The organism is Psychrobacter sp. JCM 18901, assembly GCF_000586435.1.
Taxonomy (GTDB): Bacteria; Pseudomonadota; Gammaproteobacteria; order Pseudomonadales; family Moraxellaceae; genus Psychrobacter.
On record NZ_BAWH01000001.1, the window covers coordinates 230,686 to 346,028 of the forward strand.

General features: G+C 42.4%; 93 protein-coding genes, 1 tRNA gene and 24 pseudogenes (2 of these 118 only partly in view). 59 read left to right on the plus strand and 59 right to left on the minus strand.

The window, feature by feature from the left end:
* A pseudogene (locus TT11_RS01140) lies at window positions 1–957 on the minus strand (ATP-binding cassette domain-containing protein) (it extends 987 nt beyond the left edge of the window).
* A gap of 231 nt (window positions 958–1,188) precedes the next feature.
* On the opposite strand from TT11_RS01140, the gene TT11_RS01145 reads away from it, so the two are divergent.
* From TT11_RS01145 to TT11_RS01155, 3 genes and pseudogenes are all read left to right on the plus strand, one after another.
* Window positions 1,189–1,446: a SlyX family protein gene (locus TT11_RS01145; RefSeq protein ID WP_102091271.1), complete on the plus strand. Its 258-nt coding sequence runs from the start codon at window positions 1,189–1,191 to the stop codon at window positions 1,444–1,446.
* 220 nt (window positions 1,447–1,666) lie between these two features.
* Window positions 1,667–2,867, plus strand: a pseudogene (locus TT11_RS01150) (OmpP1/FadL family transporter).
* A 378-nt stretch (window positions 2,868–3,245) separates the two neighbouring features.
* On the plus strand, window positions 3,246–4,574 hold the full coding sequence (locus TT11_RS01155) for an outer membrane protein transport protein (RefSeq protein ID WP_261868806.1): 1,329 nt from the start codon (window positions 3,246–3,248) through the stop codon (window positions 4,572–4,574).
* Between the two features lie 561 nt (window positions 4,575–5,135).
* Here TT11_RS01155 and putP read toward each other — a convergent pair.
* The gene (gene putP / locus TT11_RS01160) at window positions 5,136–6,656 is read right to left on the minus strand and encodes a sodium/proline symporter PutP (protein WP_261868807.1); all 1,521 of its coding nucleotides are present in this window, start codon (window positions 6,654–6,656) and stop codon (window positions 5,136–5,138) included.
* A gap of 436 nt (window positions 6,657–7,092) precedes the next feature.
* The gene (locus TT11_RS01165) at window positions 7,093–7,965 is read right to left on the minus strand and encodes a LysR family transcriptional regulator (protein ID WP_101205469.1); all 873 of its coding nucleotides are present in this window, start codon (window positions 7,963–7,965) and stop codon (window positions 7,093–7,095) included.
* Between the two features lie 375 nt (window positions 7,966–8,340).
* Here TT11_RS01165 and leuC point away from each other — a divergent pair.
* From leuC to TT11_RS01200, 7 genes and pseudogenes are all read left to right on the plus strand, one after another.
* Window positions 8,341–9,761 (plus strand): annotated as a pseudogene (gene leuC / locus TT11_RS01170) (3-isopropylmalate dehydratase large subunit).
* 142 nt (window positions 9,762–9,903) lie between these two features.
* The gene (gene leuD, locus TT11_RS01175; RefSeq protein ID WP_102094926.1) at window positions 9,904–10,554 is read left to right on the plus strand and encodes a 3-isopropylmalate dehydratase small subunit; all 651 of its coding nucleotides are present in this window, start codon (window positions 9,904–9,906) and stop codon (window positions 10,552–10,554) included.
* Window positions 10,555–10,713: 159 nt separating this feature from the next.
* On the plus strand, window positions 10,714–11,451 hold the full coding sequence (locus TT11_RS01180; protein ID WP_261868808.1) for a hypothetical protein: 738 nt from the start codon (window positions 10,714–10,716) through the stop codon (window positions 11,449–11,451).
* Between the two features lie 22 nt (window positions 11,452–11,473).
* Window positions 11,474–12,576 (plus strand): annotated as a pseudogene (gene leuB, locus TT11_RS01185) (3-isopropylmalate dehydrogenase).
* Window positions 12,577–12,893: 317 nt separating this feature from the next.
* A pseudogene (locus TT11_RS01190) lies at window positions 12,894–13,602 on the plus strand (IS1 family transposase).
* A 159-nt stretch (window positions 13,603–13,761) separates the two neighbouring features.
* On the plus strand, window positions 13,762–14,067 hold the full coding sequence (locus tag TT11_RS01195; RefSeq protein ID WP_261868809.1) for a hypothetical protein: 306 nt from the start codon (window positions 13,762–13,764) through the stop codon (window positions 14,065–14,067).
* Entirely contained in the window at window positions 14,012–14,875 is an 864-nt protein-coding gene (locus tag TT11_RS01200) for a L,D-transpeptidase family protein (RefSeq protein WP_261868810.1), read from the plus strand. The genes TT11_RS01195 and TT11_RS01200 overlap by 56 nt, the downstream gene beginning before the upstream one ends.
* Before the next feature lie 272 nt (window positions 14,876–15,147).
* Here TT11_RS01200 and infA read toward each other — a convergent pair whose 3' ends face one another.
* From infA to dinB, 10 genes and pseudogenes are all read right to left on the minus strand, one after another.
* A complete protein-coding gene (gene infA, locus TT11_RS01205; RefSeq protein ID WP_021814850.1) occupies window positions 15,148–15,369 on the minus strand; it encodes a translation initiation factor IF-1 in 222 nt (73 codons plus the stop codon).
* 120 nt (window positions 15,370–15,489) lie between these two features.
* A pseudogene (truA, locus tag TT11_RS01210) lies at window positions 15,490–16,324 on the minus strand (tRNA pseudouridine(38-40) synthase TruA).
* Between the two features lie 43 nt (window positions 16,325–16,367).
* Entirely contained in the window at window positions 16,368–16,727 is a 360-nt protein-coding gene (locus TT11_RS01215; protein WP_261868811.1) for a hypothetical protein, read from the minus strand.
* On the minus strand, window positions 16,724–17,380 hold the full coding sequence (locus TT11_RS01220; RefSeq protein ID WP_261868812.1) for an asparaginase domain-containing protein: 657 nt from the start codon (window positions 17,378–17,380) through the stop codon (window positions 16,724–16,726). Before TT11_RS01220 ends, TT11_RS01215 begins: the two co-directional genes overlap by 4 nt.
* Before the next feature lie 248 nt (window positions 17,381–17,628).
* Window positions 17,629–19,290, minus strand: coding sequence for a FimV/HubP family polar landmark protein (locus TT11_RS01225; RefSeq protein WP_261868813.1), 1,662 nt, complete (start codon window positions 19,288–19,290; stop codon window positions 17,629–17,631).
* A gap of 51 nt (window positions 19,291–19,341) precedes the next feature.
* Window positions 19,342–19,587, minus strand: a complete 246-nt coding sequence (locus TT11_RS01230; RefSeq protein ID WP_261868814.1) for a hypothetical protein — start codon at window positions 19,585–19,587, stop codon at window positions 19,342–19,344.
* Between the two features lie 49 nt (window positions 19,588–19,636).
* Window positions 19,637–20,305: a FimV family protein gene (locus tag TT11_RS01235; RefSeq protein WP_261868815.1), complete on the minus strand. Its 669-nt coding sequence runs from the start codon at window positions 20,303–20,305 to the stop codon at window positions 19,637–19,639.
* A gap of 11 nt (window positions 20,306–20,316) precedes the next feature.
* Entirely contained in the window at window positions 20,317–21,099 is a 783-nt protein-coding gene (locus TT11_RS01240; protein WP_261868816.1) for a FimV family protein, read from the minus strand.
* 110 nt (window positions 21,100–21,209) lie between these two features.
* Window positions 21,210–22,412, minus strand: coding sequence for a tRNA preQ1(34) S-adenosylmethionine ribosyltransferase-isomerase QueA (gene queA / locus TT11_RS01245; protein WP_261868817.1), 1,203 nt, complete (start codon window positions 22,410–22,412; stop codon window positions 21,210–21,212).
* A 171-nt stretch (window positions 22,413–22,583) separates the two neighbouring features.
* A complete protein-coding gene (gene dinB / locus TT11_RS01250; RefSeq protein ID WP_261868818.1) occupies window positions 22,584–23,669 on the minus strand; it encodes a DNA polymerase IV in 1,086 nt (361 codons plus the stop codon).
* A 506-nt stretch (window positions 23,670–24,175) separates the two neighbouring features.
* Here dinB and TT11_RS01255 point away from each other — a divergent pair.
* Window positions 24,176–24,421 carry a hypothetical protein gene (locus tag TT11_RS01255; protein ID WP_201572470.1) on the plus strand — a complete coding sequence of 82 codons (246 nt, stop codon included), beginning with the start codon at window positions 24,176–24,178 and terminating at the stop codon, window positions 24,419–24,421.
* Window positions 24,422–24,499: 78 nt separating this feature from the next.
* On the opposite strand, the gene TT11_RS01260 is transcribed toward TT11_RS01255, so the two are convergent.
* Both TT11_RS01260 and TT11_RS01265 read right to left on the minus strand, forming a co-directional pair.
* Window positions 24,500–24,586: transfer RNA gene (locus tag TT11_RS01260), tRNA-Leu, on the minus strand.
* 151 nt (window positions 24,587–24,737) lie between these two features.
* Window positions 24,738–25,511 (minus strand): ferredoxin--NADP reductase, encoded by a 774-nt coding sequence (locus TT11_RS01265; protein WP_101205461.1) that lies wholly within the window; start codon window positions 25,509–25,511, stop codon window positions 24,738–24,740.
* Between the two features lie 426 nt (window positions 25,512–25,937).
* Here TT11_RS01265 and tsaA point away from each other — a divergent pair, with 426 nt between their 5' ends.
* From tsaA to gspK, 8 genes and pseudogenes are all read left to right on the plus strand, one after another.
* Window positions 25,938–26,795, plus strand: a complete 858-nt coding sequence (gene tsaA, locus TT11_RS01270; protein WP_261868819.1) for a tRNA (N6-threonylcarbamoyladenosine(37)-N6)-methyltransferase TrmO — start codon at window positions 25,938–25,940, stop codon at window positions 26,793–26,795.
* 59 nt (window positions 26,796–26,854) lie between these two features.
* Window positions 26,855–28,642: a GspE/PulE family protein gene (locus TT11_RS01275; RefSeq protein WP_261868820.1), complete on the plus strand. Its 1,788-nt coding sequence runs from the start codon at window positions 26,855–26,857 to the stop codon at window positions 28,640–28,642.
* Window positions 28,643–28,799: 157 nt separating this feature from the next.
* Window positions 28,800–29,587: pseudogene (locus tag TT11_RS01280) on the plus strand (TatD family hydrolase).
* A gap of 233 nt (window positions 29,588–29,820) precedes the next feature.
* Window positions 29,821–30,503: pseudogene (locus TT11_RS01285) on the plus strand (TetR/AcrR family transcriptional regulator).
* Window positions 30,504–30,870: 367 nt separating this feature from the next.
* A complete protein-coding gene (locus TT11_RS01290; RefSeq protein ID WP_370587745.1) occupies window positions 30,871–31,500 on the plus strand; it encodes a prepilin-type cleavage/methylation domain-containing protein in 630 nt (209 codons plus the stop codon).
* Between the two features lie 20 nt (window positions 31,501–31,520).
* Window positions 31,521–32,006 carry a type II secretion system minor pseudopilin GspI gene (gene gspI / locus TT11_RS01295; protein ID WP_261868821.1) on the plus strand — a complete coding sequence of 162 codons (486 nt, stop codon included), beginning with the start codon at window positions 31,521–31,523 and terminating at the stop codon, window positions 32,004–32,006.
* Window positions 32,003–32,848 (plus strand): type II secretion system minor pseudopilin GspJ, encoded by an 846-nt coding sequence (gene gspJ, locus TT11_RS01300; RefSeq protein ID WP_261868822.1) that lies wholly within the window; start codon window positions 32,003–32,005, stop codon window positions 32,846–32,848. Before gspI ends, gspJ begins: the two co-directional genes overlap by 4 nt.
* 48 nt (window positions 32,849–32,896) lie before the next feature.
* Window positions 32,897–33,964: a type II secretion system minor pseudopilin GspK gene (gene gspK, locus TT11_RS01305; RefSeq protein ID WP_261868823.1), complete on the plus strand. Its 1,068-nt coding sequence runs from the start codon at window positions 32,897–32,899 to the stop codon at window positions 33,962–33,964.
* 22 nt (window positions 33,965–33,986) lie between these two features.
* On the opposite strand, the pseudogene TT11_RS01310 reads toward gspK, so the two are convergent.
* The 4 genes and pseudogenes from TT11_RS01310 to ychF all read right to left on the minus strand — a co-directional run bounded on the left by TT11_RS01310 (window position 33,987) and on the right by ychF (window position 38,302).
* Window positions 33,987–34,668, minus strand: a pseudogene (locus TT11_RS01310) (TetR family transcriptional regulator).
* Window positions 34,669–34,772: 104 nt separating this feature from the next.
* Window positions 34,773–36,141 (minus strand): annotated as a pseudogene (locus tag TT11_RS01315) (deoxyguanosinetriphosphate triphosphohydrolase).
* Window positions 36,142–36,464: 323 nt separating this feature from the next.
* Window positions 36,465–37,079: a hypothetical protein gene (locus tag TT11_RS01320; RefSeq protein ID WP_261868824.1), complete on the minus strand. Its 615-nt coding sequence runs from the start codon at window positions 37,077–37,079 to the stop codon at window positions 36,465–36,467.
* A 128-nt stretch (window positions 37,080–37,207) separates the two neighbouring features.
* Window positions 37,208–38,302 (minus strand): annotated as a pseudogene (gene ychF / locus TT11_RS01325) (redox-regulated ATPase YchF).
* A gap of 409 nt (window positions 38,303–38,711) precedes the next feature.
* Here ychF and TT11_RS01330 point away from each other — a divergent pair.
* From TT11_RS01330 to TT11_RS01365, 11 genes and pseudogenes are all read left to right on the plus strand, one after another.
* Window positions 38,712–39,077 (plus strand): UvrD-helicase domain-containing protein, encoded by a 366-nt coding sequence (locus tag TT11_RS01330; protein WP_261868825.1) that lies wholly within the window; start codon window positions 38,712–38,714, stop codon window positions 39,075–39,077.
* On the plus strand, window positions 39,055–39,411 hold the full coding sequence (locus TT11_RS01335) for a UvrD-helicase domain-containing protein (RefSeq protein WP_261868826.1): 357 nt from the start codon (window positions 39,055–39,057) through the stop codon (window positions 39,409–39,411). The genes TT11_RS01330 and TT11_RS01335 overlap by 23 nt, the downstream gene beginning before the upstream one ends.
* Complete coding sequence (locus TT11_RS01340) at window positions 39,302–40,372, plus strand: ATP-dependent helicase (RefSeq protein WP_261868827.1); 1,071 nt, start codon at window positions 39,302–39,304, stop codon at window positions 40,370–40,372. Before TT11_RS01335 ends, TT11_RS01340 begins: the two co-directional genes overlap by 110 nt.
* Window positions 40,308–40,649, plus strand: a complete 342-nt coding sequence (locus TT11_RS01345; protein ID WP_261868828.1) for a hypothetical protein — start codon at window positions 40,308–40,310, stop codon at window positions 40,647–40,649. Before TT11_RS01340 ends, TT11_RS01345 begins: the two co-directional genes overlap by 65 nt.
* A complete protein-coding gene (locus tag TT11_RS01350) occupies window positions 40,649–40,918 on the plus strand; it encodes a 3'-5' exonuclease (protein ID WP_261868829.1) in 270 nt (89 codons plus the stop codon). Before TT11_RS01345 ends, TT11_RS01350 begins: the two co-directional genes overlap by 1 nt.
* Window positions 40,919–41,294: 376 nt before the next feature.
* Window positions 41,295–41,390: pseudogene (locus tag TT11_RS16815) on the plus strand (hypothetical protein); the annotation flags it as partial.
* A 10-nt stretch (window positions 41,391–41,400) separates the two neighbouring features.
* Window positions 41,401–42,036 (plus strand): NAD(P)/FAD-dependent oxidoreductase, encoded by a 636-nt coding sequence (locus tag TT11_RS16820; RefSeq protein WP_370587731.1) that lies wholly within the window; start codon window positions 41,401–41,403, stop codon window positions 42,034–42,036.
* On the plus strand, window positions 42,033–42,293 hold the full coding sequence (locus TT11_RS16825) for a hypothetical protein (protein ID WP_370587732.1): 261 nt from the start codon (window positions 42,033–42,035) through the stop codon (window positions 42,291–42,293). The genes TT11_RS16820 and TT11_RS16825 overlap by 4 nt, the downstream gene beginning before the upstream one ends.
* Window positions 42,271–42,414: an FAD-dependent oxidoreductase gene (locus TT11_RS16830; protein ID WP_370587733.1), complete on the plus strand. Its 144-nt coding sequence runs from the start codon at window positions 42,271–42,273 to the stop codon at window positions 42,412–42,414. Before TT11_RS16825 ends, TT11_RS16830 begins: the two co-directional genes overlap by 23 nt.
* A 253-nt stretch (window positions 42,415–42,667) precedes the next feature.
* The gene (locus tag TT11_RS01360; RefSeq protein ID WP_261868830.1) at window positions 42,668–42,829 is read left to right on the plus strand and encodes a hypothetical protein; all 162 of its coding nucleotides are present in this window, start codon (window positions 42,668–42,670) and stop codon (window positions 42,827–42,829) included.
* On the plus strand, window positions 42,810–43,010 hold the full coding sequence (locus tag TT11_RS01365) for a RidA family protein (protein ID WP_261868831.1): 201 nt from the start codon (window positions 42,810–42,812) through the stop codon (window positions 43,008–43,010). Before TT11_RS01360 ends, TT11_RS01365 begins: the two co-directional genes overlap by 20 nt.
* 160 nt (window positions 43,011–43,170) lie before the next feature.
* On the opposite strand, the gene TT11_RS01370 is transcribed toward TT11_RS01365, so the two are convergent.
* Window positions 43,171–44,013 carry an enoyl-CoA hydratase gene (locus TT11_RS01370; RefSeq protein WP_261868832.1) on the minus strand — a complete coding sequence of 281 codons (843 nt, stop codon included), beginning with the start codon at window positions 44,011–44,013 and terminating at the stop codon, window positions 43,171–43,173.
* A gap of 230 nt (window positions 44,014–44,243) precedes the next feature.
* The gene (locus TT11_RS01375) at window positions 44,244–44,744 is read right to left on the minus strand and encodes a lactoylglutathione lyase family protein (RefSeq protein ID WP_261868833.1); all 501 of its coding nucleotides are present in this window, start codon (window positions 44,742–44,744) and stop codon (window positions 44,244–44,246) included.
* A 106-nt stretch (window positions 44,745–44,850) separates the two neighbouring features.
* On the opposite strand from TT11_RS01375, the gene TT11_RS01380 reads away from it, so the two are divergent.
* Entirely contained in the window at window positions 44,851–45,720 is an 870-nt protein-coding gene (locus tag TT11_RS01380) for a LysR family transcriptional regulator (RefSeq protein ID WP_261868834.1), read from the plus strand.
* Window positions 45,721–45,819: 99 nt separating this feature from the next.
* Here the strand turns inward: TT11_RS01380 and TT11_RS01385 are convergent, their stop codons facing one another.
* From TT11_RS01385 to ppsA, 8 genes are all read right to left on the minus strand, one after another.
* A complete protein-coding gene (locus TT11_RS01385) occupies window positions 45,820–46,956 on the minus strand; it encodes a glycerate kinase (protein ID WP_261868835.1) in 1,137 nt (378 codons plus the stop codon).
* A gap of 111 nt (window positions 46,957–47,067) precedes the next feature.
* Window positions 47,068–48,324: a GntP family permease gene (locus TT11_RS01390; RefSeq protein ID WP_261868836.1), complete on the minus strand. Its 1,257-nt coding sequence runs from the start codon at window positions 48,322–48,324 to the stop codon at window positions 47,068–47,070.
* Window positions 48,325–48,880: 556 nt separating this feature from the next.
* Complete coding sequence (locus tag TT11_RS01395) at window positions 48,881–49,129, minus strand: hypothetical protein (protein ID WP_261868837.1); 249 nt, start codon at window positions 49,127–49,129, stop codon at window positions 48,881–48,883.
* A 356-nt stretch (window positions 49,130–49,485) separates the two neighbouring features.
* A complete protein-coding gene (gene rplI / locus TT11_RS01400; RefSeq protein ID WP_057759378.1) occupies window positions 49,486–49,992 on the minus strand; it encodes a 50S ribosomal protein L9 in 507 nt (168 codons plus the stop codon).
* Window positions 49,993–50,012: 20 nt separating this feature from the next.
* The gene (rpsR, locus tag TT11_RS01405) at window positions 50,013–50,243 is read right to left on the minus strand and encodes a 30S ribosomal protein S18 (protein ID WP_010198808.1); all 231 of its coding nucleotides are present in this window, start codon (window positions 50,241–50,243) and stop codon (window positions 50,013–50,015) included.
* 16 nt (window positions 50,244–50,259) lie between these two features.
* A complete protein-coding gene (gene rpsF / locus TT11_RS01410; RefSeq protein WP_101205443.1) occupies window positions 50,260–50,664 on the minus strand; it encodes a 30S ribosomal protein S6 in 405 nt (134 codons plus the stop codon).
* Between the two features lie 297 nt (window positions 50,665–50,961).
* Window positions 50,962–51,927 (minus strand): RDD family protein, encoded by a 966-nt coding sequence (locus TT11_RS01415; RefSeq protein ID WP_261868838.1) that lies wholly within the window; start codon window positions 51,925–51,927, stop codon window positions 50,962–50,964.
* Window positions 51,928–52,053: 126 nt separating this feature from the next.
* On the minus strand, window positions 52,054–54,438 hold the full coding sequence (gene ppsA / locus TT11_RS01420; protein WP_261868839.1) for a phosphoenolpyruvate synthase: 2,385 nt from the start codon (window positions 54,436–54,438) through the stop codon (window positions 52,054–52,056).
* Window positions 54,439–55,151: 713 nt separating this feature from the next.
* Here ppsA and TT11_RS01425 point away from each other — a divergent pair.
* The 4 genes and pseudogenes from TT11_RS01425 to sthA all read left to right on the plus strand — a co-directional run bounded on the left by TT11_RS01425 (window position 55,152) and on the right by sthA (window position 58,329).
* Window positions 55,152–56,048 (plus strand): annotated as a pseudogene (locus TT11_RS01425) (pyruvate, water dikinase regulatory protein).
* A gap of 270 nt (window positions 56,049–56,318) precedes the next feature.
* Window positions 56,319–56,579, plus strand: a complete 261-nt coding sequence (locus tag TT11_RS01430; RefSeq protein ID WP_261868840.1) for a DUF4377 domain-containing protein — start codon at window positions 56,319–56,321, stop codon at window positions 56,577–56,579.
* Window positions 56,580–56,679: 100 nt separating this feature from the next.
* The gene (locus TT11_RS01435) at window positions 56,680–56,838 is read left to right on the plus strand and encodes a hypothetical protein (RefSeq protein WP_261868841.1); all 159 of its coding nucleotides are present in this window, start codon (window positions 56,680–56,682) and stop codon (window positions 56,836–56,838) included.
* A 7-nt stretch (window positions 56,839–56,845) separates the two neighbouring features.
* Window positions 56,846–58,329, plus strand: a pseudogene (gene sthA / locus TT11_RS01440) (Si-specific NAD(P)(+) transhydrogenase).
* Window positions 58,330–58,524: 195 nt separating this feature from the next.
* Here the strand turns inward: sthA and TT11_RS01445 are convergent.
* From TT11_RS01445 to TT11_RS01485, 9 genes are all read right to left on the minus strand, one after another.
* A complete protein-coding gene (locus TT11_RS01445; RefSeq protein ID WP_261868842.1) occupies window positions 58,525–59,622 on the minus strand; it encodes an ABC transporter permease in 1,098 nt (365 codons plus the stop codon).
* Window positions 59,622–60,929, minus strand: a complete 1,308-nt coding sequence (locus TT11_RS01450; protein WP_261868843.1) for an ABC transporter permease — start codon at window positions 60,927–60,929, stop codon at window positions 59,622–59,624. Before TT11_RS01450 ends, TT11_RS01445 begins: the two co-directional genes overlap by 1 nt.
* A gap of 3 nt (window positions 60,930–60,932) precedes the next feature.
* Window positions 60,933–61,325, minus strand: a complete 393-nt coding sequence (locus TT11_RS01455; RefSeq protein ID WP_370587746.1) for an HlyD family secretion protein — start codon at window positions 61,323–61,325, stop codon at window positions 60,933–60,935.
* Between the two features lie 32 nt (window positions 61,326–61,357).
* On the minus strand, window positions 61,358–61,780 hold the full coding sequence (locus TT11_RS01460; RefSeq protein ID WP_261868844.1) for a biotin/lipoyl-binding protein: 423 nt from the start codon (window positions 61,778–61,780) through the stop codon (window positions 61,358–61,360).
* A gap of 96 nt (window positions 61,781–61,876) precedes the next feature.
* Complete coding sequence (locus TT11_RS01465; protein ID WP_261868845.1) at window positions 61,877–62,131, minus strand: hypothetical protein; 255 nt, start codon at window positions 62,129–62,131, stop codon at window positions 61,877–61,879.
* A gap of 48 nt (window positions 62,132–62,179) precedes the next feature.
* The gene (locus tag TT11_RS01470; RefSeq protein ID WP_180958108.1) at window positions 62,180–63,046 is read right to left on the minus strand and encodes a YihY/virulence factor BrkB family protein; all 867 of its coding nucleotides are present in this window, start codon (window positions 63,044–63,046) and stop codon (window positions 62,180–62,182) included.
* A gap of 102 nt (window positions 63,047–63,148) precedes the next feature.
* Entirely contained in the window at window positions 63,149–63,406 is a 258-nt protein-coding gene (locus tag TT11_RS01475) for a TolC family protein (RefSeq protein ID WP_261868846.1), read from the minus strand.
* A gap of 201 nt (window positions 63,407–63,607) precedes the next feature.
* Window positions 63,608–64,237: a TolC family protein gene (locus tag TT11_RS01480; protein WP_370587747.1), complete on the minus strand. Its 630-nt coding sequence runs from the start codon at window positions 64,235–64,237 to the stop codon at window positions 63,608–63,610.
* Window positions 64,238–64,343: 106 nt separating this feature from the next.
* Complete coding sequence (locus tag TT11_RS01485; protein WP_261868847.1) at window positions 64,344–64,805, minus strand: hypothetical protein; 462 nt, start codon at window positions 64,803–64,805, stop codon at window positions 64,344–64,346.
* Window positions 64,806–65,337: 532 nt separating this feature from the next.
* On the opposite strand from TT11_RS01485, the pseudogene glpK reads away from it, so the two are divergent.
* From glpK to TT11_RS01510, 5 genes and pseudogenes are all read left to right on the plus strand, one after another.
* Window positions 65,338–66,949 (plus strand): annotated as a pseudogene (glpK, locus tag TT11_RS01490) (glycerol kinase GlpK).
* A 247-nt stretch (window positions 66,950–67,196) separates the two neighbouring features.
* The gene (locus tag TT11_RS01495; protein ID WP_057759401.1) at window positions 67,197–67,709 is read left to right on the plus strand and encodes a hypothetical protein; all 513 of its coding nucleotides are present in this window, start codon (window positions 67,197–67,199) and stop codon (window positions 67,707–67,709) included.
* A 267-nt stretch (window positions 67,710–67,976) separates the two neighbouring features.
* Window positions 67,977–68,522 (plus strand): endonuclease/exonuclease/phosphatase family protein, encoded by a 546-nt coding sequence (locus TT11_RS01500; RefSeq protein WP_261868848.1) that lies wholly within the window; start codon window positions 67,977–67,979, stop codon window positions 68,520–68,522.
* Window positions 68,523–68,571: 49 nt separating this feature from the next.
* Window positions 68,572–68,997 carry an endonuclease/exonuclease/phosphatase family protein gene (locus TT11_RS01505; RefSeq protein WP_261868849.1) on the plus strand — a complete coding sequence of 142 codons (426 nt, stop codon included), beginning with the start codon at window positions 68,572–68,574 and terminating at the stop codon, window positions 68,995–68,997.
* A 235-nt stretch (window positions 68,998–69,232) separates the two neighbouring features.
* Window positions 69,233–69,926, plus strand: a pseudogene (locus tag TT11_RS01510) (TetR/AcrR family transcriptional regulator).
* A 117-nt stretch (window positions 69,927–70,043) separates the two neighbouring features.
* On the opposite strand, the gene TT11_RS01515 reads toward TT11_RS01510, so the two are convergent.
* From TT11_RS01515 to TT11_RS01555, 9 genes are all read right to left on the minus strand, one after another.
* Complete coding sequence (locus tag TT11_RS01515; RefSeq protein ID WP_261868850.1) at window positions 70,044–70,367, minus strand: hypothetical protein; 324 nt, start codon at window positions 70,365–70,367, stop codon at window positions 70,044–70,046.
* Window positions 70,367–70,819, minus strand: a complete 453-nt coding sequence (locus TT11_RS01520) for a hypothetical protein (protein WP_261868851.1) — start codon at window positions 70,817–70,819, stop codon at window positions 70,367–70,369. The genes TT11_RS01515 and TT11_RS01520 overlap by 1 nt, the downstream gene beginning before the upstream one ends.
* Before the next feature lie 155 nt (window positions 70,820–70,974).
* Window positions 70,975–71,475, minus strand: coding sequence for an outer membrane protein (locus tag TT11_RS01525; RefSeq protein WP_261868852.1), 501 nt, complete (start codon window positions 71,473–71,475; stop codon window positions 70,975–70,977).
* Window positions 71,476–71,767: 292 nt separating this feature from the next.
* Window positions 71,768–74,332 carry a hypothetical protein gene (locus TT11_RS01530; protein WP_261868853.1) on the minus strand — a complete coding sequence of 855 codons (2,565 nt, stop codon included), beginning with the start codon at window positions 74,330–74,332 and terminating at the stop codon, window positions 71,768–71,770.
* On the minus strand, window positions 74,329–76,317 hold the full coding sequence (locus TT11_RS01535; RefSeq protein WP_261868854.1) for an SdrD B-like domain-containing protein: 1,989 nt from the start codon (window positions 76,315–76,317) through the stop codon (window positions 74,329–74,331). The genes TT11_RS01530 and TT11_RS01535 overlap by 4 nt, the downstream gene beginning before the upstream one ends.
* 139 nt (window positions 76,318–76,456) lie before the next feature.
* Window positions 76,457–78,565, minus strand: coding sequence for a hypothetical protein (locus tag TT11_RS01540; RefSeq protein ID WP_261868855.1), 2,109 nt, complete (start codon window positions 78,563–78,565; stop codon window positions 76,457–76,459).
* Window positions 78,566–78,625: 60 nt separating this feature from the next.
* Entirely contained in the window at window positions 78,626–79,075 is a 450-nt protein-coding gene (locus TT11_RS01545; protein ID WP_261868856.1) for a hypothetical protein, read from the minus strand.
* A gap of 249 nt (window positions 79,076–79,324) precedes the next feature.
* Complete coding sequence (locus tag TT11_RS01550) at window positions 79,325–80,008, minus strand: hypothetical protein (RefSeq protein WP_261868857.1); 684 nt, start codon at window positions 80,006–80,008, stop codon at window positions 79,325–79,327.
* Window positions 80,009–80,204: 196 nt separating this feature from the next.
* Complete coding sequence (locus tag TT11_RS01555; RefSeq protein WP_261868858.1) at window positions 80,205–81,380, minus strand: hypothetical protein; 1,176 nt, start codon at window positions 81,378–81,380, stop codon at window positions 80,205–80,207.
* Between the two features lie 572 nt (window positions 81,381–81,952).
* On the opposite strand from TT11_RS01555, the pseudogene aceE reads away from it, so the two are divergent.
* Both aceE and TT11_RS01565 read left to right on the plus strand, forming a co-directional pair.
* Window positions 81,953–84,762 (plus strand): annotated as a pseudogene (gene aceE / locus TT11_RS01560) (pyruvate dehydrogenase (acetyl-transferring), homodimeric type).
* 28 nt (window positions 84,763–84,790) lie between these two features.
* Window positions 84,791–86,512, plus strand: coding sequence for a 2-oxo acid dehydrogenase subunit E2 (locus tag TT11_RS01565; RefSeq protein WP_261868859.1), 1,722 nt, complete (start codon window positions 84,791–84,793; stop codon window positions 86,510–86,512).
* A gap of 197 nt (window positions 86,513–86,709) precedes the next feature.
* Here the strand turns inward: TT11_RS01565 and TT11_RS01570 are convergent.
* Window positions 86,710–87,335 (minus strand): annotated as a pseudogene (locus TT11_RS01570) (OmpW family protein).
* Between the two features lie 714 nt (window positions 87,336–88,049).
* Here TT11_RS01570 and TT11_RS01575 point away from each other — a divergent pair.
* Entirely contained in the window at window positions 88,050–89,033 is a 984-nt protein-coding gene (locus TT11_RS01575) for an ion transporter (protein ID WP_057759421.1), read from the plus strand.
* Window positions 89,034–89,160: 127 nt separating this feature from the next.
* Here TT11_RS01575 and TT11_RS01580 read toward each other — a convergent pair whose 3' ends face one another.
* From TT11_RS01580 to TT11_RS01595, 4 genes and pseudogenes are all read right to left on the minus strand, one after another.
* The gene (locus tag TT11_RS01580) at window positions 89,161–89,292 is read right to left on the minus strand and encodes a hypothetical protein (protein WP_261868860.1); all 132 of its coding nucleotides are present in this window, start codon (window positions 89,290–89,292) and stop codon (window positions 89,161–89,163) included.
* 106 nt (window positions 89,293–89,398) lie between these two features.
* Window positions 89,399–89,809 (minus strand): TerD family protein, encoded by a 411-nt coding sequence (locus tag TT11_RS01585; protein WP_261868861.1) that lies wholly within the window; start codon window positions 89,807–89,809, stop codon window positions 89,399–89,401.
* Between the two features lie 97 nt (window positions 89,810–89,906).
* Window positions 89,907–91,049: a YafY family protein gene (locus TT11_RS01590; RefSeq protein ID WP_261868862.1), complete on the minus strand. Its 1,143-nt coding sequence runs from the start codon at window positions 91,047–91,049 to the stop codon at window positions 89,907–89,909.
* A gap of 227 nt (window positions 91,050–91,276) precedes the next feature.
* Window positions 91,277–94,026 (minus strand): annotated as a pseudogene (locus TT11_RS01595) (AAA family ATPase); the annotation flags it as partial.
* Between the two features lie 456 nt (window positions 94,027–94,482).
* Between TT11_RS01595 and rsmG the strand changes: the two are divergent.
* From rsmG to TT11_RS01650, 11 genes and pseudogenes are all read left to right on the plus strand, one after another.
* Window positions 94,483–95,199 carry a 16S rRNA (guanine(527)-N(7))-methyltransferase RsmG gene (gene rsmG / locus TT11_RS01600; protein ID WP_261868863.1) on the plus strand — a complete coding sequence of 239 codons (717 nt, stop codon included), beginning with the start codon at window positions 94,483–94,485 and terminating at the stop codon, window positions 95,197–95,199.
* A 239-nt stretch (window positions 95,200–95,438) separates the two neighbouring features.
* A complete protein-coding gene (locus TT11_RS01605; protein ID WP_261868864.1) occupies window positions 95,439–96,218 on the plus strand; it encodes a ParA family protein in 780 nt (259 codons plus the stop codon).
* A 246-nt stretch (window positions 96,219–96,464) separates the two neighbouring features.
* Window positions 96,465–97,544, plus strand: a complete 1,080-nt coding sequence (locus TT11_RS01610) for a ParB/RepB/Spo0J family partition protein (RefSeq protein ID WP_370587734.1) — start codon at window positions 96,465–96,467, stop codon at window positions 97,542–97,544.
* Between the two features lie 85 nt (window positions 97,545–97,629).
* On the plus strand, window positions 97,630–98,355 hold the full coding sequence (locus tag TT11_RS01615) for a MotA/TolQ/ExbB proton channel family protein (RefSeq protein ID WP_160020882.1): 726 nt from the start codon (window positions 97,630–97,632) through the stop codon (window positions 98,353–98,355).
* Between the two features lie 65 nt (window positions 98,356–98,420).
* Complete coding sequence (locus TT11_RS01620; RefSeq protein ID WP_261868865.1) at window positions 98,421–98,852, plus strand: biopolymer transporter ExbD; 432 nt, start codon at window positions 98,421–98,423, stop codon at window positions 98,850–98,852.
* A 141-nt stretch (window positions 98,853–98,993) separates the two neighbouring features.
* Window positions 98,994–100,716: pseudogene (msbA, locus tag TT11_RS01625) on the plus strand (lipid A export permease/ATP-binding protein MsbA).
* 66 nt (window positions 100,717–100,782) lie between these two features.
* A pseudogene (lpxK, locus tag TT11_RS01630) lies at window positions 100,783–101,915 on the plus strand (tetraacyldisaccharide 4'-kinase).
* A 49-nt stretch (window positions 101,916–101,964) separates the two neighbouring features.
* On the plus strand, window positions 101,965–102,777 hold the full coding sequence (gene kdsB / locus TT11_RS01635) for a 3-deoxy-manno-octulosonate cytidylyltransferase (protein WP_261868866.1): 813 nt from the start codon (window positions 101,965–101,967) through the stop codon (window positions 102,775–102,777).
* A gap of 104 nt (window positions 102,778–102,881) precedes the next feature.
* The gene (locus tag TT11_RS01640) at window positions 102,882–103,268 is read left to right on the plus strand and encodes a hypothetical protein (RefSeq protein WP_261868867.1); all 387 of its coding nucleotides are present in this window, start codon (window positions 102,882–102,884) and stop codon (window positions 103,266–103,268) included.
* Window positions 103,219–104,013 (plus strand): DNA polymerase III subunit delta', encoded by a 795-nt coding sequence (locus tag TT11_RS01645; RefSeq protein ID WP_261868868.1) that lies wholly within the window; start codon window positions 103,219–103,221, stop codon window positions 104,011–104,013. The genes TT11_RS01640 and TT11_RS01645 overlap by 50 nt, the downstream gene beginning before the upstream one ends.
* Before the next feature lie 111 nt (window positions 104,014–104,124).
* Complete coding sequence (locus tag TT11_RS01650) at window positions 104,125–104,472, plus strand: PilZ domain-containing protein (protein WP_057759448.1); 348 nt, start codon at window positions 104,125–104,127, stop codon at window positions 104,470–104,472.
* Between the two features lie 170 nt (window positions 104,473–104,642).
* On the opposite strand, the gene TT11_RS01655 is transcribed toward TT11_RS01650, so the two are convergent.
* The 4 genes and pseudogenes from TT11_RS01655 to TT11_RS01670 form a co-directional block, all read right to left on the minus strand.
* Window positions 104,643–104,768, minus strand: coding sequence for a hypothetical protein (locus tag TT11_RS01655; protein ID WP_261862758.1), 126 nt, complete (start codon window positions 104,766–104,768; stop codon window positions 104,643–104,645).
* A gap of 19 nt (window positions 104,769–104,787) precedes the next feature.
* Window positions 104,788–105,072, minus strand: coding sequence for a hypothetical protein (locus TT11_RS01660; protein ID WP_261862759.1), 285 nt, complete (start codon window positions 105,070–105,072; stop codon window positions 104,788–104,790).
* On the minus strand, window positions 105,038–105,724 hold the full coding sequence (locus TT11_RS01665; protein ID WP_261868869.1) for a hypothetical protein: 687 nt from the start codon (window positions 105,722–105,724) through the stop codon (window positions 105,038–105,040). Before TT11_RS01665 ends, TT11_RS01660 begins: the two co-directional genes overlap by 35 nt.
* 185 nt (window positions 105,725–105,909) lie before the next feature.
* Window positions 105,910–107,428: pseudogene (locus tag TT11_RS01670) on the minus strand (acetyl-CoA C-acetyltransferase).
* Window positions 107,429–107,977: 549 nt separating this feature from the next.
* Here TT11_RS01670 and TT11_RS01680 point away from each other — a divergent pair.
* From TT11_RS01680 to TT11_RS01700, 5 genes and pseudogenes are all read left to right on the plus strand, one after another.
* A complete protein-coding gene (locus TT11_RS01680; RefSeq protein ID WP_261868871.1) occupies window positions 107,978–109,378 on the plus strand; it encodes a 3-oxoacyl-ACP reductase in 1,401 nt (466 codons plus the stop codon).
* 327 nt (window positions 109,379–109,705) lie between these two features.
* Window positions 109,706–110,621, plus strand: a pseudogene (locus tag TT11_RS01685) (MaoC family dehydratase).
* A 58-nt stretch (window positions 110,622–110,679) separates the two neighbouring features.
* Window positions 110,680–111,123, plus strand: coding sequence for a serine/threonine protein phosphatase (locus TT11_RS01690; protein WP_261868872.1), 444 nt, complete (start codon window positions 110,680–110,682; stop codon window positions 111,121–111,123).
* A 521-nt stretch (window positions 111,124–111,644) separates the two neighbouring features.
* Window positions 111,645–112,391: a serine hydrolase domain-containing protein gene (locus tag TT11_RS01695; protein WP_261868873.1), complete on the plus strand. Its 747-nt coding sequence runs from the start codon at window positions 111,645–111,647 to the stop codon at window positions 112,389–112,391.
* Between the two features lie 164 nt (window positions 112,392–112,555).
* Complete coding sequence (locus TT11_RS01700; protein WP_261868979.1) at window positions 112,556–112,954, plus strand: beta-lactamase family protein; 399 nt, start codon at window positions 112,556–112,558, stop codon at window positions 112,952–112,954.
* Between the two features lie 47 nt (window positions 112,955–113,001).
* Here TT11_RS01700 and TT11_RS01705 read toward each other — a convergent pair whose 3' ends face one another.
* From TT11_RS01705 to ilvD, 3 genes and pseudogenes are all read right to left on the minus strand, one after another.
* Entirely contained in the window at window positions 113,002–114,000 is a 999-nt protein-coding gene (locus TT11_RS01705) for a sodium:proton antiporter (RefSeq protein WP_261868874.1), read from the minus strand.
* Window positions 113,889–114,269, minus strand: coding sequence for a hypothetical protein (locus TT11_RS01710; RefSeq protein ID WP_261868875.1), 381 nt, complete (start codon window positions 114,267–114,269; stop codon window positions 113,889–113,891). The genes TT11_RS01705 and TT11_RS01710 overlap by 112 nt, the downstream gene beginning before the upstream one ends.
* Window positions 114,270–114,520: 251 nt before the next feature.
* Window positions 114,521–115,343: pseudogene (gene ilvD / locus TT11_RS01715) on the minus strand (dihydroxy-acid dehydratase); it runs 1,063 nt beyond the window's last position.

Below are 115,343 nucleotides of genomic sequence, written 5' to 3' on the forward strand. Positions count from 1 at the left end.
GCTTTTCTCGCCTTGGCCCATGGTGATGTTTACATTGCCCACTTGCTCACGGCGATCGCTACGCTCTTCACGTAAGGCTTTTAGTTCACGTACACGGCCTCATTACGGGTGCGACGTGCTTTGATACCTTGGCGAATCCAAACTTCTTCTTGTGCCAGTTTTTTTATCAAAGTTGGCATTGTTCTTTTCTTCAGCCTGCAACTGTAGCTCTTTTAGCTCTTGATAGCGCGCGTAACCACCTTCGCCTTGTGTTACGTCATAGCTGGTCAATTGGCCACGGTCAAGCTCAATAATGCGAGTCGATAGCTTATTTACGAATGCTCTATCATGAGTCACGAACAACAACGTCAAACCTTGCCAGTCAAGCAAAAAGCGCTCTAACCATTCTATACTTTCAACATCTAAATGGTTGGTTGGCTCATCTAGTAGTAGTACATCAGGCTTGGTAACTAGCGCACGAGCAAGTAACACGCGGCGCTTACGACCACCAGATAGAGATGATAAGTCGTCTTCTGGATTAAGGCCCATGGTCGTAATTAGACGCATGGCATCGCGTTCTAAGTCCCAGCCATGTACTGCATCGATATCATGTTGTAGGGTCGCCATATGCTCACAGGCATCCATATCGCCATTCGCACACATATCGACTTGCTTATTATAGTTAATGAGCAAATCAGCCGTGCGACGACTACCGCCCATAACGATGTCTAATATGCGACCACTGGTCTCGGGAACATCTTGCTCTAGCATCGCTACACGCATGCTACTGTTGGTAATAATCTCGCCACTGTCAGGCTGCAATGAGCCATTGATCAGTTTAAACAAAGTAGATTTACCTTCGCCGTTGCGGCCAATCAAGCACACACGCTCGCCTGTATTGATAGAAAAATCAATACCATCAAGAACAGGCGCGACGCCAAAGGCTAAGTGAATGTCTTTTAAATGAATCAGTGCCATAGAGTATCTTAAGCTTATATAATAGTGAGGTAGGGGTTGTTGCAAAATTGCCTGCAGTATAACATGCCACCGCGTCACTGTAGTGCGAGTAAATAGTTTTATCAGTACTATTTATTGCTTTTACTAACGGCTGCTAGTCAATGGCTATTATTATAGATTTATCGCTAATCTACAGCACCCCTTAATAATCCGTTCTTTCAATTTAATACTTACTACAATGTAGAGAAAAATATGAACCAATCTAAAACTACAACCGATACTTCTACAGTGCAAGATGATCTGCAAGCCCAAGTAATCGATTTGCAAATGAGCCTCGCGCACCTTGAAGTTACCGTCGAACGACTGGATGACGTAATCACGCGACAAGACAAAGATATTCATACGCTGCAACGTCAACTACAGCTGATTTATAAACAGATTGAGGGTCAAGATACGGAAAGTGGCATTGCACCATTCGATGTAATGGCAGACAGACCGCCACATTATTGATAAGTAAGATTTGGAAAGAAAATCTTTTAATAACGGAAAATATATACGTATTTTTATATATAGATACTGTTTAATGACTATGTGGTCATAACATGGGAATAATGTGTTTTTGTAGTTGTTTTAGTGTTAAAAAAATCTTTACTATCTTCCACCTCGGATACTGATTACCTATTAATACTGGGTAAAACAGTAAAACAATGCGGATGTTTGGAGATATAAAATGCGCCACACCTTTCATTTAAAAACTCTTGCAGTAGCTATTGCTACTCTTTCTGTTGCTAGCGTCGCTAGTGCTGCTGGCCTTGATCGCTCAGGCCAAGATATCACCGCATTCCTACAAGACGGCACTTATGCAGAAGCTGTCTACACTTATATCGATGCTGACGTTACCGGTAAAGATACCTCAGGTAATAAGATCGATGACATCGCAGAGTCTTATGACTTTTTCCGTTATGGCGTAAAAACAGATATCAACGATACATTCAGTGTTGGTATTTTATATGATGAGCCTTTCGGTGCAGCAGCCGATTATAGTGGTGATAATAACTTTGTAGATGCAAACGGTGAAGGTACTAATGTAGAAGTACGTACTGAAAGCATTACAGGTATCCTAGGCGCTAAATTTGGCGAAAATAAGAATTTCCAAGTATATGGCGGCCCAGTCGCTCAGCGCGTTGAAGCTGATGTAAAGCTACGTGGTCCAGCTTATAGTATTGCTAATGGTTATACCGCTCACATCAGTGCTGATCAAGAGTATGGTTACCTCGCTGGTATTGCATATAGCAAGCCTGAAATCGCATTGAAAGCTGCTTTAACTTATCGCTCAGAAATTGAACATAATGCGCAATCAGCTGAAGTTTATCCAACGCTGTTCTTTTTGGACTTCCAACAAATAGCGGTGAAAGTATTGAGATTAAGACACCAAAATCAGTAAACTTCGATTTCCAGACAGGTATCAACTCAACAACCTTAGCGACTGCCAAAGTACGTTGGGTACCATGGAGTGATTTTGCGATTACTCCATCATCGTACAATAACGTTAGTCAAGTATTGGCAACAATACCTCAAGGCGCGGGTATCCTGCTGAAGGCTTAGATTTGGTTAGCTATGATGATGACCAGTGGCAAGTAGAGCTAGGTCTTGCTAAGCGCCTAGCGCCAGCACTAGCAGTAAGTGGAACTGTTGGTTGGGATAGTGGTGCTGGTAACCCTGTTACCTCACTTGGGCCTACAGAAGGTTACTACAGTGCAGGCTTAGGCGCTAAATATAACGTTACTGAAAACTGGGCAATCTCAGCTGGTGGTAAATACTTATGGCTTGGTGATGCTGAAGGACAGATTCCAAGTAAAACAGTTGTGAGTGACTTTGAAAGCAACGACGGATTTGTACTTGGCGTGAAGGTTTCTTACCAAGCTCAGTAATTCACAACTTAGCTATATAGCAATTTTTTTTAAATGTTATTGATAAAAGAGCGATCCTTTATGGGTCGCTTTTTTTATAGGCAGTATTACAGTCATAGTGAACCCGTTTTATCCTGAGGAAAAACTCTCCTATGAACAAATACTTTTTTTAGAAAATTCACATTTAAAAGTAGAAGTAAACGACATTGTTTAATTTATATCTTATTTGTACTGTTCAGTCATAATCGAGAAATAAAGCACTTTAATTGTTGTTTTAGTGTCAAAAAGGCATTAGTATTCAACTTAGGACACGACTTTGATAACTTCAATGTTAAGCGCAGCAATGCTATATATTGGTTATCAAAGTAGTAATACAACAAGGACCGTTGGAGATATACAATGCGCACTACCTTTCACTTGAAAACCCTTGCAGTAGCAATCGCTACTCTCTCTGTCGCTAGCATGACTAATGCTGCTGGTCTTGATCGTTCAGGTCAAGATGTCACCGCCTTTTTTCAAGACGGTACTTACGCTGAAGCCGTTTATACCTATATCGATGCTGATGTTAGTGGCTATGATAGTTCCAATAACAACCCATTCGATAATACCTATGTACGCGGTAACAAAACGGGCGATATTGCTGAGTCTTATGACTTTTTCCGTTATGGTGTAAAAACGGACATCAATGATACATTTAGTATTGGCTTACTATACGATGAGCCTTTCGGTGCTGCGGCGGAATATAGCGGTGATAATAATTTTGTCGCAAATACAAATCCAGTTGACTCAGTTGGTGAGTTTGCTAATGATCCAGCACCTAGCGGGCCACTAGGTAATGCGATAGTTGGAGCTGAAGCTGGAACTGCTGGTGAAAACACTAATGTAGAGGTTCGTAGCCAGAGCTTAACAGGTATTCTTGGTATGAAGTTTGGTGCTAATAAAAACTTCCAAGTATATGGTGGTCCAGTAGCACAACGCATTGAATCTACAACGAAACTACGTGGTCTTGCTTATGGTCCAGCCACTGGTTATACTTCAAACAGTAACCCTGATATGGATTATGGTTATATCGCTGGTGTGGCGTTTAGTAAACCTGAAATTGCGTTAAAAGCAGCTTTGACTTATCGTTCCGAAATTGACCACGATATGCAAATCAATGAGAATTATCCATTAGCTACAATCATTGGCGGAAGTGGTACACCGCCACGCGCAATTCCAACTAATCGAGGTGGCAACATTGGTATTACAACTCCTAAATCAGTCAACTTTGACTTCCAGACAGGCATTAACCCTACAACGCTAGCCACCGCAAAAGTACGCTGGGTACCATGGAGCGACTTTGTCATCACGCCACCACTGTATAATGAAGTAAGCACTAACGCAGCACGCCCTGATGGTTTGAACTTGGTTGAATACGATGATGACCAATGGCAAGTAGAGTTGGGTCTGGCCAAGCGTGTCGCACCAGCACTTGCGATCAGCGGTACGGTTGGTTGGGACAGTGGTGCTGGTGATCCGACAACATCTTTAGGTCCTGTTGACGGTTACTATAGTGTTGGTCTTGGGGCCAAGTACAACGTGACTGAAAACTGGGCAGTGTCTGCCGGTGGCAAATACTTATGGTTCGGTGACGCACAAGGTCAGCTACCTAGTGGAAAAATCGTTGCTGATTTTGAAGACAATGATGGCTTCATCGCTGGTGTAAAACTGTCTTATCAAGGAAAATAATCTTTCTATATAATTGTTAAATAATAAAAAAAGCGACCTGTGACGGGTTGCTTTTTTTTATGGGCTTTCTATTAAGTATTTGACTGTTAGTTCTCAAGTATAGGTAGAACAGCAAATATAATCTTTATAGTATTAATTCATATAGCACGACTACATTTTATTTGCCTAGTTTAGCTTAGTGTCCATATACAGCAAATACCCTTGCATTTAAGAACCTATACGCACTCGTACCTTACCGAATGAGTTGTTAATAACGTAGCATACTTGAGGTACACAAGGAAAAGATCTAAATAGATAATCAAATGTGATATTAAGAAAAGAAGTATTGTTGATAAAGGCTTACTTCGTAAAAGTGAGCAGCAGTTGGAATGCCAAATAGGCTAGGACAATCTGGCTTAGTATATCCATCACAGAGCTATCCATACTACTGTCTCATTGATCATAAGTTCTCTTTGTTTAATACTGTAGTAGGTTAAATATACTAAATCGTTACTCATAAAAAAACCTCGCCAATAATGACGAGGTTTTTCTATAACAATAATCTTAAGATATTACGTAAACTTATTTGTTTAAGTTTAACTCCATCTCTTTGTACTTAGCAGAAACTGAAGGTCTTGGGCCACCAGTCATAATACTAACGGCAAAGATAGCGATAGTACTTAAGATAAAGCCTGGAACGATAGCATATAACCAGCTATTTAGTGCCATACCATCTACTTGGAAAGGACCATAAATCCATAGGATAACAGTCAACGCACCAACAACCATACCAGCAACAGCACCATTACGGTTCATACCACGCCATGTAAGGCTGAAGATAACCAATGGACCAAACGCAGCACCAAATCCTGCCCATGCGTTAGAAACTAGGTTCAATACTGAGCTATCTGGGTTAGACGCTAGCATAATGGCAACAATAGCAACGATGATAACTGAGATACGACCAACCAATACTTGGCGAGCTTCTGGTGCGTCTTTATCAAAGAATAGTTTGTATACATCTTTGGTTAGAGAGCTAGATACAACCAATAGCTGTGATGAGATAGTACTCATAATTGCCGCTAAAATAGCTGCTAATAGGAAACCTGAAACCAATGGATGGAACAAGAACTGAGTGAATACTAAGAAGATAGTCTCAGGATCGTCTAGCGTCATCGCAGTTTTTTTGTACGTAGCACGACCAGCAAAACCAGTCATTAGTGAACCAACCAGACTCACAACCATCCAGCTCATACCGATATTACGTGCGGTTGGCACATCTCTCACTGAACGAATCGCCATAAAACGTACGATAATATGCGGTTGGCCAAAGTAACCTAAACCCCATGCCATGAGTGAGATAATACCGATGACACTCATACCGCTAGTAACGTCTAAAAGGGTTGGATCAATGTTTCTCACCGCTTCTGTAGTGGCTGAAATACCACCAAGATCAGTAAAGGCAACGACAGGTACGATTACCATGGCAAACAGCATGATGACGCCCTGTACGAAATCGGTCATAGATACCGCTAAGAAACCACCGAATAGCGTATAAGCCACAACCACACCAGCGGTAACCCATAGGCCAGTACTATACGATAGGTTAAGTGAGCTTTCGAAGAGTTTACCACCACCTACAAGACTTGCAGCGGTATAGACGGTAAAGAATAGAATGATGACCACTGCTGAGATGACGCGTAGCATGTGCGACTTGTCTTCAAAGCGGTTGGCGAAATAATCGGGTAGGGTGATAGCGTTGTCAGCCACTTCGGTATAAACACGAAGGCGAGGTGCTACGATGAGATAGTTTAGTAATGCACCTAATGTCAAACCAAGCGCGATCCAAATACTGACCACACCATCGGCAAACATATAACCAGGTAAGCCAAGTAGTAACCAACCTGACATATCTGATGCACCTGCAGAAAGTGCGGTTACTGCTGGGCCTAAGTTACGACCCCCTAACATATACCCTTCAGTATCATTGGCTTGCTTAAAATAAGCGTAAACACCAATCCCAATCATCACTAAGAAATAGGCGCCGAGTGATATCAGCACGCCACTAGAACTCCGTTCATATAAATTGTCCTTAACCAACATGGTTGGCTGTAATTATTTTTTTAACTATAAAAGTTCTGTCCTACAAGGCGATGTCCAAAACAATATTTAAAGACAAAAAAGCCATTAATTAAGACATAATGGCTTTTTTTCAGTATCTTCTGTAGTTATATATGATTGATGTCGTTCTATGGCTAGCACTCATATAGAGATAGAGAACAATGGGAACATCGCATTCCACTTATCTATTGTTATTGCTCGCATCTGCTATTTATATATGAGTATTAGCAACCTACATCATCAATCTAAACCATTAAACCTACTGTTAACCATCATATCTTACTAGAAGTATTCAATATATGACTATCAGTGTCCTTGTGGTAAATTTTTGTTATAAAAACAACGTCAAGCGTATTATAACGCATGAGAGTCACAAATGCGAATAGCTTAATGGTTAGACTGTTATAGCGAGCTCTTTTTATTCAATAGGCGCAAGTAAGTCTAGTAGAGCGGTCACGCTGCTAGATTGAGTTAATTTTGGATTGATGACCACACCTAGATAACGCTGTAGCTCAATATTGTCAGCCATATCGATACGTTCCAAGTCTTGACTGACCATCGTTTGTGGTAGTACTGACCAACCAAGACCAACAGATACCAGCATACGGATAGACTCAAGAGGGTTGGTGCTCATCGTGGCATAAGGCTTCAGATTGTGCTTGGCAAACTCAGCCAAGGTAATCTGACTGGTAAAGGTATTGGCAGAAGGCAAAATGGCAGGATAGCGCGCTAACTGCTCCAACGTCACATTAGATTTAGTAGCCAAAGGTGATAGCGTACCCGTCATAAAATAAAGAGGGTCTGACCAGAGCGTGTGATAGGTTAGCCGCTTATCGTAGACAGGTGGAAGCGTAACAAAGGCTAAAGACAAATCACCATCTAGTACTGCTTTATGAGCTTTTTCAGAATCTACGAAGTGTACTTCTAACTGAACAGCTGGATAAGCTTGAATAAAGTGTTTAAGGACAGGTGCTAAATGATGTAGGCCAATATGATGGCTAGTACCAATGACTAACTTGCCAGAGACGATATGCTGAGAATGCTGCAAGTTGATTTTAAAGTTCTCATAATCTTCTAGCCAACGCTTGGCATGAGGTAGCATTTCGCTAGCCGCCTGAGTAGGCACAATCCCGCGTCCTACCGTATCAAACAAGGTAATGTTAAACTCGTCTTCTAAGTTCTTGATGCGTTTACTAACAGCAGGCTGCGTGATAAATAGCTTTTCTGCGGCGCCTGAGATACTGCCAGTGTGCATAACGGTAACGAATGTCGTCAAGTTTGTGGTGTTCAAACGAATGTCCTTAGCTACTTTACGAGCTATAAATAAAAGTTGGCTGACCCAATCACAACGTATTAGAAATAAAAGTTTGCGTCTGGTTAAAAATCATCAATTATTATTATAGGATTTGCCTGCTATAATCACAAGACATCGAGGCGTATTGTGACATATTTATTCTAAAAAAATTGGCTATTTGCCATTTAAAACGTATTTCAAGCGTTAATTTTAGTCATATGTCGGGTCTCATAAAGAAATAATATTTAAATCTTAGATACGACAGTAATTATTAAACATTATAGATAGACAGAGCATTTACATAGAATCTTAGCTTGGCAATGTGCAAGTAAGTAAAAATTCAGTAATTAGTAACCTATAAAGGATAGCAACATGGCTGGTCAAACGTTATATGACAAACTTTGGAACGCTCACGAAGTCACTAAGCGCGACGATGGTTCGAGCCTGATTTATATCGACCGCCACCTGTTGCACGAAGTGACGAGTCCACAAGCATTTGAAGGGTTGGAATTGGCAAATAGAGCGCCATGGCGTTTATCGGCTAACATTGCCAGTCCAGATCATAATGTGCCGACCGTCACTAAAGAGCGCCTAGAAGGGGTGCCTGGGATTAAAGACAAGGTATCACGCTTGCAGGTTGTCACTTTGGACGATAATTGCACCAAGTTTGATATTGCTGAATTTACTATCAATGATGCCCGTCAAGGAATTTTGCACGTGGTCGGTCCTGAGCAAGGTTTGGTTTTGCCAGGTATGACGGTTGTTTGCGGTGACTCGCATACAGCGACTCATGGGGCGCTTGGCTGTTTGGCTCATGGTATCGGAACCTCCGAAGTTGAGCATGTATTGGCAACGCAGTGTTTGATTCAAAAGAAATCAAAAAAAATATGCAAATCCGTGTCACTGGTCAACTTGGTGCTGGCGTCACTTCAAAAGATGTGGTATTAGCTATTATTGCGAAGATTGGTACAGCAGGTGGAACAGGACACGCGATTGAATTTGCAGGTCAAGTGTTCGAAGACATGAGTATGGAAGGTCGTATGACCGTCTGTAATATGGCGATTGAGGCAGGCGCGCGTGTCGGTATGGTTGCAGTCGATGACACGACAATTGACTATGTCAAAGGTCGTCCATATGCGCCAAGCGAAGCACAATGGGAACAAGCGGAAGCCTACTGGCGTACACTATATTCAGACGATGACGCGGTATTTGATACTGTAGTGGAAATCGACGGTAGTCAGATTGCACCGCAAGTATCTTGGGGTACATCGCCTGAGATGGTGGTAGATATCACGCAATCTGTACCGACACCAGATCAAGCTATTGATGAAGCTCAAGAAGAAGGCTGGTTACGCGCTTATACTTATATGGGGCTAGAAGCTGGTCAGAAAATTACGGATATCCAACTTGATCGTATATTTATCGGTTCATGTACCAATTCACGTATCGAAGATTTACGTGATGCGGCAGCGGTAATCAAAGGTCGCAAAGTTGCTGATAACGTAAAAGAAGCGATCGTTGTTGCAGGCTCTGGACAAGTTAAACTGCAAGCAGAGGCTGAAGGCTTGGATACGTTATTTACTGAAGCTGGTTTTGAATGGCGTGAGCCGGGCTGCTCGATGTGTCTTGCGATGAATGCAGACAAGCTTGAGCCGCAAGAGCACTGCGCTTCAACGTCTAATCGTAATTTTGAAGGTCGTCAGGGTAATGGTGGTCGTACGCATTTGGTAAGCCCAGCAATGGCAGCTGCCGCCGCGTTGGCAGGTCATTTTGTAGACGTTCGTACGTTTTAAGTCTGATAGTAAGTAGCTGACATCATGCTTGTATGAACGATAAATATATGAGCATGCTGTCAAAGATGGTAAAAACTTATTTACTATTTAACATGCTTATCAAGATCATCAGCCAGCAAAAATATAATTGATAGGAAATTTTATGCAAGCTTATAACACCCAAACAGGTATCGTTTGCCCGTTAGATCGCGCAAACGTCGATACCGACCAAATTATCGCAAAACAGTTTTTAAAGTCTATTAAACGTACAGGTTTTGGCGTAAATCTATTTGACGATTGGCGCTATCTTGACGAAGGCTATCCTGGTCAAGACAACAGCACACGAGTCATCAATCCAGATTTTGTATTAAACAAACCACGTTATCAAGGTGCTACTATCTTACTAGCACGTAGAAACTTTGGTTGTGGCTCTAGTCGTGAGCATGCACCTTGGGCACTTTCAGAGTATGGTTTCCGTACGGTAATTGCGCCTAGTTTTGCAGATATTTTTTACAATAACTGTTTCAAAAATGGCATGTTGCCGATTGTGTTGGATGAAGCGATTGTAGATACGTTAATGAAGGCGACTTTTGAAAACGAAGGCTATGAGTTGACCGCGGATCTTGAACGTCAGGTCGTTATCACACCAACAGGTGAAGAGTATGCCTTTGAAGTAGATGCTTTTCGCAAACATTGCCTATTAAACGGACTGGATGATATTGGTCTAACCTTGCAGCAAAGTGATGCTATCAAAGATTATGAGCAACAAATGATGCAAAAAACACCGTGGATATTTAACGACGTACGAGCGTAGAAGGTCATTCTATAATCTACTGCTAATAAAATATGAGTAGTCGCAACGCAGCGTTGAGTTATGGCGGTGAACTGTCTAAAATGAAGAATAGTTTTTCACTACATTTTATTATCTCTCTTGAATAGTAGCCGCCATTATGAATACAAAACGTTATGCTCTATGGACAAGTACAATTGTTGCTGCAAGCTTATTATTGTCAGGCTGTCAGCTATTGACGGGCTATCAAAAATAAATGAAGCAGAGAGTGCCGAGGCATGGGTAGGTAAAATTAAACCTATCGCTGGTGAAGTAAATATTGCATGTGTGGGTACATATCATTGCGAAATTGTGCGAATAGATAAAACACTCGTTATCGCGCCCAACAGTCACGAGCCAATCAATCCTCAGATTATGACAACCTTACCACGTCAAGAAGGTATGGCAAAAACATCGATGAATATGGATATGACACCACTCGTCAATAAAAGTGCCATAAAAGTTGTGCCGTTAGCGCCTTCGAGTATGCCAGGATTGACCAACTACTATGCACGGGTTATGCCTGCCAAGCACGAGGTTCATGTTAATTTTTATCCAGAAAATAACATGGGCTATGTTGAGCGTTTTGCGATGATTCATGATTTCACTGAAGCAGGTACTTATCAGTTGCGCGCTTATCAAAAAAAGAACACCGAAAAATCAGGCAGTCTATTAGACACAGCATCACCTGAGCCTTTATGTATTGAGCTATTGCAAGGTACGAAAGTACAGCGCCGATTCTGTAAGCAACTAGACGCTGAGCATCAAGGCGAGTTTGTAGAGACTGGTATGGCCAAAGCAGTAATATCGGCACCCAAAGCCAAAAAAAATGGCAGCATAAAATATGAGTATAAAAAGCTCAAAAATATAATTAACCAATAAAAATATTTCCAAAAGGATCAGTATGGCAACGATTTTAACATTAGCGGGTGATGGTATTGGCCCTGAAATTATGACCCAAGCCATTGACGTACTCAAAGCTGTCAATGATAAGTTTTCACTTGATTTAACGCTTGAGTCTGGATTGATTGGCGGTGTGGCTATTGATGCAACTGGTGAGCCTTTACCAGATGAGACATTGGCCCGTGCTCGAGCTGCAGATGCCGTATTGCTAGGTGCGGTCGGTGGTCCTAAATGGGATGCAATCGAGCGTAGTAAACGCCCTGAGCGTGGTTTATTGAAAATCCGCGGTGAGCTTGGTTTATTTGCCAACTTACGCGTAGCCAAGCTCTATTCACAGTTGCTAACGCCTCTAGTATCAAACCTGAAATTATCTCAGGTTTAGATCTATTGATCGTTCGTGAACTGACAGGCGGTATCTATTTCGGTGAGCCTCGTGGTATCCGCACACTAGAAAACGGCGAGCAACAAGGCTATAATACGATGGTGTATAGCACAAGTGAGATTCAGCGTATTGGTAAAGTTGCCTTTGAGTTAGCAAAAACGCGTGCGCAAGCAGCAGGCACAGCAGCTAAGGTATGTTCAGTTGATAAAGCCAATGTGTTAGAAGTCACCGAGCTGTGGAAACAGACGATGATCGAGATGCAACAAGCTGAGTATAGCGATGTGGCGTTATCACATATGTATGCTGACAACGCTTGCATGCAGTTGATTAAAGATCCTAAGCAATTCGATGTCATGGTGACGGGAAACATGTTTGGCGATATCCTATCTGATGAAGCTGCGATGTTGACAGGCTCTATTGGTATGTTGCCATCAGCGAGCTTAGATGAGTCAGGTAAGGGTATGTATGAGCCGTGTCATGGTTCTGCGCCTGACATCGCAGGACAAGATAAAGCCAACCCATTAGCGACTATCTTATCTGTTGCTATGATGCTGCGTTATACCTTTAAACAGGAAGATGCGGCACAAGCAATTGAACAGGCAGTTAGTGATGTGCTTGATGACGGTCTACGTACGCTAGATATTTTAGATAGCAGTGAAGCTGGACTTAAGCAGGTAGGCTGTAAGGAAATGGGTCAGGCGGTCTTGGCCAAACTGATATAAGTTAACTTGCGTTTAAAGGCTATTCCTATATAGCATTTTCCACAGTCTCATTTTGCGTGTTATATACCCATAAGCTACCAAGTGGCTTATGGGTTTTTTATCGTTTATCTGTTAGCCAAGCTTATTCATAAGCGCCTTATTAACAGAGACGCTGTACAACGAAGCGCCTTTTAACACAAAGCTGTTATATGCTCACAAGGTAATATGACAATATTGATGACTCGTAAAAGACTTAAAATCTTTGGTGGTGTATCAAAAAGTATGCTGGGGTAATAAAGGAAGAGTGACAGCCGAAGCAAGATGATATATTTGAGGTTATGAAGATACAAATACAGATCAATTGCCCCGACTGTCATAGTCCCAGTTTAAAGAAAAATGGCATAAAAAGCTATGGCAAGCAGAACTACCAATGTAAGGACTGCAAACGTCAGTTTATTGGCGATCATGCGGTAACCTATAACGGCTGTCACTCTAGAATAGAAGATCTCATACGACTGATGACTGTTAGAGCTGCGGTGTTAGAGACATAGCCGTTATAGCCAAGGTTAGCATTGGTAAAGTACTTGGCACCATAGGCTCATCTGTTTATAAGATCGCGCCTAAGAAGCGATATTATGAACGCTTAGAGGTTGATGAGTTCTGGACTTACGTGTATCGCAAGAAGCGTAAAGTCTGGCTCATCTACGCTTATGACCGGGCTACTAATGAGATTGTCGCTTATGTCTGGGGCAAACGTGACTTAAAAACAGCTAAGAAGCTAAGAAGCTAAGAGTACGTCTTAAGCAACTTACAGTCAGCTATGACTCGATTAGCATGGATAACTGGGACAGTTTTATAACCGCCTTTAAAAGTGATAACAAACGAATTGGCAAACAGCATACGATAGGGATTGAAGGCAATAACTGTCGTCTTAGACACCGATTGCGTCGGGCGGTTAGAAAGACTTGTTGCTTCTCAAAAAAGCTTGATAATCACTTTAAAGTATTCGATCTGGTGTTCTTTTATGTCAATTATGGCTACGTCTGATGCCAGCATACTTTATTAGAACACCACCAAATCTTTTACTTTTGGCAAAAATATAATAGTAAAAAACTAGATGACAGAGGTAAGTTCTAAAAATACAAAAAAACTGTAGTATTTGAAAACTGAAAATAATAATAGAATTTATTAAATGAGGAGTGTTACATGTATCAACTAACAAGAATCAGTAAAGCATTAACAGTGATTAGTATCTCTAGCTTACTATTCATGGGGCAAAGCATTGCAGCAGAGACAACGGATAGTGTGAACACAAATAATAGCGTCAAGGCTCCGGCAGAAGTCAGTCCAGTGACTAATGGCGTAAGTCAAAAATTAACAGGAGATAGTAAAGCTGCGACTTCATTGAATAAGCTACTGCCTACTATTAAATACACAACTGAGAACTTATCTGACAATGCAAAAAAAGATAAACAATGTCACTTGGACGGCGGATGCAGAGATCGATCGTAATATAGGAACAAAGCTGCAGGCTCTATTAAACTGGCATCATAACGGAGTAGGGCCTGTCGATGGCTACTGGGGCAAAAATACTCGCAAAGCCATGCAGGCGTTTCAAAAAGCGAATGGTTTAGACGTAACCGATACGTTAAACGCTGAGACGTGGCAAGCGCTGACCAAAAATGAGAAGCTCACGACTCAACCAGTACTAGTCAGTTATCAGCTTACTGAAGCAGATGTGAATGTCAAAACCACAACCATACCTGCTGATTCTGTTGCCAAATCCAAGCTTGAGGGAATGTACTACGAAAGTCTTACTGAGGCGTTGGCAGAGAAGTTTCATATTAGTGAAAAATATTTAAAATCGCTTAATCCTGATGCCAGTTTTACTGCGGGTGAAATCATCACGGTATATAACCCTGGTAATCCTAATACCAAGCCTGTGCATCGCGTCGTTGCTGATAAGGCCACTGAGACACTCTACGCTTATGATGAGAACAACAATTTGATCGCTAGCTATCCGACGACAGTGGGCAGTACAGCGACCCCATCACCAACAGGTACTCATACTGTCAAAGTAAAGGTGCACGAGCCCAACTATACTTATACGGCCAATGACGGTAGCAAGTCTATCATTCCACCAGGTCCTAACAATCCAGTAGGCTCAGTATGGATTGGGCTTAGTAAACCAACTTATGGCATCCATGGATCACCAGATCCTGCTCGTATCAGTCGTCAAGCATCAGCAGGTTGTGTGCGTTTGACCAATTGGGACGCGCTTAGTTTGCTCGGAGTCATAAAAAAATGGTGCAACTGTTGAATTTAGTTAAATGCGATAGTACTAAGTCATAAAAAAAATAGACGAAAAAAATACCGCTAAAATCTAGCGGTATTTTATGGTAAGTAGAAACAGTCAATTACTAAATAACTAAAATATTGATAGGCAATAATGAGCAGATTAGCATTTTCATTATTATTATCAGTTTCACTACCCAAGCGTCATATCAGCTATCAGCGATAACGTAGCTATTCGGCTATTGACTGTATCTTACCAATGCTAACACTTTCATAACCATATTGGTCAGTCAGTATTTAGTTTTTACCACGGTAGGTGATACGGCCTTTAGATAGGTCATAAGGTGTCATTTCAACTTTAACCTTATCACCTGTCAAGATACGAATATAATGCTTACGCATCTTACCAGAGATATGCGCGATGATTTCGTGCCCGTTTTCTAAACGAACTTTGAACAAAGTATTAGGAAGGGTATCAATGACTTCGCCTTCAAATTCAATAATATCGTCTTTTGCCATAATTTGTATCAATCAATTAAAAAATAAGCCCATATTATACGTAAGTTAGTGGATTAAAGCAATACGAACCTGCTTTTGACTTGACAGCATGTAAGTGATATGTATGCCAAACTATAACGCTTAATCAGGCAAATTTAACCAGACAGGCGTTAACGGTGCATTTGGCAATAAGCTTTGAAAACGTTCAGGATAATAAGCATTGATAAAATACAATCCATCACCTGAAGCGGTTGGCGGTGCAATCGTTCGATCTTTTTTTCTGCAAAATATTCAAAAAGTCTGCTGGCTCTAGCTCATGTCTACCAATGGCATACAATGTACCCATCAAATTGCGAACCATATGATGTAAAAACCCATCTGCTTGTATATCGAAAACGATAAATTGACCATGAGCAAAAAGGTTGGCATGGCTAATCGTACGCACTGGTTGATTGGATTGACAGGCTGCAGCACGGTAACTGCTAAAATCGTGTGTACCGACGATATCAGCTGCTGCTTGCTGCATGGCTTTCAAATCAAGCGGCTCATAGATATGAGTTACTTGATGATTTAGTATGGCAGGGCGCTGTGCTTGATTGAGTGTAATATAACGATAGCGACGAGCAATGGCACCAAAGCGCGCATGAAAGTCAGCTGGCATGGGTTGTATCCAGCGTAGAGCAATATCATCGGGAAGTAGGCTGTTTACACCGCGCAACCAGTTATGAGTTGGGCGATACGCATGAGTTGTAAAATGGGCAATCATATTGCTAGCATGGACGCTGGCATCAGTACGCCCAGCTGCGATGACTTCTACAGGCTCATTAGCCACTTTGCCGATAGCTGTCTCTAAAGCTTCTTGTACACCCAAAACCTCTCGTTGCCGTTGCCAGCCATGATAATGAGTTCCTAAGAACTCAATAGCAATCGCTAAAGTGTAGGTTGGTTCAGTTTCAATAATTTCAGTCTCAGACATTAGGGTTTCTAAACTTATAAAATGGGAATTAATTAAAAGTCACTTATCGCTTTTTGATGCTAGTACCAGTTTGATTGACATTATTCAACCAACGCTGTCTGCGTCTTGCAGGACTATCATAGCGAAGTAGCAACCATAGTAATCGGGCATAAATAGCAGGTATGGTCAAACGTCCACCAGCAATGACATGATGCTCGTACTGCCAACTGCCTGCTGCATAGCTATCGCTGACGCCACCAAATGGACATTGACTGGCTGATATCACCATATGTCCACGTTCATGAGCAAGGGACAGTGTCTCTGCTAATGCAGCTGAATAAGGGATGTTACCGGCGCCAAATCCTAATAGAATAATGCCACATGGTGGCTGCGACAATAAAGCTTGTAGCTGGTTGTTTATCATCGAACATCGTTAGGTAGGCAATATAGCGCATGAACACTTGCGTTTTCAGCACGTGTTTTAATACTGGACAGCAAGTCTTGTTGGTCATCGAGCCAATGTTGCCTACGCGTGTCAGGTAGATTTTTTATATAGCTATTGGCTGGATAAGCGGCGCGGGAATGACCAGTAAATGCCATCAGATCATGGCTGTGAATTTTTTGTACCGTTTGAGCAGGCCATGATTCGCCGCTAAAACTAATTTTCACGCCTGATTCACCCGCAGCGGCTAGTTTTAATGAGTCGTTGAGATTGCCCCAAGCATCGCTATGTTCATCGATGTTATAGGAATGCAATATCTCACTGTCTAATAATGGACGCATACTTGCGGTCAAAACAATACAGATATCACTACCTGCAAACGCTTCTGCTAAAAATGCGCCTAAGTAACTCAACGTATCCGTGCCAGTGATGAGTACAAAGCGTCTATCACCTTTGGCATAGGCATTCAGGAGTAGTTGATAGAAATGGGTAAAATCGACAGGGGTAAGCTGGCTGCTGTCTTTGATCAGGGCGTTTTCCAACCATGAGACGGTCGGTAAGTTATTCGTACTGTCTTGCGCGGACAAAAGTTTTTGTAGAGTAGGCAAAAACACTTCTGCTGATAATGGCGCCAATGGTCTGCCATAGCTACCAAAGGTACCGCCAGCATAAATCAGTTGAATAGGATCGGATAGTTTTTGAGCATAACAGAAGATGGCATAGTATCAACACAGTAAACAATTATGGAAGAAAAGAGGCGCTAGAGGATTGAGCAACGATGGCTGAAGGGTTCAATAATAGATAGTATTAGAGTTAAATGCAAAAAAATCAGCAAGCATCCCGTGATTAGGAAGTACTTGCTGATAAGAGACTAGACTATTGACTACGCAGTACGTTCAAGTAGTAACTGTGCTTGCTGTTTCTGTTCACTATTACCTTGAGCTATCACCTCATTGAGTAGACGCTTTGCACTGTCATATTCACCCAGTTGCAGATATTGATCTGCCAAGTCTAAAGTCACTTGATTACTGTCTAGTGACTTTACGAAATCAAAATCTGCTGCGAACCGTGATGAGAAATCTTCTGCTGACTCAGTCTCTTGAGGCGTAATAGGAGTGTCACTCTCAACTGGTGCAGCTGTAGAGACTGGGGTAGTGGTCGACGGAGTGTCAAATAGAGAATCAGCATCGTCAATATTAAAATCATCGTCTATCAGTGTATTGTCATCAAATCTCAATGGTGCAGCAGGTGCGATATTCGATTCTTCAACAACGCTAACATCATTAACCTCGATATCATCATTGAGTAATGGTTCCTCAAGATTAATATTTGCAAAGCTCTCTTCTTCAAGGGTCATACTCTCAGAAGCATTACTTCCAAAATCAGTATTTTCCAGAATGAAATTGTCAAAATCACTGTCGTTTTCAGTCGTAGATAGGTCGTCATTGGAGACAGTACTGATATCATCTGATGCATCTAGACTGCCCAAAGATAAAGCAAAGTCATCTTCACCGTTTTGGATAGTATCAATAGAGTGTGGTTCTGAATTCGTAGATATGTCATTAGTGACGACGTCGTCTTTGTCTGCATCGGCTGCTAAATCATCGAAGTCTAATATAAAGTCTTCTTCTAGTACTGCTTTCTCATTGTCATCATGTGAGAGGTTAGTGTCTATAGATGATTCATTCGAAGTATCATCAAATGAATCAAAGTCAAACTCAAAGTCACTAAGATCGTTAGCTTCGTTATTACTAACATTATCGTTAGCAGAGCTCTCTAAAACGTCGTTATTTACATTGTCCAATGGTGTGACAGGCATTTCACTTGTCGTATTAGGCGCATCGAAATCGTTCTCTAAATCGCTGAGAGTCAGATCAAAGCTATCATTCGGATTTTCGGTAATAGAACTAACATTATCGACTTTGTCTGATAACTCTAAGCTGTCGATAGGTTCATTTATTGCAGTATCGTTATTACTTTCTTCAATTGACTGGTGATCTACTGTATTAGTACTATCATTCTGACTAATAGGCAAATCGAAGTCGATAGCGTCAAAATCATCTTTGGCATTGTCCGTTGCCAGTGTTTGCGCAGCGGCAGGTTCTAATTCATCAAACGATAGATTTCTTATCTCGTCTGCTTGAGCGATAGTCTGACTGTCGTTATGATTTCTTATAGACTCATAAATATTATTAAAATCTTCTGGCTGATTTATCGTCGCGTATATGCTGAGTAGTTTAAGAGACAATACACTGTTATGAGGTTTTTCACTTAGACCACGTTTAATGGTTTCGATCGCCTTGTCATAGCGCTGCTGATCCACAAAACGCTGAGCAATAGTGATATGGTCAAATTTATGGCTATTGCTGACATTAGTGTGGGTAGGAGTATCATAGTCTACTTTTGGTGATGGAGTAGGCGTATCTTTTCTTGCATTAATAGGCGAAGGTGATGACGATTTCTGCGCCTTATTTTTGCGCAAGAATAAAGCAGCCACTAACAGAATAAGCGCCAATCCGGCGATGATATATAGCATATTGTCCATAGTTATTCCTACGCCTGTGATCACAATCTAATGTATGAATCAGTTAGGCAATTATTGATTGCGTAATTTTTCGAGACGAGCCTGCAGCTCAGCCAATTTTTGGTTTTGTAATTGAATTTTTTTAGTATAACTACTAAGAGTGCTACTGGTACTTGATAAACGTTGGGCCTGTGATGCTGCTTGTTGCCGCGATGCTTTGAGTGTCGCTAATATATCTGTACTCAAACCATTCCCTGTGTTTGATGCCGCTTTTGCTTGAGTGCCATCTGCATTGCCATCTCGCCCGGGCGCAAGCACAGAAAATTGTGCTTTTGATAAGGTTTGTGTTTTAGTTGTCGTGGCTTTTTCAGGGCGTTTGGCCGCTTGCGTACTTATAGAAGGTTTTTTTAAAAGGTCTTTGAGCTGTTTTTTGCACCGCCGCTGTATTTGCTCTGCGAATATACTGTCTTTGTGCATCGATGGCCGCTTCTAGATTTTTCTGTGATGGTATAACATCATAACTAGGCAAAATAAGCTTAGCATCTGCTTTTAATTGATCTGCGTCTTTATTGATAAAAGCATCAGGGTTTTGTGATTGAATTTGCTTCATCACGATGGAAGTATCTAGATTGTTTTCTTGCGCGATCTGCTGAGCAATAATCCATAGGCTATCGTTACGTTGTACTTGGTATTGATTAACTGTCGAACTATCTATTGCTATGTCATTTGAAGACGTATTATTAATAGCGCTGTTAGGAGTTCTCGACGTTGTATTGTCAATAGAAGCCGCCAAGACGCTAGTATCATTTTTCTCAGTATTGCTTGCGATGATGCTAGTAGTCGGAGTAGATACGGGTGATGTATCAGCATCTGTTTTTTTACGACTCGGCTGTATCTGCCGTGTGACTTGAATATTTAGAGTGTCGAGTGGTTTATCAATTAATACTTTATCTAATATTGGAGTGCTTTTTATACTTGCCTTATCGCTATCGTTGTCAATCGCTTTCGTAGGTTCAGTGCTGTTATTCGCACTCAAAGCACTGCTATCTAACGGTTCGATGAACTAAGACCGTTATCAGTATTCTTTGCATTACTGATAGTGTTTTTTATATCAGAATCACTATTTAAACGCCCATTATCAAGACGACTAGGCGCGTAAGTAAGGTTGCTAGTCTGCGAAGTAGCTGTCACTGTCGGAGCTTGTATGTTAGACACTGATCTAGAAATAGAAGAGTCAACTGTTGCTATGTTTGCTAGAGCTGGTTTATTTGCAGCAGCGTTAGATACTGACATTAGCGGCGGCGGTGCACCTTTTCTTACGGTTAACGGTTTAACTGTGCTTGCAGAAACACTAGGTAAATTAGGTTTTTTTGTACCTTTGACAATGTTTTCTGGAGTCTTATTAATCGGTAGACTATCGCTTAACGGCATTAATAATGTTTTTGGTACAACATTTTGCTGCCCATTATCATTGATCGATAACACCAAATCAGCAAAGGGCTTGGACACAGGCTGCGATGTGCTGATTAATACCTGACCACTGGTCGCTGAAGTTGCTTGAAAGCGCACTTGCATTGAATCGGTCGGCGTTAATCCCATCTGCTGATAGATAACTGGATTGGCCAAGCTCGCTGAAAAATCAGCCGCTCGTATGTCGGTGACCACGATACTTGCGCTCAACGGTTCATGCTGAGCTGAGCTAACCACTGTCTTACCGATAGTTGCCGCTTGTGCGCTTGGAATAATAGCGGCCAAACCTACAGAATAAAGTAATGCCATCGATACCGCGCGATGTACAGGAGTCAAGCGACGAGATAAATGACAAGACATGAGCAGTCCTTTACAAAATAAGTTATCTTTGCTGTTATAACAAAGTACGGTTTAGTTTACCAGTTTATTTCACAACTGTTGCGTCCAATGCATAAATGTTTATTTAATGTTCAGCTTATTTTCTTGTCAAGTAACATAGCATCACCATAACTAAAGAATCGATATTCTTTTTTAATAGCATGTTGATAGGCATGTTCAATCGATGCTTTGCCAGAAAAAGCTGATACCAACATTAGCAACGTCGATTTGGGTAAATGAAAGTTTGTTAACAGTCGATCAATGACACCGAATTTAAACCCTGGATAAATAAAGATGTCCGTGTCCCCTGACCAACTAGAGAGTGCTTGTCCATTGATAGCCGTTTTTTGATACGCCGTTTCAAGGACGCGAGTCACTGTGGTACCAATCGCGATGACCTTATTACCATTTGCATGCGTTTTATTAATCAGCTCAGCAGTTGCTTGTGGTAGATGTGCATACTCACTGTGCATAGTATGATTGAGTAGGTTGTCTGTTTTAACTGGTGCAAAGGTACCAGCGCCAACATGCAATGTCACAAAAGCAGTATTGATGCCTTTTTCTGAAAGTTTATTAAGCACCAATTCATCGAAATGCAAACTTGCTGTCGGTGCAGCGACACTTGCAAGCTTAGCAGGATCATGAAACACCGTTTGATAACGAGTATTATCAGTATCGTCAGCATGACGTTCAAAGTAAGGCGGGATAGGTAACTCACCGTAGAGTTCTAAATCAGGCAATATTGGCGCATCAAAGGCTAAAACAAATAAATTATCCTGACGGCCAATCATCGCGCCACTCATATGACGATCGGCAAGTTGAAAGCGTTGACCAAGTTTCAATGCTTTGCTGGCTTTTACATGGCAAAGGGCAATATGTTCTTGGTTGACTGACTCATTATCTGAATCTTCTAAATGCAGTGTTGTTATATCTAAGTCTGAGACAGTAACCAATCGCTCAATTAAAACCTCAAGTTTACCGCCAGTATCTTTTTGACCAAATAGACGTGCCTTCATCACCTTTGTATCATTAAATACAATAAGGTCTCCAGCGTTTAATAATTCAGGCAATTCAGAAAACAAACAGTCTTCTACAGGCGTAGCATTTGTGTCAGTGTGAGCAGGCAAGTACAAAAGTTTTGAAGCAGAACGCTGCGCTAATGGATATCGCGCAATCAAACGATCTGGTAAGTCATAGTCGTAATCTTCCACGCTTAGATAATCTAAGACGTCACTGTTGTTATTGGTAGTAAGTGGGGCATTAGAATCGGAAGATGCAGTGTGAGTGTTGGTCATAATTAGTCTTTAAATGGATAGAAATTTTGGCATAATTGTAGCAGAAATACTGCTACAAAAGGTTGCTTTACTAAGTAGTCACCGTATACAAAACTTGTTTGAATTGCTTAAATAGCCTAAGCGATAAGCTTTTAACTGTCCTAATGTTTGTTACGTTAGTCTTTGCTTATTTTACTCAAATAAATTTAATTGAGGCAATAGTTGGGCTGCAGGTGTCAATGACGAAAAAGTGACCCCGACTAGTCGGATAGGGAGCTGGCGCGGAATATCTAAGAATAACTTGTCTAACCAGTAATGAGCAGATTCAGCACTACTAAAAGCGGTGGTTAGCGTGTGTGTACGGGTAATCTGAGTAAAGTCAGCATACTTAACCTTGAGCGTTATAGTATGAGCGACGAGATTTTTTTTGTGCAGTTGCGCGAAGGCATCCGCGTTTTGTTCATAGATTTGTACACGTAACGCCGTGTCATCGTTTAGGTTTTCTCTAAAAGTAGTCTCCGAACCAACAGACTTATGCAGGCGCTCAGATTTGACAGCGCGTTCATCCCGACCATGAGCGATGTCATGATAAAACTGTCCTCGCTTACCAAACTCATTAATCAATACTTCGGCTGACATACGGCGTAGATCAGCACCATTAGTCACGCCCATCGCATGTAATCGTCTTGCCGTTGCTTTACCTATCCCATGAAATCGTTCAATAGGCAGTGTACTAATAAAAGCATCAGCGTCTTCTGGTGTGATAATAGCGGTGCCGTTAGGCTTATTGATATCAGAGGCAATCTTGGCCAACATTTTGTTGAAGGACACGCCAGCAGAAGCAGTCAATCCTGTATGTTGCAATATTTGTGCTCTTAACCAATTTGCCATTAATGTCGCTGAGCCTTTATGTACAGTAAGACCAGTGACATCGAGATAAGCCTCATCTAGCGATAATGGCTCAACATGAGGCGTTAAGCTGTACATGATATTGCGAATATCGCTGCTAACAGCTCGATATACTTCAAAACGTGGTCTGACAAATATGACTTCTGGACAACGTTTGCGAGCCTCATAACAAGACATGGCTGAGCGCACTCCAAACTGACGTACCTCATAGCTAGCCGCTGCTACAACACCGCGACCATTTGGATCTCCACCAACCACTAGTGGTTTGCCCCGTAATTCTGGGAAGTCACGTTGTTCTACACTGGCATAAAACGCATCCATGTCTATATGAATGATTTTACGTGGACTGGATGCTGTAGGAGTTTTCATGGTTGATATTTTACATCACTCAATACTTCTGTTTCAGTATCGATTATTAAACTATAAAGAGATTTTTCGAATATAGAACCATAAAAATATGGCAATATGCGAATAATTTATATATCAATAATTAAATATAGTGTAAGGTTAATAGTCAGAGATATATGGCGTTAAAATACTAATAGATTAAATATGGTTAACATATGTTCACTAATATATATTCTGTATGGCGCATACCTCAAGTTTTTCAGATTTTCCATACCGCCTGTCTGAATATTATCGCCTTCCATCATGAATATTATAGTTGTATGTTACAGTTCTAATGCTATCGTTTTACAATATATTAACCACGATAATCAATAGTTATGAAAGTAATAAATGGTCTTTTATAGGAATTGTATTTACCTGATAAGACATTGTTTATAGCTCATACCAAACTTATGAATTGAATACTGGTAAATTAAATTTCTAAAAAAATAGTAATGAGAAAGTTCAAGATAATTAAGGAGCTGATAATGAGTCATGAATTAAAAGGGAGCGATTTAACACGAGCAATGCTAGCGCGGGGTGATAAAAAAATATGGTGCGCAGTGTGTGATGAAAGCGATGAACAAGCGATGATGGATCAGTGTGGTAATGATTTTACAGCCTATATTGTGTCATTTAATGATGGATATTTTTATTGTAGTGCTGGCATGCCATGGAGTTATGCGGTACCAATTAAGATAAGCGCTGTCATGCCATTTGAAGTATCGATATAAGTAAATTAAGAGTTTGATAGGGCGAATATAATAAGCACAAAAAAACTCCGATAAAGGAGGCTAGTTTGTACTAAATATTGGTACCAGTGGTCGGACTCGAACCGACACGCTTTTAAAGGCAACGGATTTTGAATCCGTCATGTCTACCAATTCCATCACACTGGCATGTTAGGTGATAATAGCTATTGACTAAATATTATCTAATTGGGCTACAGTGTTGACTGTATAGGCTGCGTATTATAGCAGCTATTTACATGCGTCAAGTATTATTTTATACAATTTTTCATTTATTCTACTGGTGCTAAATAGCATCATTCTAGCCGACAAAGGCACGCTCAACTGCGTAATCTGCTTGCACACCCATACGTGGTGAAACAGTCAGGCCAAAGTCATCTAAAATAGCAGAAACCTCAGCATTAAACGGCATGCTGCCACAAAGCATGACACGGTCGTCATCTTTATTCATTGGTGGTAAACCAATATCTTCGAACAATTTGCCTGATTTCATCAAATCAGTGACACGTCCTTGGTTTCTGAATTCTTCACGCGTAACAGTTGGATAATAGATGAATTTTTCGCGATACCATTCACCAAAGATTTCATCATTAGGCAGCTCATTTTCAAACATTTCACGATAAGCCAAATCATGAACATGACGTACGCCATGTACTAAGATGATTTTGTCAAAACGCTCATACACTTCAGGATCACGTGCTAGTGACAAGAAGGGAGCAAGGCCAGTACCAGTAGAGAGCATGTAAAGGTTCTTACCTGGTAGCAGATCGTCCAATACTAGTGTGCCTGTTGGCTTTTTACTGACTAACAGCTCATCACCTACTTTGATATGTTGCAAGCGCGAAGTTAATGGACCATCTTGAACTTTAATAGAGAAAAATTCTAAATGATCTTCATAGTTAGGGCTGGCAATTGAATAAGCGCGTAATAGTGGCTTGCCATCAACAACAAGTCCAATCATCGCAAATTCGCCATTACGAAAGCGCAAGCCATCGTCACGAGTGGTTTTGATACTAAATAGAGAGTCATTCCAGTGATGAACCTCTGTGACCGTTTCGGTGCGAAGTTTTGACATAAAGTCCTCGTTAATAAGTTGTTATTTGTGTGTTAAGTTTGAATAAGTATTAAATCAGAATTTTCAATGTTAAATTGAACATTATAAAAACGTATCAGTCTTTTAAGCGTTGTCGAAACTGCTATTTTTATGAACGAGTAAATGATGAGTAAGCGTAATAGAACTAGTTTATCAGCTTATATATAGCCAGCTATTACGTCATTAGACATAGTAAATTTGCGTCAACGATGACAGCATTACCGGTCATATCGCCCAAATGTAAATGACTCTCATCAAATTTCTTGCTCATAATACCAAACTTTAAAATAAAAATCCGTCTAGCAGTGATTGTCTAGCATGATAAAATGGAATATCGTTAGTGAGTAATTTTGTATCATTTGGCAAAACTGCTTTATCAAGACAGTTTTGTATTACTGGAGTTGGTATATGCTTGATGAGAATCCCCTGTTACATAACTACCATCAAGCTCCTGTTATTGGCTATCACCGTGCGCCGCTTTCGCAAAAATTCGGTGCGCCGCGCCAGCCAAACCTAGTCGCTTTGACTAGTGTCATTGAGATGTTAGCGCCATATGATACGCCAGCTGCATTTGATGGCTTGGACAAGTTTAGTCATATATGGGTGAGTTGGCAGTTTCATCATAATTATCGATATAAAAACAACAATAAAACTAGTAGTGGCTTTCGCGCTCAAGTACGCCCGCCAAGATTGGGTGGTAATCAAAAAATAGGGGTGTTTGCCAGTCGCAGTATGTATCGTCCTTCAGGGTTAGGTTTGTCTGTCGTCAAGCTCGAACAAGTCAAAATAGTTCAAGGTCGTGTATTATTGATTATCAAAGGTGCTGATATGATAGATGGCACGCCAATCATCGATATAAAGCCATATGTGGCCTATAGTGATGCACTGATTCAGACAGAGAATGGATTCGCACCAACCGCTCCAGAATTATTAACTGTGACTGTGACCGATGCTGCTAACGAACAGTTTATGATGCTAGTAAGCGCAGGCGAGCCTAGTGATGCTAATAACAATGATACAAGTATTAAAGACGCAAACACTGGATCGAATAGTGCGACAGTTGCGTCTACGATTCATCGTATACAAAATCAACTAGTAGCCTCAGATATGAGCATTATCAAAGAATTAATTGCCCAAGACCCGCGTCCAGCTTATCGTCGGACAGAGATAGCCACACCATTCATGATGCGTTATAAATCCGTTGATGTGAGTTTTCAGTTGATAGAGTCAGGACAGCTACAGATAACTGCCGTAGTTGCAATCTAACGGGCTTGCATTGATATCATTTTTGACAACACATTTTAAAAAAATAGAAGAAGAGAGATATGTCTGCTCAACAATACTCGATAGTGATTGATTTGCGTTGGTGTCTAGATGAGCTATTGGCAGATAAAGTGATTGACCAACGCGGCTATAACCTAGTCATTACTAGCCGCCGCGACAAAGCTCAGCATCCTCTACTAACGATTAGTGAATTTGGCTTGCCTAATGGCCATGCGACGGACAATAGCGCTGAAAGTAAATTAACTTTGGCTTGGCTCAACCAGTGGTTGGCGGCTAAAGCAGATATGTCTCTCGTTCGTATTGACCCTCTAAAAGTTGATGTCCCTGCGGTCACACAATTGATGTCATTTGAATATGCACGCTCGCAGCATATTTTACCGATTGAGGTCGCTGTAGACGAAGTGGTTATCGGAACGGATCAGCCTTTTTATACTGACTGGCACTCAAGTATTGAAAAATTGATCAAATCAAAAAGCTATCGTACGGTCTATATCAATCCTGAGCAGATCAAACGCTACCGTCAAGAGTTCTATCAAGTCACCCAAGCGATCGCAGGCGCAAATAGTGTCCATAAGCGTGCAGCTGCCGATGTGACCAATGTCGAAGCATTATTGCAATTGGGTGACAATACCAACCCTGATGCCAATGACCAGCATATTGTCAGAGTTGTTGACTGGCTGTTGCAATATGCCTTTGAGCAACGAGCTAGTGATATCCATTTAGAGCCACGTCGTGAGACAGGTAAGGTACGCTTCCGTATTGATGGTGTGCTACATACGGTGTATGAGATGCCATTGGCAATCATCGTCGCGGTGACCGCACGTATCAAAATTTTAGGACGGCTAAATGTCGCAGAAAAGCGTAAGTCACAAGACGGTCGTTTAAAGACGCGAACGCCGAAGGGACTAGAGACAGAACTTCGTTTGTCGACTATGCCAACCGCTTTTGGTGAAAAGTTGGTCATGCGGGTGTTCGATCCTGAAGTACTGGTGCGCTCCTTTGCTCAGCTTGGTCTATCCGGCAAACAGCTTGAAACGTGGCATGAATTGACGGCTCATCCAAACGGGATTATTTTGGTCACTGGGCCTACAGGTTCAGGTAAGACCACGACCTTGTATAGTACTCTCAAGCAGTTAGCGACTGAACAAGTCAATGTCTGTACCATTGAAGATCCTATTGAAATGATTGAACCTGCATTTAACCAAATGCAAGTGAATCCAGGTGTCGATTTAAACTTTGCTGACGGCATTCGCTCATTGATGCGTCAAGATCCTGACATCATTATGGTAGGGGAGATTCGTGATGCTGAAACAGCCAATATGGCAGTACAAGCCTCATTAACAGGGCATTTGGTGCTCTCGACACTACATACTAACGATGCGCCAAGTTCAATCACTCGCTTGCATGATTTGGGTATTCAGCCATTTCTGACATCAGCAACTATCTTAGGCGTAATGGCACAGCGCTTGTTACGTACGCTATGCCCGCATTGCAAAAAAGCAGTAGACGTTGTGCCAGACAGTGAGGTTGCCATTCAATGGCAGGAGTTGGTACAACCTTGGCGCGCACCTGCCCCAGCGCAAATCTATACCGCAAATGGCTGTGAGCACTGCCGTCATACTGGTTATCAGGGACGAGTCGGCCTATACGAAATTATGCCATTGTCTAACGAATTAAAAAAACTGGTCGCAGCCGATACAAATTTAGATTTGCTCAAACAACAAGCCTATCGTGAAGGTCTACAGCCATTACGTTTATCAGGGGCAAAGCGTATTAGTGAAGGCGTGACAACCATAGAAGAGGTAATGCGAGTCGTGCCTCTTAATTAGTCTCATGTATTAGGACATGTATTAGTGAATAGGTTTTTAAAAGTAGGAAATACGATGCCACTTGAAAACAGCTTCCTTCACAGCAATCAATGTAAATAAGATTTAAATTTTAATTCCCATACTTTTAATTGAGAAAGTTTTAATAACGAGATTATTTATGTTTACAGATACTCATTGCCACCTCAACCGTTTAGATTTGACGAAATACGATGGTAAATTATCTGGCGCGATTGACGCCATGAAAACTGCTAATGTTACCCGTGCGATGGCAATCATGTGTGATTTTGCGGAGTATGACGAGATTGCCAATATTGTGAGCACCTACGGCGACGAGACACTAAATCTAGGATGAGTGTAGGGATTCATCCCTGTGAAGATATTGATATACTGAAATCAGCGACGGTTGAGCGTTTAATAGAGACTGCTGATAAAGAGCATGTATGGGCAATAGGCGAGACAGGGCTAGATTACTACTGGTCTACAGAAAATAAAAAAGAGCAGCAAGCCAGTCTTGCACGTCATATCCATGCCAGTCAGCAACTAAAAAAACCGCTTGTCATACACATGCGTGACGCAAAAGAAGATACGATCGATATCTTAAAGAGCGAAGGTGCTGAGCATGGTATTATCCATTGCTTCACTGAAGATTGGGAAACCGCAAAACGTGCTTTAGATTTAGGATTTTATATCTCCTTCTCAGGTATTGTTAGCTTTAAAAGTGCCCAAAATATCCAAGATGCTGCAAGGCATATGCCTAGAGACAGAATCTTGATTGAGACCGACAGTCCATATTTGGCGCCTGTGCCTAAGCGTGGTCGTCCCAATGAGCCTGCTACGTACCCTACGTCGCCAGCTTTATCGCAGATATGTATGGTTGTGATAGTAACGAGGTTGGAGCATTAACCGCAAAAAAACTTTGAAAATTTACTGGCACAGTATCGCTAAAATGGTTATGCTATGACCAGTCAGTCATTTATGTGATAGTCGTATAGTTCAATCCCCTTTAGTATTTGATTTACTAAATGTAACTATATGATTATCAATGACTATTTGTAAATATAAGCATATCCCTTTTATGGTATTTCAGCAGTTCTTGTATAGTTTTATACGCTCATTGCCAAATGTACGCACATAATTGATGGTCATATGCTTAATCTTGTCATGTTTTAGGAGAGATTATGAGTCGTCAGCACCAGTTCAAGGCACGAGAAGAGAACATCTTAGCGATGGCAGAACAATTGCTACTTGAGTCAGGCGATGGTGATATCACTTTAGACAGTTTGGCAGATCAGCTCGATTTGGCTAAAGGCACCCTGTACAAGCATTTCTCCAGTAAAGATGAGCTTTATCTGCGTATTATTATTCGTTACGAAGAGCAATTGTTTGAGATTAACCGTATTGATGACTGCCCGTCGGCAGGTGTCGCCCGTATGATTTTTCAGCAGTTATTCAATCCGCAAAAAGCCATGCTATTGAACCAAATCGAAGAGCGTTTGGCAGCATCAGTGACTGGTCTCAATCGTTTGTTTGGTGAGTTATATGATATCCGTCGCCAGCGCATGAAGCGTTTGATTGATATCATCAGCGCATACTTAAAAGATGAGCACAGTAATTTGAGTACTCGTGATTATCTATCGTCTATTTGGGCAATTGGTCAGGGCGGTGCAGGGCTTTTAAACTCAAGCTTTTACCAACGCTACTTAGGTCGCGTGATACGCTGCGTTATGCCTTTGTTCAGCAAGTGCTAGAGTTGCCAAGCCATTATCCTGCTGATGATGAAGAGGTCATGGATGAAGATATGCAAGAGCTGGTAGAGCAAATCGATACTGAATCAGAAGAGCACCGTAATACCAACTACTAAAGTAGTTATTAATAAAGTAGCAAGTAATTTTTGGGTTGTGAACCTTTCTTGGTTTTAATAAATCGTGTTGTAATGCTTACTATTGCAGCACGAATTCATATATCTTTTAATATTCTTCAAAAACTTTTTCTCATTCTGCGAAAATTAAAATTGGGCTTATAGGTGCAATATGCCGGTCACTGTCAAGACTCAGTCCAGTTCAGCGGCTATTTGCTCTTTTACTCTAATTAGTCAAACGTCTCAATCAAGCTGCTTAGATACAAGACCTACAGACCATTGTCACAGCTGCGCCTCCATATCAACTAATACCCATCACTTATCATCATTCTCATCAATAAACAGTCGGACACAGACTGGTTTTACATTGGTGGAAATCGTGGTGGTAGTGGTTATCTTGTCTATATTTGCTGGCATAATGAGTTTGTCTGTCGGTAGCAGTGAATCCCGCAAAAACCGCGCTTTTTATGAGCATTTGACCGATTCGTTGAGCTACGTTCGCCTATTGTCGGCTGAACGTATGCAGCCGATGGGTTTGCGTATGCAGGCAGATAAGCAAGGTCAAGTAGAGCCAGTCATTGTTACCCTATCAAATCCATATGTCGCGTACCAGACAACAGAGATGATGTCAGATAGCACCGACAGTCAGCCTAAGAATGCTATGGAGCTGTCGGCAGAGGTTGCTGGTCTATCAGGCTCTACTGATGAGCAAAAACCAACGCCAAGTTGGGAAGTCGAGTCGGATATCAATTTGCCTGAACTGCCCACTGGCGTGAGTATTAGAGTTCAAAGTTTGGATTCTAGCGGTTTACAGAGTACGGGACGAACCCAAACGTTACAGCCTTGGTTTAGCGATCAAAATGTACCACAAGTATTGTGGTTTGGTACAGGACAAGCAACGCCTGTCACCATTGAAGTGCTTTACGATTCGCGTTTAGTGGGCGAGGTGATTACGATAATGCCAGATGGTAGCATGCGAATCGGACAGGGGTTAGAGTGACTAAATTATATAAACCTCCTATGATAAATCAGCCTATGTCATCAAGATTTATATCACTCAAGCCTAGGCGCGAGAGCGGCTTTACCCTTATCGAAGTGATGGTTGCTCTGGCTATTTTGGCAGTGGTAGCAGTCGCGGCGAGCCGTGCTAGTAGTGCGTATCTGAGTTCGGTTGATATATTGCGTACTCGTACGCTTGCTCACTTCGTCGCCCAAAATGCCGCCGCTGATTTACGTATTCAAGAGACGTGGCTGACAGCCAACCGCACCCAAACCGTTAATGCACAAGGGCGTGATTGGCAAATATCAATGACAGTTGGTGACGCCATTACACCTGCTCTAAAAGAAGTAAATATCGCAGTTTCGCCTATTATAAATGGACAGACGCGCACATCGGTCACTGATATCACTGTGATGCTAAGTAATACTGAGCAAGATACGGGCAGTTTGGATTTAAGTGGTCTAAGCATAGCAGGTAATAGCGAGCAGGCCGGGGGCGGTCTGTGAGACATCAGCGTGGTTTTACACTGCTTGAGCTAATGGTTGCGATGGCAATATTTGCGATGTTAGCCGTTGCAGGTTGGCAGGTATTTGATGGGGTCAACCGTGCTCGTGAGCGCGCACAATTTCATGCTGACAATCTGGCTGTCTTGCAGTACGCCTATTTGCAATTACAGCAAGACATGGGTCAAATTATCCCTTATCAAGCGGCTACCCAAAGTGTCAGTGCAGCGAACAATGGTACAAGCGACAGTACTAGTTCAGATAATAATACTCAATCAAGCGAGCAAATAAACAAAATAGCGCCTAAGCCCTTTATGAGCTTAGATAGTGAGCATGTCAGCTTTGTACGCTTTGCCGATCCTGATCCAAGATATCAGAGTAGCAATAGCCTTCAACGTATCGAATATATTTTTGCGGATGAGCGTTTGATACGTCGCCAGTATACCAGTATGGAAGGCGGGCGTGACAGCGTCAGCTTGGACAGCGTATTGCTTGAGGGTGTCACAGCAGGACGCTGGCAAGCTTATCTACCAGAGCTAAGTACCATATTTCCGAGCGATGACGCTAACAGTGGTAGTAGTACAAATACCGCGGTGAGACAATCAGCGAATACAGCGAGTCCTAAGCCCACAGCTGTTTTATTACCGAAAGGAATCGCGGTTAGCTTTACATACCAAGATATGCCAATCACTTGGCAATGGGCACTCGCCCCTCAACCGATACCGCCTAGCAATAGTCAAAGCACAGCCAATAATACAGATGATAGTAGCAATGATAATGCTAATAGTGACAACAGTGGTAGTGGTGATAGGGATAATAATAGTAATGCGGGAACGAATAATTGAGAAGGTAGTAGTTAAAATGCATCAATTGCTCAATAACAAAGGTTATGTATGTCAATGACTGCAAACTCTCAACGCGGTGTTGCGCTGCTGACTATCTTATTATTGGTAGTAAGTATTACTGTGGTTGCAGGATCGATGCTTGCTAGCCAAAAAATTGCAATTAGGCGTAGTGGTCTGTTGTTCGATCAAAATCAGTTGCTGCAAGATATCGATGCAGGTCAACAGTTAACAGTGACGATGATTCGCGCTGATAGCAACCTCAATGATACGGATAGTGCGCAAGATATCTGGGCGCAGCCTATACCACCTTATACATTGGCTAGTCACAGTATCAGCATCGAGCTACGCGATGAGTCTGGTCGTTTTAACATTAATAACTTGTATCAAGATGGGTCAGCCAATACCACTGATTTAGCAGTATTCCAACGACTACTCACGCAACTAAATCTAGAGCCTGATATCGCTATTGCTATACTTGATTGGCAAGATGCAGACGGCGAGGTATATCAAGATGGCGGTGATGAAAGTACGGTATATACGCAGCAGTCAAACGCTGTAGCAACAGATGCTTTGTCAAATCAGCCTTTTGTCAGTATCGATCAGCTTCTAGAAGTGAAAGGGGTGAGTGCTGAAACATTAGCAGTATTACGGCCTTATCTTACCGCAGTGCCTTATTATGTGCCGATTAATATCAATACTGCCAGTCCTGTATTGTTAGCAGCACTAATTGATGGTGCTAACAGCCAACAGATGCAAGCACTGGTAGATATGCGTGCGCAGCAGGCGCTAGAGTCTATTGATACAGTATGGCAGTTACCGATATTTGGCAGTGTAAATGATGAGCAACGAAAAGCCTTAACGCCAATGCTCGCCGTTGATAGCCAAGCATTTATGGCGCTTATCACAGCGACTGATAATGCAACTGTCGGTCAAGCTAGAGAGCGTTTTGCCACTGTTTTGATTAGTAAAACTGTCTTTGATAATAATCAAGCAGTTAATAGTAGTCAGGCTACTAATAATAATCAGGCGAGTAATAGTAGTGGGGTAAACGGTAAAATGCCCAAGGAAGTCAAAGTAGTAACACAGCGACTATGGGCATTTCGTCCGAGCTTTTAGCAGAGGGTATTGGAATCGACGTTTAGTCCTTGAGGCGTGTTTCTTCGCTAGACTTCCAATTATATGCCCCGTAAAAAAGCATCTGTGCTTGACGAGTACAGTTATGTAGCATCAGCTGTTTGTTCTCTTCGATTTCGTTTAGATCAATTTCATCATCATGATCTTCCGTGTAAGTCAGCTCTAGCCAATCAATAATCCAAGAGAAGAACATATTTACGCCAGCCTCAGCCAATAGGCGACGGTCATAAGCATTGATATGAGTAAACGCTGGCTGCAATGCTAAGTCGTCGGCCAAACCTTGAGCGTGTATCTTAATCAACTCATTGATGGCTTTTCGTACTGCTTCTGACCCACCATAACGCTCACTGACCAAGAACTGCCAGTAATAAGGCTGATCGCTGACCATGTACAAGAATAGCTGAATACTTTTTGCGATTTGACGATCAAAGCTACGTTTGCGTCCAATCTGCAGGCTATCACTTAACGTAGCTAACGTACCGCCTAGCTCCTCAATGACCAAAGCGCGCCCGAGTGACTCCATATCATCAAAGTGGCGGTAAAACGCAGTCGGCACAACACCAACCTCGCGTGTTACTTGTCTGAGACTGATAGAGCTAAAAGATTGCCCTGTCATACATAAATCGAGCACAGCATTAAAAAAATGCGTGCCGAGTTTGAAGTTTCTTTTGTTCGCGACTGCTCATAATATTTCAAAATTGTCCGGTAGGTGTTTATCATACTCATTTCAACGCATAAATACGACTGAAATACGCCATTCATGTTAATTTACTAAACCTGCACTGGTCTTTTAAACCACTGTGCCCCAATGACCCTGCAGTTCTTGCGCCAGTCGATAAGCTTCATGGTCATTCATACCTGTAATAAAATCCAAAATATTTAAGACATTATGATAGATATCGTCAGACAAGATGCGGCGATGTTCGTCAAGATGGGGCTGTAGTAATTTTAACAGACGTTGCTGCTCAAAAGACATCGGCGGCTGCATAGTAGCAGATTGAGACCCTATCCAAGCGAGCGGCATAAAGGCATTCAATAGGCTATGCAGGCATTGATTGGCCATCAGCTCCATTCTTACTTTGCTCGGATGATTGAATATTTTTTCGCGTGCTAGTTGCTTAGCTTGATTGATACCATTTTGTACACTGGTATCGCAATGGGCAAATAGGCTACCTTGCAGCGTGCCAGCTAGCAATGCATCACTGTTGGCTACAAAAGCATCGGTGACGGTATTGACCAAACGCATCATGGATCGTGCCCGTAGGGAAGCTAGGCTTTGTCTGACAGACATATGCGCTGGCAGGTTTACGCTGCTTAGACGTTCACCAATCAGCTCATAAAATATCGTGGCAACTTCGCTATAGGTTAGCATATTCAGATTGATGCCATCTTCTAAATCGATTAGCGCATAACAGATGTCATCTGCCGCTTCCAATAAGTAAGCCAATGGATGGCGCGCAAAGCCATCGTGTTGCTCTGAGCGCGGTAAGTGCAAACACGCAGCTAACTCTTCTAGTTGAGATGCCTCGCTATAAAAGCAGCCAAATTTTTGCACGTTATAATGGTTGTCATTGACATCATTGCTGTGAGTCGCCAACCATGGATATTTCATAAACGCGCCTAGCGTGGCACAGGTGAGCCGCATACCGCCCTTATCAGGGTGATGTTCATTACGTGCCAATAGGCGAAACCCTTGAGCATTACCCTCGTATGCCAGTAAGTCTAATCGCTCGTTGCTGCTTAAATTTTGCAAAATCGCTTGCGGTTCAGGCTGCCTAAACCAATCACGAATCGCATACTCTCCAGCATGGCCAAAAGGCGGATTGCCAATGTCATGAGCGAGACAAGCTGCTTGTACGATCACACCGATGTCTGCAGGTGAAACTCCTGCTGGTAGGCCGCTACCTAGTGCATCATGAATTTTTTTCGGCAGCCATCATTCCCAAAGAGCGACCAATAGAAGAAACTTCTAACGAGTGAGTCAGACGCGTATGAATACCGAGCTGATTGGTCAATGGATGGACTTGGGTTTTCTGATTTAACTGGCGAAAAGAGTGAGAAAATACCAGTCTGTCATAGTCTTTGTGAAACTGAGAACGAGTACTGGTATTGGCGTTAAATTTTTTTGGAAGCACCAAGACGCTGTGAGTTGAGAAGATGTGACCATTGTGTGGTAGGGGACGACAAGGAAGTTGGTTTATTTAGCATATTGAAACATCCGGAACCAAGGGAACCTCTAGCATAGCAAAATAGCGCCCTTGGTACAGCTATATAGTCAGAGAACTACTAAATGGCTACGGCGTTCCCCTCCTTAGAGGTACTACTTGTACAATCTGCAGTCGGCTGCCTTGTACCCATTTTAGACTTCTTTGACTAGAGTTAATGTCCTATAAATTGGATACAGTGTGAGTATCGCTTAGCCTACTATTGGTAGTGCTTTGACTCGCCTTGCTTGTATCCAAATTATATTGAATCAACTATATTAAGACTTTTGACAGTTAAAAATTACGTCTTCCTTGTCGATAGCTACATCGCTGTCTAGTGTCTTATTGAGCAATGTTGCTTTGTCTCCATTTACTTGCCATATGATGCCGTGTGTATCGTCTAATCCAATATCGCTAGTATAGATGCCTTTATCAGTATCAGCTTTACTATTAGCAGTAGCTGTTAAATCGTATTCGATACCATCGATGAGCAAATGCGCTGTCTGTGGTGTACTGTCGCTATGATAAGAAACACCGATAGTAGCAGTAGGCTCACAAGAGAAAGGAATGCTGTTGCTGGCATGAGCTGCATGATCGTGACCTGCGTGCGCATGTTCTTCGTGGCTATGACTCTCATGACTTTGATCTTCAGGACCATGTTCCATATCACTATGCTCTTCGTGGCCGTGATCTTCATGCTCTTCATGCTTGTTTTCTTCGTGGCCATGCATTTCATGACCTTGTTCATGTTCGGCGTGATTATCTACTGGCGCTTCTCCAGATACCACTGCATCGGTATCGTTGTTTGGCTGACAGCCCAATAGAGAGCCTGCCATCACACTACCTAATATAGTAATACCTGCAAGTTTAGAGAAAGAGAAGTAATTAGTCACAGTATAAGTCCTCAAATAAGCAATATAAAGATACGTTATAATATAACAATATATAGGTAAAATAAAGCCGATGATGGAGAATATCCAACACCGGCTAATTAACTTTAAGCAAGTTGTATTGTCTAAAGTTACACGTTAAATCTAAAGTGCATAACATCGCCATCTTGCACGATGTAAGTTTTACCTTCTAGACGCGATTTACCAGCAGCAGCAGCACCTTTCTCACCTTTATATTCGATAAAGTCGTCATACGCAATGACCTCAGCACGAATAAAGCCGCGCTCAAAATCAGTATGAATCACGCCAGCTGCTTGCGGCGCTGTCGCACCAATAGCGACAGTCCAGGCACGTACTTCTTTTACACCAGCGGTAAAGTAAGTCTGCATATCAAGTAAGTCATAGCCACCGCGGATTACTTGATCAAGACCAGCTTCTTCCATATCCATCTCAGCTAGGAAGTCTTTTTTTATCGTCTTCATCAAGCTGAGCAATTTCAGATTCGATCTGATTACATAGCGCGATGACGATAGAGTCTTCACCAGTGGCATAGTCACGAACAGCGTCGAGATATGGGTTATTTTCAAAACCATCTTCAGAGACGTTAGCGATATACATGGTTGGCTTTAGCGTGATTAGACCATAGCTTCTGATCAGTTTTTTTCTCATCAGCGTCTAGATTAGCAGCGCGAGCCGCTTTACCTTCTGCTAATAATGGCTCAACTTTTTTTGAACACATCAAGCAATGCTTGCGCGTCCTTATCACCACCTTTAGCCTTTTTGGTTTGGTTGTGGATTGCGCGCTCAACAGCTTCTAAATCAGCAAGTGCCAACTCAGTGTTGATGGTTTCGATATCATCAATCGGGCTAACGCGGCCATCAACGTGGACGACATTGTCATCATCAAAACAGCGTACAACGTGAGCAATCGCATCGGTCTCACGGATGTTGGCTAGGAATTGGTTACCCATACCTTCGCCTTTTGACGCGCCTGCGACCAAACCTGCGATATCAACAAACTCCATGGTCGTTGGTAGAACGCGTTCAGGATTGACGATATCAGCCAGTTGCTTTAGGCGTGGGTCTGGTACTGGTACGATACCCGTGTTGGGATCTTTGGTACAAAATGGAAAGTTTTCAGCGGCGATACCCGCTTTGGTCAACGCATTAAACAAGGTGGATTTACCCACATTTGGTAGGCCGACGATGCCGCAATTAAAACCCATAACATTCTCTCAATGTATTAATAAAATCAGTTGGTATAAAGTTTGGTTAAATGATAAATCAAAATTGGGCACATTGTAGCAAATTTACCTGAATAGGGGTGAGGTTGTTACGGTATATGCTCAGGTTTTTACCTGATAATGATAAGCAACTTTATGATAAAAGCAGGTCATATTAGAGGCTTAAAAATGAATAAGGCGAATCAATAAGAGTGACGCATAGCTTATGTGGGCTAATAAATCCTATTTTTTTAATATGCTAAACTGTCACGCATAGATAAGGCTTGAACTTCACGTAAATTCAGCACATATATTCTGTCAATTTTAGCAAATCATACTTATTCTAAAGCTATAAACAGTCAGACATACGCTGATAATATCGCCAAAATAAAATGTAAGGCAATTTTAGACAATGACAACCTCGATTTTTGACACACGCCACTATAAATACCCGCAGAACTTCCTTGAGATGAAGCCTAAACTGACTCGGCTTGAACAGGCTATTAAAAAACTAGAGGCAAATTTAATTGATACTGATGAGACGAAGAACCTCAAGTTATTAAAGCAGAGGCTAGATAGTGGATTGGGATTAAAAGTCGATTATGCTAGAGAGTTAAATCCCGATCAGTTAATGGCCGCGACTACGATCGAAGGCAAAGTATTAGTCATTGCTGGTGCAGGTTCGGGCAAGACCAAAACTTTGACCTATCGCACCAGTTATCTATTGGAAAACGGGGTGTCGCCTAAAGAGATTTTTGCTACTGACCTTTACGCGTAAAGCGGCAAATGAAATAAAAGATCGAGCTAAATCCTTGCTAGCTAGCAGTCTTTCAAATCAAGAACTATCAGATGAAGAGTTGGCTGAGGATAAGCTGCCAACTGATAAAGCATTAAATAGCATCACTAGTGGTACTTTTCACTCGTTTTGTAATATGTTACTACGTCAATATTCAGGGCTACTCGGTATCAATCCAAGGTTTACCATTTTGGATACTGGCGATAGTGAGGACGCTATCGACTTGGTGCATAAAGAAAAAAAGTATCCTGCTCAAACCAAGGCACAAGCCTTTCCGCGTAAAAAAAACGCTGCAAAATATCATCTCGACGTCTAGAAATAGACGTATACAAATTCGTGACTTAATCGAAAGTAACTACCCAGATATTGCCGTGCATATTCCTATCATCGAGCAGCTGGCAGTTGACTTTCATGAGTATAAGCGCGCCAATCACTTATATGATTTTGACGATATCATCAGCCAAGTAGTGCGTCATTTGAAGACCAATGACACCTTTCGACAGCTACTGCAAAGCCAGTATCGTTATATTATGGTTGATGAATATCAAGACACTAATATTCCGCAAAAGCAGCTAATTGACTTAATATGTGAGCCTGAGTCGGTATCGCTGATGGTGGTCGGTGACGACAATCAAAGTATTTACGCGTTTCGCGGTGCCAATTATGAAAACATTCTGCTGTTCGGTGAGACTTATCCTCATGCCAAACTTATTAAGCTTGAGCAAAACTATCGCAGCTCGCCCTCCGTTTTAAACTATATCAATGCGTTGTCCGCGCAAATCACGCTAGGCTATCAAAAGCAGCTGTATTCTGATGCGCCGATAGAAGGACACAAGCCAGTATTTCGACGACTCAGTGATGAGCCAAAAGAAGCGGGCTATATCACTGATAAGATCATCACGCTCAAGCCAGAGTATGACTACAACGACTTTGCTGTATTATGCCGTACGTCTTTTCAGTCCAATTATGTACAGCTAGAGTTTATGGCGCGCAATATTCCTTTTATCGTCGTGGGCGGTATCAAGTTCATTGAAAGACGTCATATCAAAGATGTGTTGGCCTTTGTCAAAATACTCTATAACCCAAATGACACAATTGCTTGGCATCGTATTTTAACTTTGTTTAAAGGGGTGGGTGCAGTGACGGCGACGCGCTTAACCCAAGCCATTACTGCTGACAATAATGCATTTGAATCCTTACTAGCAGCGCTTTTTGCAAAAAAAGAGCAATCAGCTAGAACCTCTATATCATGCGCTTACCAAGGCACAGCAAGCTGAATCGGTCGAGACAGCCATTGAACATATTCTTGAGTTTTATATTCCAGTATTAAAGCTGATTGAAGAAAATTGGCGTGAGCGTACCGAAGATTTTCGGGTGCTAAAGAACTTAGCGACAGAGCACACAAGCCTTGATAGCTTTTTAGAAAATCTCGCTTTAGACCCACCTAATGATTCGGTTGCTGTCATGGGTAATCTGGATAATGGACAAGACAGTAGCAATGACAAAGTTACTATCTCGACTATTCATAGTGCTAAGGGACTTGAGTGCCAGTAGTGTTTGTTAACTCATTGGTAGATGGCATCACGCCGCATCATCGTTCTTTAGATGACTTTGAAGCGTTAGAAGAAGAACGTAAGCTGTTTTATGTTGCCTGCAGTCGTGCCAAAACCCAGTTATATCTGACGGCACCGAACTACTTTTCTAGTTATTCTGGATACTTTGACAAACCGTCACGTTTTATCGCTGAGCTATCTGCGGACGAGGTAACGGTTGAGACGACAAGGCGAACCATGATAGAAGACGATGATCCCATTTGGTGGTAATACTCTATGTTTAGTTGATTATCCAATCAATTAAACATAAGCTAATAAAACCGTTCAGTAATATAGATAAGTGAGCTGTCGAATACTTGAGTATTTTATAACTAAAAACATTGGATAATTTGACGCTGTTTTCCCTAAAATTGTTGCTAGATTATTGCTCAGAGCTAGTATTATTCCTATCAAAAATACCTTCTCAAAAACCCCATAACCAAAAGTATGTGACGCGAAAATATTTCTCAGATAAGGGTTTCAAATTTATCCTAATGCGTTACTATTACCACCTAATTCTGTTAGACCCTTATATTTGATACTCTGTATTAACACCCTAAGAAAAGGATAGGTTATGCGCTACGAAGTTATCGTTATCGGTGCAGGTATGGTTGGCACGTCAGTCGCGTGGCATCTACAAAAAAATAACTCAAATGTATTATTGTTAGACAAAAAAATTGCCAGGGTCAGAGACCTCATACGGCAATGCAGGATTGATTCAGCGCGAAGCCATTCATACACATCCTTTTCCTCGTCAGCTGACAGACATGATCAGAGTGTTACCAAACCAAGGTACCGATATTCGCTATCGTATTCCGGCCATTTTGCGTTATCACCAAGCGCTGCTTCAGTACTGGAAATACTCTACACCTGCTTCAGTCAAAAAGATTGAATCAGAATGGCAGACGTTGATTGAACATTGTACTAGTGAGCACCAAACCATGATTAGCGCTTCTGGTGCTGACGAGCTCATTACTCGTGATGGTTGGTTGCAATTGCATCGCTCGGAAGAGACGTTTAAAGAAGCGCAAGTATCAGCTATCGACGCGCGCAACCAAGGTGTTGAGCATAACGTACTAAACCTTGAAGAGCTCAAAGCAATGGAGCCTAGTGCCAATTTTGAAGGTTTCGTTGGCGCAATTCATTGGAAAAATTCTTGGCAAGTATCGAACCCAAGCTCACTCGTGAAAGTTTATGCAAAAAACTTCCAAGATATGCAAGGTACGATCAAAGAAAGCGATGTGAAAGAAATCATAAAAGACGGCGAAGGCTGGAAAGTTATCACTGATAACGATACCTACTATAGTGATAAATTGGTTATCGCAGCGGCCCATGGTCTAATGATTTGATCAGACCACTTGGTTATAACTTGCCATTGTTCCCAATGCGCGGCTATCATCAGCATTTCAAAGTGACAGAAAAGAACACCATCAATCACAGTATGTTTGATATGGACAAAGGCTTTGTGATGGGGCCAATGCAGCAGGGTATCCGTATCACTACTGGTGCTGAGATGACCACGATGAATGCGCCAAAGAACTTTGGTCAGTTAAAAACTGTATTGAAGCTGGCTAAAAAAAATCTTGCCACTAGAAGATGCAGTTGAGAGTGAAGCATGGGCAGGCTCTCGTCCTTGTATGCCTGATATGAAGCCAGTAATCGGTCCTGCTGACAAGCATGACAAACTATGGTTCGCATTTGGTCACAGTCATCAAGCTTTACCTTAGGCCAATGACAGGCGTCTGGTTGAAGAGATGATCCACGATAAGCCTACATTAGTCGATCTTGCACCATTTAGTGCCCAGCGTTTTTCTAACTAAGCGCGTATCTGATATATAGTTGATCCAATTTAAGAGCGGTACAAGGCAACCGAGTGCAGATGTATATGTCATACTTCAAGCGAGGTTAACGCTGTAACGCTTTTATAGTGGATTGACTATAGTTAGCACAGACTTAAATTAATAAATAAAAGGTATAGACATGATTAAGAAGCTACACAGCAATCAACGTATGAGCAAAACCGTAATCCATAACCAGACGATCTATTTGTGTGGTCAGGTAGGTAATGCAGAAGACGATATCAAAGCGCAAACATTGACTTGTCTAGAAAAAAATCCAAACGTTGCTAGAAGAAGTTGGTAGTGATAAATCAAAGCTACTATCAGTAACGGTTTGGATTAAAGACATGGCTGACTTTGCTGCTATGAATGAAGTTTATGACCAGTGGTTTGAAGGTATTCAGCCACCGGCTCGCGCTTGTGGTGAGTCAGCATTGGCACGTCCTGAGCTATTGGTTGAGATGATCGCTATCGCTGCTGAGTAAAGACTGCTCATAGTACCTATAGCACCTGTATTAAATAGAAATAAAAAAGGCCATAATAGCGATATCGTGGCCTTTTTTTTATGCTTGGTAATAATCAAATTTAAATATTGAAAAAGGGCGTACTAGCTTTCTAGATAAAGCCTACGCTATATGACGTCAGCTAAGCAATAAAGTGATTATTATTATAGGAATTAGCACACTTTCCATACTGCTTGGCGTTTCTCAATAAATGCATCAATCCCTTCACCACATCGTCTGCCATCATATTGTCCGTCATTACTTCACTAGCATAGTCATACGCATCTTCAACGCTCATACCCAGCTGCTTATAAAACATATCTTTGCCAGTTTTTACTGCCATCGGAGACTTGGTAGTAATCGCTGTTATCAATGATTGTAGTGTTTGATTTAGTTGCTCTGCTGGTGTGACTCGATTGATCAATCCATATTGCAAGGCAGTATGCGCATCGATGAACTCACCTGTGATTAGCATCTCAAACGCTTGCTTACGAGGTAGGTTACGGCTGACAGCAACGGCAGGCGTGGAGCAGAACAGTCCAACATTTATCCCAGAGGTGGCAAATTTTGCATTATCAGCGGCAACGGCTAAGTCACAAGCGGCGACCAGTTGACATCCTGCGGCTGTGGCAATGCCTTGTACTTTTGCAATGACGACTTGTGGCATATGGTTGATGGTAAGCATCATTTTGCTACATTGTTGGAATAGGGCACGGTGAAATGCTGCATCTGAGTGTGCGCGCATTTGTTTTAGATTATGACCAGCACAGAATGCCTTGCCTGTCGCTTGAATAACCACGACTCTGATCGTATCGTCTTGAGCGATATTATCCAGTTCTGCTTGCATGGCAGATAGTACTTCAACGGACAGGGCATTGAATTGTTTGGGTTGGTTTAAGGTGAGCGTGACGACGCCACTTTCTTTATTGTCTTCTCTAATAACCAGAAGGTCGTCTAGGTCTAGAGTGGTGCCTAATTGAGTCATTTATCATCCTTGATAATGGGTGGTTTGATTTGGCAAATGCTACTATTTATAAAGCTATATAAAGCGATTTAAATAGTAGCATGACTCATATTCTATACAATAAGTGACTGACATAGAAAGCTCATAAAAAATAGCGCACTCAGATGATGAGTACGCTATTGGTTTCTCAGCTAGATATAAGCTAAATCTATACTAACTTAAATTTATACTAAGCTTTATTTACAATGAACTTAGTATGCGCCTTCGCTATAGATAAGCTCGTAGCTGTGGCTATAGATTTCAACGATGTTACCGAACGGGTCTTCCATATAGATCATGCGGTAAGGTTTTTCGCCAGGGTAGTAGTAGCGTGGTTTTTCCATACGCTTTTTACCGCCTGCTGCAACCATACGCTCAGCCAACTCTTCAACATTTGGATCTTGGACGCAGAAGTGAAAGATACCTGTTTTCCAGTATTCAAAGTTGTTTTCAGGGTTTTCTTGGTTTGTAAATTCAAAAATCTCAACACCGATACGGTCACCAGTAGATAGATGAGCGATACGGAAGCTGCACCAACCTGCACCGAATACTTCAGTACACATCTCACCGATCGGGCTATCATCTTCGACAATCTCAGTTGGTTCCATAATGGTGTACCAACCCATCACTTCAGTATAAAATTTTACAGCAGCATCTAAGTCAGGGACTGAAAGACCGATGTGCGAAAAGCTTCTTGGATAAACGTTGTTCATAGTTTGTGCTCCTGTTTGCTGTATTCTTGTTTAACGTGAGGCAGTATACAAACGCATATTCATTATGTAAAATTATTAAATATTATATAAATAATTATGAAAAGTAATGATAAATATCACATGGTTACGCACCTTTTGCACGCTTGCTGAAGTTGGGCACTTTACTCGCACGGCTGAACGTCTATATATGACACAGTCCGGTGTGAGCCAACACATACGTAAGCTAGAAGAGCAGCTGGACACAGATTTGTTAATTCGACAAGGAAAGCAGTTCTCATTGACCAATGCAGGTGAGCAGCTCTATAAAGAAGCAGGCGAGATATTGCAGCGATTATCAAATTTAGAGCAGCGCATCGGTGAAGATCCGCCTTATGAAGGATTGGTGCGGTTGATGTCACCGGGGAGTGTGGGACTTAAGCTGTATCCGCAGCTTTTGACACTACAGCAGCAGCATCCAAAGCTAGTGATTGATTACCGTTTTGCACCCAATTCTGATATTGAGCGGGCGCTGGCTAATCACGAGATTGATATCGGATTTATGACGGATATCTCAGATGATGAAACGGTTAGTTGTAAGCCTATGGCGCAAGAAACATTGATACTAGTAACCCCTGCGGCTACAGTAGAGCCTAGTTGGGAGCAGCTTATCGAGCTTGGATTTATCGATCATCCAGATGGTGCCCATCATGCAGGCATGCTACTAACCGCCAATTACGAGCAATTCCAGCATATTAATGATTTTGAGAAAAAGGGCTTTTCTAATCAGATTGGTCTGATTTTAGAGCCAGTCAGCAGGGGAATAGGCTTTACTGTTTTGCCAGCACATGCCGTGGCTGCTTATCCAAAGCCTGAGCTGATTAACAGTCATCATTTACCAGTTGCCGTTAGTGAGACGCTATATCTGGCAGTCAGACGACAGCAGGCACTTTCTAATAGAATGCATACGGTCATTGATGAAGTAAAAAAATGGCTATAGATATGTTGAGAGTGAATGATACATGCACAGCTAACAAAGGATTAATAAAGGGTTTAATAACTGTGCATTTAGTGAAGAAGGTTTATTGATAGATTGCGACTATTTTAAAGTCTGCCCAAGTTTGATACTTGCAGCGATATTAGCAGCAGTCGTTTCAATGTTGTTATAAGCAGAACCCAACACATTATCGATCGTATCTACTTTTTGGATACTTGGCATCACAACATTGAACTGACTGGTCTGAGCAGGTTTTAGTCCATCGACACTGCCGCAGATAGCGATAACAGGTGTGCGGCTAGCCTTAGCGATTTGGCTGATACCACCAGCTACTTTACCCATGGCGGTTTGTGCATCGAGCTTGCCTTCACCTGTGATGACAAGATCAGCCTCTGCGATATGCTGTGACAGGTGAGCCACTTCGGCAACCGTATCAAAGCCTGACTTTAGCTGAGCGTCAAAGAACGTCATCATCGCATAGCCAAGACCGCCTGCCGCGCCAGCGCCTGCAACGTGTTGACAGTCTTCATAGCCATGCTGTCCACATATGGTCGCGAAGTGACTGAGTGCCTTGTCCAAGATATTGACTTGCTCCGGACAAGCACCTTTTTGCGGGCCAAACACGGCGCTGGCCCCAAGCAGACCACAGAGCGGATTGGTCACATCACAAGCAACTTCAAATACCGTGTCTGATATCTTTGCGTGAAGGTTAGTATTATCGAGTTTGTGCAGGCTGGCGAGGGCACCGCCGCCATGAGTGAGCAGACTGTCATTGATATCATGAAAGGTGATCCCGAGGGCCATTAGCATACCAAGACCTGCATCATTGGTTGCGCTACCGCCCAGACCGATAACGATACGCTTAGCCCCTTCCTCCAAAGCATCAGCGATCAGCTCCCCAACGCCATAAGTGCTAGCAACGATAGGATTACGCTCATCGGCTGTCAATAAATGCAACCCGCAGGCTTGAGCCACTTCGATAACAGCGGTCGCGTCAGGCAATAACAGATACTTTGCCGTAATCGGTCTCATCAATGGGTCATGTACTCTGACTTCTTTCCAGCGCCCGCCCAATACATAAGACAATACCGCAGAGGTACCTTCACCGCCATCGGCCATTGGCAACAGCTTATAGTCAGCATCTGGAAACACTTGACTAAAGCCAGATTGAATAGCATGGCACACGTCCAGTGCTTCTAAACTTTCTTTAAACGAGTCAGGGGCGATCAAAATTTTCATACGGCTCTCTTTGAATATCTTAATGACACGATCATTGCGATAGTGTCATGTTTTAAAACATTTATTTAGTAATAATCAAATAAACGTATGTAAAAACAGCTAATCTTAGGATTAGATAAACACTAGTGTCAACAACCAGATAAATACGATGCTAGTCACACCTTGGATACCAGTGGCCATTGAATGAGCTTTGTACGCTTGTGCCACGCTCATGCGACTAAACTGGCTAACGATCCAAAAGAAGCTGTCATTGGCATGCGAGATGGTCATGGCACCGGCACCAATTGCCATCACGCAGAACACGCGTCCAAGTTCGCTGTCTAGGCCAATCTGGCTCAATAGTGGGGCAACCATAGCAGAAGTCGTAACCAATGCGACCGTGGTTGAGCCTTGTGCTGTTTTTAGCGCAGCAGAGACGATAAATGGCATAAAAATACCCAATCCTAAGGCAGATAGCGTCGAACCTAGATAATCGCCAATCGGCGTCACTTTTAGCATGGCACCAAATGCGCCACCAGCACCAGTGATCAATAGGATAGGGGCTGCTACTACCAAACCTTGCGAGATACTATTGCTGATTTCTTGCGTTTTTTGGCTTGATTTAATCAAGAAAAAGGATAAGAACAAACCGATAAGTAGTGCAGTAAGCGGATTACCAATGAATATCAAAATCTCCGCTACCATGCTACTACCAAACGGTGCGCTTGGGAAATTAGCAACCGAAGACAGGCAGATTAATATGATAGGCACGATAATCGGTAAAAACGCCATTGTTGTTGAAGGCAAGTGACTGTAATCATCACGAGTCTTCATTCCTTCAGGCATTGCTGCTAGAGCATCTGCCGCATTGATATTGTCAGGAGTGGCGTTAAGGAAGCGATTAGACCACCACCAACCAGCTAATACCGCAACTGCTGTCACGACCACACCGACCATAATGACCAAACCTAGATTTGACTCTAGACCTAAGTTACCTGCCGCTGCGATTGGGCCTGGCGTAGGTGGGACAAAGGTATGGGTAGCATATAGACCAGTGGCCAAAGCAATACTCATCGCGACACTTGATACATCTAAGCGCTCAGCCAAAGACTCTTTTAGAGAGTTCAAGATAATATAGCCAGAGTCACAAAATACAGGTATAGAAACGACTGCACCGACGATAGACATGGTCAAAGTAGGGAAGCGTGGCCCCAATACTTTGATGACGGACTCTGCCATTACGATAGCCGCACCTGTTTTTTCAAGGATTAAGCCAATAATTGTACCAAATACAATCACAAGACCGATATAGCCTAAGATACCACCGAAACCATCAGAAATCGTTTTGGCGACAGTATTAAGCGGTACTTGATAAAATAGCGCGACCAAAAAAAGCGGACAAGATCAATACTAAAAAGGGATGCCACTTTAGTTTTGCGGTAGCGAAAATAATAAAAAGAATGGTCAGCACAAGCCAAAATACAATCATCACTGTCTCAATATGGTTTATATCTTAATTGATTACCAATGCAATATAGCCAATTATATCGAGATTAAACAGTATATAGCTTGCTAAGTCTACTCTGTGTAGTACTTTCACAGGCTTTTACCATGTCTACATTTAAACGATATCGAACCAACTATCTGCATCACTAACGATACGAAATTTTAAAGGGGCATACTTTATAGCAAATAGACGCCGCTAGGAAATAGATTCGTTAAATAGTTGGCGCTGTTGACAAAAAAATCGAGAGATACTTAATTTTGAAATGAGAGAAGTTAGTAATAAAACGTCGAAGAGGTGTGTGGAAATACTTTTATAACTAGCAATTGCTAATACTTCAAACAAAAAAACTGGCCATTTATAATGACCAGTTTTTGTCTAAACAATATTTACCTACCTGAGTAATAATTATTTTTAGGATAGGTATTCTAAGAAGTACCGTTATTTATAGTTAGGCAATCTTATCAAAAAAAGCTTTGTTATTGGTAGCAGTTGCAGTATCAAAGCTGACGTAAATGCCTGATCATCTAGCGTAGCATACCAATGATCGTCGTTACCACTGGTTAGTAGCTGAAAGTATTTGTCATTGACTATTCTGCCAACTGTATACACCTCTCCTTCGGAGTAGTATGCATTACCTTGAGTACAGATAAGCTTGTCATTGGTATGGATGTTATTATTTTCTTTCATGTTCTTGCGCCCTATTAGTACATTAGATAGCAGTAGATTATCAATTCTGCTAATAGTAATAAAGATGATTATATAGGCAGTATCTTGTTGTTTGGTATAGCGTTTTTAAGGTAGTTGTTGCATTTAGTTACTACAACATTGCATAGATAACACCGCTATCATAGCAATAGATTTTTTGAGAACCCTAAGCTGTTTAGGAATATATAAAATCCACATTTATTGAGATAAAGGGGTGCAAGTTAGTGATATAAATAATCTAAATACATAAACTCTAATGTCAAAAATGACGCACGTAAAAAAAAGCCAGCAACCTAAGTTGCTGGCTTTTTACAGACTGAGTCTAACTATATAGAAGATTACTCTTCAGAATAGTCTTCTTCAGCAGCTTCTTCGTCAGCTGAATCTTCATTGTTACCATCTTCAGAAAGAATAGTAACTAAGATGCTAGCAGTAACGTCATGATGTAGCTGAATATCAACATTGTATTCGCCAACTTGACGTAGAGTGCCTTCAGGTAGCTTGATTTCAGCACGGTCTACTTCTAGACCTGAGTTAGTCAATGCTTCAGCGATATCGCGAGTACCGATAGAGCCGAATAGCTTGCCTTCGTCACCAGATTTCGCACGCATGATAACATTAACGTCAGTCAATGCATCAGCACGCTCTTGAGCAACAGCGATCTCTTTTGCTTCTTCAGCTTCAAGTTCAGCACGACGTGCTTCGAACTTTTCAATGTTAGCTTTAGTAGCAGGTAGTGCTTTGCCCTGAGGGATAAGAAAGTTACGTCCGTAACCTGGTTTTACATCGACAGTTTCACCGAGTTTACCAAGGTTGACGATACGCTGTAACAAAATAATTTGCATGAGTCATTCCTAGTTAGCGGTTAACCTTGATGGTTATCAGTGTATGGAAGTAGCGATAAGTAACGAGCTTGCTTGATAGCAGTCGCTAATTGACGCTGATATTTAGTAGATGTACCAGTAATACGGCTTGGTACGATTTTACCATTATCACTAATGTACTGTTTTAGCAATTCAACATCTTTATAGTCGATGTGAGTGATGCCTTCAGCAGTGAAACGGCAGAATTTGCGACGGCGATAGAAACGTGCCATGAGTATTCTCCTTTAATTAGTCTTCACTGTTGTCGTTGTCGTCATTATCGTTTTCACGATTGTCTGGACGACGAGTAGTTGCTTTGCGTGCGCGTTTTTCATCGGCATTCTTGGCTAACTGCGACTCTTCAGTGACAGCTTCGTCACGGCGCATAACTAGACTACGAATGATCGCGTCGTTATAACGGAATAATTCTTCAAGTTCAGCTAAAGTTTCACCGTCAGTTTCAATGTTGAAAAGAACGTAATGAGCTTTGTGAATCTTGTTGATTGGATAAGCCAGTTGACGACGGCCCCAATCCTCTAGACGATGGATAACACCGTTGTTGTCTTGAACTAACTTGATGTAGCGCTCAACCATGCCGACCACTTGGTCGCTTTGGTCTGGGTGTACAAGTAACACCAGTTCGTAATGTCGCATTATGACTCCTTACGGATTAGTAGCTATTAACCCTATGTTAATAGCAAGGAGATTTATAAGGTAAGCCCAATTCTAGTCATATTTTATAAAAAAACAATCAAGAATAAGCTTAGTTTATAAAGCGCCGTATTATAACAGTACTCGGCAACTAACACAAAGGTTAATCATCAAGCTACTGCCAATAAAATATAAAAAGAGGCTAAATAAGCTTTGCTAAATAAAAAAAGCCGCGATAGTACGCAGCTTTTTTAATTATAACGAGCTATAAAACCAATAACCAAACCAAAATACTGTTATTCAGATTTTGATTTTTTTTACCAGTTGGCTACTGTCTGCTTTAACCACTAAGGTTTTGGCAAGTTTGTCATGCCAACCAATGTTTTCAGGGCTTTTAGATGCCATGTAATAATGGATAGCAATAATCACAAAGCCTAAAAAGCTGGTAAACGAAAACAGTAAGTTATAGATAATAAACAACAATAACGTACGTGTACCGATAAGCTTAATAAATGAAGGTAGGCGATGCGTGGTTTGGTCCACAACACGAATACCAGTGATCAGCTTGCCTAGCGATTGACCACGCATGGTAATAAATACCAATTGTAAGGCAAATAGCCCAAAGACCATCACTTGTGACATCATCAATGTGCTACTAGGAAGACTTTCCATCAGGCTCATTGAGTATTGATAGGCGGCGTCCATATCTTGAATGTTTTGGAACTTGGTATAGTCCACATCCATCTTAGTCAATGCCATTACTAGCGGCAGTATAGCCAATATATAAAGTAGGCCATTTAATGCAGTCGCCAATACGCGTGACATAATTGGCGCAAGTACCACGTTGCCGACGACTTTGTCATTGTCTGCAACAGCCTTTTTAAGAGTAGACTTGTTTAATGAGACATTGTTGTGCGGCGTTTGATGACGATTGGTCGTCATGTCGGCTTTCACGTTTTTAGGACGTTCAGGCTTGCCATATAATCTATCTAACGATACTGACTTATCATCTTTCGCTTTATTGGTATCTTCAGGGAAGACGGTCACGTTATTGATGATAGAGTCGTTTACTTCAGGCGTGTTAGCACTGGTCGGGCGATAAACCGTTTGGTTATTGGTAAGATCACCTACGCGCTGCCACTGAGCTAAGCCTTCATGCCACATCAGATCATCAAGCAATACTTCACCAGATGCCAGCATGATATTCAGCTGCTCCAACTGATATGGGCCAGCTTGTACGTTATTTCGAGCAAGGAAAATCTGCATAATTGCCTGCATAGTTAGTCATGTCTTAGGACATTATATTAGGGTCTATTTGAAAAAAATCAAATAGACCTAATAGTGGTATCTTTAATGACTGTGTGAATGACCGCTGTGACTAAACGTAGCGGTTTACTTCGCTTCTTCACCAGCTAAGAAGAACCAAGTATCTAGTACTGAGTCAGGGTTTAATGACACTGAGCTGATACCTTGCTCCATTAGCCAGAATGCTAGATCTGGATGGTCTGATGGACCTTGACCACAGATACCGACATACTTACCAGCTTTGCGGCAAGCTTCGATAGCCATAGATAATAGTTTCTTAACAGCAGGATCACGCTCATCAAATAGATGTGAGACGATACCTGAGTCACGGTCAAGACCAAGCGTCAACTGAGTCAAATCGTTAGAACCGATTGAGAAACCATCGAAATGCTCTAGGAATTCTTCTGCTAATAGGGCGTTGGTTGGTAGCTCACACATCATGATGACGCGTAGACCATTTTCGCCACGTTTTAGACCATTTTTCTCAAGTAACTCGATGACTTCTTTGGCTTCGCCAACAGTACGTACGAATGGAATCATGATCTCAACGTTGGTCAAGCCCATGTCATCACGTACACGTTTTAGTGCTTTACACTCAAGCTCAAAACAGTCACGGAAGTTATCAGACACATAACGGCTAGCACCGCGGAAACCAAGCATTGGGTTCTCTTCTGATGGCTCGTATAATTTACCACCAAGCAGGTTAGCGTATTCGTTTGATTTGAAATCTGACATACGAACGATCACTGGCTGATCCATGAAGGCAACAGCTAGCGTTGAGATACCTTCGACCAATTTATCAACATAGAAGTCAACAGGTGACGCATAGCCTGCGATGCGCTCTTGGATTGCTTGCGCAATTTCACGTGGCAAGCTGTTCATGTTTAGCAAGGCTTTTGGATGCACACCAATCATACGGTTGATGATGAACTCTAGACGTGCAAGACCGATACCTTCGTTTGGCATTTGGGTAAATGAGAATGCGCGATCTGGGTTACCAACGTTCATCATCACTTTGAATGCTAGCTCTGGCATAGATTCAACAGAGTTAGTCTGTACTTCAAAATCAATCTGGCTTTCATAAATGAAACCAGTGTCACCTTCAGCACAAGAAGCAGTTACGTCTTGACCATCAACCAATAGCTCAGTTGCGTTACCACAACCAACGATAGCTGGCACCCCTAGCTCACGCGCGATAATAGCAGCGTGACAGGTACGACCACCACGGTTGGTGATGATAGCAGAAGCGCGCTTCATAACTGGTTCCCAATCCGGATCAGTCATGTCTGATACGAGTACGTCGCCTTCTTCTACTTTGTCCATCTCGTTTAGGTTGCTAACGATACGCACTTTACCTGAACCGATACGCTGACCGATTGAACGACCTTCACACAATACTTTTGCGCCAGTCGTGTCGATGACATAACGTTCCATTACGTTGCTGTCTTGACGGCTCTTAACAGTCTCAGGACGTGCTTGAACGATAAAGATTTCGTTAGTATCGCCATCTTTTGCCCACTCGATATCCATCGCTTGGCCATAATGCTGTTCAATCGTTACCGCTTGCTTGGCAAGTGAGGTTAGCTCTTCAGTAGATAAAGAGAACTGCATGCGATCTTGTTTTTCAACATCAACGGTTTTAACTGATTTAGCAGTGCTGCCTTCATCACCATAAACCATTTTCTTATGTTTGCTACCTAGGTTGCGGCGGATAACTGATGGCTTACCATTGGCTAGCAATTTCTTAGAGATGTAGAACTCATCTGGGTTAACCGCACCCTGTACAACCATTTCACCTAGGCCATAGCTTGACGTGATGAATACCACTTGATCAAAGCCACTTTCGGTATCTAGCGTGAACATAACACCAGCAGCACCAGTCTCTGAACGTACCATACGCTGTACAGCAGCAGATAGTGCAACGCCTTCGTGCTCAAAACCTTTGTGTACACGGTAAGAGATTGCACGGTCGTTATATAGAGAAGCAAATACTTCTTTAATAGCAATTAGAACGTTATCAATACCGCGAATGTTCAAGAAGGTTTCTTGTTGACCTGCAAATGACGCATCTGGCAAATCTTCAGCAGTAGCAGAAGAACGTACAGCAACAGCGATGTCTTCGCCGCCACTCATGGTTTCAAATGATTGACGTACTTCTTGCTCAAGATCTTTTGGCAGTTCTTGCTCAATAATCCAAGTACGAATCTTTTTACCAGTTTCTGCAAGTTTTTTTACATCATCAACATCTAATGTTTTTAGTTCATTGTTGATTTTGTCAAGCAAGCCGGTTTCAGTCAAAAATCGGTTGAATGCATTTGAAGTGGTGGCAAAGCCGCCTGGAACACTAACGCCTAAATCAGAAAGATGGCTGATCATTTCGCCAAGCGAAGCGTTCTTACCACCAACCATTTCGATGTCGTCTTTTCCTAGCTGATCAAGATTGATTACAAGTGCTGTAGATTGCGCTGCCATGATAACTCCAGAAAATAAGGTTATTTAGTAAAGATTATAACGGTGAATTATACCGCCATATTAGGACAATTTCGAGGGTTTTCACCAAAAAAACTTGTTAAAAATATACAAATTGTGGGGTTTGCTACATAAATTAGGGCCAGTCTAATCAAGTTTCGTATTTACTCAGATAAAAAAATCTCATTGCTAGTGACGATGTTATGCACTTTCAAAAGCCAATTACTGCATAAAATAGATGTATTCAAATAAGCCACATTTAGAGTATTTCTACAATTTATGTTTCAATCTTATGTATCTGTATAAACAAAGCATAATAGAAGAAGCATAAAAAAATACCTCAATGAAAGGTGAATTAACTATGGTGACAAGATTAAAAACAATGTTGGTGCTAAGTGTACGCCTGTAACATTGATTTCTATTAAGAGGCTAATATGCGTATAATGTAGCGCATAGATAGTTGATGCGCATTGCATATTAAATGTGCGGTATAGGTGCTGAAAAAGGTTCGTTTTAAGAAGGCAGTTATAAAACTTAGTTATACGAGTTATAAAGGCAGCTATAAGAAGCCGAGTAAAATTCACGCCATTAATAGTCAATAACTGCTAAACGTTTACCAAGTCTGAATTATTACTAAGATCTATACCAAATACCCAGAGCTATACCAAAAACTAAATGAAGGTCACTATTGAGTTTTCAACCGAGGTGTCAACGATATGTACTCAAGCAATCCATCTGAACAAGTTAAGTCCACTATCCAAAATCGCCATGCGCTAAACTTGGACAGCTCACAAGCCATTAGAACGGCGTTTTTTTATCTCAGATGGCACAGCGATTACGGCTGAGACACTTGGACGCGCTATTTTGAGTCAGTTTGCCTCAGTTCCCTTTGAGACAAGAGTATTGCCATACGTCGATAGCTTAGAGCGTGCGGAAGATGCGGTTGAACAAATCAATCTGGCCTATCAGCGCGATGGATCGTTGCCATTGGTTTTCGATACGATCGTTAATCCTGAGATTCGTGAAAAGATCAACTCAGCACACAGCTGTAACTTAGATATGTATGAAGGTCTGATCGGCCGTGTTGCAGAAGAGACTGGCGTAGAGCCAGATGGTCATTCAGGCATGCACATGATGATGTCGATTCTGAAACCTATAAAGAGCGTATCGATGCAGTGCATTTTGCCTTAGATAATGACGATGGAGCGCGTACTCGTCACTATAATGCAGCCGATATTATTTTGGTGGGTGTGTCGCGCTCTGGTAAGACGCCGACTTCTTTATATTTAGCATTACAATTCGGTATTCGAGCGGCTAACTATCCTTTGACCGAAGATGATTTGTACGACAATCAGTTGCCGAAAGCATTACGTGAGCACAAAGACAAACTATTTGGTTTGCTTATTGATACTGATCGCTTGGTAAAAATCCGTCAAGAGCGCCGTGCAGGCAGTCGTTATTCTAGCTATCAGCAATGCCAGCAAGAGCAGCGCGCGATTCAGGGTATCTATATCACGCATGGTATCCCGAGCTTAGATGTATCAGAGATGTCTGTTGAAGAGATTGCCACGCGTATTTTGCAGATGACAGGTCTCAAACGCCGTATCGGGTAGTGAATGTCAGCTTAAACAGTATCTGTTCAATCGGTATTAATAAGTGTTCAGGCAGCTTTAATAAATGCGCAAAAAAACACTAATAAACATACATCATTTCATCCTAGATAATTATCATATAGAGAATATTATGATTTCAGCCTATCAATCTATAAAGCCATCGTTGTTGCTGGCAGGTTTAATCAGTGCTGCGACTTACTGAGTGCTTGTCAAACATCACCATTTGCAAAGGATCCAGTACCTGAGCCGCGCTATATTCCAAGTATCGTATTGGGAGAAGCGCAGACACTGACCGTCATGCCAAACCGTGTGGCCTGTGCCTCAGAACTGCCAATGCAGTGCCTACTTGCTAAGTCTAAAGACGGTAGCGTATTCCAGATTCCTTATGACTGGATCGACGATTTCAAACCAGCCCTTGGTACAGAGTACATCATTAGCGCCCGCCCGCAGATTGATGAAGGGCAAAAGAGCGCCACTGGTCATTGGACATTGCAAAACATACTGTCACAACGTATGGTGGGCATGCCTTAGTAGGGCGGTATTCATTTATCTACATGATACTAACTCATCTACATATTGATTCATTTATATCTCAAACATTTACTCGATAAATAAATATAAAGAGGACATCATGGTAAGTAAAAGTGCAAGCGACGAGACCAATGATACTGGTAAAGATATTCATACCGAAGTATCAAATAAATCTAGCGGACACGTGCCAAGCCCTGAACATACCGAAGGTAAGAACAAAAAAAGAAAAGATAGAGCAGACTCACGAGCAAGTGACTGATGATGTCATGCATCATCCTGACTTAGTGAATCCGCTCGATGACACACGAATCGATATTAAGTCTGGCTTTACCAAAGACTCTCGTCGTCTAAAAAGTGACGACCATGAGTATGAGTATGATGCCGTTGTTTTAGGGGCGGGGCCTGCTGGTGAAGCCGCTGCTATGAAGCTGACTAAGTCTGGTAAAAAAAGTTGTCGTCGTCGATCCACGTGATCAAGTAGGGGGTAACTCTACTCACGTCGGTACGATTCCAAGTAAAGCACTACGCCAATCTGTATTTAACTTGATTAACTTCCGCCGTGATCCAATGTTTACCAAGGCGATGGAATATAAGCAAGTACCGCTAAATGAAGTACTGGCCAAGCGCGTCAAGTTATTCGTCGTCAAGTTAGTACCCATACACGTTTTTATGAGCGCAACCGTATCGAAGTCATTCAAGGCTGGGCAAGTTTCATTGACGCTCATACGCTACGTATTGAAGTCGATGAAAATGTTTATGAAACCATCACTTTTAATAAAGCCATCATTACTGTCGGTAGTCGTCCCTACCGTCCTGAGATTTTAGACTTTAACCATCCACGCGTTTTTGACTCTGACAAAATCTTGCAAATGGATTATGTGGTTAAAAAAATCATCATTTATGGTGCAGGGGTGATTGGTTGTGAGTACGCGTCTATCTTTACTGGTCTTGGCTACAAAGTTGATTTGATCAATAACCAAGATCAGTTGCTCAACTACTTAGACAGCGAAATCAGTGATGCCATCGCGCATGACTTTAGACAGTTCGGTGTGCTTATCCGTAGTAACGAAGAGATTGATCATCTTGAGACTCATGATGATTATGTGGTTTTACACTTAAAGAGCGGCAAGCGCATCAAATCTGATGCCATTCTTTGGTCAAATGGTCGCTCAGGTAATACTGAAGGCTTGAACTTAGAAGCCATTGGGCTAAAAGCAAACGGCCGTGGTCAGCTAAAAGTAGATGATACTTACTGTACGGACGTCGACAATATCTATGCTGCTGGTGACGTCATCGGTTGGCCATCGTTAGCTTCTGCCGCCTACGACCAAGGGCGCTGTGCTGCTGCCTTTATGGTCGGTGATAGCGATGCTGAGCCAGTATCTAGTGTGCCTACGGGTATTTATACGATTCCTGAGATCTCTTGTATCGGTAAGACAGAGCAAGAGCTCACGGATGAAAAAGTTCCGTATGAAGTGGGTCAGGCGTTCTTTAAACATCTGGCACGTGCCAAATTATCGGTGAACGTTCGGGCGTATTAAAGATATTATTCCATCGTGATACGTTAGAAATTCTAGGTATCCATTGCTATGGTAACCACGCTTCAGAAATTATTCATATCGGTCAAGCAGTGATGAAGTGCAAGAGCAACAATACGCTTGAGTACTTTGTAAATACGACTTTCAACTATCCAACGATGGCAGAAGCGTATCGTGTGGCAGCATTGAATGGTTTGAACCGAGTGTTTTAAACCATTGTCTATTGATATCGTATAAATAAAAAGCGCCTACTACTATATTATTAATAGTGCAGGCGCTTTTTTTTATGCTCATAGATTTCATTAATTTGAAGATTTATAAGTAGGCTTTTCGCTGCGGAATACGCTTGCGTAAGAATAGCAATAAAACAAAATAGAGCAACCACAAGCCAGCCAACGCATAAAATCCTATAGAGACTTGAGAGACACTGGCACCCATTTGATTAAGCTGTACAGAGGTATTGATTGCAGGCGTGGTCGGTACCAGCAACGTATTGCTTGTAATACTTGAGGCAATTGGTCAGCTGGCCAAGGGTAGCCGCTTAAGAAAAATATCGGTAAGGAGATAAAAATTAAGATCTGCATACTGCGCTCACGCTGCCGGAACCATAATCCGAGCACGCAGCCGAGCGTTGCGACTGTCGGACAAAATAGTGCCAAAAACAGCAGCGTACCAAGCATGTTTTGTCCACGTGGATAATGATGTAGCTCAAACGCCCAACCATAATAAAAGCAGCCAACGATAAAACTAAGTGAGCTCAAAGCCCCAATACGTCCTAGCCAGCCACGTATACTGGTACTGTGACGGCGCTGCTCATACCATGTGCCAATCAGCATCGCAGTCGCCATTAAAAGTGTCTGCTGTAAAATAATAACAGAGACAGCAGGTACGACATAAGCACCATAGCCCTCGGTTTGGTTATATAGTGGCATAATCCGTAGCGGTACAGCTTGCGTGTTCTGCGCTGCGGTAGATGCATAAGCGCCTTTCGCAATGCTTTTCTTTACCTTAATGCCTGCCGATACCGTACCTACTGCTTGAGAGAATCCCAATTGGACGTTCTTATTTAAAATAAAATAACCGCCATTACCCAGTACACTGACGTGTGCTTGCTCTCCGGACTTAACTTGTTCTTCAAGACCAGTTGGAATCACCATATAGCCTGCAATTTGATCTGACCATATGGCTTCTTTGGCAGCCTGCTCATTGATAAATCGTTCAGTATCTAGGTATGGGCTAGCACTCGCATAGCGAACGAGAGTACGCGATAAGTTGCTGTTGTCATGATCAATGATACCTACTGGCACATGATTGACTACTTCAGATGAGTAAGGCCAAGGATAGAAAAACCCATAGATAATAGGGGCAATAATTAACATCAAAAGTACGCCTTTATCGCCAAAGACGTCTTTGAAAGTTTGAATAAAGCTAGTCCAAAAACTTTGTGATGCTGGCGTGATCGTTGATGTAGCTTTTGAGTGTGTATTATTTGATTGTGCAGACATTAGCGTGCTCCCCAACGTTCAGGATGCGCCAATGCGCGTTTGGTTAATAGTGCTGTAAGTACTAGCGCTATTACGGTCGCAAGCATGAGGCCATAGACGATAGGTAGAGATATGGCAATCGGCGCTTGCATTTGTAACTGTGCAATATGGAGCTTTAAATAATGCGTTAGCGGCAGGGCATTTGACCAATATTGTGCGCTGTCACTAATCGCAATATAAGGAAAAGTAACACCAGCAAAGGCGTAAGAAGGCGCTGAAATAAATCCGGTGGTCGATAGACCCATACGTAATGAAAAAGAATTCAAAGTAAAAATAGCACCTAGCCAAAACGACAATATCATTAGGCACAAAAACCCAGCATAAACTGCCACGAGAGACATGATGTTGATATTCTGATTGGACGTTGCCAGCCACAATATCAACGCTGACCACAAGCTATAGGCCAGTATTGGCCAAAAGTATTTACCTAATAAGCCAAATACTAAAACTGATAGGCTGACCGAATTGGGCATTTTTGCATTCGATGATGCTTTGTTATCGCTGCTATTTTGTTTGGTTGATAGCGAAGATGTCGTTTTTGAAGGTTTAGATAAGGTTAGATTAGGCTTTTCTGTATCAATAAAACGGTACCAGCGACCGATATTTTTATCACGTAACTCGCGGCCAATTGTGGTTGCGCCAATGACCATTGCCAATATATGTAATAAGGCAGGTATGACGGTCGATGCCAAAAACTGCTGATAATTGGTCGCAGCATTGAATAAGCTAATACGCTGCACACTGATAGGCGCATAAGCCGTCGTCGCTTGTGATGGCGCTACGCCTTGTTTGACCAATCGTTTGATCTCTACGCCTGCGGATAATGTACTAGCGACCGCTTGGACACCTGCCTGAATAATACCAGAGTGCGTACCGTACTGTGCATTAACTTGCAGAGTCAACGGAGCAGGCTGGCTCGATAATATATTACGAGAAAAGTCTTCTGGAATAATGACAACAGCGTAAATGTCACGCTGTAAAATGGCAGCCTCTGCATCCGCTTGGGAGTAATACAGCTGTCTGACTGTCAAAGTAGGACTGGCCTCTAGGTAACGGACGGCAGTATTGGCAACAGCGCTATTGTCTTGATCGATGACTCCGATAGGCAAATCGGTAATTTGAGTCTGTGAAAATATCCACCATATTAGCAGCACCGTTGCCAGTGGTATCCATACCACCATGCTAAAGTCCCAATGATTTTTTGCCAAAAAACGGCGCTCGTAGGCTGCACTGCGTAAAAAAGCCTCACTTAACTTAGTCAAGTGCATGGCTTACTCTTGGTTCTGATTGACAGGAGTAGGGTTGATACGTACAACCACACTCATACCTGAGCGGATACGGGCATCGGGCTTAGAGGGCCGTGCCTTTACCTCAAAAGTGCGCACATCAAAACCATCATCGTTATTGGTCGGACGCCAAGTGGCAAAGTCTGATAAGGTCGATGTCGCATAGACGGTAAATTGTTTTGTATAAGGTTTATCCGCTGATGACAGCGCTGGAATAGTACCGGTAAATGTTTGACCAATAGCAAATTGATTTAAATAAGACTCAGTGACGTTAAGTACCACCCATTGGTCATTGGTATCTACCAACGTCAGGAGCGGAACCCCTTGACCGATGACTTCTCCAGCACTCACGATGACATTATCGACGATACCAGCGATAGGACTTCTTAGGTTCGCTTCCTCTTTTGCTACTAGCGCTTCATCGAGTTTTGCATCGACTGTGCGACTTGTGCAGTGGCCGCTGACTTATCTTCAGTACGTGCGCCTTCTAGTGCCAAATCATACTGCAAGCGGGCTGCTTCGGTTTGGTCTTGAGTAGCAAGATATTGCGCATATGCTTCATCGCGCTTTTGTCGCGCCATCAAACCTTCTTCGTAAAGGCGATTGACACGCTGATAGGTGTTTTCTGCTAAGTCAGACGCCGCTTTATTAGCTTGCCAAGCGGCTTTTGCTTGGGCGATTTCTTGCGGGCGCGCACCATTTTCTGCTTTATCTAATTGACTTTGTGCGATTTGCTTACCAGCACGTGCTTGATTAATCTTGGCATTAATCTCAGGCGAATCCATCTCAACCAGTTGCTGACCTGCCGTTACCGTATCACCCTCTGTTACCATAATCTGGGCAATACGCCTGGTACTTTTGCAGCGATAGACGTTTGCTGCATCTGCATTTGTCCTTGCAGCGTAATAACTTCTGGCTCGCTATGCGCGTTACTTTTGTATAAGCCGTACGCAATCGTACCAAGGACAATCAGTATGAATAGTGCAAGTAATCCTTTTTTTCATACGTGCAGATTTGTCAGTTTTAGAGGCGTCACGATTATAAGTAGGTGTCGGTTGCTCTGGTTTAATATCAGACACGTCTTCTACAGGATCGACTGAATTTTGTGTATCTTGAGAGGTCACTGACTCGGTTGCATCAGTTGATTTATTTGAGTCGTCTGATTCACGTGGTAATTCTGTCATGACAATGAGATTCCTAAAGCAACAAAGTTGAAAATAAAGGGTTTATTACTAGTACACTCGAAACGCATAAGGTTTGGCGTTGTCTATGGTTTCAGAATTAAAAATAGCACCAAGAGCGACGATAAATGCTGAATAATAGAGCCATAGCATAATGACCACAGCAGCTGAAAGCGCGCCAAACTCAGCACTATAGTTATTAAAATTTTGCACATAAATTGAAAATAAGATGGACAATATAATCCATAAAACCGTTGCCAGCGCAGCGCCCGGCATCAACTTTTTGAGAGCGACGGCATCACGATTTGGGGCTAGGCGATAAAGACCCAAAAAGCTTAAGAATATGATACCTGTCAATATTGGCCACCTGCTCCAAAGCGCAATTGTCTTTGCTATCTGAGGGAAAGGGAAGTAGGCCGCCCCCAAAGGAATAATCGCGATAGAGGAGACCGCGATAATCAATACGACTACTGCTGCAAAGGTCAAACCAACTGCGCGAATCGTGCTTTGTACAAAACTACGCTCTTGCGTAATATGGAACGCAAGGTTAATAAGAATAATTAAAGACTTGATACCTTTAGAGCCAGCGTAAAGTGCGAGCAAGGACGATATAAGCAGGCTGAAAGTCAGGGCAGACGTAGTTGTAGAAACCAACTCGCTCAGACGGGAGTTGAGCACTTCATATACTGTATCAGGTATAAATTGACTCAAAAGCGAGATTTGCTCTTGCATCTCGGCGGGAGAAAACGCAAGACCATAAAGTAGGACAAACACAGCCATCACGGGAAAAATTGATAAGAATCCAAAGAAACCTACGCTTGCGCAATGCGCCCAAACATTAGAATTATTGGCAATACGCCACGTTTCTAGTAACGTCTGTAGCCAGTTTTTTATCGATTTAGAGGTCAATTCTTTCATAAAAGCAGCTGTTCGTAATAGGGTTGGTAATAGTATTTTTGATGTCGACTTCATGGTAATACAAAGCATTTATCAGCACGACTTATGGTTTATCACATCACATCATTGCTCAGTATATAAAGTAGGCAACCGAATGTCAGCGGCGTTGAGATAAGCATTAAAAGCAAGTGGCGTACCGCAGCTCTGCATAAGGGCAGCCAGTGACTGTACATAGTCATTAGCAGCTTGTGCTTGCTCGGTACGTGCCTTAAGTGATTGCGTCTGTGCCTGCACCACGTCAACGGTAGTATTTACACCTTCTTGTAATCCTAAGCGTCGTAGTCGTAATACTTCTGCTGCCAAATCAACATTGCTTTGCAATGCCTGATAGCGTGATTGAGCATTATTGACATCGTGCCAGTTTTTTTTCTACCAGTAGCAATAAATTGTCACTGACTTCAATCTCAGAGAGATCGGCCTGACGAATTTTGGCATTACTGGATGCTAATGATGCGGCTTTATCGAGTCCGCCCCATAGCTTCCAACTGGCAGATATACCAGCGACCCAGCTTGGATCTTTCTCTACCTGACCATAACCGTATAGTAATACCGTAGCTTGTAGCCTGTATCTGATAGCGCATGTAACTGCTGAGCCTGTGCTCGCTTGGCGGCAACTTTTTGTAGTCCGGGATGGTTATTTAGTGCCAAGTCCTGAAAGTAGCTCACATCTGGTAGGGGGCGACTAGAGACAAACAAAGGCGTGGTCGGCTTGATGCGATAGTCGGTACGTAGTAGACGCTGTAGCGCAATCATAGCTAGGCGCGCGTCATTATTCGCATTGACGGATTCACTCTTGGCATCCGCAAGCGCCGACTGTGCTTCTAGTCTATCGACACGTGAGATAAAACCTTCTTCAAACAGACGCTCGGCCATATGGTCGGTCTGTTGCAATGTATCGTAAGCGTCTTCTCGTAAGTAAGCAGCGATAATCGCTAGCTGTGCCTTAAAATAACGCTCAATTAACGTATTATAAAGCTCATTTTTATCCAGTACGCTATCAGCCATCGCTTCTTGTGTACGTGCATCCGAGGCGCCAGTCAATGCGTCTGTACGCCCAGCAGTATAAATAGGCCAAACGACACCAAGACCTGCACCCGACGTAGAGCCTGAGCGCTTGAAGTTATAAGAGTCGGGAATACGCTCACCGACCAGCTCACCAAAGTCTGGTAGGTCTGCTGTAGGAGGACTATGTTATCTACGCCATTGTTTACTTCGTTGACGATACCGCTTCTGAGAGAAGATAAATCTATATCCTCATCTAAATGATAGCACTGGCAGATACTCGAGCAAATACGAGCGGATTGTCGATAGTTCTGAGCGCGTCAGTTTGGTATTCGCTAGCGGCAATCGCTGCTTGATTGGCAGCAATTTTAGGTGATACTTGTACCAGAAGCTTTTGCGCTTGCTCTAAGCTCAAAAAGCTTGAGACGTCTAATGCGTAGCTGTTATCGACTGTTTTATGTGTAATAGGGTCCACAAGCGTAGACAGTGCCTGCGATTTAGCCTTATTAGGGTTTGGTACTGTAAGAAAAGGCGCGACAGCTGGTTTATCATTATCAGTTGGACTATCAGCATTTATGATTTGTGTCACAGCCACTGGTGTAACATCATCTGACACTTCTATACTGTCAGTGTCAGTGCTTGCGTAAGTCATGACAGGCACGCTCATGACTGCAGCTGTCATCATAGCAGTCGGTAGCGCTGATAAAATGAATTTCATAAGTCACATAAGCCATTAATTAGAATGTAAGGTATTATAAAATAAGGAACAGCACCGATAGGTTTCATTGCTCAGGATATAAAGTTGCTGAACTATTATAGACTATTTGCTAGCTAGCGAAAGAATGATGCTTAAATAAATCATTCATATTCTAATATAAAAATACGTCTATATTAAAAGTGCTAACAAGCGGTCATTCGTCATAAGAGGTACACTGTAGAGCCACAATGGTGACGGGTCAATGCTCAGTATTTTGCCGTTTTCTATTGTGCGACCAGTAGCGGTATGATAGAGGATTGATTTAATTTTTAAATATCTGTTTATAAGTAACAACATAGCCAACAAGACGTTTTCAATTCAAGCAATTTATTTTTAGTTAGATTTTGTTTTTAATCTCATTATGAAAGCATTTAGGCAGTAATTAACAAATAGAAAATGCTCAATCAGTCAATCAGTCAATCAGTCAATCAGTCAATGAATAGTCACTAAATGGCTATCAAACAGAATAAACAATATTAGCAGAGGATGTGTCATGGCAGGGTATATTTTAGCGTTGGATCAAGGGACCACATCGAGTCGAGCGATATTGTACGATGATCATGCGCGTCCTATCAAAATGGTACAACAGCCAACGACGCTGCAAACACCAAGAGCTGGATTCGTTGAACAAGATGCACAGCAAATTTGGCAAACTCAGATTAGTTGTGCACATGATGTTATTAATCGGGCAGGACTGCTTGCCACTGACGTTACCAGTATCGCGATTACCAATCAGCGTGAGTCGATTGTGATGTGGGATAAGCAAACTGGTAAGCCACTGGCTCCCGCCATCATTTGGCAAGACAGGCGTACCGCAAATTATTGTAAGACGCTTGCTGCTGAAAGCGCTAGCAATAGCATGAATGACCCTGTGCATCAGAGCATTGATAGTGTCAATATGGCACATGAAGTACAGCGTATTACAGGTCTGCGTTTAGATCCGTATTTTAGTGCCAGTAAGATTGCTTGGTTACTCGAAAACAACCCGAAGCTGAGTGTACGAGCCAGCAGAGGTGAGATAGCGGTCGGCACGATTGATAGTTGGCTGATTTATAAGCTCACAGGCGGTGAACATGTCATTGATGTGACCAATGCTTCTCGTACATTGCTATTTGATATCCATAAGCTGGCATGGTCAGAGACACTTTGTGACCGTTTTGCTATACCTATGCATATATTGCCTAAAGTACTACCGTCCGACGGCGATTTTGGCAAAACCAAAAAAAGGCCTGTTTGCAAAGCAAATACCCATTCAAGCGGTATTGGGTGATCAGCAAGCAGCACTTTTTGGGCAAGGTTGCCTTGATGCAGGCATGGCCAAAAACACTTATGGTACAGGCTGTTTTATGCTGATGAATATTGGCCAGCAGCCAAAACTGAGTGAGCATAAGCTGCTAACCACCATCGCGTGGCAACGTAAAACGTCACCAATTCGTCCAGACAATTTATCATTTGACCAAATCGTACAATCAGGCAAGCGCATGCTACAACCGCCCAAAAAGGAAGTCACTTATGCCCTAGAGGGCAGTGTCTTTATGGCGGGGGCTATCGTTCAATGGCTGCGTGATAATTTGGGTATGATTCAGCAGAGTAGTGATGTCGAAGACTTAGCCCGTCAAGTAGACAGTAGCGAAGATGTCGTTCTATTACCGGCATTTACTGGATTGGGCGCGCCTTACTGGCGCTCTGATATCAGTGCTAGCATCACTGGTATGAGCCGCGGCACTACTAAGGCACATATTGCACGCGCTGCATTGGAGGCCGTTGCTTATCAAACCTATGATGTGCTTATCGCTATGCAAAAGGACAGCCCTCATCCTTTGACTGAGCTGAGAGTAGATGGTGGCGCTGCAAATAATGATTTACTCATGCAGTTCCAAGCAGATTTGTTGGGTGTTCCGGTATTACGTCCTAGAGATACAGAGATTACGGCAAAGGGCGCGGCACTACTCGCAGGTCTGAAAACTGGGCTATATGATGAATCGACAATGAAAGCTTCATGGCAGGTAGATCGCGTGTTTGAACCAAGTATGTCGGCTGATACTCGTGAGCGACATCTTGCTAAATGGCAACAAGCTATCAAAAGGTCTCTAATGCCGTTATAAGATTGATTTAATTAGTAAATTTATTGTGATAGTACATTTATAATTACTCAAAGTATGAGGCTGCCGTACACAAATGTGATAAAGATACAGGCTGTAACGCAAGATAATCGCAATACGGACACAGTTTACAAAATCGGCCTATCTGTCCTTACCTATAAATTTCTATACTTCAATTGGATTTAGTAAGACCGCTAGTTTTTAGTAAATAAATAATTCAATAAATAATAAATAATTTAAGGACAATACTATGAGTAACCATGATGCTATCGATCGCAGTGAAGTAAAACATATGTCAAAAGAGACAAAAGAAGATTTAAACGCAGACATTATTACCGGTGAGCCAGGCTCGCATCCAGTAGGTACAGGTATCGGCGGTGTAGGCGGTGCAGCAGCAGGTGCAGCTATCGGCACAATGGCAGGTCCACTAGGTACGCTAATTGGTGGTGCTATCGGTGCTATCGTTGGTGGCGGCGCAGGTCATGCAGCAGCTGAAGCCATTGATCCAACTCACGAAGAAGCGTACTGGCGTGCAGAGTACGCAAATGCAGATTATCATAGAGAAGAATACGATTTCGACCGTGACTTGCATCCAGCATATGCAGTTGGTTATGCGAACCGTGCTCGTTATCCAGTAGATGCTCGTTTTGAAGATCATGAAGCAGATTTAGAGCGTTCATGGCACGAAGTAAAAGGTGAGTCTCGCATGGAATGGAACGAAGCGCGTCAAGCATCACGTGATGCATGGAACCGTGTATCATAAGAGAGTTTAGGTAACTATTAGAACGGTTAGTCAAACATTTTGGTAAAAAAATGCACTTAGTAATTAGCTAATATTAGAGATTGCTATATCATTACCTAAAATAGATTAATTGTACGTCCAGTTCTATTAGTAAATCTACTTATCAACATTTATGCTATTTTGAAACTTCCAAAGTTTAACTTTGGGAGTTTTTTTAGGCATAAAATTTGCAGCGTATACACATACGTGAATATTATGTACTATAATAATGAGAACGATGGGGAATATATGAGTAATAACACTGAAAGTCATAAACAGTTTTATATCGCAACGGCCAACCTGCTGAACTTTGCGAACCCTAATCGAACTTATTATGAAAATGCGCCAGCTTATAATGATAAAGCCTATGAACATAAGCTGCGAGGTCTTACAGATTTATTGGCTAAAGCGCATGCTGACATTATCGCAGTACAAGAGGTTTGGGATAGTAATGCATTAGAGACGCTGGCTGTTTCACTAGGTTTCAAGCCTGAGCATGCGGTCATTCCACTTGCAAGTAATGATAGCGCGAGTATATACACCAAAGGCATGGGTGCACAGAATACACCTGCTGTCGGTATTATCAGCAGATTTGAGCAGTTAGAAACCAGTTTGCTAGAAGATATAGCACCAAAAGCCATTATTGATGTACCTGATATCGGTCCTTATCAACGCTTCAACCGTCCTCCATTAGTGTTACGTGTTGACGCGTACGGGCAGCCCATTACAGTTATTACAGCGCATCTAAAAAGCAAACGTGCTTTTTCTTACGTGACGAAAATGGTGACCTATTAGAAGATATGGACGATCCAAATATTCGAGTTCGCGCCAAGCTTCGTAGTTTATGTATGCGCGCGGCAGAAGCGGCTCTATCCGTATGTCTATTATAGAGCGATTGCAACATACCCGTGAACCATTGATTCTATTGGGTGATATGAATGATGTCACAGGAAGCGTGACTACTCAGTTGATGACGGAAACTGGTGAAGTTAACTACGACAAAAGTATGCGTGATGTCGCACTTTTTGATGCTGCTCGTATTCAAGCACGGTATGGTTGGATGAAAGATGTCGCATACACCCATATATATCAAGGTATGCCAGAAGTTATCGATCAGCTATTTGTCTCTGAAGAGTTTTTGCCTGATAGTAAGTTTTCGCTCGGTTATGTTGAACGAGTCGATTATTTTAATGATCATTTGAAATGGGACTATGACGATAGAGTGACCGATCATGGTATTATAAGGGCGAAAATAAAACTCAAAGATTAACTTTATAAAATTAGACGGTTAGCTCTATTAAATTGCTGAGCGTATTATTGTTTTTAACCTATTCATGTCCCTTGCTTGATGCTATACAAGCGTTTATGATGCCTCTGCATTGAATATAGTAGTGACCATATAGCTTTATATTTTAGCCAACAGGCAACTATCCTTGATTTGAGGATAATTACTATTCGATGAAAGTTATATTTATAAAATAGGGCGTAACATTAAGAGATTTACAATGAGTGATAACAAAGACGAAAAGATCGAAGATGTGTTGGTAGATTCGGAATTGGCAAAGAAGCTTGTACCTAATAAGTTTAAGTTTACTAGCCAGCAAGGTCGTGCACGTCGTCAAAAACTATTGGCTGGTGCCAAAAAGTTGAGCGAAACACATGCTATTAACGATATTACGTTAGCAGCTGTGTGTGAAGAAGCGGGCATACCAAGAGCTTCTGCTTATCATTTCTTCCCTAATATTGAAGCAATATTTTTAGCATTGCGTTTTTTTGAATGCGATTGAAATATTAGAGATGGTAGAGACGGTCGATATTGGCAACTATGACAGATGGCAAGGGTATCTAACGGCGCTTATCGATCGTTGTATTACGATATTCCATAACGATGAGACAAAAGCCAAGCTTATATATGACACCAATACACCTGATTTTGAAGGTGACAGCTTTGGTGAAGATATGGATCATCAAATTGTTGATCTGGTCTATAAGCGTTTGTCAGAGCGTTATGAGATGCCAAACTTTCATGATATCCAAGATACCTTGTTGATTGCTTATAGCATCGTAAATGCTATCTTTACGTTGTCTTATCGCCGTCATCAGGGTATCACTGAAGAGTATATCCAAGAAGCAAATACAGCATTTATTGCTTATTTACGTTGTTACCTACCAGAAAAGTTGCCACGTAAAAACCGATAATTGAGCTTACTTTAAACATAAAAAAAAGCCGACAAATATGTCGGCTTTTTTATGTTTAATTTTTAGTATAGGATTGGAAGTAATAAAGATTAATATCTCTAATAAAACAGCTATTTTTTAACGATTAGATGTCAAATCTTGTCCACGGCAAATATCATCGCTCGCGTCTAAAGGCGAGTACTGCTTATGATAACTGACTATTGACTTCTCTAGCGCTATATTGGTCTGTGAGTCATTAGCATTGACATAAGCTTCGCGGGCTTGTTCAAGCCAACGGTCTGCCATGCGAAAATGCATGCCAGATTCGCGCCAGCCTCGCGCGCATTGATTGGTTGCAGCCCAAATCAAAGCCACTTCACTAAATGCCATCTCACGTGGTGCTGACGCTATGCCATCACCATCTTTAAGCGCGCTTAAAGTTGCCCATAGATCAGGGCGCATCAAGCAGAGGTAGATGGAATATCTTGATGCAAGCCCAAGTCTTGTACCGTGTCATTATCTAGCGCTTGCAATATAGGCTCTGCCATTTCTAACGCAACTTGACCTGCGGATGAGCGGCTATTCATACTGTCTTGATGAGTAGCATAGTTCAACCACGCTTGCACTTTATAGGCGAAATACTGTTGATCTGCTGTCTTGTCTTTTTGCTGATAGGGTTTTAACTGCGCGACCATACAATTTAATAGGCGCTGTTGTTCGCTTTGATATCTATAAGAGTGTGCTTGGGTCTGACTATCATCGCGGCAATATTCAGCCATGCTAGTTGAGTTAGCCACTTGGACAGTCTCACTCTTAGCTAAAGCTGGCTGTATAAAGGTTAACGAAAATAAAGCTGATAGTGTAACGCATATTGAGCGCTTGAAAGGTGCTGCATTGATGGATGAATCAAACATGGTGTAAACCTTATGTTAAGGTAATAAACGTTGGTATTATTTACCATTACTAGGGCTGACTTAGTTGTTTATTGAATGACAAAATAATTTGCCATAAGACAATCATGATACTGTCTTAAAGATGTACTTACGACAGTATCATTAGTATCAAACAATTAAAATGCAGAATTGCTGCTTAGACGTTGGTTCTTACGTGGGTCTTCACGTTTGAATAAATCTTCATCAAATTTAAAGCGCAATCTAAAGTAAGCACCTTGCTGAGTACTGTCATCATAAGCAATATCTTCATCTTCAAAGCCCATGAAATTATAACCAAGTGATAACCAAAGGTTGGTCATTGGGCTATAACCCACTTCTGCACCAAGCATATAAGCTAAGTCATTTGCCTGATCATTCCAGTAAGTACCTGCTTGTAAACCAATATCCCAACGCTCACTGATATCATAAAGACCGCGGCCATAAACAGCATGAGCCGTGTTATCGCTAGTTAAGCTATCTGCTTCGTATTCTGTATACTTACCAGCATAACGTCCAGACAACGTCAACGGACGCGTAGGATGGTAATTACCATTCCACGACCAAACCATAGTGTCTTTTTGATAAGCGTCATCGCCAGTATTATTATCATCCAAACGATATTCGAATTTTGCAAGCATATCTAACTGATTGCTATCGTAGTCACGATACGCAGCACCTAGCTGAAAACGATTGACAGTGCGATCGCCATCACTATAGTCAGTGCGTGAGTAGATGTCTTTAGCTAAGAAGGTAATCTCATCAGTATAGCGATAGGCGATACCAGCACTACCAAGTAGCGTATCACTTGTTTCACCCCAACGTTTTTCAAAACGTCCTGATGCTTTATAATTCTCTTTAGCAAGATATTCAACACCGATACCTGCCGCTGTTGCAGTGTTACTTTCTTCACCTTCCAGAGATTCGACACGCTCAAATAACGTATTTAAAGTTAGACCTTCTTGAACATACCACTTGTTTTTTTAGACCGATGGCTGCTTCTGCCTCACGTGCACTAATGGCATCGCGCATACGGTATTCGCTATAAACCTTACCATCTTTCATGTAAGTTGCGTCAAAACCAAAAACAGTACGTTGACGCTCATCTGTATCATCAAGACCATAAGTGCCAGATAGGCTATTAATCAAATCATGACGTGCGTATAGTCGACCTAGATTTCCGAGCGGTGTCTCACCACCGATAGAAGTTGCATTACGTGAGCTGTTTTCGATATCTTGCTCATACTCTGCAAATACCAAGCTATCATTCAACTTAGGTAGACGAGAGGTAATACGAGCACGAACAGTCGTGCCTTCAATATCTTCTTCAGCGTTACTAACACTACTTAACGCTGACTGATTGATGATGTCAGCATTGAAGTCATCATCATTAAACAGAGTGTCGTCTGTAATATCTACAACGTCTGTCGCGGCTTGAGTATTGCGTGAGGCAGCAGTCGCGTCTTGTTTGTAATAACGAACCCCAATTTCACCAACGATGTTTTCACTTAAACGATGCTCAACGCTTGCTTGCACGCCTTCGCGGCTAGCGTCAGTAGTATGCTCTTCTGTGCGTATGCCTTCTAACTTAAGAGCAGTTTTCTTATCATTTAGAGTATGAGTAACCTCTACACCAGATTCAGTACGTCCAGCAGTAAGCGGTGATGCACCAGTGACAAAACCTTCATCAGCATCATTATAATAAGCTTTGGCAAGCGTATTTTTCTTATTATCAAAATCAAGCTCAATACGTAGTGCGCTACCTTCAGTATCATTATCGTTCAAAAGCTTCGTATTAACTTGATTGCTTGACTGATAGTTAGGGTTTTTAAAATCTGGGTCAGTGACAGCTAATTCTTCATCAATAAATTCAGCTTTACTTCTAGCGTATTCAGCGACCAGCTTTAGCTTGTTGTTGAATTTAATGACACTGTTAACACTAGCCAATTCTTCTTTGTTCAGTGGGTCATCGCTATTCACATAGCTACCACCGATGGCGACTTTGTTCGTTAGTTGCTGCTTCGCGGCAATACCACCGACCAAATAATCTTCACCACCTTCATCAACTTCGACAGTGACACGGATATAGATAGGATTGCCTTCGATATCTTGACTAGCAATCGGTGCCGTCAAGAATAAGCTACGGCTGATAGGGTCAATCTCATAATCAGCAAAGCGAGTAAGCGTCTCACGATTGATAATAAGCCCAGGGTTGTTGGCATCACGAGTAATAACCTCAACCGTTTCAGAGTTTTCTAATACCGCATCGAAGTTCTCAGCCAATGGATATGGGCCTGAAATGCCTAAACCGCGAGTCTCATTTACCCGTTGGCTAGTACTGGTCTCGGCTAAAAAGGCAGTAACACGAGTATTGCTATCTTCAAATTGAGCTTTTAGACCAGTTAATGTACGGTTGTATTGACCAAGCTTGATACCTTCGTCATCATCAATCTGAGTTTTTAAATCACCATACATAGCGAACGAGCGACCTTTATCAAGGCGCACATAAAGCTTGCTAGTAGACTGCGCATCGAAGCCTTTAGCTGATGAATCGCCATAGACAGGATAATATTCGCCAGGCTCGATATCACGGAACAAACGCTCGCCTTTTTTATCACTATCATATGCAAGCGTAAGCAGATAGTCGCCGCGTACTTTTCCTTTGAGGAACATCGCGGCACGACCAGAAGATGTGTAATCATCATTACCAGCAAAGTCATTTAGCTCTTGTTCAAATGCACCTTGAGCATCGGTAATGCTGCTACCATCAAAGTCTTTTAGTGAAATAGCACCTTCTACAATACCAACAGCAAGTAGTGGACGTAGTTGAGCGGTAAACTGTAACGGAATGATTTGTTTGCTGCTACCCGTGTCAATTACTAGCTCGCCCTTACCTGGTACGCTAGGTGCAGTTACGGGTATTAACAGCTCACCACCTGATACAGTCACTTGGGTGCCAGCTTGATCTTTGCTGCTGTCTTCCAAATTGATACGACCGATATTAGTATCAAGCGTAAGAGAAGTAGTACCAATATAAGGACGATTATCGCGATCTTTTAGGCTGATGACGACTTGGTATTCATTAATACCGTCAGCTGGAACTAACTGTGCTTGAGTACGGTAGTCGATAGCTTGTAGGCTGTCAGGAGTTAGTACCTTAATCGTCTGCTCAGAGATGATCTGACCATTTATATCAGTCGCAACACCGCGTAAGGTGTTCTTGCCGCGCTGTAAATCAACAGCATAGTAATCGAAAGCCGTTACATTCTGTTTTTCTTGCTCAGCAGTTTTACCTATTTTTTGTTCTGATACAGCTTTGCCGTTGGCATATAGTGTGAACACAGACCCAAGCGGTGCCTGAACCTGTACCATTTGTTTATAAGTGCTAAGCTGCTGACCTTCGTTCAGGTTAATGAAGACAACATCGTTACTCACCACTTCTTTTAAGTATTCCTCGAGCTCTTTTTCTACTGGCGGAGCAACAGTGGTTACCGTCATATCAACACGCTGTCTACTGGATTGACCATCTCATTGACGATCGCCGAGTCACAGTTATTACCAAGATCTAGGTCGCCATTGAGGGTACAGCCACTAGCATTTACATTGTCGGTCGTGTCGGTATCATAATCAGGCTCTAATGTCAGCTCAGACTTCACCGCTTGCTCTAACGTGTCATTTTTAGCTTCTACTAATTTGCTACGAGCAATTAGCTCAGCGTTTAAGCGTTCAGTGCTATCTGCCATGCCACCAACGATTGCAAAGTCCGCACGATGTAATTCGCCGTATTTCAAATCAACAAAACGACTACCGGCATCACCAGCATTACGATTGCTTTGGGTAACCAGTTCAGTCTCTCTAGGAACAGTAGTACGATCGACCTTTAGTACGTGTGTTTTTGCACTGATACCATAGAAGTTATATTTACCTTCAGGATCAGTCACGATGAAGTTGCCGTTCTCCATATAGATACGTACACCAGCGACACCAAGCTCGCCGTCTTCTTTTTGCTGAATACCGTCGCGGTTGATATCGTGATAGACCTTACCGATGATAATACCATCAGTACTCATGACGCCGCGGCTTACTTCGACAGGCCACTGCGCTTCTCTTGATGTCAATCTATTGTTGCTGTCATCACGACCGTATGCAGTCGCGCGGTTGATACCATCGCCCCCTAACGCTGTTGATCCGATCAGGACACGGTAAGTAATATTTTTGGTTTCGCCTGCAGTGAGCGTGCCCAAGTTGAGTACTTGGTATTTACCGTCCGCTTTGAACTCAGTCGTTTGCGTTTGGTTGATAGTGATATCAGAAGTTGGGCTAACGCGCACACTATTATCGACATAATCAAAGCCACGTGGCAGCGCATCTTTCAACTCAACATTGTAGGCTGGGAATTTACCATCATTGGTGACCTTGATAGTGTAATTGACATAATCGCCAAACTCTGCGGTCTTTACATCGCCTTCCTTTTCTACTTTTAAAGCAGATGAATTGTCTATGATGGCAATATTACTGCTGAGGTTGCTGCTAATACTATCAGCTGTCGGATCAACGCAAGCATCCAATGTGGCGATTAAAGCATCACCTTTTAAGGTTTGAATAATATCATCATTGATGGCGTTGGCATTGTTTTGTGTCGGAGCAGACAGGCGGTATTTACCAGTATTGTTACCAGTCTCTATCGCTTTTAGAGTGTAACTATCACCACTACCAGTAGGTCGATTAGAGGATTTAATGGTAATCCAAACTTCATCAGGCTCATTAAGATTGACGTTACACTGTGCGTAACTGGCATCAATATAAACGTTGTCACCGATTTGCGAGGTGGTTTTAGTACTGTCAAGTTGAGAGGTGGTAAAGTTGATTTTAGGTTCAACAATAACCAGTCTGTCGATTGCTTCGACAGCTGCTATTGATGGATCTTCTAGTATGATAGCGCCAATCTTTACATCAGCGGTATCGCCATCTTCACCCTCGGCATCTGATAGAGCCTGTACGATAAGCTGAATACTCTCACTCTGACCAAGTTTGATCTGAGCGCTCAGGTTATCGAGCATGATTTGTCGATCTTCTGAATCGACTTCTCCGTTGTTATTTAGGTCTTGATAAACTTTCAAATTAGATAGAGTTGGCGATACATCAAGCGTCAGCTCAACAGTCTGACTACTATAGCCAGTATTACTAAGAACATTGACCCAATTCACTAATGTGTTGGGTGCGACAGTACGCAGAGGTTGCTGAGTTAAATTAATACCATATTCAGGTAGGGCAGAGGTTTTGACTTGAACTTGGTTTGAAATGCCGCTTTGTTCAATAGAATCGACATCATAAGTCGCATTAGCAATGTTATTGATAGTCTGTACGAGCGTGCTAGGCGCAGCAAGCGCCATATTTGATTGCATAAGCAACATTGCAGCTGTCAGCGCAGAGATCTTCGCTGTATGCAACGTAATACGATTAGACGTTGAGTATGTAGTCATATGTCGCTTATCCAATAAAACATAGAAGGGTAGGGTAGTAACCCTCCAGCTTGGCTAACCAAAAACGATCAGGTCAAACTGGAGCGTTAGTCTATAAACGTCTTGTGACGCTTATAGACTTTGAAATATTAAATATAAATTAACGATCGTTTTTGATTTTGATTTTGAAAGTCAAGGTGCCAACGCCCTGAGGAACTATAGTAAAGTTAGTACCAAGAACTGCAGTACTAGTCGCACTAGGCGTGCCTGCAGTAGATGAAGCAGTCGCCGAAGTAGCAGGTGAACCAGCTACTAAATCCGCACCAGCTGAAAAGTTAGACAACAAATCCGAGATAGTTAATGCGTTAAGATTAAAACCTAATGCTGTTGAAGAAGTGTTAGTTGCCTGAATACGATAGATAACACATTGATCAGGTTTCGCCTCGAGCGCAGTCTGAACAAAGGTACTTGCAGCAACCGTACCTGAACAAGTCTCATCTAATGCTTGAGACTTCACTAAAGTTAAGCCTCTAACGTTAGTCGTATCAGTCACTGAAGTAACAGCAGGTGGATTAATACCAGCAGGCGTTAGCGTTACAACAGAAGTTTCAGTGCTACCAACAGCTGCAGCATCATCAACAGTCGCAGGAGCAGCTACATTGCCAGACGACACATTGTAGTTGATCGCTAATTTGCCACCAGGTGCAATACCATTTGGAAATTGAGCAGTTGGTAGTGTAGTGCTATTAAGGGTGTACGTATTACCACCAGCAACGGTAGGTTGCAGCGATATAGTAACCGGAACGCCATTACCAGGCGGCGTGTAAGTAACACTAACAGGACCAGTAACAGGTCTAACAGCCCCATTATTGCCACCATCAGCAATAGTAAAGGTCAATGGGTTAGTATTAGTACCTTCAGCATCTTGACCACTGTTAGTAATGAGAGTTGAATGAGTCGCTTGACTAGCAGTACCTGAGGCAGGGGGAACTTCTCTAGTTGTTGGATTGCTCACTACAACCGCTCGTCTGGTAAAGTTAGTCACACCAGCAGTATCTATACCAGCGCCGTTAGCTTGATCCGCAGCAGCAGGTACTCTAGTCATATCTAAATTGTTATTTGTACTATCCAAAATGTCATAGTCAGTACCAAGTACAGGAGCAGCAATTAACGGACTAACCGCACCGACGAACTTATCGTAGACTTCTGCATTGTTAGTTACTGAACTATTAGCAGCTGTATACTGATCTCTATCGACATTAACTGTGAAAGTAATTGTGCGACTTGCGCCAACGGCTAAGTTCGCTACAGCAACATTAATAGCTTGTCGAGTACCAACAGTAGAAATCGTAGCAGTGCCAGCACCAGTTACGGTCACGTCTGAGGCTGTGCCATTAGGCAAACTCAAACCTGCAGGAAGGACATCTCGGATGACAATATCAGTCGCAGCAGTACTATAGTCAGTATCCACGTTAGTGACTACGATACTATAAGCGATCTGTGGATTAGCGACTGTCAAATCGACAGTACTGGTTGCTGTTTTTGCTATTTTGAAGGTAGGCAGTCTCACGATAGTTTGGTTTTCGTTCACCAATGTCGCATTTGCTGGAAGATTAGCAGTAAAGAAACTACTGGTTGCTGTTAATGTGCCTACACCTTTGTCATTACCGTTACGAGCGGCTGGTGTAGCTGCTTCGTAGCTTAAGTTAGCTCTGGTACCTGGTTGTAGTCTAATAGTACCACCGTTGGCTAGGGTACCTGTCTCCGCTTGAGTTCCTAAAGCGGTGCGCTGAGCAGAAGTCAAAGCAGTGCCATCTGCTTGTACAATCGTAAACGTGACAGGCGCAGTACCTAAAGCATAGTCTGGCGTAGCTGTTACTAGTGCTGAGTCATTACCTGTGGTATTAACGGTATAAGTATCCGTCACGTTACCCGTATTGGTTAAGGCATGAGTAAAGGTAGTCGTACCACCTGGCGTAGCAGTCTGATTGATAGCAATATCGTCACCAATGCTACCATCATCAACAGTCGATACGAGTGCAAAGTTAGCTGTTTCGCTAACGCTTACAGTCACTGTGTTAGAAGTAACGTTTGGCTGAGCAATGCCAGCAACGCTATAGTTTGCGGTTGCGACGTTGGTAATCGGTGCTGCTCCTGCACTAATACCACCAGTAGTATTAGGAGTAGCTGCATTAGCGGCAGTAGAGATACCCATTGCAGCCACAACACCTACGGCTAATACTGAATATTTAAAAGAATTTGGTTTCATGCAGTAAATCTCCGAAAGATTAAATCAGTAAGGGTGAAGGGTTATTTGTTAACGACAGTATTAAGGGCAACAGCTGCTGCCTTTTTTTGCGGGTAGTAATTTGATGTTCCAGCGTAGCGTACGGTATTCAGAGTAGGGTACTTTAACCATTTTGCCATCGACTTTGCGCATTAGCGGCATATCAGCATAGTTTTTGCCATCAGTGCTGGCTTGCGCGCTTGCTGGCATCGCATCACCAGTAAAGGTCATGTTGGCAGGAATGGGTAGAGTTACCATCAGATCATTAATATCTTTATTAATGGTATTGGTATAAGTTGCCTTGTATTGAATGACAGTACCTGCTGGTGCGGTACGTACTGCCGTATATACTGTCTTACCATCAGCATTTTTGATGACTTGATTGGCAGTCAGTTCCATCTTTAGAGCATCTTCAGCATGCGCGAGGCCTAACATGCAAGTAGAAGCAACCGTTGCTAATAGAACATTGCGTAGAATCTTGAAACGTTTCATATAAAATCCTTTCTTATACCGTTGCTATCATTGGGATATTGATGCTTTGGGCTCCAGTGAGGCTGTCTATAACTCGATATCAGGCTCGTCTGTAAAAAGCACACATCTCCCTTTAAGCTATTGTCACGTAACCAATACAAACTTTCATTATAAAGACGACAAATGGTATTTCGAGATGACCAAACGGTAAAAGCCCTATCTAGGAAGATAGGGCTTGATTGAGTATTCAGTAATTTGATACACAGGTGTTTAGTTACTAATGGTAGTACCATATTTAGTATTAAAACGAATGGCATGACGGCGAGTGGCTGTAGTGGCACCTAAAGAAAAAGTATTGGTAGTCACTGTACCGTTGTTACCAATAGATACCGAGTTTGTTGCAAATGATGGAGTGCCGCTATTTTCACCAATAGGTGTTGGATTAACTAAGGTAGAGGTAATCAGCGAATTATTAGAGTCATTTTTACTCTGTAGCGTATCCTTGATAACAATATCTGTCAGAGAAACGTTGCCCCGGTTGATGGCTTCAATTCTATAAGCGATACATTGTCCTGGCACAATGCCAGATATTGGTTTTATACTATACGCGCTGTTAGCACTACCTTCATAATTGACACCAATTGTAGCAAGGTTATTTAGACTACAGTCATGAACATACTGACTTTTGATTAATACTAATGCAGCATTTTCTTGGATAACATCACCGAAATCATTGCTAGGATAGTTGTACTGACTATTAATAATGTTTATTTGTCGCACATCGCTTGTCGTGTCTACAGAATATGCATAATTGCTAGGTTCATTCTGAGTGACACAGAGTCTTGTGTAACTGCCAACTTGTGCAGATGTCAAATTGAAGCTGTAGGTACCGTCACTATTGATATTCACTGTTTGAGGCGAAAACGTCCCACTATCACCAGCACATTTATTCAAAGTAATGGTGTGACCAGTGGTAAAAGGGATTCCAGATTCAGTTGGTGAGTCATATCTACCATTAAAATAAAGACTATTATTTAGATATTTAGTAGAGACATCATCTTTGGCTGGAGATGTAATTTGACCGTTATCGTTAAATACAATACCTGAAAAGACATAATTGGATCTGTCATTTGTGATTGTACATGCCCAATTATCTCCGTACGTAAGCTTTAGATTTTTTTGGATCTAAAGTAGTAACGGTTGTACCATCCGATCTTCTACATGCATATAACGCAGTATAATCTACTAGGTTGGTCGTTCCTGAGACGGCTTCTGTCAGTGTATAGGTCTTGGCAGGGTTCACCTTAAAGGTTCCTGTAGTGCCTGTACCCGTAGTAACTGTATTGCCTGAACCCGACGTAGTGACCGAGCTGATGCCGTTGGTAACAACCGAGTTATCTGCATTGTCCTTGATTTGAACAGTAAATTGATCGGTATTTGTTTTACGAGAAGAAGAGAGAGCTTTAGTATATGTTAGGCGCGGCTGTGGTAGGTAGCAGTAACCATCAAATACAATGTTGATCAGCTGATCACCAGGGTTACCTACAGTGCCAGTAGTATTATCGTAGTATTCTAGGTTAGGGTTATTGCCATAAGACACATCTACTCTAACGATAGGTTGATTAAAAGCAACGGATACTTTACATCTTTCATCTACAGAATCTGTACTACATAAAACGCTACCAGTAGTAGTTGTTTGACGATAGGGTGCAGTAGTCGTTATTCCGGTGCCTCTATATGTCAAAGTTGGCGTCACACTAGCACCCGCACTAGTAAAACCAGTGATTGTTACTTGGTCGGAAAACTCGAAATACCTAGTACCTGCTGTTGTTCCTCCGTTTCCTGTCCCTGTACCTAAATAGTTCACATCTATATCATAAATACTTAAGCTGACATTGGTAAGGGCTTGAGATTCGTTGGTGAAACTGTTTTTAAAAGTGTATGAGACCGCACGAGACGATCCCTTATTAGTAAAATCCTGAAAAAATTCAAACGATTGAAGGTTGCCTGCTAGCGTCTTAGGTCTATAAAAATTTGAGCCGCCAGCATCTAAACTGCCAGTAGTCACTAAACTGTTAGAAGCAATAGTGTAACTTTCACTTCTGAGACCGTTTAAAAGTTGGTTTACACCAAGGATAGGTGGCGATGCTGTCGATCCTAAGTTACTGTAATCAGTGCTTGCAAACTCATCAGACACAAAGTTAGCAGGGCAAGTCGTAATTGCCGCCAAAGCCAGATAGTTGGGCAATAGTATCAACAAAGATGGCAAAGCTATCCAACGCGTTACTCTCGACTTAAGAGCTGATAGTTCAACAGACGAATTCATAATAGCTCCGAGAGCAAGGATGGAATGTAGATATAATTTTGTTATAAGAATAATATTTAAGTGACAATTAATATACAAAAATGAGACGAAAGTCTATTTATAGGGTATGAATAGCAGAAAGCTTTTCCAGATAATATATTTAGAGAGCTGAACCCCTACTGCAAAGGCTATACTTGTTTTTGCACATTCAACAAAATTATATCTCTCTCAGTGAGTCATCAGTAATCATTTTTAAAAAAACTAATCATTATTTATTTAAAAAATACTTGTTATTTCATCATTTCTCTACAGCCATAAACAACTTAACCGTAAACGCTTATAATGGAATGTCATAGCAATTAATGATTGAATAGATAGTCATAGCATTATAACGATTTGGCAGGTGTGTTGATTTGATGCATTTGTCGATATGAGTAATACTATTTTTATAATCAAGCTGTATATCATCGCACAAAACAATGGAATGCTTGGACGTAGCAAGGATGTCATAAGTAAGCCAATTTCTCATCATGCATTTTTCAATGAAGCCCTGCCATTAGGTAGGTATGACTGATATAAAAGGATTAACAAGAATGAATTATTATAAGGATGCTGATAGCACCGAAACTCAGGAATGGCTGGCAGCCTTTGAGTCTGTGGTTAAACACGCAGACAAGGACCGTGCTCAGTTTCTCCTAAAAGCCTTATACAATATGGCGGTTCAAGAAGGTCTTCCGTTCAACAGACTAGACACCGCTTATGTCAATAGTATCGCTGTTGAAGACGAGCCAATGTACCCAGGCGATCTAGGCATGGAGCGTAAGATACGTGCGCTAATTCGTTATAATGCACTTGCTATGGTTATGCGTGCCAATAAAAACGACGATGATTTGGGTGGTCACTTAGCGACATTCGCCTCTAGTGCGACACTTTATGAAACAGGTTTTAACCATTTCTTCCGCGCGGCTAGCGATCATTTCGGTGGTGACATGATCTATTATCAAGGTCACTCAGCTCCAGGTATCTATGCACGCTCTTATCTAGAAGGTCGTTTGACCGAAGATCAGCTTGATAACTTCCGCCGTGAAGTAGGCGGCAAAGGCCTATCAAGCTATCCGCATCCATATCTAATGCCTGATTATTGGCAGTTCCCAACGGTATCAATGGGACTTGGCCCAATCATGTCTATCTATCACGCCCATGTACATCGCTATATGGAAAACCGCGGCTTGCTAGAAAAAGAAGGTCGTAAGATTTGGACATTCTTAGGTGATGGTGAAACGGATGAGCCAGAAAGCTTGGGTGCTATTTCTCTGGCAGGTCGTGAGAAGCTGGACAACCTAATATGGGTAGTCAACTGTAACTTGCAGCGTCTTGATGGTCCAGTCCGTGGTAACGGTAAAATCATTCAAGAGCTAGAGTCAGTATTCCGCGGTGCAGGATGGCGAGTTATCAAAGTCATTTGGGGTGGTAACTGGGATTCATTACTTGGTAAAGATCATACGGGTGTCCTTAAACAACGTATGGAAGAAGTGGTGGATGGCGAGTATCAGCTATATGAAGCACGTACGCCTGAATTTACCCGCAAAGAGTTCTTTGGTAAATATCCAGAGCTAGAAGAAATGGCAGATGCGTTGACTGACGAAGAAATATCTCGTCTGAACCGTGGTGGCCATGATCCAGTTAAAGTTTATGCTGCATTTAGCGAAGCTATGAAAACCAAAGGCCAACCGACAGTTATTTTGGTTAAAACCGTTAAAGGTTACGGTCTATCTGCACAAACGCAAGCAGTCAACAAGTCGCATCAGGTGAAGAAGCTTGATCAAGAAGCGTTGATGTATTTCCGTGATCGTTTTGATTTGCCATTTACTGATGAGCAGTTAGAGACTCTACCGTTCTACCGCCCTGAAGAAGGTTCGGCGGAGATGAAGTATCTCAAAGGTCGTCGTGAGTCATTAGGTGGTCATCTACCAAACCGCCGTAGTGGTCATATCCCACTGAATATCCCTGAACTATCAATGTTTGATCGGGTGTTAAAAGGTAGTAATGGTAAAGAGCAATCTACAACGATGGTATTTGTGCGATTGCTATCTGCAATGCTAAAAAACAAAGACATTCAAGATCGTGTCGTACCAATTGTACCTGACGAAGCGCGTACTTTTGGTCTAGAAGGTATGTTCCGTCAATTGGGTATTTACTCGGCTGTTGGCCAAAAATATACGCCAGAAGACAGTGAAGCATTGATGGGCTACAAAGAAGCCATCGATGGTCACATGTTAGAAGAAGGTATCAACGAAGCAGGCGCAATGAGTACTTGGATTGCATTGGCAACCAGTTATTCTGTGAACGCGCTACCTATGATTCCGATGTATATCTATTATTCAATGTTTGGTTTCCAACGTGTGGGTGATTTGGCTTGGGCGGCAGGTGATTGTCAAGCACAAGGCTTCTTGTTGGGCGCAACTGCTGGTCGTACGACACTTAATGGCGAAGGCTTGCAGCATCAAGATGGTCATTCACAGATTCTGTTCAATGTCGTGCCAAACTGCGTCAGCTATGATCCTTGCTTTGGTTATGAGCTAGCCGTTGTCATGCATGACGGTCTACGCCGTATGTATGGTGAAGGCGAGCGCGTTTACTATTACTTGACGTTGATGAATGAAAACTACGAGCAACCTGCTATGCCAGAAGGTGCCGAAGAAGGTATCAAACGTGGTATGTACTTGCTTGAAGACAATGGTTCAACACAAGTACAGCTATTAGGTTCTGGTGTTATCTTACGCGAAGTACAAAAAGCATCACAGATCCTAAAAGATGAGTTCAATATTACGTCTAACGTCTGGAGTGTAACTAGCTTTAACGAGCTGACTCGTGATGGTATGGTTTGTGATGATTACAACCGTCTACATCCAATGGACGAAGAGAAAGTGCCTTGGGTTACTGAGCAATTAGCACCGCACGAAGGTATCGTGGTTGCAGCGACAGATTATATGCGTAACTACTCAGAGCAGATCCGTGCTTGGTTGCCAGACAATCGTCCTTACACGACTCTGGGTACCGATGGTTATGGCCGTTCTGATACGCGCGAAAACCTACGTAGTTTCTTCAACGTTGATGCGGCGCATATCGTTGTGGCAACGCTTAAACGCCTAGCCGATGAAGGCGAAGTGAGATGCGTTTGGTTAAAGACGCGATTTCAAGCTTAGGTATTGATGTGGATCATCCACCTGCATGGCAGCAGCAGTCTTACTATGACCAGTCTCCAGATGCACCAGCACCAGGTAACGTAAATCCAAATCCTGTACCTGAGTTTATCGCTGAAGACGATGATGAAATCAGTAATGAAGGCCGTGCTGAAGATCAAGCAGATGCAAATGTACTTGATGATAAAGATGTCAAATAATAATAACCATAAGACGAGGAAATAAATCATGGACATTAAAGCCCCCGATTTAGGTGTGGATAGCGCCGAAGTCAGCGAGATTATGGTAGAAGTTGGCGATGTCATCGCAAAAGATGACAACATCGTATTATTAGAATCTGACAAAGCATCGGTTGAAGTACCAAGCTCTGCTGCTGGTAAAGTGACTAAGATTAGTGTTGCTATCGGTGATCAAGTCAGCGAAGGTATGGTGCTAATTGAGCTTGAAAGTGCAGACGATAGCGCAGAAAGCAATGATGATAATGCTGCTGCTGAAGAGCAAGAAGCGAACAGCACAAATGATGTCGAACCAGAATCAAAACCTGAACCTGCTACAACTGATTCAAAGCAATCAGAGTCTGCTGCCAAGCCAGCCGCTAATGCTGGTAAAGCAACTACTCATGCGCTACCTGACTTAGGTGTTGATGAGGCACAAGTTTCTGAAATTATGGTGAGCGTTGGTGATACTGTTAGCGCTGAGCAGTCGATTTTGCTAATCGAATCAGACAAAGCTTCGGTTGAAGTACCAGCGCCAGTTGCCGGTAAGATTGAGAAAATCTTGGTCGCAGCAGGTGATATGGTTGCTAATGGTCAGGACTTTATCGTCATCATGGAAAGTAGTACAGATGATGCTAGTGATAGTAAATCTGAAGATCCTAAGACACAAGAGTCAGCACCAGCCGAAACAGAAGATAAACCAGCTGCTAAAACTACTGGTGAGCCAAAACAAGCTGCTAAACCGACCAATACTGATACAGCTGCTAGCAAAACAGAGGGTAAATTAACTGAAGCACAGGTCAATGAAAAATTGGTTGATGTGTATGCAGGTCCTGCCGTTCGCAAACTAGCCCGTCAGTTAGGTGTGGATATCACACAAGTGAATGGTTCAGCTCTAAACGATCGCATTCTAAAAGAAGACTTGTTTGCACATGTTAAGAACAGTCTAACCAAGCAGAAAGCGGCACCTGTGAGCGGTAATCCTGTTAGCTCAGGTCTACCGAAACTGCCTGACATGAGTAATGCTGAGATCTGGGGTGAGACAGAAACACAAGACCTCAGCCGCTTGCAGAAAGTCTCGATACCACAGCTCAACTACAATACTTTGCTACCGCAAGTAACGCAGTTCGATCTCTCTGATATCACCGAGACTGAAAAACTACGTGGTGAGCTAAAAGGTGGCATGAAAGCTGAAGGTGTTGGCTTTACTATCTTGGCATTTGTGGTTAAAGCAACTGCTTACGCGTTGACCCAGCATCCACGATTCAACAGTCATTTGAGCGATGACAATACTCAGGTTATATTGCGTAAAAGTGTCAATATGGGTATTGCTGTGGCAACAGATGATGGTCTTATCGTACCGGTTATCAAAAACGTACAAGATAAAGGTCTAAAGCAAATCGCAATTGAGATTGGCGAGCTTGCTGTAAAAGCTCGTGATAAGAAGCTCAGCACTAAAGATTTGCAAGGGGCTAGCTTTACCATATCGAGCCAAGGTAACTTGGGTGGTACGGCATTTACGCCATTAGTTAACTGGCCACAAGTTGGTATTTTAGGTGTCTCTGAAGCAAGTATGCAGCCACGTTGGGATGCTAAAAAACAAAGCTTTGAGCCACGTTTGATGCTGCCACTGTCTTTGTCTTATGACCACCGTGTGATTAATGGCGCAGACGCTGCTGTATTTACTCGTTATATCGCAACGCTATTGGCAGATCCACGTCGTATCTTGATCTAAAGCTAGCTAGCAATTAGAAAAGACTGCCTACGGGTGGTCTTTTTTTATGGAGGTTATTTGTTCTTACAGGTTATTAGCTATTTTTATAAGTAATTGCCTAGTAGTTAGAGTAGAAAAACGGTAGTAGCCGTAATTAATAAGCACAAAAAAAGCCAGCTATTAAGCTGGCTCTTATTACGCATGGTATCTTTACTAATTTAGAACTGTTTAACGAATGCTACGCCATATACCCAAGGGCTGATATCAACTTCGCCGATATCAGTACCGTTTAGGCTTGCATCTGTTTTGATGTCCATATAACGGGCATCAATACGGAAAGCTTCGGTAGGAGCAAAAGGAATATCAATACCAACATGGCCAGCTACACCAACGCTATCATCAAGCTCTAAATCATTACCATTACCAAGGTAGATTCTTTCTTTGAAGAAAGTCGTGTAGTTCACACCAACACCAACAAAAGGCTTCACATTCATAGGCAGATCATAGCCATCGAAGTGATACTGTACAGATAGAGTAGGTGGTAGGTGCTGAGTTTCTGCATCAATAGTAGTATCACCAGTTTTCAGAGTGATGTCATGATGGAATGGAGCGCCGCTAGTAGTTCGACACCAACGTTGTTAGCGATAAAATACTCACCACTGATAGTAGGACGTACACCACCATCAACATCAACAGATAAACCGTTATCTAGAGTACCGTTGTTGCTTTTAGGATCAACATAATGTGCGCCAGCAGCAACAGACCAAGTACCAGCAGGGACTGCAAAAGCAGTTGTCATTGTAAGTGCAGCAGCAGTTGCTAAAACTAGGGATTGTAGTTTCATCATTTCATTCCTTAACGTAATAAAAAAATTATCAGCAGTTTGCTAATGAGGGATGGCATTAGCTACTGATACATAATGTCATGATTAAAGTTTAATCTGTAACATTTAATCTCTATTATAATACGAAAATCATTATTGTTGGTAAGGTTTTAAATATAAATTAGCAATGTTTCTGCAATAAATTACATTTACGTGTAATTCAATTGTCTACAGTCTATAATTAAACACAACAAAAGCTGCTTTTTAAGTAAGTGTCATTGACGTAAGTCGGTATCTCTTATTTACGATTCAACAAGAGGTGCAATATATTATGCTTGGCTATTGCAGTAACTCCCCTCTACGCTGTACGAATGCGCGTACGATGAAAATACTGAATCAGGTAGACTCTTGTTGTCCTGAATGTCACTTGTTTTTGATACCTGCGCAGGATATTAGTCAGCAGCTTCGCGCTGACGAACAGTTCTTGAGGTTCTCTATCCTACTAATTGTGTTTATACTGCTTGTATCAGTCTATATTTATTATCTGTATTTTGTATAGCCGATAGTCATGGCTGATAATGGACAGGTCAGTACCAAATGAAGCGTTTCTGATAAAAATCACGGATGATTGCTGCAAATATCTCCTATGTTCTGTGATGAAAGTTTGGTTCTTATTGTTTGACCGTTGTTTTATTCTATTAATATCAAATCGGTATTTCACCGCATAGGGCTGGCATGTTATTCCAATCTATACGGCGCTTGCGTCATTTTGTTTATGATATTTTACAAAATGAAGAACATGACACGTTATTTAGCCGTTACGTTGATTATTTTCTCATATTTTTGATCATGACTAACGTAGCTGCTGTGATAGCCGAGTCTGTCGATCAGTGGTATTACCCTTATCAAGATTACTTCACCTTATTCGAAAACTTCTCTATCGTTGTCTTTTCCATTGAATACTTACTGCGTCTGTGGAGTGTGGCTGAAGCCAAGCCTGATAACACAACATGGAAACAGCGATGGGATTGGCTTAGAAGTCCATCCGCATTGATTGACTTAGTAGCCATCGTGCCCGCCTTTTTGAATTTCTTTGTCAATATTGATTTGCGTTTCTTACGTATTTTACGTTTATTTCGAATCCTAAAATTGACTCGTTATTTTGCCTCAATGCGTATCTTATTAGTCGTAATCAGCAAGGAGCGAGGCTCATTTCAGGCTGTTATCTTCATTCTTATTATTATGATTGTGACTGCCTCTAGCGGTATTTATCTAGTGGAGAATCACGCACAGCCAGACGAGTTTGAGTCCATACCTAAAGCAATGTGGTGGGCTGTGGTGACACTGACAACAGTAGGCTATGGAGATGTCACGCCAATTACTAATGCGGGCAAAATATTGGGTGCGGTCATTACGATATTGGGTGTGGGTCTCGCTGCACTGCCAGCTGGTATTCTAGCGACAGGATTAGCAAATGAGTTGGCTCAGCGCCGTGAAGAGCTTGAACAGCATTTTCGTGAGCAGCTCATTGATAGTGACTTTGATCTGGTACAGAATCAGATGATGATTGATAAAATTCGTCGAGAGCTGGGTTTAGATAAAGAACAGGCACAAAATATCGTTCTACAAGTACTTCGAGAGCAAGAACTTGAACGGCGTGAAAAAGAAGTTGAAACGCGCCAAAAAAACTTCTGTCCGCATTGCGGTGAAGTTTTATAGGCAAGTGTGAGATGTTTTAGAACGGATAGGTTCTTAGCAATTAATTACAGCTAATGCTTTGCTTATAAAAAGAGGTCTCGTGTTTTCATAGCACAAGACCTCTTTTATATTCGATGACCAGTTGCTCTTATATACCCTGAGGAATGGGCAGTGCACGTGCTAACTCATGAGCCACTTCTTGTGCTGCATCTGCTAGACCTTCTGCAGTGAGTGGTAAGTTTTGCAATGTTAAATGCCAGTCATCAACAGATCGGCGCAAATGCGCCACCCATAGCGTGGTGCAATCGCGTGGGAGCTGCTTAAGGTTGACTTCAAAACAACGGTTTCCTTCATCGTCACTCAGATGAATCTCGCCTTTCTTGACTCTAGAAAACGAATGACCGTGGTATGAGTTGGCGATTAAACCAATATGAGTGATATGAGCAGGAATTTTTTTCGAGTTCCAATCTGATTTGCTCTTGATCAAGCGGGGCAAGATACATGGCTTGTTCACCGCGATCCTTACCATTTAAGCTGTCACCTTGATGCTTGACCGATTCAGCTTTATCTCGTAATTGTTTAAACCAAACGATGTCACTGATGACGCAGTTATCATCATATAACACACAAGCCAAATCAATATCCATCGCGCTTTGATTTTTTTTGAAGCGCTTAAACATGCCTTTTGGCTCAATTTTGGTAAATTCATAATTGAGCGCAAAGAACAAAGTCCCTGCGTCTAGTCCAAGTCCTCGTAAACTATCTGATAACAGTGGTGATGGGGCAGTGGTCGACATAACTTTCCTTTTTTATTCTTAGTTTTTAACCGTTATCTAGATTTATTGACTGCTTACTTGAGTAGTGGTGATTTAGGCAAGTTTAATACCAGTGATGTCATTCATTGATTGCTGTCGTAGGTTTATCTAATACTGCTTGATAGAGTAGCTCAGGCTTAGCATCTAATAAGCCACTACCAAATCCACGTAGCCACCAAACCAGCTGTGAGGTCAAATTAACAGTGGCTCTTACAGTAAGGGTGTTATCCTCATTTAGCATCACGGTTTGATCGTCATTAAGCTTACTTTCGGTCAGACTCTTACCAGCTTGCCTAGTAAACCTAAGCTCAACAGCGGTATTCTTGCCCCGCTCGTCCAATTCGCCAAACAGTGGGTGACTAAAGCCCATACTGCCTTCATCCAAATACGTATCGAGTTGAAAGTTCTCCGGCGTTTTTGCAGCGGTTTCGAGAATCTCAACACTATCAAACCGATGTAAGGCAAAGGTGCGAATGGTGGCTTCTGGATCGTCGGTACGAGTTGCCAGTAGATAGATAATCACGCCACGCTGGATAATCGCGATTGGATTTAGGATGTATTCGCTGGCTTGTAATTTGTTGCTACGAGTATAGCAAGCATGAATTTGCAGCTGATAAAATAGCGCGTGGTAAATATTGTCTTTACTGTCCAAATCTATATCTGGTGCGATGAGTGGCTGTGTGGCAGGCTCAATACGCACTCTGTCTATCCAAGAGTGGGTCACTTTGCTGTTCTTGAGCTGTCGCCGTGCTAAGTCAAACCAAGGAAATAATTCATCTAAGATAACAGGTGGCAGTAACTGGGTCAGATTGGCCTCGACCATATTAAAAGCAACCGCTTGTGATAAGTTCATATGCGGCAAACTTTGTAATGGGGCGTCTTCTTTCCAGCGCCAACCCTGAGGATTGGCATTGTTTTTTTCGATAGGGAAGCGTTTGGCAAGGGCGTTCAAATCGCGTTGGACAGTACGTAGGCTGATATCGAAGCCTGCCATCATCAGCTGCTCATAAATATGCGTGGTGCCTACCCAGCGATTGCGCTGCAGTTGTGATAGTACTTGCCATTGCCGAGCAGTCGTTGCCGCACCATGTCGATTGTCACTAATATTGGCGGCATTGGCCTCTTTTGAGGTACCAGTGTCTACAGTTGCAAGCGCACTTGCCTGCTTACTAGGATTGGACTGAGCTTGGATGTTATCAGCATCAGTAGGATGTACAGTCATTAAGAGATACCCTTTATGAAGTTACAAGTCGGTTTCTGGCACGATATTGCTCGATCAGGAAGCGTTAATCATCGCAGAAAAGCAGCGTAGCGTCTAGCGACGTTCATGCATGCGTATGTTTATTTGAAGGTTGCTATTCGATGGTTACTGTTCGATCTAGCCATAGATATAACAATGAATCTAGTCGAACAGCAATGTGCGTACGTATCGGTAGTACCGTTTAAATTTTAATTGCCATCCTCATCGACAGCTGTTGTCTCAGTATCGTTTAGGGTGTTATCAATAGGCTTAGCATCGCTTTGCTTGTTACTTTCCTCGCTGCATTTCTCATCTTTACGCTTTTCTTTTATTCTCTGCCTTTCTTTTATTCTCTTACCTTCTTTCTTTTGACGTTTTTCTTTACGCTTTTTCTTCGCTTTCTTTTTGGACTTTTCATCATCGATGTCATCAGTGTTTTCCTGGTTTTCATCCCACAGCATCAGACGGCTTAATACTTTGCCAAATAAAGTATCTTTACGATAACGGCCTTTCTTATTCATGGTGTCGATGGGCAAGCCAGTCATCAGCGTCAGGGCCTCACTGAGAGTATAGACGCCATAGATATGAAATTTGCCTCTATTTACTGCATCGATAATGTCGTCACGTAACATCAGTTGTTTGACATTGGCCATCGGAATGACGACGCCTTGATCGCCTGTTAGCTCTTGCTCGCGGCAGGCGTCGAAGAAACCTGCGATTTTGGCATTGATGCCACCGACTGCTTGTACTTCGCCTAACTGGTTCATAGATCCAGTAATCGCGAGAGACTGATTGATAGGCACGTTTGCTAACGCGGATAGCAATGCACAGCCTTCGCTCACAGTGCACTATCGCCATCGATTTGTGCGTAGCTTTGCTCGAACGCCAGTGAGGCACTAAAGTTCAGTGCATGATGTTGACTAAACAGCGCGCGCAAATAGCTGGTCATAATCAGCATGCCTTTGGCGTGTAAACTACCACCCAAGTCTACATCACGCTCAATATCAAGAATTTCACCTGTGCCAATATTGGGCTGAATGACCGCAGTAAGCCGTGCTGGCATGCCAAACTCACTATCAGCATAACTGACCACAGTAAGCGCATTAACTTGTCCGATAGCATCGCCTTGCGTCTGGATCAGCTGTTGGCCGTTTTTAAGCTCATCCCAGTACAGATCGCGCAAATATCCTGAACGCTCATCCATATCATCGATTGCTTGAGTGACATGATCTGCCGTTACCATATCATCGCTATTTAAACGCGCGTGACGGTTTGATTCATGCAATAGTTTAATCAATAAGTCACTGTGTAGGCTCAAACGGTCTTGCTCTTCAGCTTGCAAGCTTAAATGCTCAAGTAGCGTGGCCTGCGCACTACTATCAAACGGGTAAAGGTTGGCGTAGTCAATGATATCGGCCATTTTTGCGACCAGTGCCAATTCATGCTCAATGGTACGAGGCACATCGTCATGAAAATCAGCTCGGACTTTGAATACTGCATCAAATTCAGGCTCAAGCTCTAGCAGCTCGTAATATAAATCTGCTTCCCCTAACAAGATAACCTTGATATCTAAATCAATAGGCGCTGGTGAGAGAGACAAGCTACCGGTTAGCGTCAGCATTTGCTCTAGACTTGATAGTTTAATTTTCCGTGATTGCAGGGCGCGCTTTAAGCCTTGCCATGCATAAGGATGCTCAAGGACGTGGCTGGCTTCTAACAGTAAATAGCCGCCATTAGCGCGATGTAGAGCACCTGCACGAATCATACTCACGTCAGTGGTTACTGTGCCTAATTGGGTGATTTGTTCGACATGCCCCAATAAATTGAGATGGGTTGGCAAATCCTCAAAGACACGGGTGCGCCACTGTCAGGTGTGTGACTGACAATAACATTTACTGCATAACGACTGGGCGTCGTAGCCAACACTGCCGTCACAAACTCCTCATCATCGCCATTGACGATACGCTCTACGTGAGTGACCATGTCATCAAATACAGTCTTGAGATATTCTACGACAAGTGGATGAGTCGCAAACTGCTCATAAATAGGAGTAAATAATGGTTGTAAAGCACGTTGAGCAATACTACGATGTAATGCCTCTATCTCATCGTTGGCTTCGTCTTCTAATTGCTCTAAAGCAATGGTCAATTGACTCAGTCGCTTTTGCATATGGTTCTTTTGTACAAAGTTATTCAGCTCAGCTTCATACTCATTATTGCCATATGTAGAACCTTTGTTTTCCTTACTTTCAGTGTTTTCATCGCTCAAAATGTTAACTTTTTCGCTATCATCGAGCTTTTCTGAATCTTGACGATTGCTAGGTATTTTTATTTGCTTGTCATCATCGCTATTACTTTCTGTAGGCAGTTGACTAGGATGAACAAATACTGCTTTATTATCGAACGAGCGAAACGTTAATGCTAGGTCATATTGTTTGCCTTCAGCATTAAGCGCGTCATAGGCATGACTTTCTTTTTGATGAGTACTGTTTTTGATGGCTTCGATTTTGCTTTGGTATTGATCGCTACGAAAGCGTTGGCTTAAACGCTTTTTTTGCTTGCTGCCATAAGTTATTAACTTGCTTCTGTAATAGCGAGGCTTGACCAGCTGGTAGACGCAGCGCCAATGGTGTGCGTGGATCGGTAAAGTTATGCACATATACCCAATCATCAGGCGTCGGTGCGTCGGCGGCAATACGCGTCAAAAGACGACTAATCACAGTACGTTTGCCCAAACCGTTTTCACCAGCGGCAAACACATGATAACCACTGGCTTTAATATCCAGCGCTGTATGTAATGCTTTAAGCGCGCGTTGTTGACCGAAGCCCACATCTAAGTCGGGCGCCGTGCGTGTGTCTGTAGGCAATTCATCAGGGTCGCTATAGCGTTTTAATTGCTCAGCGGAAATGCGACAATTTTGCTGAACTTCTGTGAAGATAGGGTTTGGGGTATCAGGTGCTGTTTGCTTAGTGTTTTTTTGTATCGGTAGCAGGTACTATCATATTGTTAGCGTCTTTTGATACTTGCGATATAGGGGTGTAGGGTTGTTCTGTCATAGGCGTTTGAAAAATCATCTTAAAAAGTATTAAAGGAATATGAAAAGTGATTGGTTTTATCTGTTCATGCGTATTCTGAGTTTTTTTTATAATCAATCATGACATCTTACAAGATATAGTCACCTATTAGCGAAGTCATTAAGCGCAGTTTTGTATCATATTTAGACAAATGCTTGAGTAAAACTGGTAAAAAACGAATGAATTAATCAACGAATTGGAGGCAATCAAAGCAGAATAACGCCTCATGATCAGCGTAGATAGTATAAGATGTCCCACATTGGCGCAATCTGCAACTATTCAATGGGCAGACTGCATGATAAAATAAACGGTTCACAAGTCAAAACTGGATAACTCGTTGTATGTCAGCTTCCGCTAAAAACTCTTCATCGTCTGCTAGTGCGGGTAATATCAATATTGATCCGACTGGTTTCGTAAAGCTTGGTGCGCAACTGCCAAAGCTGGCTAATATCTTGGCGCAAGCGATAAATGAGCTGGGTCTGCCGTTAAGTGAAACGCAGCAGCGCACGTTATTATTGTACTTAGACCAGCTTTTATTATGGAATAAAGCGTATAATCTGACCGCGATCACTGATCCAGAAGAAGCGCTGATCAAGCATGTGATAGATTGTTTGTCTATTATAACGCATTTACCCGCCGGATCGTTGCTAGATATCGGCACGGGAGCAGGGTTGCCAGCAGTTATTATTGCCATTTGTCAGCCTGAGCGCCAGTGTACTGCGCTTGATAGCAATCAGAAGAAAATTCGCTTTATTAAGCAAATCAGCAGCGAGCTTGGCCTGAGTAATATGCAGCCGATCGCGTCGCGTATTGAAGCGCATGAAGCCAGTTATGCTGTGGTGACATCACGAGCGTTTGCCAGTTTGATAGATTTTGTAGAAGTAGCGCAGCCAAGATTAGCAGGTGCCGGCTTCTTATGTGCTATGAAAGGCAAAGTCCCGAGTGAGGAAGAGCTGCAAGCACTTGATAGTGATTGGCGTATCAAAACCATTAAACTGACGGTGCCACGTTTGCACGACAGTCGTCATTTAATCGAAATGTCTGCCAAAGATAGTTAAATCATAAATACTTCGCAGTCATGAAACAGGCACTGTTTTTTTGTGAAACACAGTTTACGTCTGTATCTAAATGACATAGTATTTAAAAGCATTTAAAATGCTCGACTGCAAACTGAGCATTTTAGACCATAAATTGCTTATTTTTAAATACTGAGCGAGTGTCGCTGTACAAGATTGAACAAAAATAATCGTACCAACCGAGTCAAAAGTAATAGACCCTAATAAAGTTGAGTGAGTGTATGGAAATCATAGCAATTGCGAATCAAAAAGGCGGTGTGGGTAAAACCACAACGGCAATAAATTTGACCGCCAGCTTGGCCGCTAAACGCAAGCATGTACTGCTGATTGACTTAGACCCACAAGGTAATGCGACCAGTGGTACAGGTGTTGACAAAAACGAGTTAGATCTTACCATAGCGGACGTTTTGCTAGATGGTGTCGCGCTGTCTGAAGCAATCGTTGCTAGTCCTGCTGGATTCGATGTCATCGGTGCTAATCGCGATTTGGCTGGCATGGACATTACGCTAATGAGTAAGACGGATAGTCATGAACTGTTTAAAACCGCCATGGCCGAATTGGTTAACGATCAGGTATCCACACAAAAACAGCCATACGATTATGTGATAATCGATTGTGCGCCTAGTTTGAATCTACTGACGATTAATGCGTTGGTTGCTACGGATAGTGTGATTATCCCTATGCAGTGTGAGTATTATGCACTAGAAGGGTTGGCTGACTTATCACAAACGATTGAACGCCTTACAGAGTTGAATCCTAAGCTGTATATTCGCGGTGTGGTCAGAACGCTATTTGATGCGCGTAATACGCTTGCTCGTGATGTCTCTACTGAGCTAGAAGCGCATTTTGGCGATATCATGTACAAGACTCATATTCCAAGGAATATTCGCTTAGCAGAAGCACCTGCGCACGGCTTACCAGTTATTGCGTATGAGAGATGGTCAAAAGGTGCACGCGCGTATCAAAAGCTGGCTGCTGAAGTGATGAAACAAAGCAGCTAGTTTTTATCTAAAGTTCTTACAAAGGATTTTTAGATAAAAAGTGTCACTGATCAAGACAGTAAATGAATAGCATAAGCATAGAGCACTTAACATTGTATTTAGTAAGCCGCATCAGTAATCAATTGGCTTTTATTTTAGCGTTAGAGGATAGGTAATCATGGCGAAGAAAAGAGGATTGGCTGCTAATCGGGCTTAGATGCCTTATTAGGGTCAATCAAAAAAGAAAAGCAAATTACCGCCTCTGCCTTGCAAGACGACATGGTGGCGCGTGAAAATGCTACGCCAGATGCTAATGTTCCTGTAGAGACTAATGCGCCTGTAGATACTGTGTCCACAGATATAGCGCCTGATATCACTTCGACAAAAGCCAGTAAAAAATCATCTGCGAAGACTACTGATAACGATACTGCTAGTGAGAATAGCACTCGCGCGCCACGTTCATCTCGTGCTACCAGCAAGGCGTCGCTCAACAAATCACGTGGCAATAGTGCAGATACGAGTGCAACCGAAGATCAGATTAGCCTTGTGCAGATTGATGTCACACGCTTGCAAGCAGGTAAGTACCAGCCTCGTCGTGATATGAGTGAGACAGCACTTGCAGAGTTGGCGTCTTCTATTGAGCAGCATGGCGTGATGCAGCCTATCGTTATCCGCCCGCTATTGGCAAATGAAGATAAGAGTGAAGCATTTGTCACTCATGAAATTATCGCTGGTGAACGCCGCTGGCGCGCTGCAAAAATGGCAGGAAAAGCGGTTATCCCTGCGATTGAGCGTGCTTTATCTGATGAGTTGGCGATTGCCCTAGCATTGATTGAAAACATCCAGCGCGAAGACTTATCAGTGATTGAGCAGGCAGCAGCATTGCAGCGCTTTCATACGGAATTTGGCATGAGTCATGCCATGATTGCTGAAGTCGTTGGCAAGGCGCGTACGACAGTATCGAATCTACTTCGTTTAAATCAGCTGCATGATACAGTAAAAGACCATTTAGCCAACAGTGCGCTAGATATGGGTCATGCTCGTACACTTTTAGCATTGTCCTCTGAACAACAACCTATCATCGCGCAAAAGATTATCGATGGCGGTATGACCGTGCGAGAAGCTGAAAAATTGGTCAAGTCAATCTTGCAGCCAGCGCCCAAGATCAGCCGTGCTGAACAAGCGCAATCTCGTGATGTAGAGCGTTTGACCCAAAGACTGACTGATATGCTGGGCGCCGAAGTCAAACTCAAACATAAAAAAGATGGTCAAGGTAGTGTTGAGATATTTTTCCACAATCAAGATCAATTGGCTGCGTTGATTAAACATATAGAAGCTCAGGCTTAATAACGTTTGCGAGTTAGCCGTATCTATCCAAATGCTAAGTCGCCTCTGAACATTTATTTTTGCAAAAATATGGAAGAGAGTGGGTATGTGGGAGTTGGTAAAAGCAGGTGGCTGGCTAATGACACCTATCGTGGTCTGTTCTATATTGGCTTTGGTTATCATCATTGAACGTAGCCATACGCTACAGTTTAACAAAGTCGCTCCTAGCAGGTTGCGCGAACAACTAATAACTCGTTTACGTGAAAATGGCGATATTGGTCGCACACAGTTGATGAATGTAAAAGAGAAGACGGCACTTGGCGATATCTTGGCAACGGGGTTGCTATATCGTCAGTACGGGCTAGAGTCGATGACGATGCACATGCAAAACCGTGCCAGCGTCCAAGTTCATCAGTTAGAAAAAAACATCAATATGTTAGGAACTATCGGTGCGATAGCTCCGTTGCTTGGCCTGTTAGGTACGGTACTAGGGATCATCTCGTCATTCTTAGCGATTACCGATGGTGCCATGCAAGATCCGACGATGCTAGCCGCTGGTGTATCACAGGCACTAATCACTACTGCTGCTGGTATGATCGTTGCTATCCCTGCGCTGGTTGCTTATCGTTATTTTCAGCGCCGTATCATTGATATAAATGCTCAGTTTGAGACTCAAGCAGGGCTTATGATTCAAGAGCTGTATGATTATCATTTGCTTGCTAGTGCGCAGTCATCTACAGCTTCTAGCCGTCTGTCAATAGAAGATAGTATTGTGCAAGAACGTTCATTCGGTGGGTTGGATTCGGATAAGACTAGCATAGCGGCAGTGTAGTCAATGCGGTTTTAAAGAATAGAAATCTTGAGCCTATACATGGTAGCTGAATTAAAGAGATTGATATGCGTTTTAGAAAACCAACGGTTGAACCACTTGAAATTAATCTAACACCGATGATTGATTGTTTACTGTTTTTGATTGTGTTTTTATTACTTGCTACCTCATTTAATCACTTTAGTCGTTTAAATATTATCCTTCCTGAAGCGGAAGGTGTCGCACTGACAAAACAAAACAACAGTATCGAAGTAGCTGTGCAAGAAGATGGTAGCTATTTGGTCAACGGCATTACACTTGCTAGTAGCAATGAGGCTGAACTGACCAGTATGTTGCAGCAAGAGGCGGGCAGCAATCGCGATATGTTATTTGTCATTGCAGCGGATGCCAATGCGACGCATCAGTCTGTGGTACGAGTAATGGATATCGCTGGAAAGCTCGGATTTTTGAATTTAAACATTAGTACAGTGGTGCCACTTGGCCAAACGCTGCCGCAATAAAATATATAGCCTTATCATCATAAAACTGTGTGACACACAGCCCATTCATACCACGATACCCAAATTGAGGCTTTTATGAGCCAAGCTTATTTACCTGACTCTAAAAAATCTTCTGATAAAAATGCATCGGCAGTATCGCCCATTACGCCTAAGAGTAAGACACTATTACGCTTATTAAGGTATTTAAAGCCTTACTGGTGGGCATTGCTATTGACAGCGTTAGGTTTTGCAATTAATGCAGGGACAGAGATTTGGACTGCCAAGCTTCTGCAATATATTACTGATGCTATCAATCAAAATGATCGAAGCAAACAAACCTTATTTCCGCTATTGATTATATTGCTATTCTTTGTGCGCGGGGTTGGTAGTTTTTTTGGGTAACTATTACTCTGCATTGGTCTCACGCAACTTAGTCTATGAGCTACGTGTAGAAGTTTTCAATAAATTACTGCGCTTGCCTAGTTCATTTTATTTGGCCAATCCAGCCGGTACGATTTCATCGAAATTGATATTTGATGTTGAGCAAGTCACGGCCGCCAGTACAGACTCAATGAAGACTTTGCTGCGTGATGGTTTGACCGTTGTCGCATTGATCGGTTTTTTGTTCTATAGCAATTGGCGTCTAACGCTTATTTTGTTTATTGTCCTACCACCAATACTATGGCTGGTGCGCATTGCGTCAAAGCGCTATCTTAAGCTCTCAAAAGGTATCCAAGAGACGATGGGTAATGTCAGTCACATTACCAATGAAGTCATCGGCGGCTATCAAGTGGTCAAAAATTACGGCGGTCAATCATACGAGTCAGCACGTTTTGACAAGACATCGAAGAAAAATCTACGCCAAGGTATGAAGGTAGTTGTTACCAATAGTATTAATACGCCAGCCGTACAGCTGTTGATGGCGATTGCGATGGCCGTTGTCGTCTGGCTTGCGCTGCGACCTGCAGTAATAGATGATATTTCAGCAGGTGAGTTCATCTCTTACATTGCAGCTGCAGGGTTATTGAGTAAGCCAGTACGTTCGCTGACTGATATTAATCAGAAGCTGCAAAAAGGTCTGGCTGCTGGTGAGTCGATTTTTGCGCTACTTGATGAGCCAGAAGAGGAAGATACAGGCACAATCAGTAAAGCGCTATCAGGGCAAATGTCGTTAGACAATATCAGCTTGGTTTATCCAGATTCGACGGTGGCTCTACGTGACTTTACCTTGAACATCAAAGCAGGCGAGACAGTTGCATTAGTAGGGCGAAGTGGCGCGGGCAAGTCGTCATTGGTTAATTTATTAACACGAACTCTAGAGACTTCCTCAGGGCAAATCACACTAGATGGCATGCCAATCGAAGACATTAAGTTAGAGAGTCTGCGTGCCCAGATTGCAATGGTGAACCAGCAGGTAGTATTGTTTAATACCACCGTATTTAATAATATTGCTTATGGCAGCCTAGCTGACAAGACTCAAGCTGAGGTTGAACAAGCCGCAAAAGATGCCTTCGCTCATGACTTTATTATGAAAATGCCAAATGGCTATCAGAGTGAAATTGGTGCTGAAGGGTTGCAACTATCTGGTGGTCAGCGTCAGCGTTTATCTATTGCTCGCGCATTACTAAAGGATGCACCGATTCTAATTTTAGACGAAGCCACCAGCGCGCTGGATAATGAGTCTGAGTATTATATCCAGCAAGCGCTCGATAATGTGATGAAAGACCGCACCACACTGGTCATTGCCCATCGCCTGACGACTATCGAATCAGCGGATCGTATTGCTGTGATGGATGGTGGCCAGATTGTTGAGTTAGGAACGCATAATGAGCTAATGCAGCTACAAGGCCACTATGCGCAAATGTATGCTCGAGATTTTGAGTAGTCAGTTTAGAAGTTTTTAGCCAATTTTCACGCAGCCATGAACCAATAAGATAAGCGACATTGATTAATGAGTATTGAAACAACAATCACCCGCGCATGGCAACGTCAAGCTGTTTGGTTATGGTTGTTGCTGCCTGTCAGTTGGTTGTACGGTTTCATCACCTTGCTGCGTCGTCAAGCTTATAAGGCTGGGCTATTATCAAGCCATCGAGCACCTATTCCCGTGATGGTCATTGGTAATATCAGTGTGGGGGGTAGTGGTAAGACGCCGCTGATCATTGCTCTGGTCAGCTACTTACAGAAAAAAAGGCGTAAAAGTAGGGGTAATCAGTCGCGGGTATGGCGGTGATACGAGTCAAATGCCCGCATTGGTTAGTGCTACCAGCTTACCTCATATAGTCGGGGATGAGCCGTGTTTGATTGCTCATATGACAGGCACTGCTATGGCAGTGTGCCCCAATCGCCAACAAGCGATTGCTGCTCTGTTAAAGGCAGAGCCTGATTTGCAATTGATTATTGCAGATGATGGTTTGCAGCATTATGCACTACAGCGTGATATCGAATGGATTGTGGTAGATGCCGCCCGTGGGTTTGGCAACAAGCAGCTATTACCAACAGGTTTTTTGCGTGAGCCGATGTCACGATTAGAAGGTGCAAATGTTATCTATCATGAAAAGCCAAGTACAGATTCAACTCAGACTTCTAGAGGTGGTAATAAGATACAGTCTACTGATCGTTTGACCATGCATTTGCAAGCTGGTGAGTTTCAACGTCTATGGAATCCTATATTGAGTGCAGCTCAACTCAATAGTGTAAAGCCTACTAATAACAGCCGCGTCCATGCTGTTAGTGGTATCGGCTATCCGCAGCGGTTTTTTTGATACCTTAGAATCTATTGGCTTTGAGGTCATAGGGCACCCTTACCCTGACCATTATGATTTTAGTTTGGCTGAGCTTTTACAATATGTTGATTATCCTATCATCGTAACCAGTAAAGATGCGGTAAAAATCAGCGCATTATTGGCAGACTATACAGCGACACAAGCACTCAGTGGTGAGTATGTAGAACTTGTCAGTAGACTATGGGTGTTGCCAGTGACGGCTGTATTATCAGAGAATAGTTATCATAATCTAGATGCGCAGCTAAAGGCGCTAGGGATTCGCATCGACCATGATATGAACACGTCAGCCTCATTATAAATATCAACTAATATCTTAAATTTCCGTACCACTTTTATAGGAATACGCCATGTCGTTCGCCACCACGCCCGCCAAAACCCATATCGTGATTCCTGCACGTTTCAAGAGTACGCGTTTACCTGGTAAGCCATTGCTAAATATTCATGGTAAGCCGATGATACTTTGGGTAGCAGAAAAAGCGCAGACAGCAAGTTTTGCTGATGACATGTGTATAGCGACTGATGATGAGCAAATTGCAAAAGTTTGCATCGATGCAGGTTTTGATGTGGTTATGACCAGTAGTGAGCATGCTTCAGGGACGGATCGCTTGGCAGAGGTAGCAGCTATCAAAGGTTGGGCTGACCACGATATCGTGGTGAACATGCAAGGCGATGAGCCCCTTGTACCGCCATTGCTTTTGGAACAAGTACAGGCGCTCTTGGTAGCGGATGATGATAGCGTGATGGCCACACTCTGTGAGCCTATCGATGACTATGGTACGTTCCAGCGGCCATCGGTAGTAAAAGTAGTCAGCCAATCTGCTAATAACTTACAGCGTGCGCTCTATTTTAGCCGCGCACCGATTCCTTGTGATCGTGATGTTGTATTGGCTGATAATAACCAGATGCAACCACCAAAGAACGCCTATCGTCATTTGGGTTTATACGCTTATCGTGTCAGTCTATTACAGCAGTTCGTAAACTGGCCACAAACGCCACTTGAGATACTCGAAAGCTTAGAGCAATTACGTGTTTTAGAAAATGGTCAGCATATCGCAATCGCAGAAGCCGCCTATCAGTTACCAGCGGGTGTCGATACACAAGAGGATCTAGACCGTCTAAACGCGATGAGCTTAGATAGCTTTCATAACTCTCATAAGTAACAGTCTGAGCAAAGTTGCGTGCGATTCTAAGCTTCATACAACGCTAAAGTATCGTTGTCGTAGCTATACCTAAAGTACCTAATCAATGTGATAGAGCCATAACCATGAATAATTTGACAGGAAATATGGACGCACTAGATAACACAGACCGTATATATTTTGCGCCACTATTGCCATGGCAAAAAGTATTGTGGTTACAGTTGACCGAGCGCGTACTTAAGCAGCAGTCTTTGCCGCATGCATTGCTCGCTGCTGGTATGCAAGGTATGGGCAAACGCGCCTTTGTATGGCGATTGGTCGCTTGGCTATTATGCCGTGAGCGTGGTACACACCCATTAGGTGCTTGCGAAGTATGTGAGAGCTGTCAGTGGCTCAAGTCGGGAACTCATCCGAGCTTGCAAGTATTACCACTCGTTAGTATGCCTATCAGTGCCGAGAGCGATGCGCTTCAAGAAAAATCAAGCAGTACAAAAGATAAAAAAAGGCGCTAAAGCTACTAGCAATAGTGCAATTAAGATCAAAGTAAATGATATTCGTGCTTTGCAGCCTTTTATTTATCAAGGCGGGCAAGGGATGCGCATCTGTGTGTTAGATCACGCTGAAAAAATGACAGTAGCCGCTGCCAATGCGCTGCTTAAAACATTGGAAGAACCACAAGCGCAGGTGCATCTATTTTTGATTAGTGATACGCCTGCTCAGCTATTGCCAACGATTAAGAGTCGTGTGCAACAGTTGGCACTACAGACAATTGAGCCAACTGTTGCTGTCGATTACGTGACGCAGGCGCTAGGTCACACGATTAACCGCGAAGCCGTCGGTACCGCTGCGATTGAGCAGTTGATACAACTGGCCAATGGTGCGCCGTTAGCTGCTATAGCTTTGGCGCAAGCACCATGGTATAGCAAGCGCAGCCTATGGCTGACCACATGGCAGGCGCTACGTAGCGGTAAACGTAGTGGTGTGGCGGCAAGTGATTATTGGCAAGGTCAGCTCAATATTAAAGAATTTATACAGCTATCTGAGCTGATGCTTCTTGATATACGCCGTGTCTGTTTGGGCCTTGTTGAACTACAAAAGGATGTCAATCTATCAACGATATTGGCGACTTATCATCCTACTGATAGCGGGTTAGAGGCATTTGCCAGCAGCGTGCAGCAGACCAAAATCGCACTACAACAAAATGTGCAAGAAAAATTTGCCTATGATAAGCTAATGCAAGAGTTGGCAAGCTTATAGAGCCATGTTTTAGCATTTAATTTGTGTTCGAAAATTTGCAATTGTTCTTAACTTTATACTATCGATTATTTATATAAACATATTAAACCCAGTTGATGAAGGAAGCTGACTATGGCAATGCCAGGACGTGGCGGGATTTTAACCTGTCATTACGAAAGTATCGAAATGTTATATGCCAGCTATTTATCATTTGTCAGTAATGGCGCCTTGTTTGTACCCTCTGACAAAGCTCAGCAATTGGGTGACGAAGTGTTTATCGCTATCACGCTACCCAACTCTAGTGAACGTCTACCAATGAATGGTAAGGTTGTTTGGATTAACTCTAAGAGTCAAGGCAGTCGCCCAGCAGGGTTTGCTGTGCAAATTGGTAGTGATGTCTCTGGCCAAAGAATTAAGAATGAAGTTGAACGCCTACTAGCAGGAAAAATCGATAGCTTGCAATCGACTTATACTATGTAGTATCTAGGTAATAACTAGGTAGTATCTAGAAATCACACCTGTATCTTTGATGAGTTTGGCTGTGATTTTTAACTTATAAATATAAAAAAGCAGCCTTATTATTTAGTAAGGCTGCTTTTTTTAGATCAATTTTCTTTAATTTTTTTATAGTAGTAGGTGGTGCTAGTCGCTTAATAACGAGGCGGTACATACATATCATCGGGAATAGGTTCGCGGTAATATTCATCATCGCGTTTGCGATTGGGTAACTCAATTTCGTCACGAGGCACTTCTTTGTAAGGGATTTGGTCGAGCAAATGGGCAATACAGTTCAGCCTAGCACGTTTTTTTATTATTGCCTTCGACAACCCACCAAGGTGCTTCAGGAATATGAGTGCGCTCAAACATGGTTTCTTTTGCTTTGGTGTAATCTTCCCAGCGTCGGCGCGACTGTAGGTCCATTGGTGAGAGTTTCCACTGCTTAAGCGGATCATATATTCGGCTCATAAATCGTGCATGTTGCTCATCATCAGTGATAGAAAACCAGTATTTCACCAAACGAATGCCTGAGCGTACGAGCATACGCTCAAACTCTGGTACTGATTGAAAAAAATTCCTCATATTGCGCGTCAGTACAAAACCCCATGACACGCTCAACGCCTCCGCGGTTGTACCAACTACGGTCAAACAATACGATTTCGCCTGCTGCAGGCAAGTGGGCCACGTAACGTTGGAAGTACCACTGCGTTTGCTCGCGTTCAGTGGGAGCCGGCAGGGCAGCTACCCTGCACACGCGTGGGTTTAATCGTTGGGTAATGCGTTTAATGGCGCCACCTTTACCAGCAGAATCCCGCCCTTCAAAAATAACGACGATACGCTCACCGCGATCAACGACCCAATCTTGTAGTTTTATCAGTTCTCGCTGTAGTCGTACCAACTCTTGGAAGTAGGTGCGTCGATCCAGTTTTTCTTGCTCGCTCATCTCACGTCCGTTAAAACGAAAGTCACGTGCATAGTCATCTATTTCATTTTCTAGTTCTTCATCATACGTATCGATTAAGTCTTGGTGCATTTTTCGACGTAAATCATCATCAAGAATGTCTTTTTCGATGCGTTCAGTAAGAATAGCTTGTTCCTGATGGTACCGATCTACATCCTCCTCAGTCGTTAGAGATTGAAAATCAGCGGTTGCAAGCGGTTCTGTCATCACCAGTTTTTCAGAGCCAAAAATGACTTGCCTCATTTTTCTTAATAAAATTTTTGTCTTACCCATAAATATTACCTTTGTTTTGCGTATCGGCTTTTTTAAGAGGCTACTATCTAGGTCGTTTCTATCATAGCAAAGTACAGACAATAAAAAAATGCCCTTTAAATAAATTAAAGGGCATTTTTATTGATAGATATGTACTGATTAAAATAATAAGTCAGCGTATCTTTTTCACTTAAAAGTGACCAAGCTTATTTTTCTAGGATACAAGTCACACCTTGACCACCTGCTGCGCAGATAGAGATAAGTGCACGGCCCGAACCTTTTTGATCCAATAATTTAGCAGCAGTAGCTAGAATACGACCACCAGTTGCCGCAAATGGATGACCTGCCGCTAGTGATGAACCGTTTACGTTTAATTTGCTACGATCGATAGAACCTAGCGGGGCATCTAAGCCTAAGCGCTCTTCACAGAATTTCTCATCTTCCCAAGCAGCTAAGGTTGATAGTACTTGTGAAGCAAAGGCTTCATGAATCTCATAAAAGTCAAAGTCTTGTAGAGTCAGACCAGCGCGTTCAAGCATACGTGGTACCGCATAAGCTGGTGCCATTAGTAAGCCTTCTGTCGTGCCAGATTTACCGATGAAGTCTACCGCTGCGGTTTCTTGATGGACAATATAAGCAAGTGGTTTTAGCCCGTGCTCTTTTGCCCACTCATCAGTACCCAATAGCACACAAGAAGCACCGTCAGTAAGCGGCGTAGAGTTGGCAGCTGTCATCGTTGGATTGGCATTTTTTTCTACCAAATACTGGCTTTAATTTACCCAGTTTTTCTAATGTAGTATCTGGACGCAAATTGTTATCACGAGTCAGGCCTTTGTACGGCGTGATCAAGTCGTCAAAGAAACCTTCGTCATAAGCGCGTGCTAGGTTTTGATGGCTGTTAAATGCAAGCTCATCCTGCGCTTCACGCTGATATTCCATTCAAGCGTGGTAATCGCTTGATGATCGCCCATTGATAGACCAGTGCGTGGCTCACCGTTTTGTGGTGAATCGATTAAGTCTTTTGGATTGAGACCCATTAGTGCTTTTAGACGTTGTTTGTTGTCTTTTGCTGCACCAAGTTTGATAAGTACTTTACGCAAGCCATCGCCGACAGCGATAGGAGCGTCAGAAGTAGTATCTACACCGCCAGTGATTGCCGAATCGATCAGACCAAGTGCAATCTTGTTAGCAGAAGCAAAGGTCGCTTGTAAGCCAGTACCGCAAGCTTGTGAGATATCATAAGTTGGCGTATGTGGGTTTAGTGCGGTATTCAATGTCGCTTCACGAGTAAGATTGATATCACGGCTAAGTTTCATAACTGCGCCAGATACCACTTCGCCTACGGTTTCGCCTTGTAGATTATAACGTTCGACCAAACCGTCCAATGCAGCGGTTAGCATGTCTGTGTTGCTAACATCAGCGTATGATCCATTTGAGCGCGCAAATGGAATACGGTTACCACCTAAGATAGCAACACGGTTTAGGTTTGAAGCTGGTTTGGTTGAGCTGGCTTTTTTTGGCTGGAGCAGGTTTTTTGGCAGCAGTGGTTTCCACTTTTTCATCGACCGCTTTTTTTGCTAGTAGTTTCTTTAGCGCTGGTGTCTTTAGTCGTGGTGTTTTTTTGCAGCGGTTTCTTTTTTTTGCTGTATCTGATTTTGTATCCGTTGCTTTAACAACTGTACTTTCAACAACAGGGCTATCTGGATGATTGTTTTTATTACTCATAATATTATCCTTAAAAAGTATGGGTAGAAGTAAAAAGTGATAGGTAATAATAAAAAATAGTTAAGTTGTTTTATACAAGCAAATATTATCATTTATTACGCAGTACAGCTGTTTATCATAAGGCGTTTTTATTCACTTAATGTATCTCTTTAGCAAACTATGTGACGCTTGTATGAGGTCGGTAGTAGATTCATGACCATGACGCATCGCTCTAATAGACTGGCTAGTAAGAAATATTAGCATTGCATAACAGTACGTTTGATAATATATTGTTATCAATAATTAAGTATGCCATAACCTATAGGTCAGATTTTAACATGTTATAGTGGCGCTTAACGCTGCTAAAAACGACTGGCTTGTATACTGACTTGTTTACAGATTGTTGTAGACATTATCTGTTTTTGGACTTGTTTATAAGGGAAGTGTATAGTTAGGCTAGTTTTGAGGCGATTTACTAAATTTAAATAATTACGATGTCAATGTCTCTATATAATAGATTCATTGCATTTTTTTATTATTATACGAATCATTAATTATAAGGATTATATTATGTCAGACCGTTACGGTGATTTTGTTCAATCTTCTATTGGCAAAAAAGTAGCAAAAAACTTAGGTTTGCCGATGCCAACGACGCTTGATCGTTTCGAAAGCGGCGAGCGTTTGGTGCGTGGTAGTGTATTGGTTGGCCGTGCTACTGGTGATGACAAGAGTGTCAGTGAATCGGTTGCCCGTATCCTGTCAGACGTCCATGCCGAAGTATATGTAAATAGCAGCGATGATATCAAAGACGCACTTGCTGATGCAGGCGTTGAGGCAAAAGCCAACACGGGCGGCGATGATCAATTCAAAGTACTGCTTTTTGATGCCAGTAATATCAGCAATGCTGAACAGCTAAAAGAGCTTTATGAGTTTTTCCATACAGTTGCACGCCGCGTAGAAAAATCAGGCCGTGTGGTTGTGGTTGGTCGTACGCCAGAGAACATCACTGATATTGAAACAGCAATGGTTCAACGCTCGCTTGAAGGTTTTGTGAAGTCAGTGGGCAAAGAGTTCAAGCGCGGTATTACAGCGCAGCTGATTTATGTTGAAGAAGGCGCAGAGCAAAACCTAGATTCAACCTTACGCTTTTTTACCTCAGCTCGTTCAGCTTATGTATCAGGACAAGTAGTACGTGTCAGTAAAGGCAGCTCAGTTGATGTTGACTGGAACCAGCCTTTGGGCGGCAAGACGATGCTAGTGACTGGCGCAAGTCGCGGTATTGGCGAAGCTATCGCTCGTGTATTGGCTCGTGAAGGGGCTCATGTTATCTGTCTAGATGTACCACAGCAGCAAGCTGACCTACAAAAAGTTGCTAGCGAAATCAGTGGCTCTGCTTTGACAGTAGATATCACTAGTGAAGATGCTGGGGCAGAAATCGCTGACGCTGCCCAAAAACGTGGTGGCCTAGATTCAATCATCCATAATGCTGGCGTGACTCGTGATAAGACGTTGGCTAAGATGGATGAGAAAAAGTGGAACATGGTCATCGATATCAACTTGGGCAGTATCGCTAGATTGAACCGCTACTTGTTGGACAATGACGTACTGAAAGAAAACGCACGTATCGTATGTGTGTCGTCAATTTCAGGTATCGCTGGCAACATGGGTCAGACCAACTATGCCACTTCTAAAGCTGGTGTGATTGGTTTGGTTAACGCAACTGCCAAGCAATTAGAAGACAATGCTAAAGGCATGACGATCAATGCAGTCGCTCCTGGTTTCATCGAAACCCAAATGACAGAAGCCATTCCATTTGCTATTCGTGAAGCTGGTCGCCGCATGAACTCAATGAGCCAAGGCGGCCTGCCAGTAGATGTGGCTGAGACTATTGCATGGTTCGCGTCACCTGCGTCTGGCGGTCTAAATGGCAACACGGTTCGCGTCTGTGGTCAAAGCTTACTTGGTGCATAATGTTGATTAATTGATAAGTATATGTGAGAAATAAGGTACAGGTAGAGACAGTAGTTGTATCATAAGACCTATTATTTCTTGTTTGTATCACATATGCTTACGAAATAATCTCTGATAAAGTGTAATAAAGCTGCCCAAGGGTGGCTTTTTTTTATGATAAAAACACAAGAACCAATAGCCAAACTATTTTTTTGCTACTAAAGATACTCATGAGGTTGATTAAATTTAATGCTTATTAGATGATTTAATAGTAGGCTTTAGTCAATGACTGCAGATTGTCTTTATATATGTTAAAGAACTTGTTCAAGCCACACTTAGGATGTACTTATGTCAGACAAACATTATGATGCGTTGCCAAAAGCGCACACCACTTACGCCAATATTGTCAAAAGCTTATTGCCTATCGGTAATGGTGGCAAGGTCAGTAGAGACCAGTTGCCACAATCTACTTACTATGTAGATGACTTGCATATCGATCAAGAAAACCTAGATGACTATCGCAAAATTTGCGGTTTTGCTGATGATGGCAAAGTGCCAGCGACTTACTTCTCGGTATTGTCACAGACGCTACAAATGAACATGATGGTCAAAGAGCCATTCCCATTTGCCATGTTAGGTCTTGTTCACGTTGATAATAGCGTTACCCAGTATCGCCCGATTGGAGAACGTGAAACGGTAGCAATGTCGGTCACTTTTGATAACCTGCGCGATCATGCCCAAGGTCAGCAGTTTGACTTTGTCACTATCGTAAAATCAGAAGAGGAAGTCATCTGGGAAGGCACGTCAACTTATTTATCACGTAGCAAAAAAACCTAGCAGTAAAGATAAAAAGAGCACACCGCGTCCAGTCATGGTCAAGCCTGAAGTAAACGAAGAAGGTGTTCATAGCATTTTTGAAGTACCAGAAGATATCGGTCGTCGTTATGCTTTTGTCTCAGGTGACTTTAACTTGATTCATTTGCATCCACTATCAGCACGCGCGTTTGGTTTTCCTAAAGCGATTGCACATGGTATGTGGTCAAAGGCTAAGTGTCTTGCTCTAATGGGTGACTTGCCTGATGCTTACACAATTGACGTTTCATTTAAGCTGCCTATCTTTCTGCCAGCTGAAGTAGAGCTGATTGCTGAGCCAGTAGCCCAGCTCAAAAACGTAGATGATACTTGTGAGTTTGGATTGTATAGCTCTAAAAACAATAAACCGCATTTGGCGGGTGTTGTAACCCTAAAGAGCGACAGCAAGTAGAGTAAGTATCATAAAGCTTCTATTTTAACAGCCATATTTAACGTACATATTTATTATTATGACTTCACAAAACATGCCTTCAGAAGAAAACGCGATAGACGTAGATCAAACAGATAGCTCGATAGCGACTAATACGGTTGCCGCTAATGATAGCGGCGCTAACATTCATGTTAGTGCCGATAATGGCGTTGATTTGGCCGATATCTTTGAGCCTTATTTTCGTCCAGATGCAAACACTATCGTGTGCGGTGCATTAGATGACGAAAAAGTTGCGGCTTTAGCGAAAGCGGGCGTCGAGCTGGTCATCAACTTGCAGCCTGATGACGAGTTAAGCTTTGATGAGGCATCAGCAGTTGAGCAAGCAGGTATGCACTACGAACAGCTGCCTATCAGCGGTGCTAAAGAGCTGAAGCAGCTCAAGATATTGGCGTTTGATAATGTATTACGCCAATATCATGGCAAAAAAAAGTCGCTATGCACTGTGGGTCAGGTAATAGAGTAGGAGCAGCAATAGCGCTGCGGGCAGGATGGTTGCGCGGACGTAAGATGGATACAGCGATGGAACGTGGTCGCAGTCATGGTTTGACCAAGCTTGAACAAGAAGTTCATAACCGTTTGCTAGTACCGCGCTAACCAGATTTACAACACTGCATTTTAATGCTGTCTGAGACGTGAGTAAACTCTAAAAATAACATCAAAATAAATAATAAAAAAGGCGACCAATAGGTGGCCTTTTTTTTATTGGCTCATAATTCATTTATACTGGTTCGAATACTTTTTATAGTCAAAGAACTACTTGTGCAACTTGTAATCGGCTAGCTTGTATCCGTTTTAGACTTCTTTGACTATAGCTTACGTATTACTATCATCTTAAAAATAGAATAATTTATATCACTGGAGCAAGGTAATAACAATGGATCATAATATAGAAAATTCTAATACATCTATAAACGCTGACTTTCAAAAAAAATACAGCAATTACTGACAGACTTACAGCTTGATGATGCACCTGCTGGCGGGGCTGTGGCCGTGTATCAAGCAGGCCAGTGTATAGCACAAGCCAGTACAGGTATGGCACGCCCTGATATGTCGTGGCAGCCTGATACGTTGGCCATTAATTTTTCTACTGGTAAAGGGATATTGGCAACGTTGGTTCATGTGCTGGTTTCGCAGCAGCTGCTTGAATATGACAAACCTATTGCCCATTACTGGCCAGAATTTGCTGCAAACGGCAAAGACCAAATTACGTTGCGACAAGTCATGTCACATCAAGCCGATTTGTTTTCGATTCAAAGTATCGATGTCGATAGTGAGACGGTACTCGATTGGAATACGATGCTGCGCCATATTGCAGTGATGCCCATTACCTCTCCCGAAGATGCTACCAAGTATGACAGCGCTTATAGTGCATTGGTCTACGGTTGGGTATTGGGCGGCGTAGTAGAGGCGGTCACGAATCTATCGTTCGCTGAAGTACTGCGCCAGTATCTAACGGAGCCTCTGGGTATTGCCGACAGCTGCTATTTTGGTGTGCCAGATAGTAAAGTAGATCAGGTAGCAAAATTGGCCAAAGATTTCGAAGAATCAGAAGATATAAGCTCTCAATTAAAATCGAGACGCCAAAAACCAACCTTAAAAGTAGACTCTCAGGAAACTTTACGTACTTATGCAAGCTTACCTAGTTATCGTTGCTGGCAACAGAAAACGTTAAGTGACAAGCGTGCAGCTGAGACGCAAAGTAGCTTGATGACAGCCTTGATGAAAATCTAGATAGACCTGATACTGATAACGCACAACCTGTATTAAATACGGCGCGTATCAATAGCTATATTTCAATACCAGTCAGCTTAATCTAAAAAAACTATAAGTCAGCGCTGATACCTGCTGGCAAACATGCCCTTGATTATCATAACCGCCAGACGCTACAAGCTGTCATTCCAGCGGCAAATGGTGTCGCTTCCGCTAAAGCACTGGCAACGATTTATGCAATGCTTGCTAATGGCGGTATATGGCAAGGGAAAACGCTGATTGATAGTGCTACTTTTGAGCAGCTATCTACGCCGCAGGTCGAGGGTTTAGATGCGGTTATGCCAGCGGCTATGAAATGGCGATTGGGCTACCATAGATTATTCAGCTTGTATGCTAACAACGAAGATACGGATAAGAGAATAAGTCCTGCTTTATCAGGATTTGGGCATATGGGATATAACGGATCGGTTGCTTGGTGCGACCCTGAGCGCCAATTGTCATTTGCTTTTATTCATAATTTTGATACCACTATGCTCAATGACGTTCGTCAGTTTGCGCTGACAGAAGCCGTCTTGAGCTGGTAGAAGAGATACTTTAATAATGCCAACTTCAATCGCGAATTTATTCTATTTCAAATATAAGCAGCATTAATTTTAATGCTGCTTTTTGGTGTCATTTTAAGCAATCTTGATGCGCTAAGACCATGGATAAAGATAGAAGTCAAAATGACAATCGAACAGACAATCCACAATTTGAGCGCATCTTCATCCGCGAAGAAACCTTGATTGAGCGCATAGGACAGATAATACAAAGTACCGATACCGCGAATACCCAAAGCCGATATTGCGTATTTCTCGGTATGTGGTAAGTTCAATCCTGATAAAGCAATAAATCCACCAATTGGACGTATAAGTAGTAAGAAGGTAAAGCTGACAATATAGACGCGCCATGTCAACTCGACGCCTGCCTGTAACCCTTGACCGAGGAACATGCCAAAGATAACTAGCACTAATGACATCAATAAGCCTTCTGATTGCTCAGCGAAATCATGCAGTTTTTGGTGATAAGTATGCTCACACTCCGAGCGACGAAACGCAAATGCGGCCACGAATACAGCGATGAAGCCATAACTGTGTACATACTCTGCAAGACCATAGGCTAGTAGCGTCAATGCAATAACCACATAACCTTGCGAGATGGTAGTCTCACGGGTATGTTTAGAAAATACGACTTTGGCCAATAATTTACCAACCAATACACCCACCACTACGCCTGCGCCAATCTTCCATAAGACATCATGAGTAAACCACGACCATAGCATCTCGTAAGTAAAGGTTTTGCCTTCACTGAACGCTTCTGCGATCTTAATCGCTAGATACACAAACGGAAAAGCCAGACCATCGTTCAACCCTGCCTCTGACGTTAAGGTAAAGCGCGGTGTGTCTTCTCCTCCTGTATTGGGAGGTCCCACCTGAATGCTCGAAGCTAACACTGGATCAGTAGGTGCTAACACTGCACCTAACAGAATAGCTGCACCAAGCTTAAACCAAACGCGTAATATCCCAAGACTGCCATCGCAAAAATACCAATAGGCATGGTAATGAGTAGCAGTCTTACTGTTGGTCGCCACAATCGCCAAGACAACTCTGTGTCGATTTTAATACCGGCACCAACCAATGAGACCAATACAACAATCTCAGTCAGTTTCTCGATGAGTAAACCGTTATCAAGTGGGTCTAAAAAGGATAAAGACGTCCACCAGTAGCCCATCATCAGACCGAAGCTGACTTGGAGCATCGGTAATGAGATAGAGGTGCGCTTAAAAATAACAGGAAACAAGGCCCCGAGTAAAAAGGCAATCCCACAGATTAATAAGAATAAGTTATATTTTTCAATCATAAGGTTTACGCACGTTGTTATATTTTAAGGGTCGATTTTATGAGGATAATTTTAGATATTGATGACAATTCACAGCAATAGTTGATAGTCAGTCACTGATACCCTTTATCATGACGTCAAAATAAAATAATTACCGCAAAAAAATAGTTATCAAAACGACAGCTACGTTGTTTTTTGGTGAAAAAAAAGCCTGCATTGCGCAGGCTTAATACATTTTTATCAGTATGTCTAGAGCGTTGATAGCTTACAGACTAGCGCTCGACTTGGCTCACGTCACGTACGGCGCCAGTATCAGCACTGGTGGTCATAGCCGCATAAGCACGTAATGCTGGCGAGACATGACGATCACGGTTGACAGGTTTCCATGCATCACGTCCACGTGCTTCCATGGCTTCTCGGCGAGCAGCTAGGTCTGCATCACTGACTTGCATGTTGATAGTACGATTTGGGATATCGATATGAATACTATCGCCTTCTTCGACCAAACCAATCGCCCCGCCTTCAGCAGCTTCTGGGCTAGCATGACCAATTGATAGGCCTGATGTACCACCAGAGAAACGACCATCGGTGAGTAGGGCGCATTCTTTACCCAATCCTTTTGACTTCAGATAAGTCGTTGGGTACAGCATCTCTTGCATACCAGGGCCGCCTTTAGGGCCTTCGTAGCGAATGATAACGACATCGCCTGCAACGATTTGATCAGCCAATACCGCAGCAACCGCATCATCTTGTGATTCAAATAGACGCGCGCGACCAGTAAAGGTCAAGATACTTTCGTCGACGCCTGCGGTTTTGACCACACAGCCCCGCTCGGCGATATTGCCATATAGTACGGCTAAGCCGCCATCTGTAGAGTAGGCGTGTTTGGCACTACGGATACAACCTGACTCACGGTTGACGTCGAGGTTTGACCACTCTTTTGATTGTGAGAATGCTTCCGTAGTACGTACGCCACCAGGTGCTGCAAGGAAGCGTGCTCGAGCTTCATGGTTGTCAGGGTTCATGATGTCCCACTTATCGATCGCTTCTTTCATCGTGGCGCTATGGATAGTTGGCACGTCAGTTTTTAGTAAC

Bases quoted from the DNA above. Each gene is read 5' to 3' on its own strand.
- TT11_RS01145 (WP_102091271.1), top strand. From the start codon at position 1,189: ATGAACCAATCTAAAACTACAACCGATACTTCTACAGTGCAAGATGAT.
- TT11_RS01155 (WP_261868806.1), top strand. From the start codon at position 3,246: ATGCGCACTACCTTTCACTTGAAAACCCTTGCAGTAGCAATCGCTACT.
- putP (WP_261868807.1), bottom strand. From the start codon at position 6,656: ATGTTGGTTAAGGACAATTTATATGAACGGAGTTCTAGTGGCGTGCTG.
- leuD (WP_102094926.1), top strand. From the start codon at position 9,904: ATGCAAGCTTATAACACCCAAACAGGTATCGTTTGCCCGTTAGATCGC.
- TT11_RS01180 (WP_261868808.1), top strand. From the start codon at position 10,714: ATGGACAAGTACAATTGTTGCTGCAAGCTTATTATTGTCAGGCTGTCA.
- TT11_RS01195 (WP_261868809.1), top strand. From the start codon at position 13,762: ATGTATCAACTAACAAGAATCAGTAAAGCATTAACAGTGATTAGTATC.
- TT11_RS01200 (WP_261868810.1), top strand. From the start codon at position 14,012: ATGCAAAAAAAGATAAACAATGTCACTTGGACGGCGGATGCAGAGATC.
- infA (WP_021814850.1), bottom strand. From the start codon at position 15,369: ATGGCAAAAGACGATATTATTGAATTTGAAGGCGAAGTCATTGATACC.
- TT11_RS01215 (WP_261868811.1), bottom strand. From the start codon at position 16,727: ATGATAAACAACCAGCTACAAGCTTTATTGTCGCAGCCACCATGTGGC.
- TT11_RS01225 (WP_261868813.1), bottom strand. From the start codon at position 19,290: ATGGACAATATGCTATATATCATCGCCGGATTGGCGCTTATTCTGTTA.
- TT11_RS01240 (WP_261868816.1), bottom strand. From the start codon at position 21,099: ATGTCTTGTCATTTATCTCGTCGCTTGACTCCTGTACATCGCGCGGTA.
- queA (WP_261868817.1), bottom strand. From the start codon at position 22,412: ATGACCAACACTCACACTGCATCTTCCGATTCTAATGCCCCACTTACT.
- dinB (WP_261868818.1), bottom strand. From the start codon at position 23,669: ATGAAAACTCCTACAGCATCCAGTCCACGTAAAATCATTCATATAGAC.
- TT11_RS01255 (WP_201572470.1), top strand. From the start codon at position 24,176: ATGAGTCATGAATTAAAAGGGAGCGATTTAACACGAGCAATGCTAGCG.
- TT11_RS01265 (WP_101205461.1), bottom strand. From the start codon at position 25,511: ATGTCAAAACTTCGCACCGAAACGGTCACAGAGGTTCATCACTGGAAT.
- tsaA (WP_261868819.1), top strand. From the start codon at position 25,938: ATGCTTGATGAGAATCCCCTGTTACATAACTACCATCAAGCTCCTGTT.
- TT11_RS01275 (WP_261868820.1), top strand. From the start codon at position 26,855: ATGTCTGCTCAACAATACTCGATAGTGATTGATTTGCGTTGGTGTCTA.
- gspI (WP_261868821.1), top strand. From the start codon at position 31,521: ATGATAAATCAGCCTATGTCATCAAGATTTATATCACTCAAGCCTAGG.
- gspK (WP_261868823.1), top strand. From the start codon at position 32,897: ATGTCAATGACTGCAAACTCTCAACGCGGTGTTGCGCTGCTGACTATC.
- TT11_RS01330 (WP_261868825.1), top strand. From the start codon at position 38,712: ATGACAACCTCGATTTTTGACACACGCCACTATAAATACCCGCAGAAC.
- TT11_RS01360 (WP_261868830.1), top strand. From the start codon at position 42,668: ATGATTAAGAAGCTACACAGCAATCAACGTATGAGCAAAACCGTAATC.
- TT11_RS01370 (WP_261868832.1), bottom strand. From the start codon at position 44,013: ATGACTCAATTAGGCACCACTCTAGACCTAGACGACCTTCTGGTTATT.
- TT11_RS01375 (WP_261868833.1), bottom strand. From the start codon at position 44,744: ATGAACAACGTTTATCCAAGAAGCTTTTCGCACATCGGTCTTTCAGTC.
- TT11_RS01380 (WP_261868834.1), top strand. From the start codon at position 44,851: ATGATAAATATCACATGGTTACGCACCTTTTGCACGCTTGCTGAAGTT.
- TT11_RS01385 (WP_261868835.1), bottom strand. From the start codon at position 46,956: ATGAAAATTTTGATCGCCCCTGACTCGTTTAAAGAAAGTTTAGAAGCA.
- TT11_RS01395 (WP_261868837.1), bottom strand. From the start codon at position 49,129: ATGAAAGAAAATAATAACATCCATACCAATGACAAGCTTATCTGTACT.
- rplI (WP_057759378.1), bottom strand. From the start codon at position 49,992: ATGCAAATTATTTTGTTACAGCGTATCGTCAACCTTGGTAAACTCGGT.
- rpsR (WP_010198808.1), bottom strand. From the start codon at position 50,243: ATGGCACGTTTCTATCGCCGTCGCAAATTCTGCCGTTTCACTGCTGAA.
- rpsF (WP_101205443.1), bottom strand. From the start codon at position 50,664: ATGCGACATTACGAACTGGTGTTACTTGTACACCCAGACCAAAGCGAC.
- TT11_RS01415 (WP_261868838.1), bottom strand. From the start codon at position 51,927: ATGCAGATTTTCCTTGCTCGAAATAACGTACAAGCTGGCCCATATCAG.
- ppsA (WP_261868839.1), bottom strand. From the start codon at position 54,438: ATGGCAGCGCAATCTACAGCACTTGTAATCAATCTTGATCAGCTAGGA.
- TT11_RS01435 (WP_261868841.1), top strand. From the start codon at position 56,680: ATGGTAAGTAAAAGTGCAAGCGACGAGACCAATGATACTGGTAAAGAT.
- TT11_RS01445 (WP_261868842.1), bottom strand. From the start codon at position 59,622: ATGTCTGCACAATCAAATAATACACACTCAAAAGCTACATCAACGATC.
- TT11_RS01450 (WP_261868843.1), bottom strand. From the start codon at position 60,929: ATGCACTTGACTAAGTTAAGTGAGGCTTTTTTACGCAGTGCAGCCTAC.
- TT11_RS01460 (WP_261868844.1), bottom strand. From the start codon at position 61,780: ATGGTAACAGAGGGTGATACGGTAACGGCAGGTCAGCAACTGGTTGAG.
- TT11_RS01465 (WP_261868845.1), bottom strand. From the start codon at position 62,131: ATGACAGAATTACCACGTGAATCAGACGACTCAAATAAATCAACTGAT.
- TT11_RS01470 (WP_180958108.1), bottom strand. From the start codon at position 63,046: ATGAAAGAATTGACCTCTAAATCGATAAAAAACTGGCTACAGACGTTA.
- TT11_RS01485 (WP_261868847.1), bottom strand. From the start codon at position 64,805: ATGAAATTCATTTTATCAGCGCTACCGACTGCTATGATGACAGCTGCA.
- TT11_RS01495 (WP_057759401.1), top strand. From the start codon at position 67,197: ATGAGTAACCATGATGCTATCGATCGCAGTGAAGTAAAACATATGTCA.
- TT11_RS01500 (WP_261868848.1), top strand. From the start codon at position 67,977: ATGAGTAATAACACTGAAAGTCATAAACAGTTTTATATCGCAACGGCC.
- TT11_RS01505 (WP_261868849.1), top strand. From the start codon at position 68,572: ATGTATGCGCGCGGCAGAAGCGGCTCTATCCGTATGTCTATTATAGAG.
- TT11_RS01515 (WP_261868850.1), bottom strand. From the start codon at position 70,367: ATGCGCCCTGATCTATGGGCAACTTTAAGCGCGCTTAAAGATGGTGAT.
- TT11_RS01520 (WP_261868851.1), bottom strand. From the start codon at position 70,819: ATGTTTGATTCATCCATCAATGCAGCACCTTTCAAGCGCTCAATATGC.
- TT11_RS01525 (WP_261868852.1), bottom strand. From the start codon at position 71,475: ATGCTTGCAAAATTCGAATATCGTTTGGATGATAATAATACTGGCGAT.
- TT11_RS01530 (WP_261868853.1), bottom strand. From the start codon at position 74,332: ATGACGGTAACCACTGTTGCTCCGCCAGTAGAAAAAGAGCTCGAGGAA.
- TT11_RS01535 (WP_261868854.1), bottom strand. From the start codon at position 76,317: ATGACTACATACTCAACGTCTAATCGTATTACGTTGCATACAGCGAAG.
- TT11_RS01540 (WP_261868855.1), bottom strand. From the start codon at position 78,565: ATGAAACCAAATTCTTTTAAATATTCAGTATTAGCCGTAGGTGTTGTG.
- TT11_RS01545 (WP_261868856.1), bottom strand. From the start codon at position 79,075: ATGAAACGTTTCAAGATTCTACGCAATGTTCTATTAGCAACGGTTGCT.
- TT11_RS01555 (WP_261868858.1), bottom strand. From the start codon at position 81,380: ATGAATTCGTCTGTTGAACTATCAGCTCTTAAGTCGAGAGTAACGCGT.
- TT11_RS01565 (WP_261868859.1), top strand. From the start codon at position 84,791: ATGGACATTAAAGCCCCCGATTTAGGTGTGGATAGCGCCGAAGTCAGC.
- TT11_RS01575 (WP_057759421.1), top strand. From the start codon at position 88,050: ATGTTATTCCAATCTATACGGCGCTTGCGTCATTTTGTTTATGATATT.
- TT11_RS01585 (WP_261868861.1), bottom strand. From the start codon at position 89,809: ATGTCGACCACTGCCCCATCACCACTGTTATCAGATAGTTTACGAGGA.
- TT11_RS01590 (WP_261868862.1), bottom strand. From the start codon at position 91,049: ATGACTGTACATCCTACTGATGCTGATAACATCCAAGCTCAGTCCAAT.
- rsmG (WP_261868863.1), top strand. From the start codon at position 94,483: ATGTCAGCTTCCGCTAAAAACTCTTCATCGTCTGCTAGTGCGGGTAAT.
- TT11_RS01605 (WP_261868864.1), top strand. From the start codon at position 95,439: ATGGAAATCATAGCAATTGCGAATCAAAAAGGCGGTGTGGGTAAAACC.
- TT11_RS01615 (WP_160020882.1), top strand. From the start codon at position 97,630: ATGTGGGAGTTGGTAAAAGCAGGTGGCTGGCTAATGACACCTATCGTG.
- TT11_RS01620 (WP_261868865.1), top strand. From the start codon at position 98,421: ATGCGTTTTAGAAAACCAACGGTTGAACCACTTGAAATTAATCTAACA.
- kdsB (WP_261868866.1), top strand. From the start codon at position 101,965: ATGTCGTTCGCCACCACGCCCGCCAAAACCCATATCGTGATTCCTGCA.
- TT11_RS01640 (WP_261868867.1), top strand. From the start codon at position 102,882: ATGAATAATTTGACAGGAAATATGGACGCACTAGATAACACAGACCGT.
- TT11_RS01645 (WP_261868868.1), top strand. From the start codon at position 103,219: ATGCGCTTCAAGAAAAATCAAGCAGTACAAAAGATAAAAAAAGGCGCT.
- TT11_RS01650 (WP_057759448.1), top strand. From the start codon at position 104,125: ATGGCAATGCCAGGACGTGGCGGGATTTTAACCTGTCATTACGAAAGT.
- TT11_RS01660 (WP_261862759.1), bottom strand. From the start codon at position 105,072: ATGAGGAATTTTTTTCAATCAGTACCAGAGTTTGAGCGTATGCTCGTA.
- TT11_RS01665 (WP_261868869.1), bottom strand. From the start codon at position 105,724: ATGGGTAAGACAAAAATTTTATTAAGAAAAATGAGGCAAGTCATTTTT.
- TT11_RS01680 (WP_261868871.1), top strand. From the start codon at position 107,978: ATGTCAGACCGTTACGGTGATTTTGTTCAATCTTCTATTGGCAAAAAA.
- TT11_RS01690 (WP_261868872.1), top strand. From the start codon at position 110,680: ATGACTTCACAAAACATGCCTTCAGAAGAAAACGCGATAGACGTAGAT.
- TT11_RS01710 (WP_261868875.1), bottom strand. From the start codon at position 114,269: ATGATTGAAAAATATAACTTATTCTTATTAATCTGTGGGATTGCCTTT.